At 36.2% G+C, this 115,343-nt stretch carries 98 protein-coding genes and 1 tRNA gene (1 of these 99 running past the window's edge); 41 read left to right on the forward strand and 58 right to left on the reverse strand.

The genetic code is table 11. From position 1 onward, the window contains the following. Positions 1–155: 155 nt before the first annotated feature. On the reverse strand, positions 156–548 hold the full coding sequence (locus BW946_RS08580) for a helix-turn-helix transcriptional regulator (protein WP_076595785.1): 393 nt from the start codon (positions 546–548) through the stop codon (positions 156–158). A gap of 315 nt (positions 549–863) precedes the next feature. Continuing rightward, a complete protein-coding gene (gene htpG / locus BW946_RS08585) occupies positions 864–2,756 on the reverse strand; it encodes a molecular chaperone HtpG (RefSeq protein ID WP_076595786.1) in 1,893 nt (630 codons plus the stop codon). A 152-nt stretch (positions 2,757–2,908) separates the two neighbouring features. Between htpG and BW946_RS08590 the strand changes: the two genes are divergently transcribed. Together BW946_RS08590 and BW946_RS08595 are read left to right on the forward strand one after the other, a co-directional pair. Next, complete coding sequence (locus BW946_RS08590) at positions 2,909–5,803, forward strand: alpha/beta hydrolase family protein (RefSeq protein ID WP_076595787.1); 2,895 nt, start codon at positions 2,909–2,911, stop codon at positions 5,801–5,803. 140 nt (positions 5,804–5,943) lie between these two features. After that, positions 5,944–7,377, forward strand: coding sequence for a hypothetical protein (locus BW946_RS08595; RefSeq protein WP_076595788.1), 1,434 nt, complete (start codon positions 5,944–5,946; stop codon positions 7,375–7,377). 309 nt (positions 7,378–7,686) lie between these two features. Here BW946_RS08595 and recA read toward each other — a convergent pair whose 3' ends face one another. From recA to BW946_RS08610, 3 genes are all read right to left on the reverse strand, one after another. Then, entirely contained in the window at positions 7,687–8,688 is a 1,002-nt protein-coding gene (recA, locus tag BW946_RS08600; protein ID WP_047419990.1) for a recombinase RecA, read from the reverse strand. Between the two features lie 316 nt (positions 8,689–9,004). Further along, complete coding sequence (locus BW946_RS08605; protein WP_228402504.1) at positions 9,005–10,255, reverse strand: oxygenase MpaB family protein; 1,251 nt, start codon at positions 10,253–10,255, stop codon at positions 9,005–9,007. 12 nt (positions 10,256–10,267) lie between these two features. Beyond that, the gene (locus BW946_RS08610) at positions 10,268–11,068 is read right to left on the reverse strand and encodes a response regulator transcription factor (protein ID WP_076595789.1); all 801 of its coding nucleotides are present in this window, start codon (positions 11,066–11,068) and stop codon (positions 10,268–10,270) included. 141 nt (positions 11,069–11,209) lie between these two features. Here BW946_RS08610 and BW946_RS08615 point away from each other — a divergent pair, with 141 nt between their 5' ends. After that, on the forward strand, positions 11,210–13,093 hold the full coding sequence (locus BW946_RS08615) for a hypothetical protein (RefSeq protein ID WP_076595790.1): 1,884 nt from the start codon (positions 11,210–11,212) through the stop codon (positions 13,091–13,093). A 111-nt stretch (positions 13,094–13,204) separates the two neighbouring features. Here the strand turns inward: BW946_RS08615 and gap are convergent, their stop codons facing one another. The 4 genes from gap to BW946_RS08635 form a co-directional block, all read right to left on the reverse strand. Then, complete coding sequence (gene gap / locus BW946_RS08620) at positions 13,205–14,209, reverse strand: type I glyceraldehyde-3-phosphate dehydrogenase (protein WP_076595791.1); 1,005 nt, start codon at positions 14,207–14,209, stop codon at positions 13,205–13,207. Between the two features lie 32 nt (positions 14,210–14,241). After that, positions 14,242–15,228: a 6-phosphofructokinase gene (pfkA, locus tag BW946_RS08625; RefSeq protein WP_076595792.1), complete on the reverse strand. Its 987-nt coding sequence runs from the start codon at positions 15,226–15,228 to the stop codon at positions 14,242–14,244. A gap of 83 nt (positions 15,229–15,311) precedes the next feature. Beyond that, positions 15,312–16,190, reverse strand: a complete 879-nt coding sequence (locus BW946_RS08630; RefSeq protein ID WP_076595793.1) for a DUF4846 domain-containing protein — start codon at positions 16,188–16,190, stop codon at positions 15,312–15,314. 69 nt (positions 16,191–16,259) lie between these two features. Beyond that, positions 16,260–16,607, reverse strand: a complete 348-nt coding sequence (locus BW946_RS08635; RefSeq protein ID WP_076595794.1) for a winged helix-turn-helix transcriptional regulator — start codon at positions 16,605–16,607, stop codon at positions 16,260–16,262. 95 nt (positions 16,608–16,702) lie between these two features. On the opposite strand from BW946_RS08635, the gene BW946_RS08640 reads away from it, so the two are divergent. After that, a complete protein-coding gene (locus tag BW946_RS08640) occupies positions 16,703–17,341 on the forward strand; it encodes a peroxiredoxin-like family protein (RefSeq protein ID WP_076595795.1) in 639 nt (212 codons plus the stop codon). Beyond that, positions 17,338–18,138: a DNA alkylation repair protein gene (locus tag BW946_RS08645; RefSeq protein ID WP_076595796.1), complete on the forward strand. Its 801-nt coding sequence runs from the start codon at positions 17,338–17,340 to the stop codon at positions 18,136–18,138. Before BW946_RS08640 ends, BW946_RS08645 begins: the two co-directional genes overlap by 4 nt. Positions 18,139–18,524: 386 nt before the next feature. Here the strand turns inward: BW946_RS08645 and BW946_RS08650 are convergent, their stop codons facing one another. Together BW946_RS08650 and BW946_RS08655 are read right to left on the reverse strand one after the other, a co-directional pair. Further along, positions 18,525–19,283 (reverse strand): TIGR03915 family putative DNA repair protein, encoded by a 759-nt coding sequence (locus tag BW946_RS08650; protein WP_076595797.1) that lies wholly within the window; start codon positions 19,281–19,283, stop codon positions 18,525–18,527. Positions 19,284–19,453: 170 nt separating this feature from the next. Beyond that, on the reverse strand, positions 19,454–20,713 hold the full coding sequence (locus tag BW946_RS08655; RefSeq protein ID WP_076595798.1) for a putative DNA modification/repair radical SAM protein: 1,260 nt from the start codon (positions 20,711–20,713) through the stop codon (positions 19,454–19,456). Positions 20,714–20,869: 156 nt separating this feature from the next. Between BW946_RS08655 and BW946_RS08660 the strand changes: the two genes are divergently transcribed. The 5 genes from BW946_RS08660 (at position 20,870) to BW946_RS08685 (ending at position 27,822) form a co-directional block, all read left to right on the forward strand. Further along, on the forward strand, positions 20,870–22,198 hold the full coding sequence (locus BW946_RS08660) for a hydroxymethylglutaryl-CoA reductase, degradative (protein WP_076595799.1): 1,329 nt from the start codon (positions 20,870–20,872) through the stop codon (positions 22,196–22,198). A gap of 166 nt (positions 22,199–22,364) precedes the next feature. Next, positions 22,365–23,435, forward strand: a complete 1,071-nt coding sequence (locus BW946_RS08665) for a hypothetical protein (protein WP_076595800.1) — start codon at positions 22,365–22,367, stop codon at positions 23,433–23,435. A 1-nt stretch (position 23,436) separates the two neighbouring features. Further along, the gene (locus tag BW946_RS08670) at positions 23,437–23,823 is read left to right on the forward strand and encodes a DUF423 domain-containing protein (protein ID WP_076595801.1); all 387 of its coding nucleotides are present in this window, start codon (positions 23,437–23,439) and stop codon (positions 23,821–23,823) included. 207 nt (positions 23,824–24,030) lie between these two features. After that, positions 24,031–25,221, forward strand: a complete 1,191-nt coding sequence (sucC, locus tag BW946_RS08675; RefSeq protein WP_045500844.1) for an ADP-forming succinate--CoA ligase subunit beta — start codon at positions 24,031–24,033, stop codon at positions 25,219–25,221. 399 nt (positions 25,222–25,620) lie between these two features. Beyond that, positions 25,621–27,822: a reprolysin-like metallopeptidase gene (locus BW946_RS08685; RefSeq protein WP_083688823.1), complete on the forward strand. Its 2,202-nt coding sequence runs from the start codon at positions 25,621–25,623 to the stop codon at positions 27,820–27,822. A 28-nt stretch (positions 27,823–27,850) separates the two neighbouring features. Here BW946_RS08685 and BW946_RS08690 read toward each other — a convergent pair whose 3' ends face one another. Next, on the reverse strand, positions 27,851–28,735 hold the full coding sequence (locus BW946_RS08690; RefSeq protein WP_076595803.1) for a mechanosensitive ion channel family protein: 885 nt from the start codon (positions 28,733–28,735) through the stop codon (positions 27,851–27,853). 94 nt (positions 28,736–28,829) lie between these two features. Here BW946_RS08690 and BW946_RS08695 point away from each other — a divergent pair, with 94 nt between their 5' ends. Beyond that, on the forward strand, positions 28,830–29,465 hold the full coding sequence (locus tag BW946_RS08695; RefSeq protein ID WP_076595804.1) for a peroxiredoxin: 636 nt from the start codon (positions 28,830–28,832) through the stop codon (positions 29,463–29,465). A gap of 96 nt (positions 29,466–29,561) precedes the next feature. On the opposite strand, the gene BW946_RS08700 is transcribed toward BW946_RS08695, so the two are convergent. From BW946_RS08700 to BW946_RS08710, 3 genes are all read right to left on the reverse strand, one after another. Next, entirely contained in the window at positions 29,562–30,152 is a 591-nt protein-coding gene (locus BW946_RS08700) for a hypothetical protein (protein ID WP_076595805.1), read from the reverse strand. Positions 30,153–30,419: 267 nt separating this feature from the next. Then, positions 30,420–30,935 carry a hypothetical protein gene (locus BW946_RS08705; RefSeq protein ID WP_076595806.1) on the reverse strand — a complete coding sequence of 172 codons (516 nt, stop codon included), beginning with the start codon at positions 30,933–30,935 and terminating at the stop codon, positions 30,420–30,422. 93 nt (positions 30,936–31,028) lie between these two features. Next, positions 31,029–33,314, reverse strand: coding sequence for a TonB-dependent siderophore receptor (locus BW946_RS08710; RefSeq protein ID WP_076595807.1), 2,286 nt, complete (start codon positions 33,312–33,314; stop codon positions 31,029–31,031). A 181-nt stretch (positions 33,315–33,495) separates the two neighbouring features. On the opposite strand from BW946_RS08710, the gene BW946_RS08715 reads away from it, so the two are divergent. Next, positions 33,496–34,551 carry a Gfo/Idh/MocA family oxidoreductase gene (locus BW946_RS08715; protein ID WP_076595808.1) on the forward strand — a complete coding sequence of 352 codons (1,056 nt, stop codon included), beginning with the start codon at positions 33,496–33,498 and terminating at the stop codon, positions 34,549–34,551. Positions 34,552–34,725: 174 nt separating this feature from the next. Here the strand turns inward: BW946_RS08715 and BW946_RS08720 are convergent, their stop codons facing one another. Further along, a complete protein-coding gene (locus BW946_RS08720) occupies positions 34,726–36,618 on the reverse strand; it encodes an ABC-F family ATP-binding cassette domain-containing protein (RefSeq protein ID WP_076595809.1) in 1,893 nt (630 codons plus the stop codon). 216 nt (positions 36,619–36,834) lie between these two features. Between BW946_RS08720 and BW946_RS08725 the strand changes: the two genes are divergently transcribed. From BW946_RS08725 to BW946_RS21390, 3 genes are all read left to right on the forward strand, one after another. Beyond that, the gene (locus BW946_RS08725; RefSeq protein ID WP_076595810.1) at positions 36,835–37,347 is read left to right on the forward strand and encodes a 5' nucleotidase, NT5C type; all 513 of its coding nucleotides are present in this window, start codon (positions 36,835–36,837) and stop codon (positions 37,345–37,347) included. Positions 37,348–37,468: 121 nt separating this feature from the next. Next, positions 37,469–37,756, forward strand: coding sequence for a carboxypeptidase-like regulatory domain-containing protein (locus BW946_RS08730; protein WP_083688824.1), 288 nt, complete (start codon positions 37,469–37,471; stop codon positions 37,754–37,756). A 91-nt stretch (positions 37,757–37,847) separates the two neighbouring features. Beyond that, the gene (locus BW946_RS21390; RefSeq protein ID WP_170872066.1) at positions 37,848–38,015 is read left to right on the forward strand and encodes a hypothetical protein; all 168 of its coding nucleotides are present in this window, start codon (positions 37,848–37,850) and stop codon (positions 38,013–38,015) included. 23 nt (positions 38,016–38,038) lie between these two features. On the opposite strand, the gene BW946_RS08735 is transcribed toward BW946_RS21390, so the two are convergent. Then, the gene (locus tag BW946_RS08735; RefSeq protein WP_076595811.1) at positions 38,039–38,902 is read right to left on the reverse strand and encodes a glycoside hydrolase family 25 protein; all 864 of its coding nucleotides are present in this window, start codon (positions 38,900–38,902) and stop codon (positions 38,039–38,041) included. A 66-nt stretch (positions 38,903–38,968) separates the two neighbouring features. Here BW946_RS08735 and BW946_RS08740 point away from each other — a divergent pair, with 66 nt between their 5' ends. The 5 genes from BW946_RS08740 to deoC all read left to right on the forward strand — a co-directional run bounded on the left by BW946_RS08740 (position 38,969) and on the right by deoC (position 43,464). Next, a complete protein-coding gene (locus BW946_RS08740) occupies positions 38,969–40,231 on the forward strand; it encodes an NAD(P)/FAD-dependent oxidoreductase (protein WP_076595812.1) in 1,263 nt (420 codons plus the stop codon). After that, entirely contained in the window at positions 40,228–40,899 is a 672-nt protein-coding gene (trmD, locus tag BW946_RS08745; RefSeq protein WP_076595813.1) for a tRNA (guanosine(37)-N1)-methyltransferase TrmD, read from the forward strand. Before BW946_RS08740 ends, trmD begins: the two co-directional genes overlap by 4 nt. Before the next feature lie 381 nt (positions 40,900–41,280). Further along, positions 41,281–42,216, forward strand: coding sequence for an endonuclease/exonuclease/phosphatase family protein (locus BW946_RS08750; RefSeq protein ID WP_076595814.1), 936 nt, complete (start codon positions 41,281–41,283; stop codon positions 42,214–42,216). A gap of 29 nt (positions 42,217–42,245) precedes the next feature. Continuing rightward, positions 42,246–42,716, forward strand: a complete 471-nt coding sequence (locus BW946_RS08755) for an Lrp/AsnC ligand binding domain-containing protein (RefSeq protein WP_002976659.1) — start codon at positions 42,246–42,248, stop codon at positions 42,714–42,716. Between the two features lie 4 nt (positions 42,717–42,720). Then, positions 42,721–43,464, forward strand: a complete 744-nt coding sequence (gene deoC / locus BW946_RS08760; RefSeq protein WP_076595815.1) for a deoxyribose-phosphate aldolase — start codon at positions 42,721–42,723, stop codon at positions 43,462–43,464. A gap of 51 nt (positions 43,465–43,515) precedes the next feature. Here deoC and dusB read toward each other — a convergent pair whose 3' ends face one another. Together dusB and BW946_RS08770 are read right to left on the reverse strand one after the other, a co-directional pair. Beyond that, positions 43,516–44,511 (reverse strand): tRNA dihydrouridine synthase DusB, encoded by a 996-nt coding sequence (dusB, locus tag BW946_RS08765; RefSeq protein WP_076595816.1) that lies wholly within the window; start codon positions 44,509–44,511, stop codon positions 43,516–43,518. Positions 44,512–44,655: 144 nt separating this feature from the next. Then, a complete protein-coding gene (locus BW946_RS08770; protein ID WP_083688826.1) occupies positions 44,656–47,883 on the reverse strand; it encodes a hypothetical protein in 3,228 nt (1,075 codons plus the stop codon). A gap of 150 nt (positions 47,884–48,033) precedes the next feature. Here BW946_RS08770 and BW946_RS08775 point away from each other — a divergent pair, with 150 nt between their 5' ends. The 3 genes from BW946_RS08775 (at position 48,034) to BW946_RS08785 (ending at position 50,842) form a co-directional block, all read left to right on the forward strand. Further along, entirely contained in the window at positions 48,034–48,825 is a 792-nt protein-coding gene (locus BW946_RS08775; protein WP_076595817.1) for a T9SS type A sorting domain-containing protein, read from the forward strand. Positions 48,826–49,002: 177 nt separating this feature from the next. After that, the gene (locus BW946_RS08780; RefSeq protein WP_076595818.1) at positions 49,003–49,872 is read left to right on the forward strand and encodes a T9SS type A sorting domain-containing protein; all 870 of its coding nucleotides are present in this window, start codon (positions 49,003–49,005) and stop codon (positions 49,870–49,872) included. Positions 49,873–50,032: 160 nt separating this feature from the next. Further along, positions 50,033–50,842 carry a T9SS type A sorting domain-containing protein gene (locus BW946_RS08785; protein WP_076595819.1) on the forward strand — a complete coding sequence of 270 codons (810 nt, stop codon included), beginning with the start codon at positions 50,033–50,035 and terminating at the stop codon, positions 50,840–50,842. A 102-nt stretch (positions 50,843–50,944) separates the two neighbouring features. Here the strand turns inward: BW946_RS08785 and BW946_RS08790 are convergent, their stop codons facing one another. The 8 genes from BW946_RS08790 to BW946_RS08825 form a co-directional block, all read right to left on the reverse strand. Beyond that, the gene (locus BW946_RS08790; protein ID WP_076595820.1) at positions 50,945–53,767 is read right to left on the reverse strand and encodes a gluzincin family metallopeptidase; all 2,823 of its coding nucleotides are present in this window, start codon (positions 53,765–53,767) and stop codon (positions 50,945–50,947) included. Between the two features lie 53 nt (positions 53,768–53,820). After that, positions 53,821–55,200, reverse strand: a complete 1,380-nt coding sequence (pyrF, locus tag BW946_RS08795; protein ID WP_076595821.1) for an orotidine-5'-phosphate decarboxylase — start codon at positions 55,198–55,200, stop codon at positions 53,821–53,823. 121 nt (positions 55,201–55,321) lie between these two features. Then, positions 55,322–55,663: a YkvA family protein gene (locus tag BW946_RS08800; protein WP_076595822.1), complete on the reverse strand. Its 342-nt coding sequence runs from the start codon at positions 55,661–55,663 to the stop codon at positions 55,322–55,324. An 82-nt stretch (positions 55,664–55,745) separates the two neighbouring features. Beyond that, positions 55,746–56,285, reverse strand: a complete 540-nt coding sequence (locus tag BW946_RS08805) for a TlpA family protein disulfide reductase (protein WP_076595823.1) — start codon at positions 56,283–56,285, stop codon at positions 55,746–55,748. 9 nt (positions 56,286–56,294) lie between these two features. Continuing rightward, the gene (locus BW946_RS08810; protein WP_076595824.1) at positions 56,295–56,858 is read right to left on the reverse strand and encodes a thioredoxin family protein; all 564 of its coding nucleotides are present in this window, start codon (positions 56,856–56,858) and stop codon (positions 56,295–56,297) included. Positions 56,859–56,875: 17 nt separating this feature from the next. After that, complete coding sequence (aroC, locus tag BW946_RS08815) at positions 56,876–57,946, reverse strand: chorismate synthase (RefSeq protein ID WP_076595825.1); 1,071 nt, start codon at positions 57,944–57,946, stop codon at positions 56,876–56,878. Between the two features lie 50 nt (positions 57,947–57,996). Continuing rightward, positions 57,997–59,631: an LIC_10190 family membrane protein gene (locus BW946_RS08820; protein ID WP_076595826.1), complete on the reverse strand. Its 1,635-nt coding sequence runs from the start codon at positions 59,629–59,631 to the stop codon at positions 57,997–57,999. Between the two features lie 56 nt (positions 59,632–59,687). After that, a complete protein-coding gene (locus tag BW946_RS08825; protein ID WP_076595827.1) occupies positions 59,688–60,239 on the reverse strand; it encodes a glycine zipper domain-containing protein in 552 nt (183 codons plus the stop codon). A gap of 245 nt (positions 60,240–60,484) precedes the next feature. Here BW946_RS08825 and BW946_RS08830 point away from each other — a divergent pair, with 245 nt between their 5' ends. After that, positions 60,485–60,925 (forward strand): hypothetical protein, encoded by a 441-nt coding sequence (locus BW946_RS08830; RefSeq protein ID WP_076595828.1) that lies wholly within the window; start codon positions 60,485–60,487, stop codon positions 60,923–60,925. 337 nt (positions 60,926–61,262) lie between these two features. Here the strand turns inward: BW946_RS08830 and BW946_RS08835 are convergent, their stop codons facing one another. From BW946_RS08835 to thrA, 9 genes are all read right to left on the reverse strand, one after another. Further along, entirely contained in the window at positions 61,263–62,096 is an 834-nt protein-coding gene (locus tag BW946_RS08835; protein WP_228402506.1) for a glycosyltransferase family 2 protein, read from the reverse strand. Positions 62,097–63,084: 988 nt separating this feature from the next. Then, positions 63,085–63,597: a CPBP family intramembrane glutamic endopeptidase gene (locus BW946_RS21895; RefSeq protein WP_083688828.1), complete on the reverse strand. Its 513-nt coding sequence runs from the start codon at positions 63,595–63,597 to the stop codon at positions 63,085–63,087. Positions 63,598–63,611: 14 nt separating this feature from the next. Further along, positions 63,612–63,682, reverse strand: a tRNA-Cys gene (locus tag BW946_RS08850). Positions 63,683–63,740: 58 nt separating this feature from the next. Next, complete coding sequence (locus BW946_RS08855) at positions 63,741–64,238, reverse strand: RDD family protein (protein WP_076595832.1); 498 nt, start codon at positions 64,236–64,238, stop codon at positions 63,741–63,743. Positions 64,239–64,282: 44 nt separating this feature from the next. Continuing rightward, positions 64,283–65,647 carry a DUF4403 family protein gene (locus BW946_RS08860; protein WP_076595833.1) on the reverse strand — a complete coding sequence of 455 codons (1,365 nt, stop codon included), beginning with the start codon at positions 65,645–65,647 and terminating at the stop codon, positions 64,283–64,285. A 35-nt stretch (positions 65,648–65,682) separates the two neighbouring features. Beyond that, a complete protein-coding gene (gene folB, locus BW946_RS08865) occupies positions 65,683–66,051 on the reverse strand; it encodes a dihydroneopterin aldolase (RefSeq protein WP_076595834.1) in 369 nt (122 codons plus the stop codon). A 4-nt stretch (positions 66,052–66,055) separates the two neighbouring features. Beyond that, positions 66,056–67,360 (reverse strand): threonine synthase, encoded by a 1,305-nt coding sequence (gene thrC, locus BW946_RS08870; RefSeq protein ID WP_076595835.1) that lies wholly within the window; start codon positions 67,358–67,360, stop codon positions 66,056–66,058. A gap of 21 nt (positions 67,361–67,381) precedes the next feature. Next, complete coding sequence (locus BW946_RS08875; protein WP_076595836.1) at positions 67,382–68,302, reverse strand: homoserine kinase; 921 nt, start codon at positions 68,300–68,302, stop codon at positions 67,382–67,384. Between the two features lie 10 nt (positions 68,303–68,312). Next, positions 68,313–70,760, reverse strand: a complete 2,448-nt coding sequence (gene thrA / locus BW946_RS08880; RefSeq protein ID WP_076595837.1) for a bifunctional aspartate kinase/homoserine dehydrogenase I — start codon at positions 70,758–70,760, stop codon at positions 68,313–68,315. A gap of 60 nt (positions 70,761–70,820) precedes the next feature. On the opposite strand from thrA, the gene BW946_RS21785 reads away from it, so the two are divergent. From BW946_RS21785 to BW946_RS08890, 4 genes are all read left to right on the forward strand, one after another. Further along, a complete protein-coding gene (locus BW946_RS21785) occupies positions 70,821–70,949 on the forward strand; it encodes a hypothetical protein (RefSeq protein ID WP_262484563.1) in 129 nt (42 codons plus the stop codon). 146 nt (positions 70,950–71,095) lie between these two features. Continuing rightward, positions 71,096–71,290 carry a bacteriocin-like protein gene (locus BW946_RS08885; protein ID WP_076595838.1) on the forward strand — a complete coding sequence of 65 codons (195 nt, stop codon included), beginning with the start codon at positions 71,096–71,098 and terminating at the stop codon, positions 71,288–71,290. Between the two features lie 272 nt (positions 71,291–71,562). Further along, on the forward strand, positions 71,563–71,688 hold the full coding sequence (locus BW946_RS21790) for a bacteriocin-like protein (protein WP_262484564.1): 126 nt from the start codon (positions 71,563–71,565) through the stop codon (positions 71,686–71,688). An 83-nt stretch (positions 71,689–71,771) separates the two neighbouring features. Continuing rightward, the gene (locus BW946_RS08890; protein WP_076595839.1) at positions 71,772–71,975 is read left to right on the forward strand and encodes a bacteriocin-like protein; all 204 of its coding nucleotides are present in this window, start codon (positions 71,772–71,774) and stop codon (positions 71,973–71,975) included. Between the two features lie 170 nt (positions 71,976–72,145). On the opposite strand, the gene nadA is transcribed toward BW946_RS08890, so the two are convergent. The 3 genes from nadA to BW946_RS08905 all read right to left on the reverse strand — a co-directional run bounded on the left by nadA (position 72,146) and on the right by BW946_RS08905 (position 74,776). Next, positions 72,146–73,165, reverse strand: coding sequence for a quinolinate synthase NadA (nadA, locus tag BW946_RS08895; protein ID WP_034694934.1), 1,020 nt, complete (start codon positions 73,163–73,165; stop codon positions 72,146–72,148). A gap of 104 nt (positions 73,166–73,269) precedes the next feature. Then, entirely contained in the window at positions 73,270–73,833 is a 564-nt protein-coding gene (gene gmk, locus BW946_RS08900; RefSeq protein ID WP_076595840.1) for a guanylate kinase, read from the reverse strand. A gap of 85 nt (positions 73,834–73,918) precedes the next feature. Next, a complete protein-coding gene (locus BW946_RS08905; RefSeq protein WP_076595841.1) occupies positions 73,919–74,776 on the reverse strand; it encodes a YicC/YloC family endoribonuclease in 858 nt (285 codons plus the stop codon). Between the two features lie 160 nt (positions 74,777–74,936). Between BW946_RS08905 and miaA the strand changes: the two genes are divergently transcribed. Next, positions 74,937–75,857, forward strand: a complete 921-nt coding sequence (miaA, locus tag BW946_RS08910; RefSeq protein WP_076595842.1) for a tRNA (adenosine(37)-N6)-dimethylallyltransferase MiaA — start codon at positions 74,937–74,939, stop codon at positions 75,855–75,857. A 261-nt stretch (positions 75,858–76,118) separates the two neighbouring features. On the opposite strand, the gene BW946_RS08915 is transcribed toward miaA, so the two are convergent. From BW946_RS08915 to BW946_RS08930, 4 genes are all read right to left on the reverse strand, one after another. After that, a complete protein-coding gene (locus BW946_RS08915; protein ID WP_076595843.1) occupies positions 76,119–77,531 on the reverse strand; it encodes an efflux transporter outer membrane subunit in 1,413 nt (470 codons plus the stop codon). Positions 77,532–77,701: 170 nt separating this feature from the next. Then, positions 77,702–80,884: an efflux RND transporter permease subunit gene (locus BW946_RS08920; protein WP_076595844.1), complete on the reverse strand. Its 3,183-nt coding sequence runs from the start codon at positions 80,882–80,884 to the stop codon at positions 77,702–77,704. Between the two features lie 40 nt (positions 80,885–80,924). Then, positions 80,925–82,085, reverse strand: coding sequence for an efflux RND transporter periplasmic adaptor subunit (locus tag BW946_RS08925; protein WP_076595845.1), 1,161 nt, complete (start codon positions 82,083–82,085; stop codon positions 80,925–80,927). Positions 82,086–82,448: 363 nt separating this feature from the next. After that, positions 82,449–83,045: a TetR/AcrR family transcriptional regulator gene (locus tag BW946_RS08930; RefSeq protein WP_076595846.1), complete on the reverse strand. Its 597-nt coding sequence runs from the start codon at positions 83,043–83,045 to the stop codon at positions 82,449–82,451. Positions 83,046–83,364: 319 nt separating this feature from the next. Here BW946_RS08930 and BW946_RS08935 point away from each other — a divergent pair, with 319 nt between their 5' ends. Continuing rightward, positions 83,365–83,919 (forward strand): thioredoxin family protein, encoded by a 555-nt coding sequence (locus BW946_RS08935; RefSeq protein ID WP_034694944.1) that lies wholly within the window; start codon positions 83,365–83,367, stop codon positions 83,917–83,919. Positions 83,920–84,297: 378 nt separating this feature from the next. On the opposite strand, the gene BW946_RS08940 is transcribed toward BW946_RS08935, so the two are convergent. Then, on the reverse strand, positions 84,298–85,203 hold the full coding sequence (locus BW946_RS08940; RefSeq protein WP_076595847.1) for an AraC family transcriptional regulator: 906 nt from the start codon (positions 85,201–85,203) through the stop codon (positions 84,298–84,300). A gap of 123 nt (positions 85,204–85,326) precedes the next feature. Here BW946_RS08940 and BW946_RS08945 point away from each other — a divergent pair, with 123 nt between their 5' ends. Genes BW946_RS08945 through BW946_RS08955 form a run of 3 tightly spaced genes read left to right on the forward strand, consistent with a single transcriptional unit; the run spans position 85,327 to position 90,493 of the window. Next, positions 85,327–86,556 carry an MFS transporter gene (locus tag BW946_RS08945; protein ID WP_076595848.1) on the forward strand — a complete coding sequence of 410 codons (1,230 nt, stop codon included), beginning with the start codon at positions 85,327–85,329 and terminating at the stop codon, positions 86,554–86,556. A gap of 2 nt (positions 86,557–86,558) precedes the next feature. Next, positions 86,559–88,040, forward strand: coding sequence for a trehalase family glycosidase (locus tag BW946_RS08950; RefSeq protein ID WP_076595849.1), 1,482 nt, complete (start codon positions 86,559–86,561; stop codon positions 88,038–88,040). A gap of 23 nt (positions 88,041–88,063) precedes the next feature. Then, positions 88,064–90,493: a TonB-dependent receptor gene (locus BW946_RS08955; protein ID WP_076595850.1), complete on the forward strand. Its 2,430-nt coding sequence runs from the start codon at positions 88,064–88,066 to the stop codon at positions 90,491–90,493. Positions 90,494–90,820: 327 nt separating this feature from the next. Here the strand turns inward: BW946_RS08955 and BW946_RS08960 are convergent, their stop codons facing one another. After that, the gene (locus tag BW946_RS08960; RefSeq protein WP_076595912.1) at positions 90,821–91,459 is read right to left on the reverse strand and encodes an MBL fold metallo-hydrolase; all 639 of its coding nucleotides are present in this window, start codon (positions 91,457–91,459) and stop codon (positions 90,821–90,823) included. A gap of 70 nt (positions 91,460–91,529) precedes the next feature. On the opposite strand from BW946_RS08960, the gene BW946_RS08965 reads away from it, so the two are divergent. Further along, positions 91,530–92,750, forward strand: coding sequence for a type IX secretion system plug protein (locus tag BW946_RS08965; protein WP_076595851.1), 1,221 nt, complete (start codon positions 91,530–91,532; stop codon positions 92,748–92,750). 347 nt (positions 92,751–93,097) lie between these two features. Further along, entirely contained in the window at positions 93,098–95,050 is a 1,953-nt protein-coding gene (locus BW946_RS08970; RefSeq protein ID WP_076595852.1) for a M4 family metallopeptidase, read from the forward strand. 81 nt (positions 95,051–95,131) lie between these two features. Here the strand turns inward: BW946_RS08970 and hemH are convergent, their stop codons facing one another. From hemH to BW946_RS08985, 3 genes are read right to left on the reverse strand one after another with little or no spacing between them, the layout of a single operon-like run. After that, positions 95,132–96,160, reverse strand: a complete 1,029-nt coding sequence (gene hemH, locus BW946_RS08975; protein ID WP_076595853.1) for a ferrochelatase — start codon at positions 96,158–96,160, stop codon at positions 95,132–95,134. A gap of 15 nt (positions 96,161–96,175) precedes the next feature. Then, positions 96,176–96,703: an NADPH-dependent FMN reductase gene (locus tag BW946_RS08980; RefSeq protein WP_076595854.1), complete on the reverse strand. Its 528-nt coding sequence runs from the start codon at positions 96,701–96,703 to the stop codon at positions 96,176–96,178. An 11-nt stretch (positions 96,704–96,714) separates the two neighbouring features. Beyond that, on the reverse strand, positions 96,715–97,593 hold the full coding sequence (locus BW946_RS08985) for a NifU family protein (protein WP_076595855.1): 879 nt from the start codon (positions 97,591–97,593) through the stop codon (positions 96,715–96,717). A gap of 162 nt (positions 97,594–97,755) precedes the next feature. On the opposite strand from BW946_RS08985, the gene BW946_RS08990 reads away from it, so the two are divergent. After that, entirely contained in the window at positions 97,756–98,292 is a 537-nt protein-coding gene (locus BW946_RS08990) for a gamma carbonic anhydrase family protein (RefSeq protein ID WP_076595856.1), read from the forward strand. Positions 98,293–98,464: 172 nt separating this feature from the next. On the opposite strand, the gene BW946_RS08995 is transcribed toward BW946_RS08990, so the two are convergent. Further along, the gene (locus tag BW946_RS08995; protein WP_076595857.1) at positions 98,465–98,917 is read right to left on the reverse strand and encodes a hypothetical protein; all 453 of its coding nucleotides are present in this window, start codon (positions 98,915–98,917) and stop codon (positions 98,465–98,467) included. A gap of 82 nt (positions 98,918–98,999) precedes the next feature. Between BW946_RS08995 and BW946_RS09000 the strand changes: the two genes are divergently transcribed. Next, on the forward strand, positions 99,000–101,126 hold the full coding sequence (locus BW946_RS09000) for a helix-turn-helix domain-containing protein (protein ID WP_076595858.1): 2,127 nt from the start codon (positions 99,000–99,002) through the stop codon (positions 101,124–101,126). A gap of 37 nt (positions 101,127–101,163) precedes the next feature. On the opposite strand, the gene BW946_RS09005 is transcribed toward BW946_RS09000, so the two are convergent. Further along, positions 101,164–102,012, reverse strand: a complete 849-nt coding sequence (locus BW946_RS09005) for a M12 family metallopeptidase (RefSeq protein WP_170872067.1) — start codon at positions 102,010–102,012, stop codon at positions 101,164–101,166. 259 nt (positions 102,013–102,271) lie between these two features. Here BW946_RS09005 and BW946_RS09010 point away from each other — a divergent pair, with 259 nt between their 5' ends. The 3 genes from BW946_RS09010 (at position 102,272) to BW946_RS09020 (ending at position 105,149) form a co-directional block, all read left to right on the forward strand. Next, positions 102,272–103,276 carry an LLM class flavin-dependent oxidoreductase gene (locus tag BW946_RS09010; RefSeq protein WP_076595860.1) on the forward strand — a complete coding sequence of 335 codons (1,005 nt, stop codon included), beginning with the start codon at positions 102,272–102,274 and terminating at the stop codon, positions 103,274–103,276. Between the two features lie 68 nt (positions 103,277–103,344). Further along, positions 103,345–104,466, forward strand: a complete 1,122-nt coding sequence (gene ribB / locus BW946_RS09015; RefSeq protein WP_076595861.1) for a 3,4-dihydroxy-2-butanone-4-phosphate synthase — start codon at positions 103,345–103,347, stop codon at positions 104,464–104,466. A gap of 101 nt (positions 104,467–104,567) precedes the next feature. Further along, entirely contained in the window at positions 104,568–105,149 is a 582-nt protein-coding gene (locus BW946_RS09020; protein ID WP_076595862.1) for a Crp/Fnr family transcriptional regulator, read from the forward strand. A gap of 77 nt (positions 105,150–105,226) precedes the next feature. On the opposite strand, the gene fmt is transcribed toward BW946_RS09020, so the two are convergent. From fmt to folK, 6 genes are all read right to left on the reverse strand, one after another. Further along, positions 105,227–106,174, reverse strand: coding sequence for a methionyl-tRNA formyltransferase (fmt, locus tag BW946_RS09025; protein WP_076595863.1), 948 nt, complete (start codon positions 106,172–106,174; stop codon positions 105,227–105,229). 125 nt (positions 106,175–106,299) lie between these two features. Next, entirely contained in the window at positions 106,300–108,210 is a 1,911-nt protein-coding gene (locus BW946_RS09030; RefSeq protein WP_076595864.1) for a RecQ family ATP-dependent DNA helicase, read from the reverse strand. A 78-nt stretch (positions 108,211–108,288) separates the two neighbouring features. Beyond that, positions 108,289–109,728, reverse strand: coding sequence for an OmpA family protein (locus BW946_RS09035; RefSeq protein WP_076595865.1), 1,440 nt, complete (start codon positions 109,726–109,728; stop codon positions 108,289–108,291). 216 nt (positions 109,729–109,944) lie between these two features. Beyond that, positions 109,945–111,474, reverse strand: a complete 1,530-nt coding sequence (locus BW946_RS09040; protein WP_076595866.1) for an OmpA family protein — start codon at positions 111,472–111,474, stop codon at positions 109,945–109,947. Positions 111,475–111,527: 53 nt separating this feature from the next. Next, a complete protein-coding gene (locus BW946_RS09045; RefSeq protein WP_076595867.1) occupies positions 111,528–112,643 on the reverse strand; it encodes a flagellar motor protein MotB in 1,116 nt (371 codons plus the stop codon). 17 nt (positions 112,644–112,660) lie between these two features. Next, a complete protein-coding gene (gene folK / locus BW946_RS09050; protein WP_076595868.1) occupies positions 112,661–113,077 on the reverse strand; it encodes a 2-amino-4-hydroxy-6-hydroxymethyldihydropteridine diphosphokinase in 417 nt (138 codons plus the stop codon). Between the two features lie 20 nt (positions 113,078–113,097). Here folK and sppA point away from each other — a divergent pair, with 20 nt between their 5' ends. After that, a complete protein-coding gene (sppA, locus tag BW946_RS09055; RefSeq protein WP_076595869.1) occupies positions 113,098–114,855 on the forward strand; it encodes a signal peptide peptidase SppA in 1,758 nt (585 codons plus the stop codon). Between the two features lie 76 nt (positions 114,856–114,931). Here sppA and BW946_RS09060 read toward each other — a convergent pair whose 3' ends face one another. After that, positions 114,932–115,192, reverse strand: a complete 261-nt coding sequence (locus BW946_RS09060; RefSeq protein ID WP_034694983.1) for a GlsB/YeaQ/YmgE family stress response membrane protein — start codon at positions 115,190–115,192, stop codon at positions 114,932–114,934. Between the two features lie 70 nt (positions 115,193–115,262). Beyond that, positions 115,263–115,343, reverse strand: the 3' end of a protein-coding gene (ftsY, locus tag BW946_RS09065) for a signal recognition particle-docking protein FtsY (RefSeq protein ID WP_076595870.1). The gene runs 873 nt beyond the window's last position; 81 of the gene's 954 nt are visible here — the last part of the coding sequence; the start codon falls outside the window, past its right edge — the gene reads right to left on this strand; it ends in the stop codon at positions 115,263–115,265.

Raw genomic sequence — 115,343 nt, forward strand, 5'->3', positions numbered from 1 at the left:
GTTCTCAACCAATTTATGCTTATTTTTGAAGAAAGGCTCAGATTATAAAATCCAAGCCCTGACTTTTTAACTTACACACTTTGTGGGATAGTGTCAAAATGTCACTCCATAATTGAATAGGAGTGACACCAATATTTTTAAAGTTTCAAACTTTCTTACTTTCTTCCTCTCGGTAGACCTTTCAATTCTTCTTTCAGCCTTTCATTTTCTTCTTTTAATAGGGCAATATAGCTTTGTAGGTTTTCAATAATAGCCCCCGGAATATTATCATAATTATTTTGATTCGTAATAATTCCCGCAGAAGAAGATCTGTCATTAAATACAGGATGATCATTATTGATAATTACTGCAGGTTCATCTTCTTCATAAATGTCCTCAAACGGCACATCCAGAAAACGGGCAAGTTTGTCCCATTCATCTTTTACAATTCTTACATCACCGCTTTCTTTTCTGCTGTAATTAGATACATCCGTTGCAATAAAGTCAGCTACCTGCTGTTGGGTGTAGCCTTTCTGTTTTCTGATGAGACGTAATTTTTCTTTTTGCATGACCTACATTTTATACAAAAATGGCAAAAAAGCAGAAGCTATACAATAAAAAGCAGAAAAAATATGCGATAAAGAATAAGATTAAAGATAAAATGAAACTAAACTTAAAAACAGAAGTGTTATCTGATTTAATTGTTGAAAATTTTCTTTGCAGTGGTCGTTTATTTCATAATAACTTCTGATTAATCAAAGATAATGTCTTAAAGGATGAGATTTAAACCTTATAGGTTTCTAAAACCTATAAGGTTTGAATTAGCTATATATAATTTTTTAAACAAAAAAAGACTGCTTCAAAATGAAACAGTCTCTTGTCAATTATTTTTCAAGCTGCTTATAGCTTCTCTGTATAAAATCTGTCAGGTCTTTTCCTTTCAGTAAGTTTTGGGAAAGCTTTGCCAGATCGAGAGCATATTTAATTAGATTTTCTTTCTCTTCTGTATTCTCAGTTTTTAAGATCTGATTAGAAAGCTCACTGTTCGAGTTTACCACAAGATTATACATTTCCGGGAATCCTCCCATTCCAAACATGCCGCCCCCGCCTGTAGCCTGCATTTCTTTCATTCTTCTCATGAATTCAGGCTGCGTAATCGTAAACGGAGCATCATTGCTGTCAAGGTCTTCCAGTTGCACTGTAAATTTTGAATCCTGAATTGCCTCTTCTACATTCTTCTTCAAAGACTCTTTTTCAGTGTCATTCAGTTTTGAAATAACAGGTTCATCTTTTTTGATAAGGTTATTAACGTGATCAGCATCTACTCTCGCAAATGAAATATTTTCTTTTGAAGTTTCCAGTTTTTGAATTACGTGTGAAATGATAGGAGAATCCAATAGCAGAACTTCGTATCCTTTATCTTTTGCAGACTGGATGTAGCTGTGCTGTTCATCTGCGTTTGTAGCATATAATACAACCAGTTTGTTGTCTTTATCAGTTTGCATCGGCTTGATTTTCTCTACCAATTCATCCCAAAGGAAATATTTACCGTCTGTTGTAGGATATAAAGTGAATTTGTCTGCTTTTTCAGCAAATTTTTCTTCAGTAACGATTCCATATTCAATAACAACCTTGATGTCGTTCCATTTTTGTTCATAATCTTCACGGTTTTCATTGATTAAAGAAGCCATTTTGTCGGCAACTTTTTTCGTGATGTAAGATGAAATTTTCTTTACAGCGCCATCTGCCTGAAGATAAGAACGGGAAACATTCAATGGGATATCCGGAGAATCAATTACACCTCTCAGAAGCATCAGAAAATCAGGAACGATTCCTTTTACTTCATCCGTTACAAATACCTGGTTTTGGTATAATTGAATTTTATCTTTGTCAATATTTAAATTGTTGCTCAGTTTCGGGAAGAATAAAATTCCGGTAAGGTTGAAAGGGTAATCAACATTCAGGTGAATATTGAATAAAGGTTCCTCAAACTGCATTGGATACAATTCGTGGTAGAACTTCATATAATCCTCGTTGGTCAGTTCGCTTGGAGCAATCGTCCATGCCGGAACCGGATTGTTGATAATATTGTCCACCTCTTCCGTTTCAGCTACAGCATCTTCAGGAGCATCTTCCGGTAAAGGAAGTGTATGTGTTTTAGTCCCGAATTTAATCGGAACAGGCATAAATTTGTTATATTTTAATAGCAGTTCACGAATTTTTGCTTCTTCTAAAAATTCTACAGAATCTTCAGCAATATGAAGGATAATTTCCGTTCCTCTGTCTGTTTTGTCAGTAGTTTCTTCAAGTGTGAATTCCGGGCTACCATCACAGATCCAACGTACTGCCGGCTCATCTTTATAAGATTTTGTAAGAATTTCTACCTTTTCTGCCACCATGAATGCAGAGTAGAATCCAAGACCAAAGTGTCCGATAATTCCTGAATCCTTTGCAGAGTCTTTATATTTCTCCAAAAATTCTTCAGCTCCTGAGAAGGCAACCTGGTTGATATATTTTTCAACTTCTTCACCTGTCATCCCGATACCTTGGTCAATAATTCGTAAAGTTTTCTGGTCTTTATCAATTTTAACTTCAAGTTTCGGGTTTCCGTATTCCACTTTTGCTTCACCAATGCTTGTCAGGTGTTTTAATTTTAAAGTAGCATCAGTTGCGTTAGAGATTAATTCTCTTAAGAATATTTCGTGGTCACTGTAAAGAAATTTTTTGATAAGCGGGAAAATGTTTTCCACAGATACATTAATATTTCCTTTAGTCATCATATTTTATATTTTAATTATTCAGAATACTTCTCAAAAAAAATACCATGAAGAAGAAAGTGACAGAATGACATTTTTTCAGGCTGAAACAGTCTTGTTATAGAGATTTGTCAAAGAAATATCTTACTTTTAATTCTTAAAATATTTTAAAAATGAAGTTGAAATGTATAGTTTTTATGCTGCTCATCATGACCTTATGGGTATATGGGCAGAAGAAGCCTTTAGACCATTCTGTTTACGACAGCTGGCAAAATATCGGATCTAGAAAAATCTCAAATGACGGAAAATGGATTGCCTATTCTGTAGATGTTCAGGAAGGTAATTCTACCCTTTCTTTATATTCTGTTAAAAATAAAACAACAAAGAAGTTTGCAAGAGCTGCCAAAGTGGATTTTACCCATGATTCCAGGTTTGCTGTTTTTCAAATCCGCCCGCAGTATAAAGATATAAAAGCGGTAAAGGATAAAAGACTGAAGAAGAATAAATTAATGAAAGACAGCCTTGCCATTGTTGATTTCTTCAATGATAAAACAGAGAAAGTTCCGAATGTAAAATCATTTAAAATTCCTGAAAAGGCAGGCTCCTATGTTGCTTATCTTCTGGAAAATATAAAAGATAAATCTTCTGATGATGCTTCTGATAAAGAGGATGGAGATGAAAACAAAGATGAAGAAAAAAATGTAAAACCATTACAGCTGGTAGTGCGAAATCTATTGGATGGAAAAAGTACAACCTATGATAATGTAGTACGTTATGAGTTCAGCAAAAATGGGAAGCAGCTTGTCTTTGTAACAAAAAAACCGGACGAAAAAAAGGATAAAAAAGAGGGGAAAGAATCAACAGATGAAAAATCTGCAGATAAAAAAGATACAGACAAATCAAAGCCGAAGAAATATGCATTGCAAACCGTGCAGGTAGTTGATCTTCAAAAAGGAACGGTCAATAAAATTTCTGAAATGGAAGGAGATTTTTCACAGCTATCTTTTGACGAAGAAGGAAACCAGTTGGCTTATGTAGGAACTTCTTCGGCGCAAAATGACCTAGTGAAATTGTATCAGTTGTATTACTTTAATTTTAAAGGAAACAAAAAAGAAATTGTTACTAATGAAAATGCTCAGATGAAAAAGAATTGGGTAATTTCTGAAAACCGATTACCTATTTTCAGTAAAAACGGAAAACAGCTGTACTTTGGTGTTGCTCCCAAACCTATCGCAAAAGATACGGCAATGATTGCGAATGACCACGCGGTAGTAGATATCTGGAATTACAGAGATGATTATCTGCAAACGGTACAGTTAAAAGAATTGAAAAATGATCTGAAAAAATCTTATGCAGCAGTAATGCAAACGGAAAAACCGGACTTTTTTAGAAATATCGATGGAGAAGATCTGGACACTTTACGACTGGTAAATGAAGGAAATGCAGAATTTGCATTGGGAATTACGAGTATCAATAACAGAATTTCTTCACAATGGGAAGGTGCAACAAAGAAAACCTATTTTCTGATCGACAATAGAACGGGAGACAGAACTGAAATTATTAAAAATCTGAATGGTGCAGCAGCTGTATCTCCGCTTGGTAAATTTGTTGTCATCTTTGACAGAGAAAAAGGGAAGTGGCTGAGCTATAATGTGAAGACCAAACAAACTCTTCCGTTGAATACGGGCTTACCTGTTTCCTTCGTTGACGAGGAATTTGATATGCCGGATTTTCCAAATTCTTATGGAATCGCATCATGGACGGATAAAGATGAATCTGTGATTATCAGAGACCGCTACGATCTTTGGGAGTTTTTCCTGAATGGTTCAAAAAAACCGAGAAATATAACCAATGGATTCGGACGTAAGAATAAAATAACATTTGAGACTTATGATTTGGATAAAGATATTAAAAGCATAAACAGAAAGGTGACAATTTACTTATCAGCATTTGATAATACAACCAAGGCCAACGGGATTTTCAAAACATTTGTTCAGTCAAACGCTGACCCTGTAAAAATTCAGATGGAAAATGTCTGGGGATACAGAACTCTTCAAAAAGCAAAAAATGCTGAAGCATATATTCTGATAAAAGAATCCTACACAGATTCTCCCAATATTTTTGCAACATCAGATTTTTCAGAACAACAAAAACTGAGCAATACCAATCCACAGCAAAAACAATATAACTGGGGAACAGATGAATTGGTAAACTGGACAACACCCAAAGGAAATACTTCGACAGGAGTTTTATACAAACCGGAAGATTTCAATCCGAATAAAAAATATCCTATGATCGTTTATTTCTATGAAAAGCTTTCAGATAATTTAAACCGTTATATAGCACCAGCTCCCACACCTTCAAGATTAAATATTTCTTATTTTGTGAGTAACGGATATCTGGTTTTTACTCCTGACATTTCTTACACAGATGGTTTCCCGGGAGAATCTGCTATGGAATATATTAATTCCGGAGTTGAGAAGTTAAAGCAAAATTCGTGGGTAGATGGTACTAAAATAGGAATTCAGGGACAAAGCTGGGGAGGTTATCAGGTAGCTTATCTTATTGCCCATACTAATATGTATGCCGCTGCATGGAGTGGTGCTCCTGTTGTTAACATGACTTCTGCCTATGGAGGAATCCGGTGGACTTCAGGAATGAACAGACAATTCCAGTATGAAAAATCACAAAGCAGATTAGGGAAAAACTTATGGGAAGCACCCGATCTTTATATTAAGAATTCACCCCTTTTTACTATTGATAAAGTACAAACTCCGGTAGTTATTATGAGTAATGATAAAGATGGAGCAGTACCCTGGTATCAGGGAATAGAAATGTTTACCGCATTACGCCGTCTCGGAAAACCAGTATGGCTTCTGAACTATAATGGGGATGACCATAACCTTGTAAAGCGTCAGAACAGAAAAGATATTCAAATCCGCGAACAGCAGTTTTTTGATTATTATCTTAAAGGCGCTAAAGCTCCGGTCTGGATGACAAAAGGTATCCCGGCAACCCAAAAAGGAAAAGATTGGGGATTTGAGCTGACAGATGATAAACCTAATTAAAAAAATTCCGGCGAAGCCTTTGGCTTCGCTGGAATTTTTTATTATAAAAGCAATGAAGAAGAAACTGACACAATGGCATTTTTTTATGATGGGTCTGTTGAGCACTTTTATTATATTTACCGCCAATTATAAATAACAGTATGGGAATCTTTGATTTTTTTAAGAAAAAGAATAACAGTCAGGAAAATGTAAGTACTCCGGTTCAGAAAATGGATATGCAGGAGGAAAAAGTAGTAGAGCAAATGGTGGAAGAAGTTGTAGAAACAACACAGGAAATCCCTTTACAGCCGCTAGAAGAGCCAAAAGTACATGAAGAATATGAAAAAATCAGGATTTATAATGATTATATCGTCTATTCTATAGCCCTTCAGCTAAGAGGTGAGTATACACCTCTTTCTGCTTTTGAAAAAGAAAATGGAGAGGTAGAAGGTTTTGCCTATATGGTAACTGAAGATGCCTATGCGATTTCTCCACAACAGGCGATTGCTCAAATGGAAGAAAAATTTGAAGGTGAGCTTCAGGGAGGTAAAATCAAATCTTATATGATTCTTTATCATTCTCAGTTTGATCATAACGGTAATCACATTCCGGCCATTCAGGAAGGAGAATTCAAGGGAATTTCACTTGCTTATCATTTTGCCGGTGATGAAAAGAAGAAAACAGGGTTGCCTTATATTTTCGAAAACCAAAATATCACCTATAAAGGTTTTGCAGAGTTCTCTCATGAAGAAAATAATGAGATCATGAATCATCAACTGATTGATGGTAAAAATTATTTTCCAAATACAGAAGGAATTGCGGCTCCTGAAACCACTAATGAAGCTGGGATTATCATCAGAAAATCGAATGTTCATAATCTTGTGAATACATGGAGTGGAGTTTTTGGACATCAGAATTTCCAGACTAAAGATTACGGACAGTACCTTAGCACAGTTTTAATGCAGTCTGCCGTTTCTGATCCTGCTGGAGAAGCCAAAAATAAAACCGAATTTCAAGATGTAAGGTTTAAAACCATTGTTACAGATGAATTGAGTACTATCATTCCTGAAGTGAAAACGAATTACACCCTGGATTTTGAAACCAGATCAATCAGAGAATGGGAAAATGCCCTGAATTTACAGGCGATTGTAGCAGGACCTGCCAGAGATACGTTTGGTGTTTGGTTCTTTGCCACAGATTATGCTGAAAATAGAAATACCTACATGACGCAGCCTCATCTGAAAGTAAATGTCAGCGGAATTATTTTCATTCTTGATGTTCACACAAATACTGATTTACCGGACGGGACTAAAATGAGTGAAGATTTCACTACCTACGCGCCAAGCCAGGATCTTCCTAATTATGCATGTTTTGACTTTATTGGGCAGATTGTAGACTTTAAGGAAACCGAATTGCTTGAAGACGGAAGCGTTAAAGGATATATCTTGAAACTGAAGTTGATCACAAATGAAGAGAATGAAGATTTCTTTACCATTGATGCTTTTGTGAATAAAGAGAATATGAGAATGGAAACACTTACAAAAGGGATGAAAGTAACCGGAGCACTTCAGCTGCAGGGTAAAATTGCTGAATAATTTTTAAAAAATATAAAAGCTTGAGGAGGTTGACCGAAAGGTCGGCCTCTTTTTCATTTGCGTTTTATCTTAAAAGCAAATGAATACAAGATTCGAAGGTGATCTTAAAAAGGCAAAGGGTTGAAACTTTGTTGCTGATGAAGTACTAAGTAATGCATTCGCTCAAAAGAATCAATGAAATTGGTTCTGCCTTTTGCTCTCTTTAAATTGTACAACTTGCAAATAAAAATTTTGCGTTAAAAAAAGCATGTGTGTTTAAAAAACAAAAAAGGCAATCCTAAGACTGCCTTTTCTATATTTTTCTGAAAATTATTTGTTTTTCATTTCTTCCTTGATCTTGTTTTCCAATTCTTCGGAAAGATCAGGATTGTCTTTTAACACATCTTTTACAGCATCACGTCCCTGACCAAGTTTAGTCTCCTCGTAGCTGAACCATGATCCGCTTTTCTTCACAATTCCCATATCCACAGCAGTATCAAGAATTTCACCTACTTTAGAAACTCCTTCACCATACATGATGTCGAATTCCGCCTGCTTGAAAGGAGGGGCTACTTTGTTTTTCACAATCTTCACTTTCACACGGCTACCGATAGCTTCGTCACCTTGTTTGATAGGTGCACTGGCTTTTCTGATATCAATTCTTACAGAAGCGTAGAACTTAAGAGCGTTACCTCCGGTAGTCGTTTCAGGGTTTCCGAACATCACACCAATCTTTTCTCTCAACTGGTTAATGAAAATCACGGTACATTTTGTTCTGGAAATAGTCGCAGTCAATTTTCTTAATGCCTGAGACATCAATCTTGCGTGGAGACCCATTTTAGAATCTCCCATTTCTCCTTCGATCTCTGCTTTTGGAGTAAGAGCAGCTACAGAGTCAATGACAACAATGTCAATAGCTCCAGAACGGATCAGGTTATCAGCAATTTCTAATGCCTGTTCACCGTTGTCTGGCTGAGAAATGATAAGATTTTCAAGATCGATTCCCAGTTTCGCAGCATAAGTTCTGTCAAAAGCGTGCTCTGCATCAATGAATGCTGCAATACCTCCTGCTTTTTGAGCCTCAGCAATAGCATGAAGGGTTAACGTTGTTTTACCTGAAGATTCCGGACCATATATTTCAATGATTCTTCCTTTGGGATATCCGCCTATACCTAAAGCAATATCTAAACCTAAAGAACCGGAAGGAATGACTTCAATGGTATTGTCTATAGATTCATCACCTAAAGTCATTACGGTTCCCTTTCCATATGTTTTATCTAGCTTATCAAGCACTAAAGCGAGTGCTTTTTTCTTATCATCAATGTTACTCATCTCTATTAAAATAATTTCTCAAAAATACATAATTTATAGATCAAAAGCTAATATTATTTATGCCTGAAAGCTGTTTTTAGAGTTAAAAAATGATAAAATTTTACTACTGATCTCATTCATAACGAAGCAGATGCAAAATGTGGTATGGATGATGGAAAAAATTGCAATCTGTTATTTAGAAAGGATGCTGGAAGCTGGAAGAAGGGAGTTATTGAAGCTTGTAAAATGTATTGAACTTAATTTATTACTTTTACTAAGTAAGAGGTATCGTCCAATTGAAACCTCCAGCCTCCATCTTCGGGCTTCCTAACTTATCCTAATGAAAATTTGAATTCTTAGTAATGTTAAGATAATCTTCCAGTACTTTCATCTGATCTTTATTTCCTCTTTGTATTCTGGATTTTCGACTGACAAGTTGATCATAAATTTTGTTGAAAAGTATCTTAGATTTTGGAAACAGCTTTCTGTAAGGAACTTCCGGAATCTGCAATCTTTTACAAACTTCATCATCCAGAAGAAACCAGGTACAGCAGACATGTAGATATTTCAGATTTTTTCTTTGAAATTCAAATTTTAGAATAGGATTTTCCAGTGATTCATCTAAAAGAGAGTGAGCAAGAAGAACAGAATCTTTATCTGAAGGTGGCTGAACGGAAGTCCATAAATAAAAATATTCCGTTGCCTGTTTTTTATCATCAGGGAGGAGCAGCTCCGGAATTCCCAAAAGATAACCTACATATTTCCAAAGATGAAAAATTCCCTGTTCCTCTTCCATAGAAAAGCGATTTCCCAGTTTCTGAAGGCTGTGAAGAAATACCAGACTGAACCCAATATACGTTGCCATCATATCCCATGAATTGATAGGCTCTCCCCAGTTGTGGGTGTCCCAGTTTTTATAATGTTTTTTTATGGAAAGTCTGGCATAAGAGTGAATCAATCGGGTTTTTATAGCAAATTCATAGCCTTTAGCATGAACTTCAAGCGCGTTGTAGCGGGTAGCATTTACCCAAAAGTCCAGGGTTTCTGAAAGACGCTTCACGGCTCCTTTTTTCAGTGCTTCTGTCACAATGAGCGGTTTATTGAGGTAAGCATAATCATAACCGCCAATCAGGCAATAATCTCTCAGGGAAATCAAAGAATCAAGGTTGCTTCTCATACAAAGTTCAGCACCGCTTTTAAGTAAATTATAATCCAGCCATTCAGGAATTTTTTGCGTTTGGCCAAACATTTTTTTTACACTTTCAGGAACTGAATCTGTTTCAGAAACACCATTTCTGATGTAATGTTCAATCTCCCTGGAAGCTTCATGGAATTTTTTAGTCAAATAAACATCTTTTACCACCTCATCACCAACCTCATCGGTATGATGAAAATAGGGAGAAAATTTTTCAAAATGTTCAAAACTTACTTCTGCTCCGGAAAATTCTATAAGCTGCTTTCCATTACCATATTCCCAAAAGTTCCTGAAGTGAGGAGCATCTTTAAAACGGGGTTGTATCATGTTCATTCCTTTATCTATAAAAGTACAAGTTTTATGCTGAACTTCTTCGGTGAGATTTATCAGCATTATGATTGATTTCTACAGATATCCCCATTCAAAGGTTTTTTTGATCAGCTCCGAGCTGTTTTTGCAGTCTGATTTTCTTAGAATATTTTTTCTGTGGGTCCGAACAGTTTCTTCAGAAATATGTAACAGATTGGATATTCTTCCTGTGGGGTATCCTTTCGCAATACAATTAATGATCTCAACTTCTCTTTTTGTAAAAATGACAGGGGTAGATTCAGTAGATTTATTTTTTTCTATCCATTGCATCTGGTGAAAATCTTCCCGTCCGTTAATGCCGGAGACGAGTACAATATAAGAATTTTGGTGCGTGATGTGTTCAATATTGGTATGGATGTTAACTGCCTGTAAAAGCCTGCCATTTTCATCTTTATACGTGTGTAAAGCCTGATGATGAAACAGTTCATAATTGCCTTTTGAAGTTCTCATTCTGAAGCAGTAGCTGGTTTTCAGTTCCTGCTGATAATCAAAACCGTCAATTTCTTTTATTTTTTCTATAGACATTCTTTCGGCTTCCATCACAAATTCTATGTCGTCGGGATGAATGAGGTCTATAATTTCTTTCAGATGGACAGGATGTTTATGGAGACCATGTATTGCTAAAATATCTTCCTCTTGATTACAAATGATGGTACTGTCTGCAAAATTAATGACATAATAATAGAATTTCCCGGGAGCAAAAATTTCTCCGATTATATTTTCAATGGTGGGAACGGGTAATATTCTGCTGTCGTTCTGCAAAATTTCAGGATAGTCATTCCAGACCTTAATGAGGGGATGAGGTCTTTTTGCGTGAGTCAAATGTTTTTTCGTCATGGCTAATGTTTTCTTAAAAATAATAAAATTATGTTAAATAAAATCACCCTTTTGTGGTATTTCTTGTGGCAGGTAAGTGTTGTAGCTTTAAATAAAGATATGACCATTTCAAAAAAACTTTAATCTGAAAAATAAATAACCATGAAAACAAAAATTGTATTGCTGTTTTTATTCTGGACTTTTATAGTCTGGGGACAGGAAAAGAAGGCTTTAGATAAAGATAAGCAAGAAGCTGAAAAGATTTTTAGAAGCTTAGGAGAAACATATTCAGAATACTTGGATTCTTATAAGAAAACAAACGAAAAATTACAAGAACTGAATAAAAACCTAACTGGAAAATCAGAAGCAAACTACTTAGTACAAATTCAAGAGCAATATAAACGTGCAAATGCTTATAATGATACGTTGGCCTTAAAACATCAGCTATTTTTAAATTACAAAGGTGTTTATAAAGATAGAGGAGTTGATGAGAAGGAGATAGATAAATGGTATGGATATACAAATGAGTCTTTTTCTAAATCTCAAGGTCCTACATCAGCTGATGATTCAAAAGTTTTTATCTATTATGGGGAAAATAAAGTGGTTGATGAAGATTTTCTAAAAGATAAAAATGATAAAAACTCACAAATTGTGAGGAGCATATTAAATAATAAAGGAAAAGAAAACTACTTTGGAGATATTACGATTCCTTATGATAATCAAGAGTTTTATTTCTATAAATATTATTTAAAAGAGGAGATAAAAAAAATAGTAGATAGTGTAGATACTATTGAAAAAAAAATGGATAAGAATCATGTACTTTCTCAATCTGAAAAAGATTTTATTAAAAAAAATAAATTTGTTTTAGAGAAAAAGAATGGTAGGGGAGATTATATAATTGATCCTGATAAGAAATTTAAATTTAAAAAATTGGATGTAGATATAAGAGATGGCTATTTTTATGATATCAGAGTTTTGGTTGAGGATTATGAGGGAAATAACCATGTTTTTACTAATCAAATAGGACTAAGTATTTTGTTTTTTTCTCAGTACAGCACTCTAAAAATGATGTATTACAAAAATTCAATTCGAAAAAATGCGCTAGTTGAAAATCAGGAATATACTGATGAAAATCTCAATAATTTATATATAAACCTTTCGGATGTTATGAATTATACTTATAAAATGGGTAATCATTATATTCCACATGACCTAATTTTGGAACTGCCTGAGAAGCCTGAAGAAAATAATAAAGTTAATGCTACGTATCAAATAAAGCAAGAAACTTATCTGGAAAAAATATTGGAATTAAGAGCTTATACAGATTTTCTTACTCTTTTTGGAGGTTCTAAAAACGGCTTGGCACAAGTTGAGGGAAGAGCTAAGTTTTATCTTTTTCCTTATCCGTTTCGTTTCTTTGGCAGTAGGAGAACACTTGGCCAAATTGAGTATTTTCCTTCGGTTTCTCCCTATGTAAATTATTCAAGATTTGAAAATGATTCTAAATTTGTGAATACGATCTTTGATACTGAAAAGAATCAATTTCAAATAGAAAATGATAGGAATCTTGGATTAATAGAGAAACGTTATCTTACTATGGGATTAGATTTGGAGGTATTGAAATGGCAAAATAAAAATGCTCCTGTTAGAATAAGCTTATATGGTTTGGTCAATTATAATATATCTCAGGTAAATATCTCAGTTAGTGAAGAGGAAGAGAAAACAGAAGATGTAAAGTCGATGGGATGTGGAGGTGGTTTTCATTTAAGTGCAAAGCGTTTTAATAATTTCGGATTTGACTATAAAGCGGATATTTCATGGTATAATTATAGAAACTTTAATACTGTTAAAAATATAGACCTGCCCTCAGTAATTCCTGTATTCAGACATGAGGCAGAGATTTTTTATCACCCTAATGGAAGCCCTAATCAAGCAATTTTTGCACGTTTAATAACATTTAATTATATGGGGGGTAATAGCCAAGCTTTTTACCAATTTCAATTTGGATATAAATTTTCTATAGGCAATAGGGCGGTGAATAAATAGTCTATTATTTAATCCGACTATAATTTTAAAATATTCTTTTCATTACATAAGATAATAAAAACAAAAACCTTCCCATCGGGAAGGTTTTATATTATTCATTGCTTATTCTTATTATAAAGAAGCAGCGTGTACAAGCATATCTACCAACTTGTTAGAGTAACCCATTTCGTTGTCATACCAGGAAACAAGTTTCACGAAGTTAGGAGAAAGCATGATACCAGCATCTTTGTCGAAGATAGAAGTTCTCTTATCTCCTACGAAATCCTGAGATACTACAGCTTCTTCAGTATATCCAAGGATACCTTTCAATTCACCTTCAGAAGCAGCTTTGATTACTGAACAGATTTCGTCATAAGAAGCAGCCTTTTCAATTCTCACTGTTAAATCTACTACAGAAACATCAACTGTAGGTACTCTGAAAGACATACCAGTTAATTTTCCGTTTAGTGAAGGGATTACTTTTCCTACCGCTTTAGCAGCACCTGTAGAAGAAGGGATGATGTTGTTTAGAGCAGCTCTACCACCTCTCCAGTCTTTCATTGAAGGACCGTCAACCGTCTTCTGAGTAGCTGTTGTAGCGTGTACAGTAGTCATTAAACCTTCTACGATTCCGAAGTTATCGTGGATTACTTTAGCTAAAGGAGCTAAACAGTTTGTAGTACAAGAAGCGTTTGATAAGATTTTGATATCATCAGTAAGTTCCTTGTGGTTTACACCCATTACGAACATTGGAGTATCATCTTTAGAAGGAGCAGAAAGGATTACTTTCTTAGCACCTGCAGTAATGTGTTTTGCAGCGCTTTCTTTATCTAAGAATAAACCAGTAGATTCTACTACGTAATCTGCACCAATTTCATTCCATTTTAGGTTGCTTGGGTCTTTTTCAGCAGTTACTCTGATTCTTTTTCCGTTTACTACAAGATCATTTCCTTCTACAGAAACTTCACCTGGGAAAATACCGTGTACAGAGTCATATTTTAACATGTAAGCCATGTATTCTGCATTGATCAGGTCATTGATTCCTACAACTTCAATGTTGTCTCTTTCAGTCATTGCTCTGAAAACAAGACGTCCAATTCTACCAAAACCGTTGATACCTACTTTAATTGTTGACATAATAGTTTGTTTTTATTAGATTATAAAAATAATTAGATTGCTAAAATTTCTGAAATCAGTAAAAGATCTTTATTGATTTCATTATGTTTTTTAATGGCTTCTTCAATTGGCGTGTACGTCAGATCGTTGGAACGCATTCCTGCCATTACATTGGTTTGTCCTTCCATTAATCCGGTTACTGCTCCATAGCCCAGTCGGCTTGCCAAAACCCTGTCTGCACAGCTTGGAGAACCTCCTCTCTGCATATGACCCAAAACCGCTACACGAATATCATAATCAGGAAATGTCTGTTTTGTTTTTTCTGCAAGTTCGTACACATTGGCTAGTTTTTCACCTTCTGCAACAACCACAATGCTTGATGCCTTTCCGGTTTTTTCTGCGTCCCTGAATTTCGTGAAAAGCTCATCAATACTGTCTTTTTTCTCAGGAATTAAAATATCCAGAGCACCTGTCGCCAATCCACTGTTTAAAGCAATAAAACCAGCATCACGACCCATTACTTCCACAAAGAAAACCCTGTTGTGGGAAGTAGCTGTATCACGGATTTTGTCAATGGCATCCATAGCAGTATTCAAAGCAGTATCATAACCGATGGTGTTATCCGTACCGAAAATATCATTGTCGATTGTTCCGGGAATACCGATTACCCTTATTCCGAATTCTTCATTAAAGATCTTTGCACCGGTAAAAGTTCCGTCTCCTCCAATACATACCAATCCGTCTATCCCAAGTTTTACGCAGTTGTCGTAAGCTTTCTGACGGCCTTCCTTTGTTCTGAACTCGGCGGATCTGGCAGATTTTAGAATGGTTCCGCCCTGATTGATTATATTTTTTACGGAACGAGCTCCCATTTTCAGGAAATCATTGTTGATAAGGCCGTTGTAGCCTTCCCTCACTCCGTAGCATTCGATATTATAGTAATTGGCGGTTCTTACTACCGCTCTTAATGCCGCATTCATACCCGGAGAGTCACCCCCTGAAGTAAGAACTGCAATCTTTTTTACAGCACTCTCTTTCATCAAGTAAAAAATTTCGAACACAAATTTACAAAAACAAGTTCAGATTATCGTATTAACTTTCCAATAGTTTTGAATATAAATTATTAAAAGCTTCTGAAGTTTGCAGGCTTAAAAAAATATCGTGCAGTTTTTGTTTCCGCAGCATTCACGTCAAGATCGTACCATGGCGTAAAATAGGGATTAAACGGATTTGAAAGCACATGTACCGACTGAGCAGGTGTGAATCCTTCACTCAATAAAAACAATCTTTCCCCTTTCTGATTTTGGCAGGCTCCGGAAATAAAAACGATATGTCCCGGACTTCCCGGTGTGATCAGAATATCTCCTGTTTTCAGATCAGAATTCCTCATTACCGGCTTTGTTTCTTTGTTTAATGAAATGGTTCCGGCATAATTAAAAATCAGATCCAGATAATTTCTGAAACTGTTATAAGAATCATCAAAGGCTGCAGTTTTTCTGAAACTAACAGAATTTCCATTCACCAAAGCTCTCGTTCCGTTTTTATAATCATTCCAGCTGAGAAGATCACCGCTCGTAAAATGAAATTTAATTTCGTTAAATTTTTTCGACTTATAAAGATATTCAGCTCTCATGCGGATAGCGGCATCAGCACATTGCTGAAGATCCTTATTTCCGGTATCAATATCAAAAACAGCTTCATGAAGCTGCTGGGTAGAAATAGGAACTCCATCATATTTTAAAATCTGACTTCCATAGGGTTTCAGCTTAAAATTTTCAATAAAATATCCGAAAGAACCGGGTTTTTCTTCAATCCATTCATAACCTTCCGGAGGAGAAAATCTTTCCCGGATGGTGTTTTTATTTTTATTGATTTTTAAAGCATTTTCTGAAATTAAATGCTCATTCTTATCTGGCTCCTCCAACAGACGGTCTGATGGCTTTTCTTTGATACAGCCTGTGAAAATTAAAAATACTGTGATTCCGGTGAAAATTTTTTTCATGCGTTTTTTTAGTTGACACAAATATCATTTTTTTTTCACAGATCTGTCACTATATAATCTGAAAATCTGCTAGTTTAATGACTCTTCGTTCTCAGGAATCAATAATTTTCCCCAATCATTCAATTGCCAGAGGATTTCCACAAGCTTTTCACCAAGCTCCGTCAAAGTATACTCAACTCTAGGAGGAAGTTCATTAAAAGACTGTTTGGTTAAAATACTATCTTCCACCATCTCGGCCAGCTGTTGATTCAAAACTCTGCGGTCTACTTTTGCAATACCGCGTAAAAACTCGCTGGGACGTTTTTTTCCTTCATTAATCTGCCACACAATAGGAATTTTCCATTTTCCACTGATGCTATTAACAGCAACTTCCAACGGACATATTTTATTTTCTTCAGCTTTTCCCTTTGTTTCCATAAAATTGACTTTTTTATCCCTATGGGTGAAAAATATGCGGTATTGCCTATTCTTAAAGGCTTTTAGACCTTTGTAAAAATAATAAATTAAAAATAATGAATCCCCTGGCCATACAGATTGAGCAATTGAATCAGGAACTTTCTTCACAACTCCCGCAAGACATTTTAAATGCATTCGGAAACTCGGTTGAAGATTTAAAAACAAAAAATATGGGAGATAACAGTATTCAGGCTGGACAGCAGATGCCGGAATTTTCACTGCCTGATGCCTATGGTGAAAACATACATTCTACACAAATTCTTAAAAAAGGAAAAATGATTCTGGCCTTTTACAGAGGAAGCTGGTGTCCTTACTGTAATCTGGAATTGAAATTTTTGCAGGATAATCTCTCAAGATTAAAAGAAAAGAATGCTGTTTTGGTCGCCATTTCTCCTCAAAATCCTGATCACTCTCTTACAATGGTTGAAAAAAATAATCTTGAATTTGAAGTGCTGACCGATCATAATAATGATTTTGCAAAAAAACTGGGTATTGTTTTTCAGCTGCAGGATTTCGTATTACCTTATTATCAGAACTTAGGAATTGATCTTTCTCTTTTCAACAATAATAAAGAAAATACATTACCTGTTCCTGCTGTTTTTGTAGTGGATGAAAATAGTAAGATTGTATATAAATTTTTAGATGTAAATTACATGAACAGAGTAGATATAGAAGAATTAATACAGAAATTATGACAGAAAAAAGAAAAGGAGCCCGATCCATCAAAGATATTCCACCGGATATTCTGGACCAGCTGAACAGGGGAGAAATTGAAACCGCCAACCTTACAGAATGGCTCGCTGTAGATCAAAGGCTGCTGCTGGAAAATCTGCTTTTGCAGAATGACCGCAAAGAATACCTGATGCCTGTTTTAGATAATGTAGACAAACTGAAAAAACAAACTGTCAATTCTATTAATGAAACAATAGGAATTGGTTTGCTTAATCTTGCTGTGAAAAATAAAGATGATGAATTTCTATTGAAATTACCTGCTCATAAGGCAGATCTTGTTCGTTGCTGGGCTGCTTATACTATTGGAAGGAATAGGGATTTACAACTTAAAGAAAAATTAAATAGAATCAAGTCATTCGCTGCCGACTCTCATTTTGGAGTAAGGGAAATCTGCTGGATGACAGTACGTCCGGATATCGCCAGAAATCTTGAGGAAAGTTTATCACTTTTATCAGAATGGACAGTTCATGACAATGAAAATGTAAGACGTTTTGCCAGCGAATCTACAAGACCAAGAGGAGTCTGGTGTGAACATATTGATGCTTTAAAACAAAATCCCGGACTCGGACTGGAAATTTTGGATCCTTTACGATCGGATTCTTCCCGATATGTGCAGGATAGTGTTGGCAACTGGCTGAATGATGCCAGCAAATCACAACCCGAATTTGTAGTGGAAATCTGTGATGAATGGCTTAGGGAAAGTCCTACAAAAGAGACGCAGTATATCATAAAGAAAGCCCTGCGAACCCTTAAAAAGTAAGAGTTATCCACAAATCAAAAATACGAAAGCAGTATTTTAGTATATATGTTGCGTGTTTTCAGATTTTTAACTGATTGTACCCAACCCTATGTTATCATTGAACACATAATATTTCAGCTACATTCCGAATAAAAATAAGTTGAAAAAAATCTTATATTAACGGTATGTTAACTGAGAAAAGTTATCCACAATATGAGTTTTACATGAATGTGAATTATATCTGTTATAAAATGAGAGTGTTAAGTAATTTACTTCAGAAAACAACTTAAAATGATCTGTTTTTTAGCCGAAATAAAAAGTTATCCACAATATGAGATTTTGAATCAAAATTTAGATTCATAAATCAGCTTAATCAGCGGAAATATTATAAATTTTTGAGAATGCGGTTACCATTTTTCCGTCAGATATTTCCAGTATCTTTTTGGTACATGTTGAATATGGAGCTTCATATTTTTTCGTTCTACAATGTTGGTTTTTGTAAAATATCGCTGCCAAAGCACCTGATAACTTTTTTCTTCATCATGAAAATTCTGCTGATAATGATGGAGGTCAATTTTTTCATCAGGGTAGAAAAAATCACAGGTGTCCAGATCATAAAGAAGTCCGTAGTTTCTTCGCAGATCATAGATCATCCATTTCTGATCCTGGTACCGGTCTTTAAAATGTTTTCTGATCAAAGGAAGAACATTGAAGTCGGGGTCTGTTTTGGAGAAAAAAACACCATCCTGCATTTTTTCAAAGCGCACAAAAGCTGTCATTCTGTGTCTTTCCCTATCCACGGATTTGCAGATTTTTGAAATTTTTAAAACATCAGAATCGGCAAAGTTTTCCAGAATATTGTTTTGCGGATGTTTTACAGACTGCCTTACCGCAGATAAGATGAGGTTTTCCAGATTTGGATCTTCGGATAAAAAAACTTTCAAAAGTTGATAAATGCCCTGCTTTCCAATATTCTGTTCCAGTTTATTCAGAACCCTTTCAGATTTATCCGGTTGGGTAATGACTTCATGTATCTCTGCGAAAATATTTTCCTGATGAAACCTGTCTCTATTGGCAATCTCCACATCCTTATAACGGTATTCGAAAACTTCAAATATCGCAGTAAAAAGGCCTTCAAAGCTGCCATCGTAGAGCAAGGTTGTCATATATTTAATTTAAAATTTATTTGTGCTTGTCATTCTGAATGAGATAAATGAGGTGAAGAATCTGGTTAATTGAAGAGATTCTTCCTTCGTCAGAATGACAAATGTGCTGTCAGATTGAAGTAATAAATTAGTGGCCATTTGTGAAATATTCGTGTGACTTATGTTTAAAATCAAAATAAAGTCAGCTGTTGTGAAAACTGATTATGAAACTTTGACGAACTTCCACCTATCAGCAGCTTTCTGAAGTTTTTATCCGTTAAATATTTCAGATAAGCATTTCCTGCATTGAAATCAATGAAATATTTTGCCCGGTTAACAGCCGCTCCCAGTTTTTTCAAATGATCCATGGTCAAAATTTGAAAACGTCTGGCACTGACAATCTTTTGGGCTGTTTTTACTCCAATCCCGGGAATTCTTAAAATCAACTGATATTCGGCGGTCTGAAGGTTAATCGGAAACTGATGAAGATTTCGCAATGCCCAGCTTAATTTCGGATCTACTTCCAGGTCAAGGAAAGGAATATTCGGATCTAAAATCTCTTCCGCTTTAAAACCATAAAATCTCATCAGCCAATCCGACTGATACAGACGGTTTTCCCTTAACATTGGAACTTCCGTGGTTAAAGAAGGCAGTCTCTGGTCTTCCAAAACCGGAACATACCCGGAATAATAGACTCTTTTCAGATTAAAGTTTTTATAAAAATGATCCGCAACTTTAATGATCTGTAAGTCATTTTCATTGGTTGCTCCCACGATCATCTGGGTAGACTGTCCTGCCGGAGCAAACTTGGGAACTTTTTTCAGAATTTTCTTTTCATCCTTATATTGAATAATTCCTTTTTGAATATACCGCATAGGGCTGATCATATCCTGTCTGTTTTTTTCAGGAGCCAGCAATTTCAATCCGCTTTCCGTAGGAATTTCAATATTGACGGATAAACGGTCTGCATATAAAGCCGCTTCCTGCATCAGATCATCACTTGCTCCCGGAATAGATTTCAAATGAATATACCCATTAAAGTTCTCTTCCAGACGCAGCTTTTTAGCAACCCTTACCAATCTTTCCATTGTAGTGTCTGCATTTTTGAAGATTCCTGAGCTCAGAAATAAACCTTCAATATAGTTTCTGCGGTAAAAATTGATGGTAAGATCTACCACTTCTTCTACCGTAAAGGCGGCTCTTTTGATATCATTAGAACTTCTGGAAACACAGTAGGCACAATCGTAGATACAATGATTGGTCAACAGAATTTTAAGCAGGGAAACACATCTTCCGTCTTCTGTATAGGTATGACAAATCCCGCTTGCAGAACTGTCTCCTAACGCTCCTTTTTTATTCTTTCTCGTGCCTCCGCTTGATGAACAGGAAACATCATATTTTGCTGCATCAGCAAGGATTTCGAGCTTTTCTTTAAGACGGTCAAAATTCATATTTAAAATAATTTGATATGTTTTGTATCTGAAGTGTAATTTAATTTTGTTCAAATTTAGTTCCAAAATTGATAAATGTCAACCTTTTTTCATAGAAGTTATCAACAAAAAAGAGTCTCAAAATCATTATATTTACGGCTCATTAAAGTTTATATCATGAATCATAAACCAATAGAAGGTTTTTCCAAGCTTCCAAAGCAGGGGAAAATCGAATGGCTCGTAAACGAATATCTGGAAGGAAACCAGGAATATCAAAATATATTAAAACAATACTGGAATGATGATGCAGACCTTCAGAAGCTTCACGAAGAGTTTTCTGAAAATACCATTTCCAATTTTTATATGCCGTACGGAATTGCTCCGAACTTTTTAATCGATGGAAAACTGCTGGCACTGCCAATGGCTGTTGAAGAAAGTTCAGTGGTAGCTGCTGCTTCCAAAGCTGCAAAATTCTGGATTGATAAAGGAGGTTTCAAAACAACCATTATCAATACTGAAAAACTGGGACACACCCACTTTATTTTTAATGTGGAACCTCACAAATTATTACATTTCTTTAATTTCAGTTTAAAGAAAAAATTATTCGAAACAACAGAAGATATCACAGCCAACATGAGAAAACGTGGAGGTGGGATCTTAAATATCAGCCTGGTGGATAAAACCGCAGAAATGCCGAATTATTATCAACTGAAAGCAAGCTTCGATACAGTAGATTCAATGGGAGCTAATTTTATCAACTCATGTCTTGAACAGTTCGGAAAAACGCTGAGACAGGAAGTTGCTACCAGTGAAGATTTTACCCAGGAAGAAAAGAATTCACTACAGATTGTGATGAATATTCTTTCCAACTTTACACCGGACTGTATCGTAAGGGCTGAGGTTTCCTGTAAAATTGAAGACTTAAAAGACGATAGCGGAATTTCTCCTGAAGAATTTGCTTCTAAATTCAAACAGGCAGTCACCATTGCAGAAATTGAACCTTACCGTGCAACCACTCACAATAAAGGAGTAATGAACGGTGTAGATGCCGTTGTAATTGCTACCGGAAATGATTTCAGAGCTACAGAAGCCTGTGCTCATGCATATGCGGCAAAAGACGGACAGTACAGATCTCTGACCCACTGTACTACAGATAACGGCGTTTTCAGATTCTGGATAGATCTTCCAATTTCCGTAGGAGTAGTAGGTGGACTTACCAACCTTCACCCTTTGGTAAAATTCTCCTTAGCGCTGCTTGGAAAACCTTCTGCGCAGGAACTAATGAGTATTCTTGCAGTTTCAGGTCTTGCGCAAAACTTTGGTGCTTTACGTTCTCTCGTAACAACAGGAATTCAGAAAGGGCATATGAAAATGCACTTATTCAATATCCTGAACCAACTGGGCGCTACAGAAGAAGAAAAACTGCATTTTGTGACTTATTTTAAAGATAAGACGGTAAGTCATCACGAGGTGATCAATGAATTTAACAGAATGAGAGGGAACTAATGTTACAGATCATTTTGCCCATAGTATTTCTCCTTTTTGGATTTTTTCTGAAGAAAACAGACAATGAAGGTTTCAGAAGCTCCAAGAAGTTCGCCAATATGTTTATTATACTGGGAATTTCTACATTGGTTGCCAAGTTCATTTTAATGTACTTAAAATCAAAATAGTGAAAAAAAGTATTGTATTTTTCTTATTGATTTCTGGTTTAAGTTTTTCGCAGTATAAAGATGTAAAGATAAATGATCTGCAGCCTAAATCTGAAAACTTTGTGTTTCCTGTGGTTACTTACACAGGAAATCCTGCAGTAGCCCATAAGATCAATACATTTCTTCAGGTCAATGAACTGGAATATGTTCCGAATTCAGGTGGAAATCCTTTTAAACTGGCTTCTACAGCCACAAACTCCTATTCCAACTATGTTTATTTCTATAGTTGGAATAAGATTGAAACACCTAAGAATATTCTTAGTATTGCCATAGATGGTGAAGCTTCAGGTGCTTATCCGGAAGGTTTTCTGATCTGGAAGAATTTTGATCTGAGAACAGGAAACTTTATTAATGCCAAAGATTTATTTCAACCCGGTTCAGTGAAAACTGTTGAGGGAATTATTCAGAAAAGAGTAAAAAAAAGAATTTCTGATTTTCTTGTTACACTGAAAGCTGAGAAAAATCCTGAAGAGGAAACTCAAGATCAGATCGCTATGTATGAAGACTGTTTTACGGAACATACTTTAGCTGGTATCAGATATTACTTTGGAAAGGATAAGTTGACTTTTGTAGCAGGTAGATGTTCCAATCATGCCATGCAGGCATTGGACGATTTGGGAAGTCACGAGCTGGAATTTACCTATAAAGAACTTGAGAAATACCTGAGTATTTATGGTAAGAATCTGATATCAGGTTCTGAAAAGATTGGGCAGACAGGTCCAGGAAATAAATTATATAAAGGAAAAATTGACGGAAAATATCCTATTACGGTTTTGTTTAGCGAAATTAATGAGGATGATTCCTTTTCAGCCACTTATTGGTATGACAAGAACAAAAAACCAATCAACTGGAGAGGAGAATTTGTTCATGACCATTTTTCCATCACAGAAGATGATTATCACAGTGAGGAACTTAAGGAATGGATACCAAGGGCCTTAATAGAAGCCGATCTGAAAGGAAGCAAAATCGTTGGGGCATGGCAGGATTATAAAACAAAAAAATATTTAACCCTAGAATTAGAAGAGTTATAAAATGAAAACAATCACATTAATTTTTGGAGCGGTTTACGGAATGGTGTCTGTAATCCTGGGTGCATTCGGAGCACATGCTTTAAAGAAAATATTAGCTGTGGAAAGGCTGGAAAGTTTTGAAACAGGAGTAAGGTATCAGATGTATGCAGCTTTTTTCCTGCTGATCATCGGTTATATCTTAAAATTTGAAACTTCTGCTGAAAAATGGACTTCCATTTTAATGATTACGGGAACACTTTTATTTTCTGTAAGCATCTATTTCCTGAGCATGCAGGATTATCTGGGAGTGAACCTTAAATTTTTAGGCCCAATCACTCCGCTTGGAGGTCTGATGATGATCCTGAGCTGGGGAATGCTGATCTTTTATTTTGCTAAAAACAGAATGTAAGAATGAAAATTCACAGAAGAAGACGGTTAATACGAACATTCAATCTCTTCAATCTGAGAAATTAGCGGAAGAATAGGGGAAAATAGATAGATATGTTAAAAATCAAGTCAGTCAGACTTTAATTTTTAAGTCAATAAACTTGAACTTCCGTGTCTTTTTAGTAAATTTGTCAACCTTTAAATATTAAAATAAAATAATAAAAATAATATGAATCTTCACGAGTATCAATCAAAAGAGATTTTATCAAAGTATGGAGTAGCTATCCAACGTGGTTTCGTTGCAAACAACGTAGATGAAGCTGTAGCAGCTGCTGAAAAATTGACTGCTGAAACCGGAGCACAGGCTTGGGTTGTAAAAGCACAGATTCACGCGGGTGGTCGTGGTAAAGGTGGGGGTGTTAAGTTTTCTCCAAATATGGATAAACTTAAAGAAAACGCTCAGAATATCATCGGAATGCAGTTGGTAACCCCACAAACTTCTGCTGAAGGTAAAAAAGTACACTCTGTTTTGATTGCAGAAGATGTTTATTATCCTGGAGAATCTGAAACTAAAGAATTTTATGTTTCTATTCTTTTAGACAGAGCTGAAGGGAAGAATACAATCGTATATTCTACTGAAGGAGGTATGGATATTGAGCACGTTGCTGAAGTAACTCCTCATTTGATCCACAATGAATTGATTGATCCGGCTATCGGTCTTCAGGGATTCCAGGCTAGAAAAATTGCTTTCAACCTGGGTCTTGAAGGAAATGCATTCAAAGAATTTGTGAAATTTATTTCATCTCTTTACAATGCTTATACAGGAATTGATGCTTCTCTTTTCGAAATCAACCCGGTATTAAAAACTTCTGATAACAAGATTATCGCTGTAGATGCTAAAGTAACTTTAGATGACAACTCATTGTTCCGTCACAAAGACTTAGCGGAGCTTAGAGATACAAGAGAAGAAGATCCAATGGATGTAGAAGCTGGTGAAGCGGGTCTTAACTTCGTAAAACTAGACGGTAACGTTGCTTGTATGGTAAACGGAGCAGGTCTTGCAATGGCAACTATGGATATCATCAAATTATCAGGTGGTAACCCTGCAAACTTCCTTGATGTGGGTGGTACTGCAGATGCTCAGAGAGTACAGACTGCTTTCGGAATCATCTTAAGAGATCCAAACGTAAAAGCGATCCTGATCAACATCTTCGGAGGTATTGTAAGATGTGACAGAGTTGCTCAGGGAGTTGTAGATGCTTACAAAGCTATGGGTAGCCTTCCGGTTCCATTGATCGTAAGATTACAGGGAACTAACGCTGTAGAAGCTAAAAAATTAATTGACGAGTCTGGTCTTCCGGTACACTCTGCAATTACTTTAGAAGAAGCTGCCAATAAAGTAAAAGAAGTTTTAGCTTAATCTAAAATTTTTAAATAAAATAGAAACCGTTCCATTTTTTGGAGCGGTTTTTTTGTGGTTATTTGTTTTCTGAAAATAATAAATTTTTGAAAATAGAATGTAAAAAAGTGGAGCTGAATACCTTTTTGCGGATAAAATTGAAGATTTTGGAGAATCTATAGTCCATTTTAAATTCATAAAAATATGATGCTATTGTAAAATTAAAAATATACATTATTAATTCTGCTGTATAATTAAATTAATTTATCAATAAAAATGTTTTTTATTCTTAATTGGTTGTATTTATTTGTGAATGTCGTATTTATAAGAAATTTTAAGACCTGCAAAGAGCTATTTATTTTGTATTTAAATGCTTTATGCAGAACATAAAAATTGTTTAACACAAATAATTGAAAATCTATGAAAAACAAAACATTTATTTTTTTCAGCATGCTGGCTGCTGTATTAAGTTTCGGGCAGCAGAATTACTGGAGAGTAGCCGAAAGGGAGGAAGGAAAAGAACTAGCACCCAGAAACATTATGCCTAAAGTCTTTTCGCTATATCATCTGGATCTTGAAAAGATAAAGGAAGATCTGAAAAAAGCTCCCGCACGATTTTCTGAGAATTACGGTTTAGTTCTGAAATTTCCGGATGCTGGCGGAGAGTTTCATGATTATATTGTACAGGAAGCTTCTGTAATGGAGCCTGAGCTTCAGAAAAGATTTTCAGACATCCGTTCCTATACAGGTTGGCAGAAAAGTAATCCGGAAAATACGATCAGATTCAGTATCAGTCAGGAAACAGGGATCAGTGTAATGTATTTTAACGGATGGGATGTGAGTTATCTTGATGCCTTTACCAGAGATAATAAATCTTTTATTTGTTACAGGAGAAAAGATCTTCCGGAAAGTTCAGTCCCTTTTCAATGCGGTATAGAGGAAGATGCCGATAAGCTTTTGGATACTGACCCGCCTTTGAGTGGTACATTGGCCAGAAGACCTATGGTTTCAGACGGGGTGTTCAGAACATATAAACTGGCATTAGCCGCTACTGGAGAATATACCCAATATCATGGAGGTACAATACATGGAGCAATGGCGGCAATGGCTACAACGATGACAAGAGTAAACGGAGTGTATGAAAAGACGATTGCCGTTACAATGGTCATGGTTGCCAATAATCATCTTCTTATTTACAGAAATCCGGCAACTGATCCCTACACCAATGGAGATGAGGATAAGATGCTTAATGAGAATGTAAAGAATATCAATAATGTGATAGGATTTGCACATTATAATATAGGTCATGTTTTTGGAGTCAACAGTGGCGGTATTGCAGGGCTGCGGGTTATATGTTCCCAATTGAAAGCACAAGGAGTTACAGGATCCGGTACTCCCATCAATGATCCTTTTAATATCGACTATGTGGCTCATGAAATGGGACATCAGTTTGGAGCCAATCATACCTTCAGAGCTAATACTGTAGCGTGCAAAGGAAATGTAAATAACAGAACGGCGTATGAGCCGGGAAGCGGCAGTACCATTATGGGATATGCTGGAATATGCGGGGGGAACAGCATCCAGCCGCATAGTGATCCGTATTTTCATGCTGCCAGTGTAAGAGAAATGTATTATTCAATTTCAAGAGATACAGATTGTTCTGTAAAAAGACGGATGACTAACAGGGTTCCAACAGCCAATGCTGGTCTGGATTATTCTATTCCCAAAGGAACTGCATTTGTACTGACAGGGCAGGGAACAGATCCTGACAATGATCCGCTTACCTATTTATGGGAGCAATATGATAGCCGGAACAATACGCAGCCGCCTCTGGCTTCCAATGTTGCAGGCCCTGTATATCGGTCGAGATTGCCAAAAACAGAGAACATGAGATATTTTCCTCATCTGTCAGCCGTTCTATCTAATAATTTAACTCCGATATGGGAAGTTACCCCTCATGTTGCAAGAACACTGAACTTCTCCCTGCTTGTTAATGATAACAGAGCAACTGGAAATCAAACTGCCCGTGATGCCATGGTAGTAACTGTAACGAATGCCGGCCCGTTTAAAGTGACATCACATATGGGAAGTTCATACACTGCAGGCCCTAATACCGTAAAATGGGATGTAGCAGGTACGAATACCGGAGCTGTAAATACAAGGTATGTTACCATTCTTCTTTCTAAAGACGGAGGCTATCACTTTGATACTGTTCTTGCTGAAAGTGTTCCTAACAATGGCTCTGCTGTAGTTAACTTCCCCAATGAAAATATAGGTGTCGCAAGAATCATGGTAAAAGCTGTTGGAAATATATATTATGCTGTAAATACAACTAATTTTTCCATAACTAAAAGTGCTTTGCCTGTAAAAAAAGAACTAAAGGCTAGTCGTTTTGCTGTTTATCCTAATCCTTCTCGTGAGGAAGTGAATATCAGGCTTGATGATGAAGCTGATACGGCTCAGTACAGCCTGATGGACAGTTCAGGGAGGGTATTAAAAACAGGATATCTGAAAGGTTTCGTAAAAATTCAGGTACTTGATATTCCTGCCGGAACCTATCTGGTAAGTGTCAATGTTCAGAATGGAAAGAAGTATATAGAGAAACTTATTATCAGCAAATAAAATAAAAACCGCTTTTTAAAAGCGGTTTTTATTTGTCAAGATTTTCTGATACGGTATTTTCTCCTGCTGTAATGCTGATGCTTGTAGGAGTCACCAGCTGAATTTTATCAGTATCAAAACGCTCTTTAATGTTCAGATAAGCCTTACTTTTTATCTGAGCCAGATTAGCTCCTACTTTTATCCAGAACTTTACCTGAAGATTAAATGATCCCTGTTTCAAATCTGTAAAAATTACTTCTACCGTGTCTAACTTATCCACATTATCAAGATTTTTAACCACATCAAGAATTCCTTTCTGTGCTTTGCTGATATCTTCATCAGCAGGAATCTCAAAATTTAAAATAACCCTGCGTTGTGGCGAAGCGGTAATATTGTAAAATGGAGCATTGAAAATAACCTGATTGGGGATGTAAGCTTTCTTTCCGTCATCAGTAAGAATTTTCGTGGTTAAAAAACCAATTTCCTGTACTGTTCCCGAGTGTGCTCCGATGGTAATATAATCTCCTGCCTTAAATGCTTTATCGATTCCGATCAGCATTCCCGAGAAAATACTAGAAACAAGATCTTTCAGGGCAACCCCTGCAATAACCCCTGCAACTCCTAAGCTTCCGATAAATTTCCAGAGAAAACCGCTGAAACCCATTATTTCAAGAGCAATAAAGGTTCCCATTAGCATGATCAGAAATCTGAATATGCTGATTAAGGTTACTAATGAACTCTCTTTTTGACTTTTCGGGAAAAATTTGTGAAATAATTTGACAGCACCTTTACTTAAATATTTACTGCTGATTAGGAAGAATGTAAATACTAAAATCCCAACAATCAGCTTTGGGGTAAGTTCAGCGAATGTGATGTACCAATTTTCCAACACCTTATAAACAACATCTAGATACCTTAATCCGGTTTTCTCCATGAATAAAATTTTAGTTAAATATATAAATTTTCATCAAAAAATTTGCCAGTTCCAAAAAGTCTACTAAATTTGTAGACTATAAAGAGGAAATATTATGTCAATCAAACTAGGAGATACAGCACCCAACTTCCAAGCAGAGTCGTCAGTAGGTGATATTAATTTTTATAATTATCTTGGAGATTCCTGGGGGATTTTGTTTTCGCACCCTGCAGATTATACGCCGGTATGTACTACAGAATTGGGGTATACCGCAAAATTGCAGTCTGAATTTGAAGCCAGAGATACAAAAGTGATTGCTCTGAGTGTAGATGGGGTAGAAGACCATCAGAACTGGGTGAAAGATATTAATGAAACTCAGAATACCACTGTTAAGTTTCCAATTATTGCTGATAAAGACAGAAAAGTTTCGGAACTGTATGATTTTATTCATCCCAATGCATCAGCTACAGCTACGGTACGTTCTCTTTTGATTATTGATCCTTTAAAAAAAGTAAGACTGATTATTACCTATCCGGCCTCTACAGGAAGGAATTTTAACGAAATCCTCAGGGTGCTGGATTCTTTACAGTTGGTGGATAAGTATCGCGTGGCCACACCTGTTAATTGGGAAAATGGTGAGGATGTTATTATTCCGCCTACCGTTTCTACAGAAGATGCAAGAAAAATGTTCCCAAAAGGGGTAACGGAAATAAAACCATATTTGAGATACACGCCCCAGCCTAATCCATGATTTATTTGATTTTTTATAGTTTAGTTTTAATTTGTACGAAAAGCGCCCCGGAAATAAATTCCGGGGCGCTTTCATTTTTTATAAGTATTTCAGTGATTACTTAACGTCGTTGATGATTTGCTTACCTTTTGAAGTTGGTAAATAAATGCTAAATCCTACGTTGAAAGTTAAAGTAGAAGTTAATCCCTCGCTACCAAATCCTGCAACACCATTATATTTTACTAAACCTTCAACACCAATGTTTGGAGTAATGAAGTATGAGTAACCAGGTCCTGCTCCAAAATCTAAACCAGTTGTAGAGTTAGAACCTTCAGTAGAAGTACCTCCAACACCTAAGTTACCTTCGAAGAACCATCTTCCATGGTGTAATAGATTATCTACTCCTTTTTCTCCTGGAGAAACATAATATCTCCCTAGAGCACCAACTTTATAAACAAAATTGGTAGGTGATCCATTTGTTACTTTATTAAATCCTAAATCTACATATCCCCCAACTGCTACATTATCTTGAATAAAATAAGCTGCTTTTGGCTGTAGTGAAATGTTGTATCCACCACCTGTATTTAAACCAAAATTACTTGCAACGATGCTACTTCCTACCATCCAATTACCTTTTTGAATCTGAGCGTTGGCAGTTGCTGTTAAGCCTGCTACGGCTAATATCCCTGTTAAAATAAGTTTTTTCATAATTTATTATTTTAATAATTAAATGTTATTATTCACGAATTACAGAAAAAACAATAAATGTGCCAGACTCTTAATTTTACGTAATTTTTCTAAATAAACGTTAACGTTATCAGTAAGATATAATTTAATTTTTTAACATAATACCTGAGGATATCGTAATCATAAATGAAATGAAACTGGTCTTTTGGAATGGAAATGGTAAAAGTAGATGTCATGTTGTTAATATTCCAAATTGTTGTTTTTTCTTTTCGTGGACCTCTTATTATATTAAATAAATAAAAGAATCACGGAAATGATAAGTCCGGCAATGGTAAACTTGATTCCGCGTTTGAATGCTTTTGTCTTGGGATTAAACATCCAGAAACTTGATATTACAAAAAAGAAAAGGGAAACTCCAAAGAATACGCTTAAGGGAGATATAGCATCTTTTGATTGTGATTTGTGAAGAGAAACCATTTTATCCAATACGAAAGGCAGTTCCTTTTTAGTGTACTTGGCTTTTCCGGTTGCGCTGTCATAAGTTCCCTGTTTAAAATAAAGAACGCTTCCTTCTGTTTTTTCAACTTCCAGACCTTTCATTTTCAGTTCTTTTTTCAATTCTTTTTCAGAAAGATTGGGCGCTATGTTTTTTTCATATTTCTTTTCGCTTTTCAGAAAATCAGTGTCTCTGTATACCAGAAGAATTCCACTTAATGAATATACAGCCATAATTCCGGCAAGGAAATATCCCAGATAACGGTGTGTAATTCTCATGAAGCTTCTTGTGTCTTTAATCTTATCCATATCTTATTGTTTTGTTTTTGTTTAAAATTTCAAAAGTGGAAACTGCAAAAATGCAATCTCCACTTTTAATAAAGAATTATTATATAAAGAGTTCTAAAGTCTGTATGTTAATGTGAAATAGTAATTTCTAGGCGTAATAGGATTCACTGAATAATTCTCGTGAACGTTATAGTTTACGACATCAAACAGGTTTCCCACTCTCCCCTGAACGGAGAATTTTTTCCACTCGTAGCCTACTGATACGGAAACAGTTGTGTAATCTTTCAGATCAAACATTCTGCTTACATTATTTCTACTGGTATTGGTAGATTTTGTATCATTCCATCCGGCAATTCTGTCTCCGATGTAATAAATTCCAGCTCCGATTTTTAACCCTTTTACATAGTTTGTAAATTTATAGAAAACAGAAGCATTTGCTGTTGTAGCCGGTGTTCTTACCAGTCTTTGGTTTTCAATATATCCTTTTTCAGGAGTATCAGTATAAACGGAGTTGTTATAAGAAAAACCTCCGATTATAGATAAGTTTTCTGTAGGATTTCCTGTAATGTCCAGTTCCACACCGCGGCTTCTCATATTTCCTGCAAATTCTTTAAGATTGGTGTCTGTGGAATTTACCGGGGCTCCATTGGAAGCAGAAGCAAACCAATATGTTTGATAATAATTATTGTACATAATCTGGTAAGCCGTTAAGTTAACAGCTAAAGCATTGTTCCAGAAATTCTTTTTAATACCAATTTCGTATTGATCAACAGTGGATGGCTTTATGCTTTGTCTTGATAGAGTAGTTAACTGATTTTGAACATCTGTAACAGGTTGGTTGGTATTTACTTTTCCAAATTGATCTGAAGTATATCCCGCATTTGCTGCAAAAGAATTCGTATAGGTTGCAAACACTGAAAGATTTTCATTAGGAGCATATACCAAGCCTACTTTTGGAGAAAACGCATTGTCAGAAGTTGAAGAATTTGCTACTTCAATTTTATCATTTAATGTAAAACGGGTTGTCAGCGTAGGCATATTTTCTATATAAGACCATCTTAGCCCCGCAATTACTTTTAGTTGCTTTGTTATGCTGATGAAATCCTGTGCATAGATCCCGATTCTTCTTGTGTTGATTCTGTTTCTTGTGCTAAGGGTAGAATTTGGCATATCAATACTTCCCCATGTTGAAGGGTCATCTAAATACAGGATATTTTTGGGCGCTGTAATATTATAGGCATAAGCATCTGCCTGGCTGTAATCAGCATCTGCACCAATTAAAACTTTGTGGCTGATTCTTCCTGTATTGAACTCTCCATTGATGTTTACTTGTGCAGAAGTATAATTTTGTTCGTTATAAGTTTTTCCAAAAGGTCTTTTCCATGATAATCTGTTAGGATCTACAGTGGTATCTTTGGTATCATATATCCATTGTACTCTTTCAGAAGAGAAATAATCTTTAGTATAGTTTTGGTATGAAGCAGCCGCGTTCAGAGACCATTTTTCATTAAATTGATGATTAAATGTTACATTCGTAGAAGCCTGCTGTACATTTTGATATTGCCAGTCAGTTCCGAAGAAAGTGTTTCTGGAAACGGTATCATTCAATCTGTAGCTTTGGTCTTTTTCCGTAATAGATCCAAGACCGAAATCAGGTGTAAAATTAGTTTTAAGATAATCTGCCTCAACAATTAACTGAGATTTATCACTTAAATTAAATAAGAATGAAGGGTTGAAATAATATTTCTCTGATTCTACAACATCTCTGAAACTTTCAGCATGCTCATAGGCTCCATTTATTCTGAATGCAGCATTTTTGGATAATGGACCATAGATATCAACAGTCGGTTTATAAGAATTCCAGCTTCCGCCATTTAAACCTATGCTTCCGCCAAAATTGAACCGGGGTTTTTTGGTAATCATATTGATAACACCCCCTGCTGCTGTATTCCCAAAAAGCATCGCATTGGCTCCCTTTAAAACTTCTACTCTTTCCAGACCACTTACTTCAGGGAAAACACCACTGTTTACTCTTGAACCATTTTTAAAAATATTATCATTTCCTAAAATGAAACCACGCCCACCAAAGCTGTCCTGAGAATTTCCTCTGGATGAAGTGATGTACAAACCATTTATATTCTGAAGAACATCACTCAATTGTTTTGCCTGTTGCTGCTCAATAATTTCGTGGGTTACAATAGCAATGGGCTGAGGGTTTTCCATTATCGTCAGGTTTGATTTTGTCGATAAGGGTCTTGCCTGGTTAGGATTTCCTGTTTTATGAAGGTTGATATCTTCAATAGTCTGAGTTCTGATTGTATCTGCTTCAGCATTTTTCAGCTGTGAACTTGCCGAAGCTGCGATCAATAGAAGGCCTAAAGAAAGTAATTGTCTTTTCATTTTATTTTTATATAGAACAGTTTTAAATAAGGCGCAAATGTAAGTATTTGTTTAGAATAGATAAAAATAATTTTATGATTTAAATCATATTTTAAGAGTTGATGGGATGAATTATTTCTATACCTCCTTTAGACTGGGGAATAGAGAAGTTTTTATCAATATATTTGTTAAAAATTATAATATGCAATTGGTAAAAGCAGGGCTTTGTGCCTTTGGAATGAGTGGGAAAGTATTCCATGCACCCTTTTTAAAGGAACATCCGGGATTTTTTATGTCTGCTGTGGTGGAAAGAAGTAAGGAGGAATCAAAGGGGAAATATCCCGAAGCAACCATCTACCGTTCCGTGGAAGAAATGCTTCAGCATGCTGATGTGGAATTGGTAATCATCAATACTCCGGTTCAGACCCATTATGAGTACGCGAAAAAAGCACTGGAAGCAGGAAAAAATATTATTGTGGAAAAACCCTTTACTGTAAATGTTTCTGAAGCAGAAGAGCTGGTACAATTGGCAGAAGAAAAAGGATTGTTTTTAAGTGTATATCAAAACAGAAGATTCGACCGGGATTTATTACAGGTTCAAAAAATTCTGAATGATAAGAAACTAGGGAATATTAAAGAAGTTGAAATCCGTTTTGACAGGTTCCGTACCACTGCCAGTGGAAAAAAGCATAAAGAAAGTCCTGATCAGGCGGGATCAGGATCTCTTCACGATCTGGGAGCACATCTTGTAGATCAGGCGGTACAATTTTTTGGATACCCTGAAAAACTTTTTGCAGATGTATTTTCTATGAAAGGAACTGACTTCGCTAACGATTATTTTGAAATTCTGTTATTCTATAAAAATAATCTGAGAGTAAGACTGAAATCGTCTGTTTTCAGTAAAGAAGGGCATTATGCCTACGCAATTCATGGGGACAGAGGAACTTTCTTACAGGAAAGAACCGATAATCAGGAAAATGAGCTGGTGGCTGGTGCTGTTCCTGAATATGGTAAAGAATGGACGCAGCCGCTAAAAGAACCGGACGGAATTTTAAACTTTCTGAATGATGATTCTGAAACAGAAAGAATTCTTACCTCTAGCGAACCCGGAAATTATATGGATTATTACCAGCAGATTTATGAACATATTGTTTTTGGATATGCTTTACCATCTCCCGGAAAAGAAGTTATTCAGAATATGAAAATCATTGATGCTTCTCTTGAAAGTGCAAAAGAAGGAAGAATCATTCAATTATAAATGGTGAGTCATGAATTATGAACGAATTTAAAGTTTAAGGTTCAAGGTTCAAGGTTTAAAGTTTAAGGTTGATTGTAGTTGTGATTATAAATTTTCAACTCATTTACCCTCAAACCCTCAAACTCTCCAACTCTTTGAATTCGTTCATAATTCATCATTTTTAACTCATCATTATTAAAGGCTTTCCTGAAGTTCCAGCCATCTCATTTCGTGGTTCTCCAGTTTTTCTGAAACCGTTTCCAGCTCAGAAGAAAGAGTGGCTATCTTTTCGTAATCAGCTTCATTGTTGAGCTTATCCAGAATTTTAGCACGTTGTTCTTCCAGTTCAGGCATTTCTTTTTCAATGGTTTCCAGTTCTCTTTGTTCTTTAAAAGTGAGCTTTCTTTTAGAATTCGAAGACTGGATATTCTCTGTTGAAGAAATTACTTCTTTTACAGGCTCAGGTTTTACCGCTGCATTTTTTTCTAATGCTTCTTCACGGCTTCTGGCTTCTCTGTATTCTGAGAAATTCCCTACAAAATCCCGGATTTTTCCATTACCCTCAAAAGCCAGTACATGATCTACAATTCTGTCCATGAAATACCTGTCATGGGAAACGATAATCAAAGATCCCTGAAATTGCTGAAGGAAGTTTTCAAGAACAGTTAATGTTGGAAGATCAAGATCATTGGTAGGCTCATCAAAAATCAGGAAGTTAGGATTCTGATACAAAATATACATCAGGTGAAGTCTTCTCTTTTCACCACCCGAAAGTTTAGAAATAGGAGAGTACTGAGTCTGATCGTCAAATAAAAACAATCTTAAGAACTGTGATGCAGATAAACTTCTTCCATTTGCTAAAGGATAAAATTCTGCAATCTCCTTGATGAAATCAATTACACGTTCATCCTCTTTATAGCTAAGGCCTTTCTGAGCAAAATAACCGAAAGAAATCGTTTCTCCTGTTTCAATTTCTCCTTTATCCGCTTTTTCAAGCCCTTGAATGATATTGAGAAGAGTAGATTTTCCTGCTCCGTTTTTTCCAATGATTCCCACTTTTTCTCCACGCTGAAACTGGTAGCTGAAATCCTTTAAAAGAACTTTCGGTCCAAAGCTCTTGTCAATATTTTTGAGTTCAAGAATTTTATTTCCCAGACGCTTCATCTCAAAATCCAGTTCCAGTCCGTCCTTTCTGGTATCGGTTTTGGCAACTTTTTCCGTTTCGTAGAAAGCGTCAATTCTGCTTTTTGATTTTGTGGTTCTTGCTTTTGGCTGTCTTCGCATCCACTCCAGCTCCTTTCTGTAAAGGTTGTTGGCCTTGTCAATTGTAGCATTAAGATTCTCCTCACGAATCATCTTGTTCTCCAGATAAGTGGCATACGAACCGTTGTGAACGTAAAGATTCTGATCCTCCATTTCCCATATAATATCACAAACACTGTCAAGGAAATATCGGTCGTGGGTTACAAGCAATAAAGTGATTTTTGCTTTGTTCAGATAATTTTCAAGCCATTCTACCATATCCACATCCAGGTGGTTGGTAGGTTCGTCCATGATAAGAAGGGTATGTCTGTGTTCAGCTCTTGTTTCTGTTAAAAGTTTAGCCAATGCTACACGTTTGATCTGTCCTCCGGAAAGAGTTCCCATTTTGGCATCCAGATCAGTGATCTTAAGCTGGGAAAGAATCTGTTTCATTTCATTTTCCAGGTCCCAGGCTTTATGAGCTTCCATATCAGCTAATGCTTTCTCAATAAAATCATTATCTGTAGAATGAAGGGATCGATGATAGTTTTTAAGGGCGAGGATAGGCTCAGAATCAAGGGTCATCATAAATTCTTCAATGCTGAGCTTAGGATCAAAGTCGATTTCCTGGTCAAATAATACCACCTGGATATCTTTGTTAATGATCGCAGTTCCGCTGTCTGCAATTTCTTTACCCATTAATATTTTCAGAAGCGTAGATTTTCCACTTCCGTTTTTGGCAACAATCGCTATTTTATCCCCTTCATTGATGTGGAAAGAAATATTTTTAAACAAAACTTTGATGCCGTAAGATTTGGTAAGATTTTCTGCAGAAACGTAATTCATTGGGAATTAATAGTTTGATTTTAATTTTTAACTAAGCTGCAAAAATACGAAAATGTAACCATAAAACTTTCCGGAACTTCTCTTATGAAAATGAATATTTATGATTTTTTAATAGACTGTGTTCCTTGTCTGAAAAAACTAATCAGTAAATTTGATTAACCATAATGAAGTGTACATTGTAAATACTAATACATAATACAAAATCTGATTGAAGTAATGAAAAAAGTAATTGTCGACATGGACGGGGTAATGGCAGATGTATATCATCAGCTGGTACAATTTGAAAAAAGAGATACAGGAAGAGAAATTGAAATCAGTGATTTGGCGGGTAAGCCTGAAATAGAGTCTTTTCCTAATGGAAAAAAGCACGTGAATGAAGTAGGTTTTTTCAGAACATTGCCTGTAATGAAAGGAAGCCGTGAGGCAATTGAATATCTGAATAATAAATATGAACTCTATATTGTCTCTGCCGGAATGGAGTTTCCCAACAGCTTAAGAGAAAAGTATGACTGGCTGGCAGAGCATTTTCCATTCATTACCTGGGAACAGATTGTTCTTTGTGGAAGTAAAAAAGTAGTGTCCGGAGATGTTATGATTGATGATTATCCTAAAAATTTAGATCATTTTTCAGGGCAGAGATTGATATTTACCCAGCCTCATAATGAATTGATAGAAAATGATACGTATGAAAGAGTGCATTCCTGGGAAGAAATTATGAGTATCCTTTAAGTAGGAAATATTTATAATTAGGAAATATTTAAAACAACTTTAACTAAAGGGAGAATAATTTTAATAAAGTATTGGGATATTGGGCTGTTGAAAATAAATAAGTTTGCTTTAAACTTTTAACATGAAAATAGATCATACTTTATTCTTCCTTTTCACAGCCTCTGCTTTCCATGCTCAGGTTATTTCCGGAACTGTCATTTCTAAAAATGAAAACTATCCAATTCCTTATGTAAAGATTGGAATTGAAAAAAAATCAATCGGAACAATCTCTGATGACAAAGGAAATTTTTCAATTGATCTTTCCGATACAGATCCCCGGCAGAAAATAAAAATAGAAGTACCGGGATATGATCCTTATCAGGAAAAAATACAGAATTTTAAAAGTATGATCAGCAGAAAATATTTTTAAATGGAAAAACTCAAAATATTAAAGAGGTTACAATTAAACCTAAAAAACTAATCGATAAAAACTGGGGAGTCAATGCCAAAACGAAAAGTGTTTGAAATATTTTGATGGCAGAATTAAAATCAGTGCTGCTTTGTTCAGAACCGGATTGATAAGAGAATTTTATGGTGACTGGCAAAAAATGACTATTGCCGCACCAGCCATTAATATTGATGTGAAAATGGATGAAAACGGAGACAATAATCCGAATAAATATGATTAATACATCATGTGTTTTCTAGCTATTTAATCCAGTGTCAGTCTTTTTAATGACCACGAACTTCCATTGTAAACATCCAGATCCACTTTTGCATTAATGCCATGAACAATTCCGTTTTCTGTAAATTGCCAGAAGTCCCATTCATCATCAGGCGAAGGAGACGGAACATCATTGTAATTGGCAAGCCATAAAGGGTAGCCTTCAAATTCCCCTTTCAGAAAATCTTTATAATAATGGTAGTAGGTGTAGATGATGGGCTTTTCACCATAAGCGTCTTCTACAATTTTACACCATACTTTCAGGTCTTCAACCAGTTTTTTGTTGGTTTTACGCTTTGGAATTTTTTCAATATCAAGAATCGGAGGAAGATCTCCGCTTTCAAGTTTCACATTCTCTAAAAAATTATTGGCCTGGATCACAGGATCTTCATCAGCTCTGTAAAAATGATAGGCACCCCTGATAAGCTCATGTTTTTTGGCACTTTCCCAGAATTCATCAAAATGCTTGTCGGCACTCCGGTTTCCCATTGTTGCACGCATCACAACAAATTCCAGCGGAATCGTTTTATTTCCGATGCTGAGGCTATCCCATTTGATATCTTCCCGGTTCTGATAATGCGAAACATCAAAGCCATAGGTTTTGTCAAGGTTGCTGGCTAATATCCTTTGAATTCTTGCCGCCTCTTTTTCACTGTTATGAAGCTTTTTATGCTTAAATTTATTAAAGTACAAGGCATAGTAATAACTGACGGACTGCTTTAAGTAAAGCCCTGTTCCGACTAATGCTATCATTAAAATCGCCAATATGACCCATCTCCGGAAAAAATACTTCTTCCGTCGCGATTTATGGACTTGTTTGGCAGTTTTTTTGGTATACTTTTTTGGTGTCATAAAGTTTTGCAAAACTAACTTTTTTCACTGCCAAATGCTAAAATAAAATCAGTAAATTTGTGTATTATGGAAACACGCGAAAAAATCATCATTATTGGAGGAGGATTTGCGGGGCTGCAGCTTGCAAAAACATTGAATAACAAGAACAAAAAGGTCATTGTTCTCGACCGGATGAACCACCATATGTTTCAGCCGCTTTTTTATCAGGTAGCCTCAGGAAGGATAGAACCTTCCAACATTTCTTTTCCCTTCAGAAAGATTTTTCAGCAATCCAGAAACACACAGTTCCGTATGACAGAGGTGAAGGAAATAGACCCTGCCAACAATAAAGTCATTACCGACGAAGCAGAATTTACTTACGATAAACTCATCATTGCAACGGGCTGTAAAACTAATTTTTTCGGAAACAAAGATCTGGAAGGAAAAGCTTTCGGAATGAAAAATACCCAGGAAGCCATCAGTATCAGAAATCATGTTCTGATGACCTTTGAAAAACTGATTATTGAAAAAAGCCGCAGCGATGACGGAAACTGGAATATTGTGATCGTTGGAAGCGGTCCTACCGGAGTAGAACTGGCGGGAGCTTTTGCTGAAATGAAAAAAGACATTCTTCCAAGAGATTATCCTTACATGAACTTTGATCATCTGAAGATTATCCTGGTAAGTTCCACAGAAAAACCCCTTGCTGTAATGAGCAGCGAGGCACAGGAAAAATCTGAGAAATACCTGAAAGATCTAGGAGTTACTTTTTTGAGCGGAGAAGTGGTAACAGATTATGATGGTGACAAAGTGCATCTCAGAAGCGGAAAAGAAATACCATCCAACAATGTGATCTGGGCAGCCGGCGTTACCGGAAATGTAGTAGGAGGTTTTCCGGAAGAAAAATTAGTAAGAAACAGATATATTGTAGATCGATATAATAAAATACAGGGTTACGATAATATTTATGCCATCGGAGATATTGCCTATATGGAAACACCAAAATATCCACAGGGGCATCCTCAGGTAGCTAACGTAGCCATTAATCAGGGAAAAAATTTAGGGAAAAATATTTTAAAGAAAAGCCTGGAAGAATGGAAAGAATACGAGTATGATGATAAAGGCTCATTAGCGACTATTGGGAAGCACAGAGCTGTTGTCGATCTGCCGTTTATAAAATTTCAGGGATTTCTGGCATGGTATTTCTGGATGTTTCTCCATTTAATGCTAATTTTGAGCGTTCGAAATAAGCTGGCCATATTCTTCAACTGGATGTGGAGTTATATCAACAAAGATTCTTCTTTAAGATTAATTATTATACCTACTAAGAAAAACGGAACATTACAATGAGAATTGACATAATAAGCGTACTTCCGGAATTGATGGAAAGTCCTTTCAAAACTTCTATTTTGAAAAGAGCGATGGATAAAGGGCTGGTAGAAGTACATTTTCACCATTTGAGAGACTGGGCAATCAATAAGCACAGACAAATTGATGATGAACCTTATGGGGGCGGAGCAGGAATGGTAATGATGGTAGAACCGCTGGATAAATGTATTTCAGAGCTTAAATCTCAACGGAATTATGATGAAGTCATTTATCTGACACCGGATGGCGTTACTTTGAATCAGAAAATTGCCAATTCACTTTCCATCAAAGAAAATCTCATCTTTCTTTGCGGCCACTACAAAGGAATAGACCAAAGAGTAAGAGATCTTCATATTACAAAAGAAATTTCAATCGGAGATTACGTTCTTACCGGGGGAGAACTCGCAGCCTGTGTTTTGGCAGACTCAATTATCAGATTGCTTCCCGGAGTTTTGAATGATGAACAGAGCGCTTTAACAGACAGTTTTCAGGACGATCTTCTTTCACCACCCATCTATACAAGGCCTGAAAGCTATAAAGGCCTGGATGTTCCCAAGATCTTGCTGAGCGGAAATTTTGGAAAAATCGAAGAATGGCGGCATGACGAAGCTGTAAGAATAACAAAGGAAAAACGTCCCGATTTATTGTAATCGAAAATTGTCAGAACTTATCTTTTTTCGGGTTTCATATTTAATTCCATTCGTTATAGATAAATGGAATAATTTTTGTTTCATTTTTAATAATAGTGAAAAATATTAATTTTTTTGGTTTTAACTTGAGAATTTATTTCTATTATCCCGGATTTTGCGTATTGTCTCAATTTTGATAAATATATCAGAACTACAGGATGATTGAAAAATTAATTCATATTAACTTATTTCATTAGTATTTTTTACTATATTTGAATTGTTTTTTATTGGAAATCGATTTGCAGTTTTAGAAGTAAATCACGAAAATTTGAAAAAAAAGAATAAATTTACATCTTAAAGTAAAAAGAACATAATAAATTAAAAGTATAGAAATTAGTGTAGATGGAGCTGTTCTCTTTTTATAATGTTGAAAATTTATTTTTACCCGATCCGAAACCTGTCCACAAATTAGATCCTACCCGGTCAGGATTAAGTAATTGGGATGAAAAGAGATACAGAAATAAGCTCTTCAAGATCTCACATGTATTTCAGTTGATGAAGGAGGATAATGGTGTACTGCCATTTGTAATAGGATTATCTGAAGTTTCCGGAAGGAAAGTTTTGGAAGATCTTGTGGAGATGGAGCCCTTTAATTCGGAATACGGAATTGTACATTACAATTCTATGGACGAAAGAAAAGTGGATGTAGCCATGTTATATGATAAAAATAAAGTAGAGGTAATAGATTCGGAAACCATTACTTTCTTTTTTGAAATAGTAAATAAAAACACAGAAAATTACGACACAACCAGAGACGTACTTTTTTCAAAAATAAAATATAAAGGGGAAATTATTAATGTCTTTATCGCCCATCTTCCCTCTAAGCGCGAAAAAGATATCAATAAACCTAAAAGAACCTTTATATTGAATGAAGTACGGCAACGGATTATAAAAATTGTAAATGCTGATAAAGAGCATGTTATATTGTGTGGTGATTTTAACGAAAACCCGGATGATGAAAATTTAGTACAAATTCTCTATGACAATGACGATGAGAAGGCTTTAATGAACCCTTTTCAGCAATTGTTTTCCACAAGAAATTATTCTACTTTTCATTATAAATCTGGATTGCTGTATGATCAGATCATTATGTCAAGATCTTTGCTTGATAATAAGACGCTGGTTTTTCAGGATGCTCATATATTCAATTCTGAAAAAATTAGCAGCAGAACCAGAAATTTTGAAGGACGGCCATTCCGAACTTATGCTGGTACAAGGTATTTAGGCGGATATAGCGATCATTTTCCGGTTTTTGTAAAATTTAAAAATTTACAGTAAAAAAACATAAATAATAAAAAAAGTAGAAAATGAAAAATTCGAGCAACACAAGCTACCATTTAGATTCTATTGACAAAGAAATCATCTACATGTTGATGGATAATGCTAAAACTTCTTTAGCCCACATTTCAAAAAATGTTGGAATTTCCACCACTGCAGTGCATCAAAGAATCAAAAAACTCGAACATGCAGGAGTTATTGAAAATTCAATATCATTTCTTAATCCTAAGAAAATTGGATACAAAGTGATTTCCTACATTGGTGTATTTTTAGACCAGCCAAGCCATTATCCGGAAGTGGTAAAGTCTTTGCATGATATCAACGAAGTGGTGGAGGCCCACTATACTACAGGAAATTACACTATTTTCCTGAAAGTGCTTTGTAAAGACAATGATCACTTAATGCAGATTCTTAGCAAGCTTCAAAAGCTGAAGGGAGTAACAAGAACAGAAACTTTTATATCTTTAGAACAAGGTATTTACAGACAATTGAAAGTATAAAAATATGAACATAGCCCAATATTTGGATTCAACTTACCTGAAAACTCCAGAGCAATCAGGTATTTCCCACGAAGAAACACTTCAAAAAGATAAAGAACTTACGCAGGAAGCAATAGACAATGGTATTTTTGCCGTAATGATTCGACCGGATTACGTAGCTGAGATCAGGAAATATATTCAGGAAAGAAATTCAAATGTTGTAGTAGGAACTGTGATAGGTTTCCACGAAGGAACGTATTCTGTTGATGAGAAACTTGCAGAAGCTTCAAAAGCAATAGAAGACGGAGCAGATGAATTAGATTTTGTTATTAATTATACGGCTTATTTACAAGGGAATATAGAGCTGGTAAGAGAAGAATTTGTAAAATGTACCCAATTATCTCTTGAGCATCAAAAAGTTGCAAAATGGATTATTGAAATTGCTGCATTAACTGATGAACAGATTGCAGATCTTACTAAAAAGATTTCTACCTGGGCAGAAGAAAATTTTTCTGAAAATGAGTTGTCGAAAATTTTTGTCAAATCATCTACAGGATTTTATCAGACTGCAGAAGGAAAGCCTAACGGAGCAACCTTTGAAGGAATAGCAATTATGCTCAGCAATGCTGGCAGACTTCCTGTAAAAGCAGCCGGAGGAGTGAGAACTCCGGAAGATGCTGAGAAAATGATCAAAATGGGAGTTAAAAGAATTGGAACTTCTTCAGCGCTGGGATTAATTAAAAACGAATCTTCATCAGAAGGATATTAATATTAGATTCTAAATAATAAAAAACCATCAGTTTTGCTGATGGTTTTATTTTTATAGCTGTGCCTGATATTCTTCGTAGAACTGTTGGGTTTCTTTAATTAAGCTGTCCATTTCTTCCATAGTGAAAACTTCCAGGAATTTTTTTCTGAATTCCTTGAAATGAGGAATTCCACGGAAATAGTTGCTGTAATGTTGTCTCATTTCTACCAACCCTAATCTTTCTCCTTTCCATTCAGTACTCCATTCTGCATGTTGACGAACAGCCAGTAACCGATCTGAAATTGTTGGTTCAGGTAAATGTTCTCCTGTTTTAAAGAAGTGTTTGATTTCATTGAATATCCATGGATATCCAATAGCAGCACGCCCGATCATAATACCGTCACATGCATACTTTTGCTTGTAGTCTAAAGCTTTTTCAGCAGAATCTATATCACCATTTCCAAAAATGGGAATCTCAATATTAGGATTTTGTTTAATTCTTGAAATATGTTCCCAGTCTGCCTCACCCTTATACATTTGAGCACGGGTTCTTGCATGGATGGTAAGAGCTTTAATTCCTGTTTCCTGCAGGCGTTCTGCTACTTCATCAATATTAATGCTGGTGCTGTCCCATCCCAGACGGGTTTTTACCGTGACAGGAAGGTGAGTAGAGCTTACAACAGCTTTTGTAAGACGTACCATAAGGTCGATATCTTTCAGAACACCAGCTCCTGCTCCTTTGCAGACAACTTTTTTTACAGGACATCCAAAATTGATATCTACCAGATCCGGATTTACGGTTTCAACAATTCTTGCAGACATAGCCATTGCTTCTTCGTCTCCACCAAATATCTGTATTCCAACGGGTCTTTCATAATCGAAAATATCCAGCTTTTTACGACTTTTGATAGCGTCACGAATCAACCCTTCGGAAGAAATAAACTCCGAATACATTAAATCTGCACCATGCATTTTACACAAACGTCTGAACGGAGGATCACTTACGTCTTCCATTGGAGCCAGCAAAAGTGGAAATTCCGGCAGTTCTATGTTGCCTATTTTTATCATGGTGCAAATTTACGAAATTCTGAACATTCAGAAATATGATATTATCTATCGGTATAAATGATTGTTTTGTTTAGAAATTTGAGCATAGAAAAAGAATTCAAATAATGTAAGTTTTAATGGTCTGCTCACTTCAGTTTTCCATTGTTAGAAGCTCGCCTTTACCTGCATACTACCGATGTGAATGGTCCGGTCACCGGAGTTTCTTCCTTCGTAATTAAGGTTCAGCTGGATAAACGAGTTGATTGCCTGTTGGATAAACACACTCCATACCTGGTTTTTTCCGGGTTTAAGCCCATCCAGCATCTGGTTTCCTACAATACTGAAATTGTTTCCTGTGAAATTGTTACTGATGAAAGAGAAATTACCACGGATAGACGTTTTTCTGCGCTCCCATTGGATGGTTCCTGTAATATCAAAAGCTTTAAGAAGTTCTTCTCCATCCAATCTTTGTTTCTGGCGGAAAGCTGAAGATAACTCAGCCTGAATGGCATCTGTAAATTTATACGTTGCTTTGGGCTTGGTTTCAAAATTATTGAGACGATAATCCCTTGTTTTAAATAATTGTGAGGAGTTTTGGATATCATGAACCGAGTTTTCCCAATCCACTCTGAATTCTTTATTGAACCAATATCCTATATTCAGGAAATGAGAAGTCTGTTCACGTTCTTCATTACTGAAATTGGCATTAATAAGATTGTCATTGGTGATGAATCTGTAATTTCCGTTCCATCCTGATTTTTCGGTTGGATTAAACTGTACGGAAGCCAAAATATTCTGATTTTTAAGGATCTGATCACTGTTTTTTTCAAAAGGATTCAGAACAAGAACTTTTTCCTTTTTATAGAATGAGTTTTGAGAATTTAATGAAATATTGAAATTCCAACGTTTTAAAAATTTATTCTCAGAATTGAAAACAATGGCCGGATTGACAAATAAGGCCAGCTGCAATTTATTTTTATTGGAAGGAATGTATCTTACAGAATTAGTATACACACGGATATATTGGGCAAGATCAGAATACTCAGCGATTTCAAATTCGTCCAGCTGCTGAATGCCATCGCCATTATAATCGGTCCATTTATAAACACCTTGTCCGTCTGTTACTTTAATGTACTGAAATTCCCTCTGTGCTTCCTGCCCGTTTCCAAGCTCATAGAAAGCCTGAAGACGCATTCCGTTCCTGAAAAGCTGCTGATTGTATAAGATGTTTCCGACAACAAAATCATTATTACGGGTTACTTCACCTTCTGCACCTGCGTAGAAGAATTTCCGGTAGTGAATTAAGGCATTTAAGGTGGTTCTTTCTGTTTTGATAATCTGACTTTCAGCCATGATCCCCAAAATATTGTTCATATTCTGAAGTCTGTTATCACGCACCGAATCGTTATCTCTCATATACACTTTTGCCAATAATTTGGTTCTTGTACTGTCACCGATTTTCTTTTGCAAAAAGATTTCTTTCCAGCTGAAACTTGTGACATCCATAAGTTGGGTATCATTATATTTCTTCTCGTTATGCTCCATGCTTCCACCAATGGCCCAGCTTCCTTTTTTACCGGTAAATTCCGTTGAAACTCCACCACGGATGAACTTCGTATCCTGAAGAGTAGCGTTGGTACTCAGATAAGACAGATTACCTTTTGTAAAGAATTTTCCTGTCAGCCAGCCGAAATCAAGGTCATTTTTAATCCCTTTGTAAGAATCCTGTTCATTCAGATAATTGATGCGGTAATTCAGCGTAGACTTATTATTCCATTTATTCAGGAAGCTGAAGATAAATCTGTTCTGGGTCTTTTTATTGAATTCCTGCGTAAGGTTGAAGTCTCTGGAGAATTCTACATCATTGATACGGTCAAGGATATGAAATTGCCTGTCTATATATTGATATTCAAAGCTTGGAGTTCCTTTCCATGTGTTTTTTGTGAAGCTTTTATTTCCAAAAATACGCCACGCATATCCCATATTCTGATCAGAATCTTTTGATGAAAATAAATTGACATCATAATTGCTCAGCGAGATATCAGCACCTATTTTTCCTTCATTCAGCAGATATTCAGAGTTTAGAGAGTATACCTGTGATTTCTGAGGTGAAGGAAGTTTTCTTACTGCTCTGTAGTCTCCGCCATTAGGACCTGCATATTCAAAAACACGTCCGTTGTTGGTAGTCTGTGCAATTTTATAATCTCCCTGATTGGCTCCGAAATAGGTAAAAGAAACCTGATACAGTGTTAAACTTGAATCCGTAGAATATTCATAGAAATTTCCGGCAGGATTTAATTTATATAAAATCTTATTGACATCATATTCGGTTACTACTCCTGAAGGGGCATACATCAGGTCAGGATTATTTCCGGCTTCTGCAAGAATCTGCTCATCTTCCTTAGAAAGATTTAGAGAAAGAGGAGCATTTTTGTTGTCATTTTCCATAAACCAGTTGAACCCCACTTTGAATTTTTCTCTCTGATGCTCAAGCTTTCCGGTAAACAAATACCTTGAATAGTTCCTGTTGGCGTAGTTATAAGAAATGGTGATGAAATTCTGCTGGAAAATAGGGCGGAAACTGGTAAAAGTAACCTCACCGGTATTGTAATTGATGATATAATCCTGGTTTTCACCACGCTTCATTAAAATTCCATCAATAAAAACCTGTTCAGATCCGGAAATCAGTGTGATAAATTGTTCACCGTTCTTCCCTGTCAGACGGTAAGGTCCCTGGTTACCTTCAACCCCCTGAAAACGGATTCTGTGGAATTCACTTCTAGCAACACCTGCAGAGATATCTACAAATGTCTTGTTCTCCTTCCCGAATTCTGTCTGGAACTGAAGTCCCATACTTCTTCTCTGGTATTTGGCAAAATAATTCTTAGCTTCTACCAGATCAAGATGCCCCGCTCTGAGAATAGACTTGTCCTTAATATTAAGCTGCATATAGATTTTGTCAAACTCCTCCAAAGTCTGGGTATAACCATCAGCCTGAATCGGCAGGTTATGATCTGAGATACTTGCTAAAATGGTAACATCTTTAGATAAACGCCCAGATATCTGAAGATCCATAGAACTCTGTACAGATTGCCCCTGATTATTACCAAAAGTAATTCCCCGAATGATAGAACCTTTTGAATTGAGTTCTCCTAAAAATCTCTTTTTATCATTTTTTGCCAGTACAGCTTCATCAATAATGATCTTATTGTGGGTTCTTATGAAGTCCAGAGTGTCCTTGGCAAAGATATCCTGTTCCAGCTTTGCAGCAAGAATACTATCCCTTTTAATACTGTCTTCAGGAACGTTGGGATTTTTCCACGAAAAAACCTGAGCATTTCCTGAAAATATGCCTAAGAAGAATAAAACGGATAGAATGACAAGATTCCGCAAGTTTTGGAAAATAAATCGTAAAAATAGGTAAAAAATGTTAATACTATGAGATTAACAAATAAAAATAAAAAATTAATCAAAACTTTGTGATATATTAAAAAAATATTTTTACTTTAGTAAGTGAAATAATTAATTAAAAAAATTCAAGTCATGAAAAAAATGTATTCGTTAGTTGCTGTAGCTATGCTTGCTACAGCCTCTTTTGCACAAACAACTCTTTTGTCAGAAAATTTTGGTACAACTTCCGCATTACCATCCGGGTGGACAAGTACAAGTAGTACAAACGGTTGGAATATAAATACAGCTTCTGCTTCATCCGGATATTCCGGTGCATCAGGAGGAAGCAATGCTGCATTTGCGGGAACTGGTACAAATGGAGTCACTCATTCTTTAACTTATTCTAATTTATCTACAGTTGGGTATAGTAATATTAACGTTATATGGGGAGGTAGAGGAACAAGCAGCTTTAACCAGAATGTTAATTTTCAATGGAGTACAGATGGGACTGTCTGGAATAATGTGACGTATACTTACAACAAAAATTCTGGCACCTGGGATCTTGTAAATGGAGGTGTAGCTATTCAATTGCCTGCAGGAGCAGAAAACGCTTCTAATTTAAGGCTTAGATGGTCTTCTGTGACAAGTAATTCAGGAAATTACAGGATTGATGATGTAAAGGTTGTTGGTACTTCTGCTTCACTTGCTACCAATGAAGTGAAAAGAAATAAAAATCTTTTCGTTAAAAATACTGTTCTAAAAAGTGATATCAGCTTCGGAGTAACATCTGATGTTAAAATCTTCAATATGGCAGGTCAGGTTGTTAAGACGGCTGCTGTTCATGAAAATCAGTCGCTGAATGTTTCTGACCTTAGAGAAGGAGCTTATATCGTAACGGGAACTGTCAACGGTAAAGCTGTTTCAGAAAAAGTGATTAAAAAATAGTATCAGGATAGACTTATAGTTCAATATACGACGCCATTTTATCAAAATGGCGTTTTTTTATTTTCTTCATGTAAATGATTTGTTTTATTAACAGAAATTTAATCTAAATATTGTGAATTATTGAAAAATCGATGTAATTTAGTCACTGAAATTATTAATAACAAAAGATTTTAAATCATGAAAAAACTTTATTCTCTTTTTGCAACAATTGTGATGAGTGCAGTTGCTTTTGCACAAACAACTTACCTTTGGGATGGTAGTTCTGTAAATCCCATTTCTGGTATCAATGCTAATATTTCAAGTGTAGCATTTGCGGCAACTCAGGGAAATAATAATGGTACAACCACTTTAATTACCACTTCATCCGTATCTTCAGGATATACCGGAGCAAGTGGATCCAGTAATTTTGGTGCTGCAGCTTTTAAAGAAGCTCTTTCGACTGCAACTAGTACCTATTTTAGTGTAACTGTTACTCCTGTCGCAGGTAATAAAGTAACTTTAAATTCTTTAAGTTTCGGGTCCAGAGGAACATCTACAGGCCCTGGAAAGATTACAGTATATTCAAGCATTGATAATTATGCAACAGCGATAGGTACAGCCAATGTTAATAATAATAGTACATGGGCATTGAGTAACATCACTTTTTCAGGTGCTAATTTAGTTGGTGCAGAATCGGCTCCGGTTACGCTAAGAATTTATGGAAGCGACAGTGCTGGTGCCGGAACTCCATCTCTTGGTACTGCCAACTGGAGAATAGATGATATTTCTTTAACGGTTACTTCGTCTACTGCCTCTTTAGCTGTTATTGATGCCAAAAACGAAAAGTCAGGAAACTTCGTAAAGAACTCTTTAATTAAAAATAATGAGATTATTTTCGGATCTGACGTGAAAGATGTGAAGATTTTCAATATGTTCGGACAGCTTGTAAAAGAAACTGCTGTAAAGCCAAACGAAGCTGTAAGCATTGCTGAATTAGCAAAAGGAAACTATATCGTTACAGGTACCGTAAACCACCAGCCGGTTTCTCAGAAAGTTCTTAAAGACTAATTTTTTTTAGATAAAAATATAGCCAGCTGCTTTAATTGAAGCAGCTGGCTTTTTATGTAATTATTTCCAGATTTTTAGATTTTTGTATCTTATATATTTCTTAATTTGGTGGTATTATTTTTGATGTTTTTATGATCAATCCATTTCTAAAATTATTACTATGAAAAAAATCTTTACTCTTGTTGGACTTATAGTATTAACTTCGTTTTCCAATGCCCAGATTGTGATCAATGAAATCTATGGCGGGAATGTCAATTCAGGATCTGTATTGAAAAATAATTATATCGTCCTTAAAAATATCGGAACTACTTTGGTTTCTTTAACGGGAGCAAGTATTCAATATGCTCCGGCCATAGGTGCTTTTACAGAATATCATACGCTTCCGGATTTTACATTAGGACCGGAAGAAACCTATTTAATTCAGGAGTCAGCGATTGAAGGTGGTGTTGAAAATCTGCCAAAACCGGATTTTATTGCAACTACAATTATAAATTTTGACGGAACTCCTAATAAATCTTCCGGATTAAAAATCTCCAACGTATCAGGAAAAGTTGCATTAGCCGGAAATATAGTGCAGGTCACCGGACCTTCTGCGTCCAATGTTCTGGATTTTGTAGGATATGGATCCAATGCAGATCAATTTAAAGGAGATGGCCCAGCTCCTTCTCCCACTACAACTACAGGCATCAAAAGAAATTTAGTAGGAAGTAATGATAATATGTCAGACTTCTCTCTCGAAGGCAGCGTAAAGTCTGGTTTTGTACAGAATCCTTTTATAAAAGACAGCAGAATAGTATTCGGAACAGAGGTGAAAGATGTGAAAGTTTACGATACATACAGACAGGTTGTTAAAAAATCACCTACTAAACTGGCTTCAGCTCTTGATATTGCAGAACTTCCCAAAGGAACTTATATTGTGACAGGAACGATTAACAATATTCCGATCTCACAGAAAATTATAAAAGATTAGTTTTTAATAAAAAGAACAGCCTGTATTCATAAGCTGTTCTTTGACTTTTATATTGTTATCTATATAAGATTTAATCCACAAAGATATCCACAATTTTTTCTATTAATACCAGCCTCTTCTTGCTGCATTAATAATGGATCCGAGATTAAGAATTAAAGTATATCTGATACGTTTTCCGTAATCTTTGAATGAAGGTTCAAAACCCAGAGAAGACTGGATCGGGAAATATACTTCCAGAAAATCAGGGATGATTCTTACTTTAACTCCTGTGTCCCATATGAATTTGGCAGGAAGATCTTTATTTTTATATACTCCGGCATCCGCATACACATGGAATATTTTCCATACACTGGAATCTACATTGGCAGAGGTGATCCATTGGTTCACTGTTCCCGGCAGGAAAGATTTAAAACCACCATCAGCTAATATAAACTGTTGAGAAAGGAGGCCGCTGCTGGCACTTTCTCCCAAAAGAGTATAAGAGAATGAATAGTTGGAAACCCTGGAAATTCCATAGTCAAAGAGGTTATTTCTGGTGTTGTTTCTTAAGAAGTATCCGGCAAATAAACGTAAGCTTAGCTTTTGTTTAGGGGCAAATTCCCATCTGTAGAAGCCTTCAGCCGTTATTTTATTGAAATCTTCCATTCCCTGGGCGCTCAGGCTGAAGCTTTTTTCATGAATCATCTGGTTATCGCTATAACCATAGCCAATACTCCAGAGATTATATTTGCTGTAATCATTATTGGCGATCATTTGAGGACTCAGATCTCTTTCAAAATAATTATAGGAAACTCCAAGACTTCTGCTTACAGTACTTCTTGGGTTCTTTCTGAAGTTAATTGAAGATGATATTGAGGTTTTTCTGTAGGCCAGATCATAATCATAATGGAAATAAGAGCCTGAAAGACCGAATGTAAGACTTCGGATAATGCTTTCTGCAGGCAGAATAGAGTAGGAGACTGCTCCGGAACCCGTAAGTTTTCCTGTTCCGGTACTATAGGTTGGAGTCACCGAATACAGGAATTTCTGATCAAAGAAAGATTGATTTTTAAAATTAGCTCCCAAAAGAAATTTATCATACGTATTGTTGAAACGCACTCTTGGGCTGATGTAAATCTCATTGTATTCCGGGTTAGGAATATCTTTTATTAATTTAAGTTTAATTTTTTTCGTATTGGAAAACAGTCCTTTCGCATACAGAAAGTTGTCTCTGTAATTGGATTCCGGGAAAATATAGCCACTGTTTAAGGTGGTTTTGTAAATATTCTCTGATGCAGGAAGCGACAGGTTGGTGGTACGTTCATTTTCCTCCGTGTCTATCCAGTACGTTTTCTTTTCTCCTTCTCTGGTTTCTGTTTCCAGTTTTACAGGAATAGAAATGTCTGTATTTCTTACAATTTTTATTTGCAGAGAATCATTATCTTTTCTGATGTTTTTCAATTTAAAATCAATCCTGTTCTTTTGTTTGAAAAAGTTGGAGAGATAGGCGGCTGACTTATTGTTTTCAGCAAGGGATGACAGAAATTCATCAGGATTAATTTTTTTTCCTGAATTCTGAGAAATATAATTTTTTACAATTCTATCAAATTGTTCATATCCCATTTTGTCTGCCGAATAGTTGAAAAGACTTCCGGTTTCAAAGCTGCTGATGGCCATATCATTGAAATTACTCAAAACGGGAAAATGTTCATCGATTTTCTGATCAAGGTTCTGCAGCATGATATACTGATAGGAAAGCCCATAGCGGTCCAGAAGTTTTACTTTGGAGGCATGGAATAACTTTAACGGTTGAAGTCCAAAGATTCTGGTCTCGGGAAGTGTACCTAAAAGTTTCGTATCAGCATAGAATTTTTTGAGATATTGAATTTCAAGATAAGATTTTAACCCATTTTTAAACCAGTGATCTTTTTCTTTATCTGCAATAACGCCTTCGTCAAGAATTTTCTTAGCAATGATCCCAAAATAATCCATATCCGTTTTTTCGGTCTCGGTAAACAGACGGAATCTGAATTTCCAGAAAGTAATATCATTATTCCCGAAAAAGTCTTCTTTGGCTCTGAATTTATCTGAGATAAAGATACTTTTCGGAAGATATCCGATGCGCTCCTTAATGAATTTTAATTGTAAAGGAAGATAAAACTCCAGGTTTTGTTTTTCATCCGGTTTCAGATTATATCCAAATTTAATTTCGATTTCATCTCCGTCAACATTGGTTTTGATGGATTGAAATTCTGTTGTAGAAATCAGGAATTCAGGATCTGAATCGAGATATCCCTTAAATGAATTCATCTGAACCTGTGGAAGATTTCCCTCAACAAAACTATTTACAGGGATGTCAAAGTGAATGGTCCAGAAAGTATTAAAGCTTATCTGTTCCTCAATATCGTGATAGTTTCTTCTGGAAATATTGTCCGGATCAAAATGATCCGGAACAATAAAGAAATATTTTAATACAGTATTCTGAGCGGATGTTCCGTATCCCGTAAAGTTTTTATCGGGAAGCTGCATCCTGTATTGCAACTGTAAAGTGACACTTTCGCCAGGTTTTAATACATTTTTCAGAGGAATAAAAAGATTTTCATCCGAGAGTGTATTGACAGGAAGAACTTCATTTTCAGAATTTTTAATATTCAGTTCAAGAAGTTTTCCCAATTGATCATTTTTTGCAAAATGCAAATCATTATTCCGGTCTTCCAGTTTTCTGTAGACTAAAGAAGTTCCCCGTTTATTGTACGCGGAAACCCAATTCAGGAGTTTTATGGTCTGCAGGTCTTTCCCGGAATGATTGTAATAAACAATTTCCTGGCGGACATCAAGGTTCTTTTTGTCAGGAGACAGTTTTGTTTCAATGTATATACTGTCTGTCTGTGCAGAAACCTGTACAACTCCACATAACAAAATAAGGCAAAGGCTGATCTTTTTCAAATATTCGTGATAAAGCCCAAATATAACTTATTTTGTATATACTTTATAGCATTTTAACCTTGAATTGCTTTTTTTTCCAAAGAATTAATGTAAGCGTTCCATCCCTCTGTTTTATAAGTGATTGCTGATGCTTCCGGATCATTGGATTTGTAGATTCCTCTTCCTACAATAATAAAATCTGTGTGAAGTGTTTTGAAAACATGTTCAGGTGTGTTGTACTGCTGCCCTTTACCATCTCCCGAGTCTGCAAGATTTACCCCCGGAGTGAACAATAGCAGATCTTCAGGAATTTTATTCTGAGATACACCGCCAATTACATTAGGGTGAGATAAAGCTACTTTTAAAGCTTCTTCACGATAGCTTGCAGTTGTTAAAGCTCCTTTAGAAGACATTCCAACGATGGCTACCACTCCTACATTTTTGAAGCAGTCTAATGATTCAAAACCTCCGATTACCTGAGAAGTTACGAAATCTGCCCAATCCGTAATTTTGAAAACCCCGCTTGTGAACTGAAGTTCCTGCGTGTTTCCGATATCAGCAAATTTTCTGTCTTCCATCAGTAAGAACTGGTGTTTTGCAGCAATAGCTTTTAAAGGAGTAATTGTTTTTTCATATTCGAAATCAGAAATAATATCGATATGCGTTTTTAAAGCAATAATATGCGGACCTACTTTTTCAGCAAGTTCCAATAGCTCCTGAGTTGTGGTAACATCTGCAGAGGCAATAAGGTTTGATTTTTTTGTCAAGGCCGTTTCCAGTAATTTTTTTGAAACGGAATGTTGTGCTGCCTGAAGTTTCTGCTCATAAGAAGATCTTGTTTCCTCTTCGAACTGAATGTGGTTCCCCTGAAGGAAGTCCTGGATTCTTTTTACTTCTTCATCTGACAATTCACCTGTTTCCTGAAGAATGTGGCATACTTCCGAAATATTGAAAAGCGTGTGAACTCTATAGCCCTTACCTTCCAATAATTCCTTTCCTCCCTGTTCTCTGTCCAATACCACCACAATGTCAGAAACTTTAAGATCTTCCTGTTCTATTTCAGGAATGGTTTCCAGCAAAGATTTCCCCGAAGTGATCACATCTTCTACCAAAAGACAGTTTTGTCCTTTCTGGTAAATTCCCTCAATCAGCTTTTTGGTACCGTAGCTTTTTGCTTCTTTTCTTTTAATAATTAATGGAATATAGCTTTCCAGAGACATTGCAGTAGCCATAGGAAGCGCAGCATAAGGAACTCCACAGATTAAATCAAAATTATCTAACGGAAGCATTTCCAGTAAATAATTTGCAAGATTTTTTAAAATTTTAGGATCTGAAGCCAAAGGTCTCAAGTCTACATAAAAAGGACTTTCAATACCGCTTTTCAGGGTAAACCTGCCGAATTTGATGATGCCTAATTTGTAACACTCTAAGAAGAATTCTTTTTTACTTTCCATTATTTTTTATTAGATATTGCAAATTTAAGGAATTGAAATAAGGCTTAAAAATTTATCGCTCATTTGTCAATAAAAAACCATCCCGGATTGGCCGGGATGGAGTGAAAAATATAATAAACTATTATTTTACGATTTCAGCATCAATGATTTGGGCACCACTGTATTTTTGCTGAGCTTCCCATAATAAAAACTTGTCCACCTCTTTAATGAGCTTAGGAATGGTAAGTGACAATACTGCCAGGTCATCCATGACTCCAATTACCGGTATCACAAATTCAGGAAGGAGGTCAATAGGAGAGAGCACATATAAAATTCCCAGTAAAGGAAGAATAATGTCTATGGATTTCATTGGATAAATTCCTTTTCTCCACATTTTAACCATTCTGAAAATATCAGGGATCTTTTTTATAAAGCCCTTATGATTGATGGCTTCTTTTGCAAGATTTAATTTTGAATATTTCATTTTGTGTTTGGATTAATAAATTTTTCAATGCTATAAAATTCGCAAATCCTGTACCAACAAATTATAAAATTTAGTTAAAATATTATTTGATAATATTGTCAATGAACTGATGCACAGTCTCTGTGTTCCAGTCTTTTGTGGCATCCTCTTTAATAAGGATTCTTCCGTGTTTATCCAGCAGGAAAGTGGTAGGAAATACCTTTGGAAGAATTTTCTCAGAAATTGGACTTTGAGCAATATATACAGGAACAGTATAATTATTTTCTTTCAAAAACTTTCTTACATCCTCTTCCTTATCATTCATGGCAATCAGTACAAAATCTACATGATCTTTTCTGGTATCATACAGTTTCTGAATAGAAGGCCATTCTTTTCTGCAAGGCGGACACCATGTTCCCCAGAAGTTCAGAAAAATACCTTTGTCCTTAAAGTTTTTAAGATTAGTGCTTGGCGTATTGATTCCTTTAAGCTCTATATCATAATCTTCTTCACTGATATGAACCGCATTTTCTATAGTAGCTACCGGAAATAATGTATCCTTCAGAAAGTTTCTTACTCCTGGTATAAAAGCAACACCAGCGATAATCACAATAAGTACAAGATAAATGATGTTTTTTTTCATATCTCTTTTTTATAGAAGATCCAAAATTTCCTGAACAGCATCTTTCCCTCTGTTTTTAGCATAATATATTTGCAGATCATTATAGAAAGAATCTTTTGAATATGCTTCAGGATCGGCTTTATATTTCATCAGAAGTTCATATCCATATTTAGGACGTGGTCCCCATGAATTTTTTACATTCAGGTCTTTATCAAGGATAAGTACTTTCGGAATGGATTCCGTACCATTAGTTAAAAACTGATTGATTAAACTTTTATCACTGTCTCTCAGAAAAACTCTTACTTCATTATGTCCTTCAAAAAATCTGAAAAGAGCAGGCACTGTTGCACTTGCATCTCCGCACCAAGCTTCAGAAATAATCAGAATTTTTCCGTCAAAGTTTTTGGCAGCAAGTTCTTTCAGCTGATCTTCATCCGGAACGTATTTTTTTACCGTTCGGTCCATTCTCTGAAGACCCAGTTCGTAATATTGTTTATAGTCAGCTTCCTGTTGGTTGGCAGGATTCTCTAATCTTTCTTTTGCAATCTGAAGATATTTTTCAAACGAAATTCCTTTATCCCAGTAATTTTTCATTACTAAAAATATTTATGTTAAAAATTATTGATGTTTCTTGTTTTATTGATCAAAAACAGGTCTGCCAGTACAAATGCAGCAAGACCTTCCACTACAGGAACGGCTCTTGGAACTACACAAGGATCGTGGCGTCCTTTTCCTTCTACAATAACTGGGTTTCCATCTTTGTCAATACTGTCCTGAGGTCTCAGAATAGTAGCCACAGGTTTGAAAGCTACACGGAAATAGATATCCATTCCGTTGGAAATTCCGCCCTGGATACCTCCTGAAAGGTTAGATTTTGTAGTGAAATCTGTATTGAAAGCATCATTATGCTCTTTTCCTGTCATTTTAGCCCCGCAGAAACCGCTTCCATATTCAAAACCTTTGCAGGCATTGATGTTCAGCATTGCTTTTGCCAGCTCAGCCTGAAGCTTTGAAAATATTGGTTCACCAATTCCTACAGGAACATTTTTAATCACACAGGTGATAGTTCCTCCGATGGTATTTCCTTCTTTTTTGATTTCTTTGATTCTTGCAATCATCTTTTCTGCCGTTTCAGCATCGGGGCAACGAACATCATTGCTCTCTGTTTGGGAGAAATCTAAAGCCTGATAAGGCTTTTCACAGAAAATATCACCTACAGAAGATACATAAGCGTTGATCTCAATGTCCGGTAAAAGCTGCTTGGCAAGTGCCCCTGCAACTACCCAGTTCATTGTTTCTCTTGCAGAAGATTTTCCGCCCCCGCGATGATCCCTGAACCCAAATTTCTGATCATAAGTAAAATCAGCATGACTTGGACGATACGCGCCAGCAATATGATCATAATCCTTCGATTTCTGATTTTCGTTTTCGATGATAAAACCGATGGGCGTACCTGTTGTTTTTCCATCAAAGATTCCGGAAAGAAACTTTACAGTGTCACTTTCTTTTCTTTGTGTAACGATTGCCGACTGGCCGGGCTTTCTTCGGTTCAATTCGTACTGAACCTGACCGAGATCTACCGCTAAACCTGCCGGAAAATTATTGATGATACCGCCATAAGCCACTCCGTGACTTTCTCCAAATGTTGTAAGACTAAGAAGATTACCTAATGTGTTGAACATGATACAAAATTACCTTTTTTTCTTCAGATAATAAAGTTTCTGGATTTGTTCTATTTATCAATGTTTTCGATAGTATTGATAACCTTTTGGGCTTCCACTTGTTCTTCTGATGTCATTTTTTTCCAGATAAATCCTTTTTTGATGTCATTTTTATCCGAAAGTTGTGGAAAAATGCCTGTCTTCACATTATCGAAAAGATAAGCCGGAGTAATGGCCGGAAGCGGAGTGTCAAAACTATAAGGATAATGGTGGGACACATTAAATTTAAAATTTCCTACTTTATAGGTATCAAACTTTTCATATTGGTAAGTTGAAGGCTTGTAAATCTGTTCTTTTTCAAATCCGGTCATGAATGTTCCGACTCTGAAACTCGGAAGATAACTCTGAATAAATTCAGGAAAAGATAATATAGAAATAAAGAATATACTTAAGACTGAGAAAACGAAAACTGCTTTCTTCCGGTCAAAATATTCATGGAAGATAACAAAGAATATCACAAAAAAGACATCAATAAAAAATCTGTATTGTGCGGAAAATACCAGTACCAATATACTCTTTATCAATAACGAAATACAAATCAGGGTGATGAGTTTTCTCTTTTTTACCCAGGCAAATGCTGAGAAAATAACCAAGCTCAAAACAAAGAGAATATTGATTTTAGATTTTATTCCATCCAAAGAAAACCAGTTTTTGATATAATCTGCAGTTGAAAATTTTTGAATTTCCTCATAGGTGTACTGCATATCATAGGTTTTCATGATGGCAAATTGTGAGGAAATTTTTAAAACTTCAGGATTAGGTTTCCAGAATATTCCTACATCACCTAATGCTAACGGAAATATGGGATATCCAAATGTCCAAAGGTTTTTAATGAAGAAAAGCAGGAGAATGATAATTCCTGAAATGAGGGATCTGAAATTGGCTTTAAAAATAAGAAGTGAGCTTAGGAAAGTCAATACAGGCAGCCATATCATGGTTGGTTTTATGGCAAAAACAAATATTGAAAATGCAAAAAGAAAAGTAGTATTTTTCTGTCCTGCCATAATTTCATTTAAAATAATCAATGAAAAAATAATAACAGGAAGATCCGGGCTTGGAGACTGTGAAAACAAGAGCAGTAACGGAAGAAAACAAAGATGTATCCAGTTTCTTTTTTCAACGGTATATAATGTATAGATGATTAACAATACTGTGTTGATCCTTAAAAAAGGATCCGAAAAGTTCGAAAATCCAGCCTGAAAAACATGCCAGAGAGACATTTGGCCTAATGTAAGGTCTGTGTTGGAAATTCCTCTTACAAGTCCATATTCTGTAAGCCATTTCAATGTGGGAATATAATATCCAAAATGATCCAATATATAAGGATAGAAAGAGCCTGCGAATATTACAGCCAGAGAGCTTACACTCAATACTACAAAATCCTTTTTGGAAAATTGATGAAATTCCTTGTAAAGTTTCTTTTTAAAGAAAAAGAAGAGTCCCAATAGAATGGAAGGTACTTCCACGCTCATATTTAAGGGAGTGAAAAAAGAAATAATTGTCCATATCAGGGTTATTCCAAGGATTCCGGATAAAATTTTTCCAGAGATTCCCTGAAATAAAATTCCCCATATTGTTTCCATGATCTTTCCCCAGCCCGTAAGGACAGGAATGATGAAAACGGAAGAAAACAGAATCAGTATCATAAAAAAAGATTGCTTAAAAGTAAGCAATCTTTATATTTTATCATTAAAAATATTTATTAACGGGGTTGTACTCTTCCATCTTTTCTATCCTGTGATCTACCAATAGTATACCCGGTTGCACCTCCTACAACACCGCCAATAACAGCACCCAGTCCTCTGTTTTTCTTAGCAACTATGGCTCCGACAGCAGCTCCACCTACGGTACCAATGACAGTTCCCTTGGCTGCTTTACTCCATCCTTTTTTCTGAGTAGTTCCCTGGGAAGTACCACTTCCGTTATTGGCATAACTTCCGTTGCTGCTTCCTGAACCGGAATTTGAGTTTCTGTCTCTATACACTGTTCGTGTTTCTCTGATCACCTGTGGTTTTGAATTATTTTCAGCCGACGCTCTGGCTTTTTTGCTTTCTGATACACTATCTGCTTTTTTTTGCGCCTCATATACCATTTTTTCCTTTTCTATTGCCAGTTTTTGTTTTTCTATTTCAAGTTGTCTGGCCTGAAATTCAAGTTTCTGTGCTTCCAGTGACTTTTCTGCAACGCTGTCATCTTTCTTGCAGGCCGTCATTAAAAAGACGGATAAAAACCCTGCTAATACTATCTTTCTCATAATTCAAATTTTAATACCGTAAAGCCAAAATGACTTTTAATTTTAGTTGTATTTTCAATTATGAAGCCAAATTTCAGTTAATGAATGTTAAAATTAACAGTCTGAAAGTGACGTAATTTTGAATAATCATGAATTTTATATTGATAATGCGTAGTTTCAGAGTATTTTGTAAATTTTATTTCATTGATAGTTTTTATTAAATTCATATAAGTTGAGTATTTTTGAATGCCAAAATACTTTTTAATATGAAAAAATCAATTTTTACAGTATCAGCACTGATTGGACTGCTTACTGTTGCAACATCGTTTTCCTCCAGGGAAATAACACAGACCTATAAAGGTTATTCAGGAGCAGCAGACGAAACGCTCAAAACTCAGACTTACAAGATACGTTATGGTCTTCTTTCAAAAAACGGAACAAAAATTCTCTCAGGAAATTACGATGTAGGAAGTTTTCTTGCTGAAAATATAGCGACAGGGGAAGTGTATGATACTTATTACAGTGGTGGATTTCAGTCTGTCCCGCAATATTATCATGGTCTTCCTGCAGGAACCTACACTTTTTCTGCAATGCAGGGGCAGGGTGGCTGGGTAGGTTATGGAACAATAGTTGCTACAGTTTCTGACGCTAATGTAGATTCTGATGGATATATTACAGTGTACATTCCAATCATTTGGGAGGAATAGTCTTGTGAACAAACAAATATTTAACTAAATTTACCCATCCAGAGATGAAGATTAAATCTGAATTGCAAAACTTTTAATAATATAAAATTATATTTTTATTGATCTTCAGGATGCCGTTTGATTCTTAAAGAAATTATTCATTCTTCTGTTCCGTTACTGTATAATGTTTTCTGGTTAGAAATGTAATGGTATAATGATCATTTTGAATGATTCTACAATATTCTGTTTGGATTTTTCTAAATAGATTTTTTTCATCATTTGTGTTTTTTAGGCCTCCGGAAGGAGGCCTTTTCTTTTGATATATAACCAAAGGCTGCTCAATTTGAACAGCCTTTGGTTATATATTATCTAAAGTAACTTTTATTTTACTGATAAGACGATGCATTCTGTTGGTCTGGTAGTTCAGGAGTTTAAAAATTTCATCTGAACTGGTGAAAACCTCAGGAATAATTTTATGATTAATAGTTTTTATTCCCCGCCTTTTCATGGTGTCATGTATCACTCTTGCAAATGAATCTTTTGAACTTTGCTTTGCCTTATCCTGAGAAATTCCATTAGAATGAAGCCTGTACAGATACAGAGGTTCTTTCAGGTATTTCACTCCTCCCTGTTCCAGTATTTTCAGATAAAGATCCTGGTCTACTGCATTTTTCAGATTGGGATTAATTCCCGGAGTCCTTACATAGGCTTCTCTTTTAAAAGTAAAAAAATGAGCTAGCTGAATAGGATAGTTAAAGAAATAACGGTTGTTATAAATTTGTTTAGTGCCAGTATAAATTTTTTCCGGAATCAGACTTTCATTACAAAGCATCATTTTAGAATATACTGCTGAAAGATCATCTCTGTTCATAAATTCCAGTACGACCTTTTCCAGTGCTTCCGGATAAATAGCATCATCAGGATCAAGATAAGCGCATAGATCTCCTTGAGCATATTTCATGCATTTTGCTTTTGTAGACCCGCAACCTTCATTAGTTGCATTATGATAAAGTTTAAAACGAGAATCATTTTTGATCAGAGACTGTATGATCTTAACCGAATCATCTGTAGAAGCATCATCAATGATAATTGCTTCCCAGTTTTTATAGGTTTGGTTAATTAATGATTGATAGCATTCCTTGAAATACTTTCCATTATTATAGTTGGCTACAAGTACAGAAAAACTTATCACGATTTATGGAATTAATAATGTAAAATTATAAAATTATACGTGTGAAACATATAATCATAATCATTATATGTTTGTTATTTTTTCTTATATTATTGCGAAATAAAATAATTTCTTGTTTTTTTAGAATAATGGCATTTTATCAGGCATAAGGATCATATTCCTATAGATTTTGATTACTGTCTTTTTTTTGAGAAGTAAAGTATCTAGCCTCCAAATTCTGTATTTAAAAGAAATAATAATTTTATGATTATACTCATAAAATAAAAAAAAAGAGGTGTATATCTTTGGCTAAGAATTAATAGATAAAATAATTTTTATCTATGATATAAAATTTTTTTCATCATTTGTGTTTTTTGAGGCCTCCATTTCTGGGGGCTTTTTATATAAAAAACTTATATGATATTTTAATGTTGATCTTCAAGAAATTTTTTATAAATTTTTTGTGTCTTGAGATTAATATTTTTTTGGATGAATATGTCTAGTGTGTCAATTTGTTATTGAAAATACTTTTTATGACAGATTAGCTATTTTATTTTTTTTATGTACTGAATGTAAATTTTATTTTATTAAAATGTAAATTATTTTTTTTTTAATACTTTTGCCGGAGCATTATATTTATATGAAACTATTAAATATAATTATGAAGAGGTTTTTAAGGTATCTGTAAAATCCGTTTTAAATGTTAAATTGGTGAAAATGGTGCTGCAACAAGAAAATGACTTTTTTTCTCTAAATCGTTATTCTTGGCACGATTTTTCAATATAGAAATGTAACTCATGTTTAATTTGAGTTTTCATGGTTATTAGTTTTTATCCTCGGAATTTCCGGGGATTTTTTTTTGGCTGTTATGACGCTGCTCATAAAAGTCTGCTGGAATCCTCTATTTTTGAAAGAGATAATTTTCCTATTGATCATTATCTTTTACATTATTTATTAATCTCTTTTTTGACCAGGAAGAGCTTGTTTTATATTATTAATAAAATAAAAGTTACATTATAAACAAGAAACCATAAAGGTTGAATAAAGCGTGGAAGAGTACTGCTATAATAAAACTGTAATTAGTAATGTGCTTGTAATAGTAAATATAAAGGTTGTTGAGGATAATGCCTCCAAAAAATGTCATCACAATATAGAGCCAATTATAGTAATGCATTGATGCGAAAATGATACTCATAATGATGATGCAAAATGCTTTATTGTTGAGCCTTATCCATTTGCTTAAAATCAAGTAGGGGAGATGCTGAAATATAAAAGTTTCAATAAAAGGGGCAATGAATATGGCAATAAAGTTTAGTTCGTTTTTTGAGATATTTTGAGACTTATTATAATTGATATCAAAATGTAAGTAGGTGTCATTAATATAATTGAAGAAATATCCGTTTAAAACTGCTAAGACAAAAGAAATCAGAAAGAAAACGAACAGCTTTTTCATAATAATATCATTGAAAAAAAATTTCAGGACGTGACAAGATATAAAAACAAAAAAACCTCTAAATAACATAGAGGTTTTTTCTGAGGTACCTAGCGGATTCGAACCGCTGTAGATGGTGTTGCAGACCACTGCCTAGCCGCTCGGCCAAAGTACCATTTTTACCATTTTTGAGGTGTGCAAATATAGTAAAATTTCTTTATGAACAAAAGTTTTTAAGCAATTTCTTTCTTTCCAAGATCCTCAATTTCGCTTTTTGCTTGAATTTCAGCCTGATAATTTTTCATGTTAATTACCCTTGTTTCACTCCATTTGTCATGCCAGCCATTTATACCAAGAAATGATATCCCATCAAAAGGAACAATTCGGGAAAGACTTCTGTAAATAATTTGCTGGGTGGTTGGTTTTGTACCATCTGTACTGATTACTTGGGTTCCTGTAATATACTTTGCAACTGTTCTTCCATCTAAATGGTTTTCCATCAAAAAATAATAAAGACAATAATTGAAATTTCCAATAAAAAACTGCCATAATATATTTCCATTACTATATAAGTAGAAAAACTCAATTGAAGTTACTTCGTAAAGAAAATTAGCGAGAATAGAAAGAAGGTAATTAATAACAGATAGTATTATAAAATCGAGAAAATAATTGGCAAGTCTAACCCATGATGAGGCTTTATTATATTCAACAACATTTAGAATTCTTTTCATATGTAAAATTATTAGTTTTTTAGTTTAGTTTTAAGTTTGAAATTTTAGAATCCATTGACGAGCAGCTTTAATGAGGCGTTCGTATCAATAACGGCAGTGATTCCCGTATTGCTGAGTAAAATTTTACTAGGTTTAAGATTGAAAACTTTTCCGCTCATCTTTAATCCTTTATAATATTCTTTGTTAAAGGCTTCTTCAATGCTTTTTCTCGAGATTTCTTCCAGTTCCTGAGTGGGAATACCATATTCTTCTTCAATCATTTTTACGATTTTCCCCTGAAATAGGAGAGAAGCGGTTTTCTGCAGAATATTGGTAGTTTTCAGCTTAAATTTGGTTTCTGACAAAACAATTTTCCTTTTTGTTTCATCATACACCGGAATTCCTGAAATAATGGATGTCCCTTTTATATAACCATCAGTCTGCGCTTCAATAACCACTCTGTCATCAACACCGTACACTCTGATATCGGTTACTTTTACTTTAGAATCCCGCACATCAAACTCCTTATTCAGGAAAGTTTTTCTCGCCATACTGCTTGCTTCAGTAAAAGGAATATTGGCTGTGGTCTGCAAAATAAACTTATCAGCAACTGCAGGTGTTGTATTAAAGTTGGCAACACTGGTCACTGGTGAAGACGCAGCAGGCTTATTTCCTGTGAATGTTTCGGAAAAGATATCAACACCAAGAGTAGCATTGATCTGGTTTCCATAGAACTTTAAAGGAGTGATATTAACCCCTACAGGACTTACTTTCAGCCAGGTATTATATTCCTCAGAAATATTGAAGGGCTGAAGAAAAGTATTCCAGGCCATCAAGGCATACTGCTGGAAATTCAGCTGTGCAGCCATTTGCTGATCAATTGTTTTACAGAATTTTTCCTGTTGTTCTTTTAAACTTTTTTCGACAAGAGAGGTAATAGGAATCTGTATTCTTCCATAATCAAGTACAGGTTTAGTTACCCATCTGAAGCCGTTCGGCCGGGTGTTTGTAATAATGGTCCAGTTATTTTTGAAAGTAACGGTAGTATTGAAAGACATTACGGTTTCGAAGGTGGTATTCTGATACGTATAAACTCCTAAAGTACCGATTCCTTTTTCTGCCCATATTTTTAAAGGAACTTCAATCAGCAGATTCTGGCTGGTTCCTCCTACAAGGCGGATAGGTCTCGTTTTCCAAACTTTTACTTTAAATTGATCATTATTATTATCAGTATAAGAGTCATCCTGATATACCAGATCTTTCACGGAAGCATTGATCATATTGCTCAGCTCCGAAAGGGGAATGGTCACCGGCATCGTAATACTGGACTTAATCTTCGGAAAGTTGTAGGCTGCAAGTTGATTATCAACATTGGTCTGGCCAAAAGTACTGATCCCTGCGACTAAAAATAATATTGTAACGAATTTCAATTTGTATGTTTTTTTAATGAACGAAAATAAGAATTTTAATTTTCCGGTTTAAAGCTCTTTTCCAACTCAATACTTGCACCTTTCATTTCTCCCTGCATCGGCGGAGCTGTTTTGGTGATTTTTAATTTAATATAATCGATCTGAGGAAAACTGTTGTGAATTTTTGTAATCATTCTTCCCGCTGCATGTTCCAGTAATCTGGACTTTATTTTCATTTCGCTGTGGAGGATATCGTTGATATCTGCATAACTTATAGTGTCATGTAAATCATCAGATTCTGCTGCTTTCCACAGATCGGTATGAAGTTCTATGTTCAGAATATAATAGGTACCGATGATATTTTCTTCAGGAAGTACACCGTGGTAGGCATATATTCTTACATCTTCAAGATATATTTTGCTCATTGCTTCAGATTTTATGAAGCAAAAATCGTCTTAATTCTTCAAAATCTGAATTTATTTCTACAGTTTTTTTCTCCTTTTTCATGAGCCCCTTCAACGATTCAGGAATTTTAATCTGACCATGAATGGCTTTTTCCACAGCATCGGGGAATTTTACAGGATGGGCAGTCCCCAGAATAAATCCTTTCTGTTCAGGATTTTCTTTCAGATATTTTTCCATTGCAGCAAATGCTACTGCACTGTGAGGTTCCAGAATATATCCGTGTTTCTCGTAGACTTCCATGATGGTGTTTATGGTCTGTTCATCATCAACGGAATAAGCTGAAATTTTATTTTTTACGATTTCAAACTGATGCCCGAAAAGCTCCAGAATTCGTACAAAATTACTCGGATCTCCTACATCCATGGCATTGGATAAGGTAGCAATTGCTTTTTGTGGCTTGTATTTCTGAGTTATAAAATAATCAGGAATTACATGATTGGCATTACAGGCGGCAATAAAATGATTGGCAGGCAAACCTCTGACATGAGCCAGAAGCCCGGCACAGATATTTCCGAAGTTTCCGCTGGGTACACAGATTACGGGCTGTTCTTTGTGTTCCTGCATCCATTGTTTTAAGGCAATTAAATAGTAAATTTGCTGAGGAAGCCATCTTGCAACGTTGATAGAATTGGCAGAGGTTAAAAATAACTGACTGTTGACTTCTTCATCTGAAAAAGCCTGTTTAACAAGATTCTGACAATCATCAAAACTTCCATTTACTTCTAATGCTGAAATATTTTCGCCCAACGCGGTCAGTTGTTTTTCCTGAACCGGACTGACTCTGTTTTTAGGATAAAGAATGACCACATTGATTTGTGGAATTTTATGAAATCCGTGGGCAACAGCTCCTCCCGTATCTCCTGAAGTAGCGACAAGAACAGTGACTTTTTTATTCCGGTCTTTCAAAAAATAGGAAAGACAGCGGCTCATGAATCTTGCCCCGATATCTTTAAAAGCCAGGGTAGGACCATGAAACAGCTCTAATATGGATATGTGCTTATTGATTTTGACTAAAGGAATCTCAAAACTTACAGTTTCTGCAACAATTTCCTTAAGTATTTCTGATGGAATTTCATCTCCTGCAAAGTCTTTCATACATCTGTACGCAATTTCCTCATTGGAATACTGATGAAGATTTTGAATGAATTTTTCGTCAAAATGGGGAATGTTTTCAGGGAAAAATAATCCTTTTTCTTTTCCCTGACCTTTTATTGTCGCCTCTCTGAAATCAATTTTTTCCAGATGGTCTTTTAAATTATAATATTTCATTTTTGTTTTTTATGAGTAAGCTTATTCAACGATTTGTATACCAGCCGGGTTTATTTTTGAAATGTAGACAAAACTTTTTATTTCAATTTCATTATACACTGATTCCATCATCTGAGCGATTTTCTCTGCTGTTTCTTTTTGTTCAGACAGCATAAAAATAGAAGGCCCTGAACCGGAAATTCCACCTCCCAAAGCTCCCAATTGCAAGCCTTTCATCTTGATATCATTAAATTTCGGAATCAGAATACTGCGGACAGGTTCTATAATGACATCCTTGAGGCTTCTGCCAATCAATGAAAAATCATTTTTCTGAATTCCTGCTATCAGCCCGGCTATGTTTCCCCATTGTTCCACGGCACTTTTTAAAGTAATATTTTTCTTTAAAATCTGTCTGGCATCCGAAGTTTTGACTTCTACCTGCGGATGTACTGCCGTCACAAATAAATCAGGGCTGTTAAGTGGAATAATATCAATCGGGTTGGTAGACTTTACCAGCGTAATTCCACCATAGATGCATGGCGCGATATTGTCTGCATGGCGTACCCCGGAAGCCAGTTCTTCTCCAAACATGGCAAAATGAGCCATTTCTTCCTTTGATAACTTGTTTCCTAATAATACATTGGCTCCGAAGGCGGCTCCGGCGGCACTTGCCGCACTGGAGCCGAGCCCGCTTCCGGGCTTTATATGTTTATGGATAATGACCTCAAAGCCGTTTTTCAGATTAAAGTGTTCCTGAATTTTTAAGAGAACAATTCCGGCAACATTTCCGGAAGGTTCTTCAGGTAGCCCGAAAGAGTCTGTATGTCTTATAATAATATCAGGAGTCTCCAATAGTCTTAACTCCATTTCATCATATGGATCATGAACTGCCATTCCTAAAATATCAAATCCGCAAACCAGGTTGGCAACAGTAGCGGGTACTTTTAATTTTACTTTTTTCATAATTGTATTTTTATATAGAACGGATAATATCTGCAAAAACTCCGCTTGCTGTTACATCAGCTCCGGCACCGGCACCTTTTACAACTAAAGGCTGTTCGGAATATCTCAGAGTTTTAAAAATGACAATATTGTCTTTGCCATATAGATGAAACAGATCGCTGTCCGGAGCAATATGCTGTAAACTTACTTTTGCTTTTCCATTTTCAAATTCTGCTACGTATTTTAATATTTTGCCTTCTTTTTTAGCATTGTTCAATAAGCTTTTAAAATGTTCTTCATATACTGAAAGTTTCTCATAAAAACTCTCAACGCTTCCCTCCATGCATTCTTCAGGCAGAAAACCTATATTTTCAATATCTTCAAACTGGAGCGGATATCCTGCCTCTCTGGCCAGAATTAAAATTTTTCTTGCTACATCTGTTCCGGACAGGTCAAGTCTTGGATCCGGCTCTGTGTATCCTTCTTTCTGAGCCTGGGCTACAACTTCAGAAAAAGTTCTGCATCCGTCATATTCATTAAATACAAAATTCAGTGTTCCACTCAATACAGCTTTAATGGATTGAATTTGGTCTCCGCTTTTGATGAGGTCATTAATGGTTCCTATTACTGGAAGTCCTGCTCCTACGTTGGTTTCAAAATAGAAATTGCAGCTGTGGTTTCTTGCTGTGTTTTTTAAGGTTTTATAGCTTTTAAAATCTGAAGATGCTGCAATTTTATTACAAGCTACTATGTTTACACTTCTTTTTAATAAACTTTCATACACTTCAGGAACGTCAGAACTTGCTGTTACATCAATGAAAACAGAATTTCTAAGGTTTCTGCGGATAATTTCATCAGCAAATTCCCTTGCAGAAGCTTTTTCACCCAGTTGATTCCAGTTAAGATAATTTTCCTGTGGTATTCCCTGATCAGAAAACATCATATGACGGCTGTTGGAAATTCCGGCAATTCTGAGATTGATCAAAAAGTTTTCTTTTAAATAATCATTTTGGTTATAAATCTGTTGAATCAGTTTTGAACCTACATTTCCTGTTCCACAGATATAAAGATGGATTTGCTTTATTTCAGATTCAAAGAATTCTTCATGAAGTACATTCACTGCTTTTTTACTGTCTTTTTCTGAAATAACGATACTGATATTTCTTTCTGAAGATCCCTGCGCAATTGCTCTTATATTGATCCCGTTATTTCCAAGACATCCGAACATTTTTGCGCTCACACCGCTTCTGCTTTTCATGCTTTCTCCTACAAGCGCTACAATGGAAAGTCCTGTTTCAATTTTCACAGCATATACCCTTTTTAGATTGATATCATCAGCAAAAGAAAAATTGATCGCGTGTTCAGCACGTAAAGCTTCTTTTTCTTCAATAGCAATGGTGATAGAATGCTCTGAAGATCCTTGGGTAATAAGAATGACATTTATTTTTTCCTGACTTAAACACTGGAAAAGTTTTGCAGAAATTCCAGGAATCCCTACCATTCCGCTGCCTTCCAGTGTAAGCAGGGCAATACTGTTCATATTGGAAATTCCTACTGCAATCTGTTTTTCATCGTCTGAAGATTTCAGTTGATGAGAGATTAAAGTTCCCTGTGCATCAGGATCAAAGGTATTTTTGATGATCAGGTCAATATTTTTTATCATTACAGGCTGAATGGAAGGCGGATAAAGTACTTTTGCTCCAAAATGTGACAGTTCCATCGCTTCATGATAAGATATTTCTGAAATAGGTTTAGCATTGGAAACCAGACGCGGATCGGCTGTCATCATTCCGCTTACATCAGTCCAGATCTGGAGTTCTTCTGCATGAACAGCTGCTGCAATGATAGATGCCGTATAATCTGATCCGCCTCTCCCTAATGTTGTGGCGTTATTTTTCCCGTCATTCGCAATAAAACCTGGTCCTACGGTAATGCGGTTCTGATTTTCACTCAGAAAACGGGCAATATTATGATCGGTGTATTTGAAATCTACTTTTGCATGGGTAAAATTACTGTCTGTTCTGATCAGTTCTGCAGAGTTCATCCAAACGCAGTCCAATCCTTGATGCAGTAATCTTGCAGCTATAATTTTTGAGGACAGAAATTCTCCGTAAGAAGCAATTTTATCTTTAATCCTATTGGTAAGTTCACCAAGAACAGCAATTCCGTTGCACAGCTCTTCGATATCGTTAAAATGTTTTTTTACAAAGCTTAGCCATGAACTTTGTTCCGCAATTGGGAAAAGTTCTTTGACCAGACTGATATGTTTTTCTTCAAGATTCTGAACAATCTGAATATAGTTTTCATCCTTTACAGAAGCATGCTCTGCTGCTTTAATCAATTGATCTGTTACTCCGTGAAGAGCTGATACAATGACAATAACTTTGCCTTTTAAAGATTCACTTTTTACGATTTTTTCCACCAGTAATATATTCTGAGAATGGGCGACTGATGTTCCGCCGAATTTTAAAACTTTCATCAAGTATTTTTTTGAAATTGGGTAAATAGAATTAACTACTCTTTAAAAAAAAGAGCACAGGTGACGGGAATAATATGTGAAAATCTACCCCGTTATGGGGTAATTGTTGTAGTTGTGAATGAAGAAACAGAAGATATGCCTGAAATAGGTGATTTCAGGGCAGAAATATCAGATATGTTTCTTAAATAATTCATTGTAACGGAACAAATGTACGAATTATTTTGAAACAGCCAACTTTTTAACATAATAAAAACATATTTCCTTTTTTTGAGATATATTTGGTGTAATTGATTAAAAACCTTACATTTATAATATTAACTGATAATGCAATAATCATGAAAAATTTAAAGAAATTAAACCGGCGGCATCTGAAATCAATCAGTGGAGGAGATGTGAATAACTGTTTCGAGAACTGCCCTGCCGGACCTTACGGACCAGGCGAGCCAAGATCCTGTGCTGATTATCACGCTTTGCCGGAATGCTGTAAGGGTAGAGTGCTTGTGAGCTTTGAATGTTTTGATCTGTATTGATTTCAAAACTTTTAATGATGAGGTTGTTTAAACTTTATAATCATTATTTTAACCATAAAAGACACAAAAGTTTTTCAGAACTATGCCATATGCTTAACTTAATAAGTAGACAAGTTTTGCGATAATTTTTGATTTTACTCTTATGTGAACTTTTCTGCGGTATACCATTAAACTTACTTAAGTGAACCCAAGTGTTTTAAAAATGAAGCCTTTTGTGACTTTTGTGGTTTTGTAAAGTGTAAACAACTTTGATAACTTTAAAGTTAAATGCTATGAAAACAATTCAAAAATTATCAAGAGAAGACAAGAAAAATATCAATGGTGGTTTCACTGTTATTCAGATTGAAGCATGCGGAGGAGGGCATTTTGTTTGTTTCCGTGGAGGCAGAAATTGGTGATGCTGGCAAGCCGGGAGGAATGTGTTACGCACTTGTGCTGTAGCGTTGAATAAAAAGATTGAAATCAATTTAATTTAAATACTATGAAAAATCTAAAGAAATTAAACAGAAAACAACTTCAAACTTTGCACGGAGCAGGCTCGTTAACATGTATAGGATGTCCTAAGAATACAACTTATGGAAATAATCCCGGTGATGCATCTTGCGAGGCTTTTAATATGCTTCCTGACCGTTGTAAAATGTGTGTTATTGTTGATATGTCGTGTATGAGCGGAGGAGTGTCTTAAAAATAGTATATCTGTTTTAATAACAATAAAAAAGAGGCTGTCTCAAAAGTCAAACAATCTGGCTTTTGTCATTCTGACGAAGGAAGAATCTCATTGATAAACAAACATATGAGATTCTTCACTACATTTCATTTCGTTCAGAATGACACTTTTGAGACAACCTCTTTAATTTATTTTATGCTTTTAGAGAGGTCAAGCATGGCTTCAATAGGTTTCAATGCTTTTAACCTTAATTCTTCATCAATAAGAATTTCAGGAAGTTCATATTTCATACATAAATACAATTTTTCCATTGTATTGCGTTTCATATAGAAACACTCCGAACAGTTACAGCTTTCATCAAAAACCAATGCAGGAATCAGTTCTTTATGAGGTGCGCGTTTTCTCATTTCGTGAAGAATGCCTTCTTCTGTTGCAATGATGAATTTCTGGCAGTCATCTTTTTCCACATAGTTCAGCAGGGCGGAAGTGGAACCAATAAAGTGAGCCAGTTTCAAAACAGCTTCTTCGCTTTCAGGGTGTGCAATCAGTTTTGCATCCGGATTGTCTGCCAGCTGTTGAGCAATTCTTTCCATTGAAAATGCTTCATGTACTACACAGCTTCCGTCCCAAAGGATCATATCACGACCTGTTTTTTTAGATAAATATCTTCCCAGGTTTTTGTCCGGTGCAAAGATGATGGGTCTGTCTTTCGGAAGAGCTTCTATTACAGTTTCAGCATTTGAACTGGTTACGATGATATCACTTTCAGCTTTAGTTTCTGCGTTACAGTTGATGTAAGTGGCAATTAAAGCATTCGGGTGCTGCTCACGCATTTTTCTCAGTCCTTCTCCGGAACAACCATCTGCCAGTGAGCATCCGGCCATGGTATCCGGCAGAACTACTTTTTTAGTTGGATTCAGAATTTTAGCGGCTTCTGCCATGAAATGTACTCCACAGAATACAATCATGTCAGCATTGGTATCTTTAGCCTGTCTTGCCAACTGTAAAGAATCTCCAAGGAAATCTGCGATGTCCTGAATTTCTCCCGGTTGGTAATAATGGGCAAGAATAACCGCATTTTTTTCCTCTTTAAGTTTAAGAATGGCTTTCACCAATTCTTCACCCTGAGGAATAGCAATATCTTTTATATCCAAAAATCCTCTGACAGGAATTGCAGATTTAGCTTTTTCTAATGTTTCGGTACTCATATCAACCTCAATTTTTTACGATCAGAAGTTAGAGGTTAGAAATCAGAAGTTAGATTTTGAGTGTAATATTTTACTCCCATCCTCCTGCTTCCATCTTCCAGCCATTAATTACTGATAAAACTTTTTATTAAACTTTCTATTTCTTTTTTAGCTGCATCAAGATCTTCATTAATAACGATCTTGTCAAATCCGCTGGCGTAGGTCATTTCTTCTTCTGCCTTTGCAACACGGGTTTTTATGGTTTCTGCATCATCTGTGTTTCTGGAAATCAATCTTCGTTCCAATTCTTCAATGGAAGGTGGTTCTATAAAAATAGACAGCGCTTTATCACCGAAATATTTTTTTAACGAAATTCCTCCTTTTACATCTACATCAAAAATAACTACTTTTCCCTGACTCCAGATTTTTTCTACTTCAGATTTTAAAGTACCGTAATATTTGTCCGTGTACACTTCTTCATATTCTACAAAAGCATCTTCGGAAATTTTCTTTCTAAACTCATCCGGTGTCAGAAAATGATAATCTACTGCATGTATTTCACTTCCTCTGGGTTGTCTTGTAGTACATGAAATAGAAAATTCCAGTTCAGGAAATGTTTCCAGTGAATGCTTTACCAATGTAGTTTTTCCGCTTCCAGATGGTGCTGAAAATATAATTACTTTATCCATTTTTTACAATTTCGGGTTACGAGGTCCGAGTTTCGGGTTCTTTTCTTAGAAATGACAACCACGCATCTCATAATTCGTACCTATATTACAATACGTTTAACGTTTGTTCTTTAATTTTTTCAAGGTCATCTTTCATCATTACCACCAGCTTCTGGATTTCTGCGTGATTGGCTTTAGAACCTAAAGTATTGATTTCTCTTCCGATTTCCTGAGAAATAAAGCCCAGTTTTTTTCCGTTGAAAGATTCATTGTCCATTACTTCTTTATAGTATTTCAGGTGCTGGGCAAGTCTTACCTTTTCTTCAGAAATATCAAGTTTTTCAGTGAAATAGGCCATCTCCTGATAGAAACGTGTTTCATCAACATTTTCAAATTCTTTCAAAGATTTCTGATAACGTTCTTTTACACTTACAATTCTTTCTTCTTCAAAAGGAATCACTTCTGCAAGATACTTGTCGATATTCTGAATATTCCTGTTTAATTCTTCATGCAGATTACTGCCTTCCGTTTTTCTGAATTCTTCAAATCTGTCTACGGCATTGTTGACAATCTTAGCCAAAGCTTCCCATTCGCCTTCCGTTAATTCGTCAGGTCTTGATGTAATGGCATCAGGAAGTCTTACTGCCATTTTAAGGTATTCGAAATTGGGGCCGTCAGAAGCTATGTTTTTAAGTTCATTGATGTAAGAGTCAATTAAGTTTTTATTGATTTTTACATCATTGGACTCTTCAAGATTCTCAATATTAACGTAGCAGTCTACTTTTCCACGGATAATTCTATCATTAAGAATTTTTCTGATTTCAAATTCTTTTTCTTTATAACGTAAAGGAATTTTAATATTTAAATCAAAGCTCTTGCTGTTCAGAGATTTAATGTCTATAGTAATTTTCTTTCCTTCAAAAACATCTTCGGCTCTACCGAATCCGGTCATTGATAAAATCATAGTTTTTTATTGTTCTACAAAGATAAACATTTAAGTCTATAGTTTGGCTAATGTTAAATGGCTGGAAGATGAAGGCAGGAAGCAGGAAGATTGTTATAGATCTAATTTTAACTTCCATCCTCCAGCAAATTAAATAAACTCATTTTCGTAAATTAGCGCGGTGAAAAAGAAAAATTTAATTTCTGTAGTAGGACCTACCGGAATTGGTAAAACGAGATTGGCTATTGATTTGGCTCAGCATTTCAATACGGAGATTATTTCCTGTGATTCCCGCCAGTTTTTTAAAGAAATGAAAATAGGAACGGCTGCTCCTTCGGAAGAAGAGTTGTCTGCTGCACCTCATCATTTTATCGGAAATCTTTCAGTGGAAGAATATTATTCTATCGGTCAGTACGAAGAAGATGCCCTTCAAAAACTTAATGAACTTTTTACAACTCATGATACTGCCATTCTTGTTGGCGGAAGTATGATGTATGAAAAAGCGGTGATAGAAGGTCTGCATGATCTGCCGGAGGCCAATGCTGAAAATCAGGATAAACTTCAGGCTATTATGGAGCAGGAGGGAATAGAAAAGCTTCAGGAAATTTTACAGGAACTCGATCCGGAATATTTCAATGTGGTAGATATTCACAATCACCGCAGGCTGTTGAGAGCCATTGATATTATTTGGCAAACAGATAAAAAATATTCAGAACATATTTCGGTTTCTCAGGATTCCAGAGATTTTAATGTCATCAGAATCGGAATTGAAGCTCCTAGAGAAGAACTTTATGACAGAATCAACCGCAGGGTGGATATGATGATGGATAACGGGTTGCTGGATGAGGTGAAAGGTCTTGAGAAATTCAAGAATCTGACGGCTTTAAATACAGTAGGATATGCGGAACTTTTCAAATATTTTGACGGAGAGTGGGATCTTGATTTTGCGGTTTCAGAAATTAAAAAGAACAGCCGAAGATATGCAAAACGTCAGCTGACGTGGTACAGAAAGGCGGATGATATTCATTATTTACAGTTGGGATATTCTGACAAAGAATATGAAGATTTGCTGAAATGGATTGCGGAACAATTTCAGGAATAAATAATTTCACATTATTAAGTAGCTCTGGAAGCCTTGAAAATATAGATTCCTACGGAATGACATAGTGTGCGGATAAACTAAGCGCTTAGTTTGTCATGCTGAAGAACGAAGAATCTCTTCAATTATTTTTAAAGATTCTTCATTCCACTTTGTTCCATTCAGAATGACAGTACAGATAATAATTAATCAGGGGGCTTTTAATATTGGAAAAATGCGGCTCTGAAAAGAACCGCATCTTAAAAACAAATATAATTTAATTTACTACTTCCAACCGCCGCCTAAAGCTCTGTATAAATCTACAATGCTGCTTAATCTCTGTCTTTTAATGGAAGCCAGATTCAGCTCTGCCTGCAGGGAATTTCCCTGTGCTGTAATCACTTCCAGGTAATTGGCTGAACCTCCTTTGTAAAGAAGTTGTGCACTTTTAATTCCGTCTTTTAACGTGGTAGATTGTTCCGTGGCTTTCTGTTCCTGAACTTTTAAATTTTCATTAGAAACCAAAGCATCAGAAATTTCTCCCACGGCATTCAATACCGACTGACGGAATGCCAACACATTTTTCTCTCTTTGAATTTTTGCTACTTCAAGATCTGTTTTTAATTGTCTTTTCTGGAAAATAGGCTGGGTAATTCCTCCTAAGACCGATCCGAATAAAGATGCCGGAATCTGAAACCAGTTATCAAATTTGAATGAATTTACTCCTCCGTTGGCTGTAATTTTCAATGCCGGATACATATTAGCCTGAGCAATTCCTACCATCGCATTAGACTCTAATAAAACCAATTCCTGCTGGCGCACATCCGGTCTGCGGCTTACCATAGCTGCCGGAAGTCCTGCTGTAATGTTTTGTGGCAGGGAAGTATCAGACATTTCAATGGTTCTGTTGATTTTATTAGGAACTTCTCCCACAAGAATGCTCAATGCATTTTCCTGGATAGCGATATTTTGCTCCAGCTGGGCAATCAAAAGTTCTGTTGCCTGTTTCTGTGCTGCTGCCTGCTGAACACCAAGAGAAGTATTATCACCGCTTTCCCACATTTTTTGTGTCATCAGTAAGGTTTTGCTGCTTAGTTCAAGATTGGATTTTGCGATAGCCAGTTGTTTATCAAGCATCAGCAGGTTATAATATCCCTGAGCAATCGCAGCCACTACCTGAGTCTGAACCGCTTTTGAACCTTCGTAGGTCTGAAGATACTGCATTCTTGAAACTTCCTGCTGGTTTTTGATTTTTCCCCAGATATCCGCTTCCCACGAAAGGTTGAAGGCCGCATTATAGTCTTCAACATGGCTTGAGCCTAAAAATAAATTTAAGCTTTGTCCGTTCATGCTGTTTTTAGAAGGTCTTGAAATCTGTCCGCTTACTCCGAAACCAACGTCCGGATATTGCATATATTTTGCCTGTTTCAGTTTTTCCTGTGAAGCAGCTACCTGTTTCAGGGCAATCTGAAGGTCATAATTATTTTTAATTCCTTTTTCAATCAATCCCTGTAAAATAGGATCACTGAAAAACTGTTTCCACTCCAGATTGGCTATGCTGGCAGTGTCTGCAGTGGCGGTGTACTGGAATTTTTCCGGAAGTGGAAGCTCAGGCTCCGTGTATGCCAGTTTAGACACACACGAAACAGAGCCGATGGCCAGCACAAATGTTAGAATAATATTTTTTACTCGTTTCATAGTTTTTAAACTTTTAATTGAATCCAAAACTTAGAGAGGTTTCTGTAGAGGCAAAAATTGTCTTTAGTAGGAGAAAATAATTAGCTTTTTTAAACCATTAAGATCAGGCAGGTAAATAGGTAAACCTATGATCTTAAAATTTTCTCTAAGTTTTTGTCATTCATTTTTTATTAGTGTGTAGCAGCTAAAAGTTCTTCCTCCATTTGTTTTTTCAGAAGTCTTTTCTTTTTTCTGCTTGGCATTTTTTCATGCAGATACTGGAATATGACATACATTACCGGAATGATAAAGATCCCGAAGATTACTCCTGTAAGCATTCCGCCTACGGTACTGTAACCGATGGAGTGGTTTCCTTTTGAAGAAGCACCTTGCGTCCATACCAGTGGAAGCATTCCAACGATAAAGGCAAAAGAGGTCATTAAGATTGGTCTTAAACGTAATCTTGATGCCTGAAGAGCAGATTCTATCAATGTTTTACCTGCTTTTCTTCTTTGTACGGCAAATTCCACAATCAGGATGGCATTCTTAGCCAATAGTCCCACAAGCATGATCAATCCAACCTGAACATAAATATTGTTATCAATTCCAGCTAATCCTGTGAAGGCAAATACTCCGAAAATCCCTGTTGGAATAGTAAGAATAATAGCAAACGGAAGGATGTAGCTTTCATATTGTGCTGCCAGTAAGAAGTAAACGAATAGGATACTTAAGAAGAAAATAAAAGCAGTCTGTCCGCTTGTTTTAATTTCTTCACGGGTAATCCCTGTCCATTCATATCCATATCCTCTTGGCAGTGATTGCTGAGCCACTTCTTCTACCGCTTTGATCGCATCTCCGGTACTGTACCCAGGTTTTGGAGTTCCGTTAATCGTAACTGCATTGAAAAGGTTATTTCTTGTTACCGTCTCAGGACCGAAAGATCTTTTTAATGTCACCAATGTTTTTGCCGGCACCATTTCTCCTGATTTATTTTTTACATAAATTCCTTCCAGTGAATTAACATCTGTACGGTAAGGAATATCGGCCTGTGCCATTACTCTGTAATATTTTCCGAATCTGTTGAAATCCGATACAAAGCTGCTTCCGAAATAAATCTGCATCGTCTGCATCAGTTCTGTTACAGAAACACCCAGCTGATTGGCTTTATCTGTGTCTACATCAATGGTATACTGAGGATTTCCTGCTGCATAAGTTGTAAAGGCGAAAGCAATTTCAGGTCTTTTCATCAATTCACCAATGAATTGCTGAGTGGTTGTTCCCAACTGTTCAAAAGAACCGTTTGTTTTATCCTGAAGCATGAATTCAAATCCGGAAACGTTACCGAAACCTTGTACCGTAGGGAAGTTGAAGAAGAATGCGTTGGCATCTTTCACCTGGCTTACCTTACCTGTTAATGTTGCAGCAATCTGATCGGGATCTTTCATGTCACCACGTTTGTCATAATCTTTAAGCTTAATGAAACCTGCAGAATAGGGAGAAGCGTTGGCATTACTGATGAAGTTCATCCCATCCGCTACCCAAAGGTGGTTGGTTGCTTTTTCACCGTTGATAATTTTATCAATTTGTGCCGTAGCTCTGTGTGTTCTTTCCAGTGAACTTCCCGGAGGAGTATTCACTGCATACAATACGAATCCCTGGTCTTCCGTAGGAATAAATCCTGACGGAGCCTGTTTGATCAAAAATACACTTGCTGCTGTAATAATAACAAGACCTCCTATGGCAACCCATTTGTTTTTAATTAAAAACTTAAGGCTGTAGATATATTTTCTCGTCATGCTGTTGAAGCTCGCATTGAAAGCATTGAAGAATCTTGCTCCAAAACCTTTTTTATGGCCGTGCTCCCCATGTTCTCCCTGAGGATCATTTAAGAACATCGCGCATAATGCCGGACTTAATGTTAATGCATTCACTGCTGAGATTAAAATCGCAATCGCTAATGTGAAGGCAAACTGTCTGTAGAAAACTCCTGCAGGTCCCTGCATGAACCCGACCGGAATAAACACGGCACACATTACCAATGTAATGGAAATAATAGCTCCTGAGATTTCACTCATTGAGTGCATCGTAGCGTGTTCTACAGGCATTCCTGTTTGTTCCATTTTGGAATGGACGGCTTCTACTACTACAATCGCATCATCCACCACAATACCGATGGCGAGCACCAATGCAAATAAGGTAAGCATATTGATACTGAAGCCAAATAGCTGAAGGAAGAAGAATGTTCCGATAATCGCAACGGGTACGGCAATAGCCGGAATTAAAGTAGATCTGAAATCCTGAAGGAAGATAAATACTACAATAAATACCAACACGAAAGCAATAACAAGCGTTTCCACAACCTGATGGATAGAAGCATCCAAAAAGTCTTTGGAATTATACATGATAATAGGCTTCACTCCTTTTGGAAGAGTGGTTTCCATTACTTTCACCTGCTTTTCAATTTCAGTCAGGATTTCATTGGCATTCGAACCTGCGGTTTGTAAGATAGCAAATCCGGCCACCGGTTTTCCATCTACTCTGTTGGTCGCTGTATAGGTATAAGAACCGAACTCTACTCGTGCAACATCTTTCAGTCTTAGAAAAGAGCCGTCACTGTTTGCTTTGATGGCAATATTCTCATAGTCTTCGCCCTTGTTCAGTTTTCCTTTATATTTAAGGATATACTCGTAAGTTTCCTTACTTCCCTGTCCCAAACGACCCGGAGCAGCTTCAAGGTTATGGTCTTTAATGGCTCCTAAAACTTCCTGTGGAGAAAGATTGTTGGCTGCCAGACGATCCGGTTTCAGCCAGATTCTCATGGAATAATCCCTTGTTCCGAATACCTGTGCCTGTGCTACCCCGGGAATACGCTGTATCTGTGGAATAACATTAATTTTCAGGTAGTTTTGAAGGAATAATTCATCATATTGTTTTTCATCTTCACTGGTTAACCCCATGAACATGATCATACTGTTCTGAACTTTCTGGGTTGAAATTCCCGCCTGTACTACTTCCTGAGGAAGCTGGCTCATCGCTTTTGATACACGGTTCTGTACGTTTACTGCTGCATTGTCGGCATCTGCTCCCTGCTTGAAGTACACGCTAAGTGTCATGGTACCATCATTACTGGAGTTGGAAGTCATGTAGGTCATATTTTCAACCCCGTTCACTGCTTCTTCAATAGGAGTTGCAACTGAACGTGCTACAACTTCAGCATTGGCTCCAGGATAGAATGCCGTTACCTGAACGCTTGGTGGAGCGATATCCGGAAAGAGGGCAATCGGTAAATTAAAGAGAGACAAAGCTCCCAATAATAAAAGTATTATGGAGATGACCGTTGAAAGGACCGGTCTTTCTATAAATTGTTTTAACATAAGAAGTTTATTTTTTTAAGTCTTCTGTTTTCGGAAAGGACTATAATGGTTTTGCTTTTAACAAGCTGTCCGAAGAAATATTTTTCGGTCTGATGGATGCACCGTCTTTTAAGCTTCCAATTCCTGTGTATACTATTTTTTCTCCACGGGAAAGTCCTTCAGAAATAAAGTAATAACTGTCTGTTTTTCCGGATATTTTAATAGGTCTCCCCATTACTTTTTTATCTTTATCCATCACGTATACATAGGTTTTATCCTGAATTTCAAATGTTGATTCCTGGGGAATAACTATTGCATTCGAAATCAGCTGAGGCATACGCACTCTTCCTGTGTTTCCGGTTCTTAAAGTTCCGTTGGCATTAGGAAAAACGGCACGTACACTTATGGCTCCGGTAGTTTTATCAAACTGTCCGTCCACAATACTTAGTCTTCCTTTTTCAGGGTAAGTACTGTTATCAGCAATGACAAGATCTACCATCGGCATATTTTTCAGTTTTTCTTCTAAGCTTGCTCCCGGATATTTGTTCTGGAAAGCGATGAAATCAAGTTCACTTAAAGAGAAGTAAGCGTAGATTTCACTGATATCAGATAATAAAGTCAATGGATTCACATCTGTTCTGGAGATCAGACTTCCTTTTTTGTAAGGAATTCTTCCGATATAACCGCTTACAGGAGCTGTAATCGTGGTAAATCCTACGTTGATTCTCGCGCTTCCTACAGAGGCTTTGGCTTGTGATGCAGCAGCAACGGCAGCTTCATAATTGGCTTTTGCTGTTTTAAGCTGTACATCAGAAACTACTTTTGCAGCAACCAGTGGCTGAAGTCGGTCTACTTCCACTCTTGCTTTTTGAATGTTAGCGTTGGCTAACTGAAGATTGGCCTGAGCCATATTCATCTGTTCGCCGTAGCTTCTTGAATCTATTTTAAATAACGGTTGTCCTGCTCTTACATAAGAGCCTTCTTCTACATAGATTCTGTCCAGATATCCGTCTACCTGAGATCTGATTTCTACGTTGTTTTTCCCTTCCAGAGCAGTAGGGAATTCCTGATATGTAGTAGCGGGTGAAGTGATAACGGTATAAACCGGAAGTTCTGGAGCTGGAGGTGCGGCATTGGTTCCTTCTGCGGCTTTTGTGCAGCTCTGTAAAAGAATTATACTTGCAATAAGTACAATAAAACTTGTTTTTCCAGGTAATTTCATTGTTGGTTTAATTTTTTTAATGAAGTGTTAGAGGTAAGTAAAGTGTTTTAATAAATGCTGTATTTTTTCCTAACAGTGTTAATAATTTGTTCAAAAAAAATTACAGAATTTTTAATGTCCAATGAAGTCGATTGTTTCCATAATTGAAAATTGTTTTTAATGTATTGAAGTGTATAGTGATGGTGTAAGGTGTGTTAATTTTACTAACAGTGTTAATTTATAAGTAAAAATGACTAATTTTAACAACTGAAAACTATGAATGGCTTCATAAATGATTGAGTTTTTAATCAGGAGTAACAAGAATTATCTATATTAATTCAGTGTTAATTTTCCTAACGGTGTTAATTTTTAATTCAAAAAAAATTATAAAGACTTAATAAAAGCCGAAACAGTTTCGTCCAATGTAGTCTTATTCATTGTTGAAGGAATATCCGCTGTACGCATCATCATAATAGAGATCATACCGTGTACGGCAGAAAACAGAGCGTGAGACATATGACAGGCATTGTCCGGATTAGATCCGTTTTTCTTAATAATCTCATAGGTGCATTCATAGATAAGCTCCTGAAATGATGAGAATTCCTTTTTCATCTGACCTTTTCCGCAGCACTGCATTCCAAGACCAAACATAAGCTGGTAATATTCCTTGTTTTTAAAAGCAAAGTTCCAGTACGCATCCACAATGGCAACAAGCTGCTCTTCCGGAGTATCGTGTTTTTGCTGAGCTTTTAATAGTTCTATATGTAACTTGTGAAAGCCATCTAAAGAAATTTCAAATAGAATAGCTTCTTTATTTTCAAAATAATCATACACTACAGGTGCACTATACTCAATAGCATCTGCTATCTTACGCATAGAAAGCGATGCCCAGCCGTCAGTTTTAGCCAACGTAAAAGCAGCCTGCAAAATATTTGCACGGATGGATTCTTTTTCTCGTTGACGGCGTTCATGTAGACCCATGATTTTTATTTACTAACAGCGTTAGCAAAACTACAAACTTTTTACTATAACTTCCAAGGGATATTGTGAGTTTTATGAGTTCGCCTCCTATTGAAAGACAAATTAAGCAAAGGCTGGAAGCTGGAAGAATGGGGCTGGAAGTTGATTTGGGGTAAAAAAATCCATTAATAGAATTTGACTATAACTATTTTTTGGTGGTAAATATCTTCCTCCCTCCAGCTTCCAGCTTCCTTACTCTATTAAAAATAAAATGTCTGTTTCAGAACTCGGCTCAATTAATAAAAGAAATAATTATCTTTGCCGGTAAAGAAATAAAGATATGAATACTCCCTCAAATATGTTGGCATTAGGAACAAAAGCACCGTTTTTTGAACTTCCTAACCCGTCAAAAACGAATGAACTTCAGTCTTTGGATGAGCTGAAAGGAGAAAAAGGTACTTTGGTGATCTTCATGTGCAACCACTGTCCGTTTGTTCTTCATGTGATCGATAAGATCAATGAATTATATGAAGATTATAACGAGCGCGGAATTGAATTCATCGCTATCAATGCTAATGATATTGAAAAATATCCGGCAGACTCTCCTGAAAAAATGATCGAATTCCAGATTGAAAGAAGATTTGATTTCCCTTATCTGTTTGATGAAAGTCAGGCTGTAGCAAAAGCTTACGATGCCGCTTGTACACCGGATTTTTATTTCTTTGATGATAAGCTTGATCTTGTATACAGAGGCCAGATGGATGACTCAAGACCGGGAAATAATAAAGATGTAACCGGAGAAGATCTGATTATTGCTTTTGAAAATCTTTTGGCTGGGGAAGCTCAGGAGGAAATTCAAAGACCGAGTATGGGATGCAATATTAAATGGAAATAATTGCTGGTTACTGATTTATTGAGTTACTGGTTTTTACCCAATAATACAAAGCTGCTCTTTTGGAGTGGCTTTTTTGTTGATCGCAATATAGTTCACCTTTTATCCAAACAGTTTGTCACTCCGTAGGAGTCTTGGCTCAACTGATCTTTTTATTGTAAGTACCTGCGAAATTTTCATAAGTAAGTTGGATTCCTACAGAATGACAAATACGAAAGCATTGTCTATTCATTCACTTTGTCACTCCGTAGGAGTCTAACCCTCATTTTTTATTGTAAGCCCTTACAAAATTTCTGTAACTAAACCTGGATTCCTACAGAATGTACAAACACAACGCTTAGTATAACCGCACGAATTGTTGATAAGAGTCCTGGCAAATTATCAAAAACTTACTTTAGCTTTAATCTCCTTTTCAGTCTTTATATCTATATTGACGTTGCTGTCAGAGTAATTCCTGATAAACTCAGAAGGAGTTTTCCCCGTATATTTTTTAAACATCCTGTTAAAATACGTCACATTATTAAAACCACATTGATAGCTGCATTCCGAAATAGATCTGTCCTGCGCCATCAGCAGGCATGCTTTATTAATTCTGTACCGGTTTACAAACTCTGTAAACGTAATCTGAGTGGCTTTTTTAAAGAAATTGCAGAACGCAGGCAAAGTAAGGTTGGCCAGTTTTGCAACGTTTTCAATATCGATTTCCTTGTCGTAATGATGTTCTACATAGGTGAAGATATTTTCAAGGCGGGTTTTATTTTTTGAAATAATGGTGTAGGGCATGATCTCTTTATTCAACAGATCATAATCTTCACACTTTGAAAGTTCAAAAAGAATTTCCAACAGTAACAAATATCTTTTGTAGCCTTCAGATTCAAGCATCAGCTTCAGTTTGGGAAGCATTACTTTTTTTACTTTATGATGAAAATGAATCCCATATTTAGAAAGTTCCAACAGATTTTTAATAGATCTGGCTTCTACTTCCTGCTGTGGAAACTGAAGGATTTCTTCTTTGAACTGAAGCACAATTTCCTCGTGAGGATCAATAGAATTCAGTCCAAATCCGGAGTGGGGAATATTGGAACCAATTAATACCAGATCTCCATTCGTATAATTACTTTTATGATAGCCTACATGGCGGGTTCCATTCCCGGAAATGACACATACCAGCTCAATTTCGGGATGATAATGGTATTCCCATTTGAATTCTGAAATGGGAGAGTTATTGTGAATGGTACGGAATGAACTCTTTTCATTAGGGATGACCCTTTCAAAAGTAACTTTCATCTAATTAATCATATTTATTCATTAAAAATACTAAATATATTAATATAGTTCAAATATTGATTTACTGTGTTAAATTATCGTTAACAGAAATGCTTCTATCTTAGCCGACAAGAAATAACCTGAATGAAAAATCTTAACATCAAGGCCGTTTTATTTTTAAACTATTTTGTCTTCGCCATTCTTCTGAATTCTGTAGGAACAGTCATTCTACAGGTACAGCAGAATTTTGGGATTTCAAAATCTTCGGCCAGTGTTCTGGAAGGCTTCAAAGATCTTCCGATTGCCATATGTTCTTTCATTCTGGCTTCATTTCTTCCGAAGATAGGAATCAAAAAATCAATGTTGATTGCCTTATTGCTGGTAAGCTGTATGTGTTTTGTAATGCCGTTTACCAATGAGTTCTGGGTTTTTAAATTATTATTTGCGACAGTAGGAGTTTCATTTGCATTAATCAAAATATCGGTTTTTACTTCTATCGGGCTGGTAACGGAAACAGATAAGGAACATTCCAGCTTTATGGGATTTCTGGAAGGATTTTTCATGATCGGGGTATTGGCAGGAAATGTTTTATTCAGCTTATATATTGATGATCACAATCCGAAATCCACAGAATGGCTGAATGTATATTGGGTGTTGGGTGTACTTTCAACTTTATCTTTTTTATTCTTATTCTTTTCAAAACTGAATGAACAGGAAGCTAAAAGTGAGAAAACAGATCTCCTGGGAGATTTAAAAAACAGTGTAAGCTTATTCAGCTATAAAAAAGTACTGAGCTTTTTATTATGTGCTTTCCTTTTTGTACTGGTAGAGCAGAGTTTTCAGACATGGACTCCTACTTTTTATAAAGAAATTTTAAAAGTGCCTACCTCTATGAGTATTCAGGCAGGTGCGGTTTTAGCAGGAGCTTTTGCTTTGGGAAGATTCTTATCAGGATTTTTCTCTAAGAAATTCAGCTGGATCTATGTGGTTTCTTTCTGTGTGGTGGGTTTTGCCATTAGTTTACTGTTGGTTTTACCCCTTACCCATAATATTCATATTGATACGAATACAAACTGGATGAATGCCCCTTTGGTCGTGTATTTATTTCCTTTGATGGGAGGTTTGCTGGCACCTATTTATCCAAGCATTAATTCTGTAATTCTTGCTTCGATTCCGAAATATCTGCACAGTGCAATGTCAGGACTGATCGTTGTTTTCTCAGCAATCGGAGGAACGATAGGTTCTATTATTACAGGTTTTGTGTTTCAGGAGTTCAGCGGACAGCAGGCATTTTACCTTTCCCTGATTCCTCTTTCATTATTGATCACCTCTGCGGTTTTCATGAATAAATTAAAAATTAATCCTAAAAAATAACAATGAGTAATCAGCTTTACATAAAAGAAATTCAAAGTCTGTTTGATGCGGTACAGAGATCTGAAATTTTTGAAGATCAGAAAATGATGACGGATGCAGTTCCTCTGTTTCCCATTGCAAAGATTAATGAGGATTACGAAAAATCCAGAAATACGGAAGGTTTTAACCTGAAAGATTTTGTGATGACTCATTTTGATTTCTTAGGTGCGAGAGTTTCTGTACACAGAGAAGAACAGCTTCCCATTGGGGAACATATTGAAAAGTTATGGGATGAACTGACCCGTACAGCGTATGAAGAAAAAGGAACGCTTTTAAAATTACCAAAGCCGTACATTGTTCCGGGAGGCCGTTTTAATGAATTTTTCTACTGGGACAGCTATTTTATCATGCTTGGATTAAAGGTTTCCGGAAGAGTAGAAATGATGGAAAACATTATTGAAAACTGTTCTTATCTGATATTAAATGTAGGATTTGTCCCGAATGCCAGCAGAACTCATTTCCTAAGCAGATCGCAGCCTCCTTATTTTTCATTAATGCTGGATCTTCTTTTTGAAACCAAAGGAGATAAAGCGATTTATACGAAATACCACGAAACACTGCAGAAAGAATATGCTTTCTGGATGAATGGAGAAGAATGGCTTGAAAACGGATCCAGTGTAAAAAGGGTGGTTAAAACTACAAACGGAGATATTCTGAACCGTTATTATGATGCAGAAAATGCACCACGCCCTGAAAGTTACCTGATCGATATTGAAGACAAGGAGACCGCTTCAGGAGACGAATTTTACAGAAATATAAGAAGCGCCTGTGAATCCGGCTGGGATTTTTCCAGCAGATGGTTTGCAGACGGAGAAAATATACAGACAATAGAAACGCAGAATCTGGCGCAGGTTGATCTGAACTGCCTTTTGTGGCATTTGGAAATGACTTTGGCGAAATCTTCAGCGCTTCTGAATCTGAGTGAAAAAGAAAATTATTTTTCAGAAAGAGCAGCAAACCGAAGACAGATGATCAATACCTATTTCTGGGATGGAAATACTAACAATTATAAAGATTATCACACAAAAAAAAACACAAAAACACCGTCTGAACATATTGCTGCTCTTTACCCTTTATTCCTGGGCATTGCAGATCAGAAGCAGGCTGAGGCTGTTGCTAAAGCTGTTGATGAAAAGTTTCTTTACCAGGGTGGCCTTGTTACCACAACTAAAAACTCGGGTCAGCAGTGGGATCTTCCCAATGCGTGGGCACCTTATCAATGGCTGGGCTTTAAAGCGATGAAAAATTACGGCTTTAATGAGCTGGCAGAAAAAATTAAAAACAACTGGTGTTCCAATGTAGAAAGGGTCTACAAAAATACCGGGAAACTGATGGAAAAATACAATGCATTAGACACAGAAACAATAGCAGGCGGAGGGGAATACCCTAATCAGGACGGATTCGGTTGGACCAATGGAGTGTATTTACAATTACAACAAAACTGAAACTAACAATAAAAAATAAGGCTATGAAAAAAAAATCGATCTTTTTAATCGCCGCAACAGCTACGTTATATTTTAATAATGCTTATGCCCAGGAAACACCGCAGGATTCTGCAAAAGTTTCTTCCATCGATCAGATTGTCATTACAGGAAACTCAAATCCGAAGAAAAAAATAGAATCCAGTACAGCGATTTCTACTTTTAGCTCCAAAGAAATCCAGAAGCAAAACCCGATCAGTGCTGCAGCTTTATTGCAGAGAGTTCCCGGATTTGCTGTGGAAACCTCAGGTGGTGAAGTAGGAAACAACCTTTTTGCAAGAGGGATTCCTTCTGCCGGGGCTTATGAATTTGTACAGGTTCAGGAAGACGGTCTTCCGGTTTTTGAAGACGGAGCGCTTCAGTTTGCTAATGCGGATAACTTTTTCCGTGTAGACAATTCTGTCAACCGTATGGAAGCTTTGAGAGGAGGTTCAGGATCTATTTTTGCTACCAATTCTCCGGGAGGGTTGATTAACTTTATTACCAGAGAAGGAACCAATGATTTCAGAGGGACGGCAAAACTGGAGACAAGTACCTATGGATTGATGCGTACCGATGTTAATCTAGGAGGCGCTTTGGTTCAGGATAAATTGTTTTTCAATGTCGGTGGTTTTTACAGAACAGATGACGGAATCAGAAAAACAGGTTTCAAAGCCAATAACGGCGGCCAGATCAGAATGAACCTGAAATATGTCTTTGATAAAGGCTATGTAAAAGTCTATTATAAAAAACTGGATGACAGAAATACATTCTTCCTTCCGATTCCTTTGATCCAAAACGGAAATAAGCTGAAAGGATTCCCAGGTTTTGATCCTAACTATGGAACATACAGCTACAGAGCCATCAGCCAGCTGAATATTCCACAGGCCGGAGGCGGATTTTTCAACAGAAATCTTGAAGACGGAATCCATCCGAAAGTAGATGTATTGGGTGCTGAGTTTAAATATGACCTTGGGAATAATTTCACGGTTTTAAACAAAACGAGATATACCAATATCAATATGAACTATACGGGAATTTTTCCTGCAGGAGGACCACAAATGGCTGCCGATTTTGCTAAGAGCAACGGAATTACAGGAAATAACTATCAGTATTCATTGGTAGGCAGTGGAGGAGTGGTTGATCCTCAATATGTACAAAAGCTTGGCTTCTGGGCAATTGATAAGCAGATGAATAACTTTGTAAACGATTTACAGTTCAATTATAAATTTGATAAAGGAAATGTTACGGCAGGTTTTTATAAATCCAACTGGAAGTCTCACCAATACTGGAACTGGAGTAATATTCTGACTACAGCATCGGACAGACCTGAATTACTGAATCTGGTAGATACTTCTTTAAGCCCGTCAGATGTTGGATATTCCAAAACATATAACGGTGTTACCAATATGACATTTTTGCAGAGAGATACCCAGACTCAGGGAAGTTTGAATGATCTTTATGTAAACCTGGATTATAATATTACCAATGCTTTAAGTGTGAACGGAGGTCTTCGCTACAGCCATGATTATTACAAAGGAAATTTTGCCAATACAACAAGTGCTAATTTAAATAATTCAGGGTTAACAACGGATGGAACTCACGGTTTCAATACTACAACTGCTGATGATAATATGAGTGTATTGGGAAATAAATACACTTACTGGAATTACAATGTAGATAAAGTTTCCTTTACGTTAGCTGCCAATTATAAGATCAATAGAGAAAATGCTGTGTACGCCCGTTTCTCCAATGGTTTCAGATCTCCGAATGAAGAAGCTTATTACAATTATTTCTCCAATCCAAACCCTGATAAACCGTTAAAATCTGTAACAACGAACCAATTGGAGGTAGGATATAAATATTACTCGCGTACTTTTGATATCGCAGTGATTCCGTTCTATTCTACCTTGAAAAATCTTTCATTTACGGATGTTTTCTCTGATGGTAAATCCGAAAATACTTTTGCCAATACCAAAAACTATGGAGTTGAAGTGGAAGGTTTCGTCCGTTTGTTCAATAATATTTTAGAAGTAACATTCAATGGGACCATTCAGAGTCCAAAATATAAAAACCTTGAGGCCGGAAGCGTGCTTGAAGGAAATGTGGTAAGAAGAATGCCTAAATTTTTCTTCAATATTTCACCGGCTGTCAATATTACCAAATCATGGAGAGCATATGTAAGTATGAATTATTATGGAAAACGTTTCCAGGATGAGCTGAATAAGCAAACCTTGCCTTCTTTCACAGAATTTGGAGCGGGAATGTCTTACCAGTTAGGAAGAATACGTTTTGCAGTGGATGGAACCAATATCTTTAATACCATTGGAATCACAGAAGGTGACCCAAGAGCAGGTTCTCCAAACGGAGACGGAATCATCATGGCCAGACCTATTATGGGAGCTGCCGCCAGAGCCTCAATCACATTGGATTTCTAAATTCTATTTCTTTATAACAGCAAAACCGTCAGAATTTCTGACGGTTTTGTATTTTTTATCATTACTGTCCTATAAAAAGTATAGATACATTGAAAATATCAATATTTAGGATATGAATTAACAGTTAGCTTTGGAGCTGATTTGATCCCGTCGGGATCTACTGTGAGTAGAAAAAATGAAATCGCTGTAAAATAAAGCTCCGGAGGAGCGATCTGTTAATGATGTTTTAATTAAATCGGACAAGAATGATTTTTATATTAAGTGTCAGATCTAAGTTTGATTCAAGACATTTACACGACTCTCAAATCCTAAAATCCTCCGACCCTTTTACTTCAAAAACGGATTGTACTGTTTCTCAAAACCAATCGATGTAGGATTTCCATGTCCTGAGAAAACCTGGGTATCATGATCTAAAATAAAAAGTTTCGATTTAATTCCTTCAATCAGCTGCTCATAATTTCCTTTATACAAATCTGTTCTTCCGATACTGCCTTCAAAAAGAACATCACCCGAAATCATGAATTTCTGATTGTTATTATGATACACCACACTTCCCGGAGAATGTCCCGGAACATGATAAATTTTAAACTTTTCGCCATCCAGATCAAGTTCGTCCCCTTCCTTGATGTACTCTACATCCACTTTTACAGGATTGATCTGCACTCCGAATCTCATACCACTCGCCTGAAGCATATCCAGCACTTCCTGATCTTCCTGATGCATATTGACAGGAACATTGAATTTGTCAAAAGCCCACTGAAGTCCCAATACATGATCAATATGAGCATGGGTTAAAAGAATTTTCTGAATCTTCAGTTCTTTCTCTGTGATAAAATGATCAATAGCCTGAGTTTCCTGAGCATTCATATTTCCCGGATCAATTAACCAGGCATTTTTATTTTCGTTATAGATGATATAAGTATTTTCACTCGCAAAGTTGAATACGAAACCTTGAATCTGAAGCATATCTGAATATTTTTTATTCAAAAATACGATATTATTAAGAAAATGGCTATTTTTCGTTATCTTCGTCATAATGAAAACTTTGCGAATACTCTTACTATCTTTGGGCGGACTGGTCTTTGGACAAAATATCCAAAGTGTTCAGCTGTTCAATCCTCAGACCAACGATGAAACCCCTGTAATTAAAATTGGTGAACAATTGGTTTTAGGCTTTGATGATCTTACAAACGGCAGTCAGATCTACAGATATACCTTCAAACATTATGACAGAAACTGGAATGAAGATAACCTGTTTTTTACAGAATTTGCTACCGGGAGTATGAATGCACTGCTGGACCAGTTTCAGTATTCATTCAATACATTACAGGCTTATACCCACTATAAACTTGTTTTCCCGAATGATAAAATCCAGCTGAAAGTCTCAGGGAATTATGAACTGATTGTCTATAAAGATTCGGCAGACGAGCCTCTTTTCAAAAAGAGATTTTATCTGGTAGAAGATGTAACGTCTGTAGGGCTGAATATTTCAAGATTTGCAGATGCAAAAAATCCCAATGCTAACCAGAGGGTAGAAGTGAATGTTTCTCCGAAAGGCAGAGATATTTCTTCCAATGTTAATTCAATTACCATGAATGTGATGCAGAATAACAACCCGAATATGGTGATTTCCAATCTTAAACCGAGCAGTGTTTTAGGAAATCAGGTTTTGTTCCAGCAGATGAATCTTGTTTTTCCGGGAGATAATGAGTTTTATTATTTCGATAATAAAAATATGAATATGGCCGCGGATATGGTGCGTGCTACCGAAATAAAAGATGATGTGAACCAGACGTATCTTCATCCGGTATGGGCGTTCCCTTTAAATTATCAGTATCAGCCGGATGTGAATGGAGCATGGTATTACAGAAGAAATGATTTAGGTAGAGAAAGAGATGCCGAAAGAGAAGCTGACTATTCATGGGTACATTTCTATCTGGATTCTGATCCTGTGGATAAAGAAATTTATGTGCTGGGAGGATTTAATAATTATAAACCCAGCAAGGAAAATCAGATGCAGTATGATGCATCCACCAGACAATATGTAGCGAAAATATTCCTGAAACAAGGATTTTATAACTATGTATTGGCAACTAAAGAAGGAAATGGTTCTCTCAACTTTGGAGAAATAAACGGTAATTTCTGGCAGACGGAAAACCTTTATCAGGCCTTTCTTTATTATGCACCATTCGGAAGAAATTATGATGGTTTAATGGGATATGGAGAATTCAGAACACCAATTGCCAACAAAAGGTAAATAGTTGTAAAATATACATATAAAATAGGACTGCCTCTTGAGGTAGTCCTATTTTTGTTCATGTTGAAAATAATTAATCAATTAAATCTTATAGTAAGGTTGATTTTTTACAATATAATGCACTACATAGTGAAAAAAAAATAATTCACAAAATTTTGATTTTAATTAAATATTTTAACATAAAATTAATATTACAGAAAAATTTTGTTTAAATATTTTTCTTTGTTTTAAAATCATTATTATGTTTTCTTTATTGATTTATAATATCAATTGAATTTTATTCATTGTTTATCTTGTTTTATTGTTAAAAGTTTATAAATTCGTTTCCACAATCAACTATAATTAATATGAAAACGAAATTTATCTTAGTAGCAAGCGTTGCTGCATGCTCTTTTGTCTTTGGGCAAAATACACCATCAAAATTGGTTCCGGGTAAAAGCGGACTACATGCTGAATTTATGAGATTTGAAAAAAATGCACCTGCTTACCAGGGAAGCCCTGTTTTATTTGACGAAGCGTCTCAGAGACTTTCTGCGGGGCAGGCTCGTAAACTAGGCCTGGAAAAAGATGCATTAGGTTTTGAAACTCAAAGATTTCAACAGACCGTTAATGATATTCCTGTAGAATATGGAATGATGGCGGTACAAACAAAAGACGGTAAAATTGTAGGACAATCAGGAAAATGGATTATTAAAATTCCGAAAGGTCTCGACAAAACTGCCAGTCTTGCTGAAAATGCTGCTTTACAGAACGCTTTGTCTTTTGTAGGTGCAGAATCCTATAAATGGAAAAATAAAGAAGAAGAGGATTTTCTTAAAAAAGAAACCGGTGATCCCAACGCAAGCTATGCCCCAAAAGGTGAATTGGTGTATTATTCAAATCCTGATGATGACAAGCTTAATGATTTAAGGCTAGCCTATAAATTTGATATCTATGCCGAAAAACCATTAAGCAGACAATATGTTTTTGTGGATGCTAAAAATGGAAAAGTACTGGGAGTAGATGCTATCATCCATGAAGTGAACACACCGGGAACAGCAGTTACAGGATATAGCGGAACCCGCAATATCACTACAGATTCTTATAACGGAAGTTACCGCTTAAGAGAAACAGGAAGAAATGGGGGAACTTCAGTGGAAACCTATAATCTGAAAAAGGGAACCAGCTATGCCTCTGCGGTAGACTTCACAGATACAGACAATAACTGGAATAATGTCAATACCAATAAAGACCAATATGCTACCGATGCCCATTGGGGAGCCGAAATGACCGTGGATTATTTTTACACAAAATACGGACGCAAGAGTATTGATAATAATAATTTCGCTATTAAATCTTATATACACTATTCTACCAACTATTTTAATGCATTTTGGGATGGTTCCAGAATGACTTATGGTGATGGAAGCTCAGCAACAAATGGCGGAAAACCTTTAACAGCTATAGATGTATGCGGCCACGAAATTACACACGGGCTAACTTCTAAAACAGCTAATCTTGCTTATCAGAGAGAATCCGGAGCGTTAAATGAAGGCTTCTCAGATATCTTTGGAAATACCATTGAGCGTTGGGCGAGACCTACACAGGCAAGCTGGACACTGGGAGAAGATTTCAATTATGTAATCAGAAATATGGCTAATCCTAATGCATACAGCCAGCCGGATACCTATATGGGAACCTACTGGAAAACAACTACCACTTCCGGTTGTGTTACTCCAAGCCAGTCTAATGACTATTGCGGGGTGCATACCAATTCAGGAGTACTTAATTTCTGGTATTATTTGTTAGTAACAGGAGGATCAGGTACGAATGATAAAGGATTTGCCTATAATGTTTCCGGAATCGGACTTGATAAGGCAGGTGCTATTGCCTACAGAACATTGACAACTTATCTGACATCTTCTTCTACGTATGCGAATGCAAGAACGTATTCTATTCAGGCGGCTACTGATTTATACGGAGCAGCCAGCAATGAAGTGACTCAGGTTAAAAATGCATGGAATGCTGTAGGTGTAGGAGGTGGAACTTCTCCTGCAGGAAAAGTGGCAGCAGCACAAACAGCGTTGTATACCATTAGCCCGAATCCTGCAACAGACAGATTTACCATCAACTTTGAAGGAAAATCAGGAAAAGGAATTGTAGAACTGGTAAGCCTGACAGGCAAGAAAGAAATTTCTGAAAAAGTTGAAATTGCTGATGGCGTAAATAAACTTAACATCCAGCTACCTGCCAATATTCTTCCGGGAGTATATATTGTACTGGTAAACGGAGAAAAAGCAGGAAACCTGATTAAAAAATAATTCAATCAAATTTTTAATATATTCAACGAAAAGGCCGCAAGAATTAATCTGCGGCCTTTTGTATATTCTGAGTAAAGAAGATTATACCAAATAGAAATCATTCAGTTTTTCTTCACAAAGTGTTTTTACCACTTCAATCCATCGGTCTTCATCGTTCAGACATGGAATATAATGGAAGTTTTCGCCGCCGCCATGCATGAACTGTTCTTTTCCTTCTACTGAAATTTCTTCCAGTGTTTCAAGACAGTCGGAAACGAAAGCCGGGCATACAATAGCCAGGTTTTTGATCCCTTTTTTACCAATTGTTTCCAATGTTTCGTCCGTGTAAGGTTCAATCCATTTATCTTTTCCTAATCTAGACTGGAAAGAAACAATCGTTTTCTCTTTAGGTAAATTCAATTTGTCAATAACAAGCTGTGTTGTTTTATAACATTGATGACGATAGCAGAACTGATGACTTGGATTATCCTCTCTGGAACAGCAGTCGTTAAGATTACAGGTCTTTGTAGGATCTGTCTTATAAATATGTCTCTCAGGAACTCCGTGATAAGAAAACTGCAGTGCATCGAAATTTTCAGGAAGCTTTTCTTTAATGCTTTCTGCCAGGCAGTTAATATAAATATCCCTGTTGTAGAAAGGCTGAATATAATTAATTTTTACACCAGGAAACTTCTTTTTTCTTACTTCTTCGGCTTTCTCAATGACCGTTTCCGTAGTACTCATTGCATACTGGGGATATAAAGGAAAAAGAACGATTTCCGTGACTCCCTGATCAACCAGTTTCTGAATACCAGTTTCAATGCTTGGCTGCGCATATCTCATCCCTATTTCCACCGGAACATCTACCACTTTTTGCAGCTTTTTTTGAATCTGTTCAGTGATGACAATCAGTGGTGAACCCTTATCTGTCCAAACCGTTTTATAGGCTTCAGCAGATTTTGCAGGTCTTGTTTTCAGGATAATTCCCTGTACAAGAAGGGCACGGAAGATCCAACGGTAATCAATCACCCTTTCATCCATCAGAAATTCATCAAGATATTCCTTTACGTCGTTTACAGAAGTAGATCTCGGTGATCCGAGGTTGACTAGTAAAATTCCTTTCTTATTCAATATTCTAAATTTTAATTATGAAACAGAAGTTCTAAAATCTGTTACTAATTTTGATACTATGGCAAAGGTATTACTTTCCAGTAAGCCATTGCTTTCAAATTTGCCTTTTATTCCTTTTATTAATGTCTGATGTTTATCATCCGCTATGGCTCCGAGAGTTTTTAAAATCAATAACAACTCTTCGTGTCCTTTTTCTCCGCTGGCGGAAGCAGTGATCACAGCAACGGGCTTTTCAGAAAATACTGTTGTGGAAACGCACCACTCCAATAGATTTTTTAATCTTCCGGGAATACTGAAAATATATTCCGGTGTGGAAAATATCACCCCTGCTGAGTTGTTAATAGCCTCTCTGATCTTCAGAACTTCTTCCGGAGTATCATTATCCGTTACTGCGGCATCAAAATGTGGAAGGACAGAAAGATCAGCATATAACTGAAAGTCTGTATCGCCTGTCTTTTCCAGTACCTGTTCCATCAGTTTCTGATTGCTGGAATTTGCTGAAGCACTTCCAATAATCACTACAATTTCCTTTCCGGGAGGCATTTCGGTAGTTTTTATCCGTTTACAGCTTCTACTCTTTCTACCAAATCCGGAACGAATTGTTTTAAAATATTTTCAATTCCGTTTTTTAAAGTAGCAGTAGAACTTGGGCAGCCGGAGCATGCACCCTGAAGAAGCATTTTTGCGGTTTTATTTTCCTGATCATATTCCATCAGAGAAATTTTACCCCCATCATTTTCTACAGCAGGAGCTACATATTCATTTAAAATGTCAGAAATTTTCTGCTCATCCTCAGTATAATCTCTGTTAATAATTTTCTCAACAGGATTTTCATGTTTCTGAGGTTCTATTTTTGCAATTTCTCCTCCGTTCTGAAGATATTCGGCGATAAGCGCACGAACAGTCATCATTACCTGATGCCACTCAACAGAATTATCTCTTGTAACGGCTACAAAATTGTCCGAAATGAAAACTTCCGTTGCAAAATCAAACTCTTTAAAAATAGCCAGTGCCAAAGGAACTTCTTCAGCCGCTTCTTTCGATTTTACTTCCACAAAACCATCCATCAGTAATTTGCTTGAAACAAATTTCATTACATTGGGATTCGGAGTCATTTCAGCATAGATCTGATACATTTCTTTTTTCTTCTGAAGATAAATTCTCGGGTTGGCCAGTAATTCATCCTCAATCACATTTTTCAGGCTTTCAGCAACATGTTCCCATTCTATGGTATCCTGTTTAGCCACAGCTACAAAATTAGCTGTAATGAAAACTCTTTCCACAAAAGGATAGTTGAAAAGTTCCTGTGCCAAAGGAATTTCTGAAATATCTGAATTTCTGTCCAGTTCCAAAGACCCGGGGATGAGATTGTAATCTGCTACAAATTTCATCACTTTTGGGTTTTCAGTAGGTTCTATAAGTACGGTACGCATTTTTTCGTTAAATTTGAGATACAAAAATACGCATTAGAAGTTAGAAGCTGAGTATTGAGAGTTAGATTTTTGCTATCACTGTAATTTAGAAGTTAGATATCAGAAAAGATAGTATATTTTAATTTTCGTATTGGCCCGTTTTCAAATTTTCAAATTAATATTATGGCACTAATAAAAGAACTTTTAGGAAAAGCACCACAGATTGGAGAGAATACATTTTTAGCAGAAACTGCTACTATTATTGGCGATGTTACAATGGGAAAAGACTGCAGTGTCTGGTATAATGCAGTGATCCGAGGGGATGTGCATTACATCAGAATGGGTGACAAAGTGAATGTTCAGGACAATGCAATGCTGCACTGTACGTATCAGAAATATCCTTTGAATATCGGGAACAATGTTTCTATAGGTCATAATGCCATAGTTCATGGATGTACCATTAAAGATAATGTACTTATCGGGATGGGAGCTATTGTGATGGATGATTGTCTGGTAGAAGAAAACTCCATTGTGGGAGCAGGTTCTGTAGTGACTCAGGGAACGCACATTAAATCCGGAGAAGTCTGGGGAGGAGTTCCTGCAAGAAAAATCAAAGATATCAATGCGCAGTTACTGGAAGGAGAAGTGAACAGAATTGCAGATAACTACGTGAAATATTCATCATGGTATAAAGAGAATGTGAAGGATCATCAGTTTTAGGTTGTCTGGTGAATAATGAATCGTCAATTCGCTGCGCTTGTCAATTTTGAAAGTTTGCATTTCACTATTCACTTGCGAAGCAAAATTCACCATTGATCTATTTAAAATAAATATAAAAGCTCTGTTCTGAAACAGAGCTTTTTCGATTTGATATAGAACCTTTGCTTTATTGTTAATTATTGTCCGGTGTAATAAGTCTGATCTTGCCATTGACACATTTGACAGACGTAGGCGGCGTGATCATCATACAGTCAGACGTAATATTATACTTTTCATTAAAAGCTTTCACTTTATCCGTATACTCATTCACTCTTTGCAGGAAAGTCTCTTCTATTTTCTTAGGATAGGCAATGTATTGCTGAGGGCCGCCACAGGATTTTGACCCCATAGGAGCAAATGTCCATTCACTGGCATCCGTACATTTTTCTCCCGATACTTCAGATTCAATGGAAGCTTTTAATCTATCCAGCTGTGCCTGTTCGTATTTCTGACTTTCTGCGTCAGCAGGCCTGTCTGCAATATCAATAGGAAGATTGGTATTGGCATTCTTTGATGTATTACATGAAACCAATGTTAATGTAGTACACAGTACTATTGCCGGAATATGAAAGAGTAATTTTTTCACAATAAACGTTTTCTTTTTTATAATTTTTCAAAACTTATGCCAAGGTAAGAAATTCAAATTCATTTCCGTATTTTTGACGAAGATGAATAATCATTTTTTTGACTTAATAGAATATACGAACAGAAGCGTTTTTTTAACCGGGAAAGCCGGAACAGGAAAGACGACATTTCTTAATGACTTTGTAAGGCGTACCAAAAAAAAGCATATTGTGGTGGCTCCCACGGGAATTGCTGCCATTAATGCAGGTGGAGTAACAATCCATTCCATGTTTGGGCTGCCGTTAAGAACCTTTCTTCCCACTACAGAAAGGATAGATACCAGTTTGGCCAATAATATTGCCGATCTGATGCCTCATTTCAAATACCGCAAAGATAAACTGAAACTTCTGAGAGAGGTTGAAATCATTATTATCGATGAGGTTTCAATGCTGAGAGCTGATGTTCTGGATATGATGGATTTCTCTTTGAGATTCATCAGAAGAAATAATCAGAGATTTGGAGGGGTACAGATGCTTTTTATAGGAGATTTGTTTCAGCTTCCTCCGGTGGTAAGGGATGAGCATATCCTGAAAATGTATTACAATTCACCCTTCTTTTTTGACAGCCATGCCATTAAGGAAATTCCTATTGTTACCATTGAACTGACGAAAGTATACAGACAATCTGACGAAGAGTTTCTGGAAATTCTGAATGCGATCCGTGACGGCGATGTGGATAATATAGATTTTAATCATCTCAACGAAAGGTATGATCCTGACTTTGATATGGGAAAAGAATCCTATGTGTATCTGTGTTCTCACAACAAAATGGCAGATGAGATTAATCAGGAAAAATTAGCTGAAATAAAAGTTGATCCTCAGATTTATGAAGCTAAACTGGTAGGAGACTTTAAAGAGAACCAGTTTCCTAATGACCAGTTTCTGGAACTGAAAATAGGAGCCCAGATTATGTTTATCCGAAATGATATTTCCGGAGAAAAGAAATATTTTAACGGAAAGCTGGGCGAGATTATCGGGTTGGATGAAAATGAAATCCGTGTTGTTCTGGATGAAAGTGAAAGGGAAATTGTGGTAAAAAGAGAAACCTGGGAACAGAAAAAATATTTCCTTGATACGGATAAAAATATCAAAGAAGAAGTGCTGGGAAGTTTCGAACAGTTTCCTATCAAATTAGCATGGGCGGTTACCATTCACAAAAGTCAGGGATTAACATTTGATAAAGTCATTATTGATGCCGGGAAAAGTTTTACTGCCGGTCAGGTGTATGTGGCTTTATCCCGCTGCAGAACACTGGAAGGGATTGTTTTGAAGTCAAAAATTACTCCTGAAGTTATTTTCAAAGATAACAGGATTTTGCATTTCCACACGGATACCATTGCCAATGATCATGTTGAAGCAATTCTGAATCAGGAAAAATATGATTACAGCATCAGAAAAGTATTGCGTACATTAGACTGTACATGGTTTTTGAAAGAAGTGGAAGAGTGGAATAATCTTTCTATTGTCACTAAAAATATTGATCATGTTAAAACCAAACAGCTTTATCTTCAGTTGAAACATGAAGCGGTCAATCTTGGGAAAATTTTTGAGAAGCTGGAACGTATCATTTTTCAGAAGGTTAATCATTTTATTGAACAAAAAGAAGAATGGTCCGAAATTGAAAGCAAATCAAAAGGAGCTGTCAACTTCTTCTTTACAGAAATCAGAAATAAAATTTTCGATCCTTTAAAAGAATTTTATGCTGAAATAAAAGGTGCAAAAGGTTTAAAACAATATAACGAAGAATTTAAAAACTGGCTTGAAGACATTGAAGAGTATCTGAACAGTCTGAGAGATATTCACTTACTGGAAACGAAACTTTTAGATGAAAAGAATGATAAGGAAATCAATCTTAAAATTGCTAAAGTTCCGTCTCAGGTTTTAACATTCCAGTTGTTTGAACAGGGAAAAACCATCGGAGAAATTGCCTTGGAAAGAGGTTTAGTAAAAGAAACTGTTATAGGGCATCTTGCCAAATTTGCAGAACAGGGATTGCTGGACATCGCCAGAGTCATTACTTCAGACAAGATCAAAGCTTTTGAAGATGAATTCTACAAAAATCCACACGAAACTTTAACCGAGTGGAAGAATGCACTGCCAAGTCATTTTGAATTTAACGAAATCAGGATTTTAATTAATCACTATAATTATAAAAAAGAAAAGAACTCGTAAGAGTTCTTTTTTTGATTAATAAGCGATTCTTAAAAATTTAAGGATACATCGCATTGATAGTATTGATATCTCCGGTTGTGAATCCGGTTCTGTTATAAGTAAAATTGCTGTTATCAGCTCTGGTAATCGTTGGTAACCCATTTTTAGAATAAGAGGTTGGCCAGTACATCATCACAGAATTAATATTGAATGGCCCTATATCTGTTCCGGAATTATAGATATTGAAGTTATAAGATTGTCCGTTTTGGATATTGTTCCACAGGATTTTTACATATTGATCTCTGTCTTTACGCGTATGCTCATGGTAAAGTCCTACCGTATGTCCCATTTCATGAATCACTGATCCTACAGAAATGTACTGATCCAGAGAAACCGTTTGTTTTCCGCCCCGATATCCTATATGAGCCCAACCATCCGATCCTGATGAGCTTCCGAAAATAAATTCAACATAATTGGACTGATTGGTACGGTAGATCCACTGAGTATTGGTTTTATTATTATACTCGCTGATCGCAGAGTTGATTTTATTGACATTGATAGAACCCATATTGCTGGCAATGGTATAATAAATTTTACCATTGGGCCATCTTGAATAGCTGGCACCCCCTTTATTAACTTCATTTCCTTCGGATAACTGTTTATCAGTAAGAATAATATCTTCCTGGAAAAAATTCATTCCGTTTTTTCTTTCATAGGTAATTTCCTGGCCGTTCAATTGTCCCTTTTTTACATTGTCTGCGTTGAAGGCATTCGTTTGTGCTTCGGAAATAATTTCTTCATTGTTCTTACTGCAAGAGGAAAATGTAGCAGCAATAAGAAAACTCATAAAGACAGTTTTTCCTGTCAGCATCTGCTTACAGAACAGGCTGTTTGTTTTTTTGTTCATATTAAAGTTTTTAAAAATTTGGTATACGAATATAATAAATATGTCTCTTTTTATTGAATTGTTTTTGTTGAAATACATTTTTAATATGATTATTTAATTTTAAAATCATATAGACAAAACGATGTATACAAAAATTTTATTCCAATAGTTTTTCCCTGAACTGATCAATTGTTTTTATTAATTACAAAAAGTAACTAATGAGGTTTTTATGTTTTAAATTTGCCTTGTTTTTCAACTAAAGAAAAATTAACATCATAACATGAAAAATTTTGAAATTTCTGTTTTAGATCTTGCACCGGTAAAGCAGGGCAAAAGCATTCATGATACTTTTCAGGACTGCTTATCACTAGCCAATCACGCTGAAAATTTACATTATAAAAGATTCTGGCTGGCGGAACACCACAATATGGAAAGTATTGCCAGTTCAGCAACCTCTGTTTTAATAGGTTTCATCGCCAACGGAACGAAAAAAATCAGAGTAGGTTCAGGAGGGATTATGCTTCCGAATCACAGTTCTCTGATTATTGCAGAACAATTTGGTACTCTGGAATCTCTGTTTCCGGGAAGAATTGACCTTGGTTTAGGAAGAGCTCCGGGAACGGACGGACTCACAGCACAGGCTTTGGGAAGAAATCCTGCGATTATTAATGAACAGTTCCCAAGACAAATTCTCGAACTTCAAAGGTATTTTTCAAAAGAAAATTCGGATGCAATGGTTCGTGCCATTCCGGGAGAAGGGCTGGATATTCCATTATATATTCTGGGATCAAGTACAGACAGTGCGTGGCTGGCTGCGGAACTTGGTTTGCCTTATGCATTTGCAGGACATTTTGCTCCTGAGCAGATGGAAATGGCTTTTAAAATCTACAGAGAGCATTTTGAACCGTCAAAATATCTGGATAAACCTTATATCATTGCCTGTGTTAATGGCGTAGCAGCTGAAACTTCTGAGGAAGCTCATAAAATCGCGACGACTTTATTCCAGGCATTCATCAATATTATAAGAAACGACAGAAAACCTTTTGCTCCACCGGTGGATGATATGGATGAAATCTGGTCACCGATGGAAAAATCCATGGTGTTGCAGAAACTGAGATATACTTTTATTGGAGATCAGTCCGAAATTCAGGAAAAGCTTACAGATTTTCAGGAAAGATTCCAGGTAGATGAACTGATGATCAATTCACATATCTACGATCATCAGAAAAGATTGAGATCTTACGAGATTTTCAGAGAGGCGGCTAACTCCTTATCCAAAGCTTAATAAACCATTCATAATTAGTTGGCAGATGCTTATTTTTATGAGTATCTTTGCAAAAATAAAAAGTAAAAATGTCCGATATTAAATTAAATACTATTCCAGAGGCTATTGAAGACCTTAAAAATGGTAAAATAATCATAGTAGTAGATGATGAAGACAGAGAAAATGAAGGCGATTTTCTTTGCGCTGCAGAACTGACAACGCCGGAAATTATCAATTTTATGGCCCTTCACGGAAGAGGGCTGATCTGTATGCCGCTTCCGGAAAAAAGATGTGATGAACTTGGCCTTGAGGTAATGGTAAGCAGAAGCAGTGATCCTAAAGAAACGGCTTTTACTGTATCAGTAGACCTTTTAGGAAACGGAACATCTACCGGAATTTCTGCAGGAGACAGAGCAAAAACTATTTTAGCACTGATGGATGAGAAATCCAAACCTACAGATTTTATGAGACCTGGTCACATTTTCCCGCTTCGTGCAAGAAAAGGTGGTGTATTGAAAAGAGCCGGACATACTGAGGCTGCCATTGATCTTACACATTTAGCAGGTTTGAAAGAAGGAGGAGTGATCTGTGAGATCATGAATGAAGATGGTACCATGTCCCGTCTGCCTGAACTTCACGCTTTTGCTCAAAAGCATAACATGAAGATCGTTTCTATCGAAGATCTGATCCACTATCAGCTTAAAAAAGGAAATCTGGTAGAAAGACTTGAAGAGAAAAAAGTAAAAACGCATTACGGTGATTTTGATTTTTATGCTTTCAGAGAAACGTCCAATGATCAGATCCACTTTGCATTGACAAAAGGAGCATGGACAGTAGATGAGCCTGTTTTGGTAAGAGTACAGTCTTCAGATTCTTATTTTGATGTATTGACCAGATTAAATAATGGTGAGAAACCGCTATTGGAAAAGGTAACCAATATGGTAAATGAGGCAGGAAAAGGCGCTATTATTTTCATCAACAACGTTTCTAATTCTGAAAATACGTTGAGAAAACTTCAGCAGTTCCTGAACTATCAGGACGGCCAGGAGCAGCATCCTACACTGGCGTACAATTACAGAGATTATGGAATCGGAACGCAGATCCTGAAGAATTTAGGAATCAATAAGTTCAAAGTAATTACTCAAAACCCTAATATCAAACCTCAGGTTGGAGGATATGATGTAGAGGTTACTGAAATGGTACAATTGTAAAAAATGAACGGGCAGTAGTGAATTATTTTCGCAATAAATAACTGCTTGTAATACAAAATATAAGGTTTAGGATTTTTCTAAACCTTTTTATTTTTTAAACGATGACTGAGTCCTTAAAGAAACATATCCGGGAATATATTGATATTTCAGACGAAAAGCTTGAAAAATACTGTAGTGCCTTCATGCTTCGGAAAATAAAGAAAAAAGAATTTCTTTTAAAAGAAGGGGAGATCTGCGAATTTGAAGGATTCGTGGTAAGCGGATGTTTTAAAGTTTTTCATACCCATCATAATGCAGCCGAACAGATATTGTATTTTGGAATTGAAAACTGGTGGATCTCCGATATTGATAGTTTTGTGAATCGTATTCCTTCAAAGCTCAATATTCAGGCGCTTGAGGATAGCGAGATTCTTCTTATTCCCAAAAATGAAAAAGAAGAATTATATGCTGAAATGCCGGAGATTGAAAGATTAATGAGACTTAAGTTTCAAAAATCAATAATAGCATTGCAGCGTAGAATTATTGATAATCTAAGCAAGCCTTCAGATGAACGTTATGTTGAGTTTTTAAAAGATTATCCACAGACAGCACACCGTCTTACCAATATTCAGATTGCGGCCTATCTGGGAGTAACACCGGAATTTATAAGCAGAATCCGGAAGAAAATTGTCAGTAAAAGCTGATGGCTGAAAAATAAAAAGTCCCGAAAGTTTATCTGTAAACGCTTTCGGGACTTTTCTATGTCAGATAAAGATCTATTTTAGTTTAATGTAATTCCGTCAAAATTTCGGAAGCCATTCAGAAAATCTTTTACCATCATCCTTTTTTTACCTTCCAGCTGAAGTTCCAAAGGATAATAGATTCCGTCCTGAGTATAGATTTTAAATTCATTTTTAGAAATATCGAGACTTCCGGCTGGTTTTCCGTGATCAGAAAGTTCAAATTTCCCTCCGAATATTTTTAATCCTTTTTCTTCGTTTTCAATTTTTAAAGTGGTGAAAGCTGCAGGATAAGGGGACATTCCCAGAATAAACTGATGAACGGTTTTTGAAGGCTGTTCCCAATTGATTCTCGTATCTTCTTTAAAAATTTTATAAGCGTTTTTAGGATATTCTACGTGTGGCTGGGGCTTTTCTTCAATAGCATTTTCAGCAAGACCATCCAGTGTCTTAACAACAAGTCCTGAACCCATTTCCATCAGTCTGTCGTGAAGGCTTCCCGCATTTTCATCCGGTAAAATTTCTATTTCCTGCTGAAGAAGAATATTTCCTTCATCAATTTTTTCATTAATAAAGAAAGTAGTGGCTCCGGTTTTTTCTTCTCCATTGATTACTGCGTAATTAATAGGAGCTGCACCTCTGTAGTCGGGAAGTAATGAAGCATGAAGATTGAAGGTTCCCATTTTAGGCATTTCAAAAAGTACCTTAGGCATCATTCTGAACGCTACCACTACAAAGACATCAGCTTCCAGTTTTTTAAGTTCTTCCAGAAACTCTGGATTTCTCAACTTTTCCGACTGGAAAACAGGAATATTGTTTTCTTCTGCATAGATTTTTACCGGTGATTGGTGAATTTTCTGTCCTCGTCCGCTTGCTTTATCAGCCACAGTTACTACACCTACCACCTGATGGTGAGATTGATGGATGGCCTCCAGAGAAGTTTTTGCAAACTCAGGAGTCCCTAAAAAAACGACTTTCAATGATTTCATGCTGCAAAGATAAGTTTTTGATCTGAGAGTCGGAAGATATTGGAGTTAGAGGGTAGGAGAGTTTGAGAGTAGGAGATTTAGGCAGGTTGAGATCATAATGTTTATCATTACTCATTACTCATTACTCATTGCTCATGATTAAGCGCATATGTTCTGAAGTTGAGCATTCTTACTTTTCCTGAATCCAAAAGGAAGATAAGGTTTTCCAGTATATTTTCTTTGGAATGATAGCTGAGCTGGATAGACAGTTCTTCAATAGTAGCTGATTTTTTAGCTAATAAATTAATGATCTGCTGGGAGATATTTTTTCCAAAGATAGACTGCTTATTTTTTTCACATACAGAACACTGGCCACAGTTTTTTGAATTTTTTTCACCAAAGTAGGCCAGGATAAGTTTCATTTTACAGTAGTCATTATTTTCCACATAAAACTTCATCTCTTCCCATTTCTGAATTTTGTTTCTCTGAATATGTTCAAATAGTTTCCAGTAAGCACTATTTACTGCCCTTTCATCGCGGGGTTTCAGGAATTTAATACTGGCTAGTGCTCCATCTATATATTCAAGATAGTTCTTTTGCTGAAATTCTTTCAGCCGTTCTTTGATCAAAGGAACACTGATGTTGATTTTGTTGCTTAGCTGCTGTTCACTGAACATTACTTTGTGGGTTGTAATCCCTGATATGTTACGGAAAAGAAGCTCTATAAAATAGGCGTCCTTTTGTGGCAGCAGGTCTATCTCATCAGCTTTGATAAACAGCTCGATTGAAGACAGGCTTTTGTAATCATTATAGTAGACAATTTCCTGGTTATGGAGAAAATTGAGTACATTGCTGATCTTGGCTTTCGACAGTTTGGTGAAATTCTGTATACTAAGATTATTCAGTTGAAATGTTTTTTCCGGAAGCTCAAATTCTGCTACCTGAAAAATAGAGTAGAGGTAGCTAATGATCTTCAAAAACTCAGCTTTGTTTGGGGTCTGATTTTTTAAAACCTGATCAAAATTAAGAAGTTCCTGTTTATTCCAGAGCATGAAAGCAAAACTGTCTTTTCCATCTCTTCCTGCCCTCCCGATCTCCTGATAATAATTTTCCAGAGATGCAGCAGGGGAATAGTGAATGACAAAACGAACATTGTCTTTATCGATACCCATTCCAAAGGCATTGGTAGAAACAAGAACATGATTATCGCTGTTATTCCAAAGATTCTGTCTTGCATTCTTTTCTTTGGTTGTCAGGCCGGCATGAAAATAATCCACATTTTTCAGTTGATTTTTCTTCAGAAATTCTGCCAGCAATTCTGCCTCTTTTCTTGTTCTTACATAGACAATTCCGGAGTCATTGCTGTATTTTAAAATATCAAAAACACGCTGAAATTTATCAGCTACTTCATCAGTAAAGATTTTAATGTTCTCTCTTTTGAAACTTTTTTGAAAAACAAAAGGATTTTTCAGTTCCAGTTTATTTTTGATTTCTTCAAGCACTTTTGGGGTTGCCGTTGCCGTTAAAGCAAGACAGGGAATTTCAGGATTATTACTTCTGAATCCTTTTATATTCTGATAGCTGGGTCTGAAATCCTGGCCCCATTCTGAAATACAGTGCGCTTCATCAACTGCAATGAATGACAGCTGAATTTCCTCCATGTTTTGAATAAACTGAGTATTGGTAAGTCTCTCAGGAGAAACATAGAGTAGTTTGGTAAGTCCTTCCTTGCAGCGGCCGTAGATGGTTTCGGCATCGTATTCATCCAGTTCAGATGAAAGATATTCTGCTTCTATCCCACGTGATTTAAGCTGATTGACCTGATCTTTCATCAATGCAAGCAATGGAGATACAACAAGGCATGTTCCTTCTTTCAATAAGGCGGGTAATTGATAACATAAAGATTTTCCTGCTCCTGTAGGTAACAGAACCAAGGTATCTTTTTCGTTGATGACAGCATTGATAATTTCTTCCTGAGAATCTCTGAAGTCGTTATAACCCCAGAAATACTTAAGAGTATCATATTTTAGCTTTTGAAAATCCTGCGGAGAAATCATGTTGTAAAAATAAGGAAAGAATTAGGACAAAAAAAGTCACGCCCTGCGTGACTTTTATATCATATATCAATATATTTATTATTTAGCTTCGAAGTATACTCTTCTGTTGGCTCTGTTTTTCCATTCAGGGCACTTCGTAGCCGGTTCACATTCAGGATATTTAAGGTCTTTTTCACCTTTTCCTACTGCCTGTAGTTTACCTGTCTGAACACCGTTTTTGATCAGATAGTTCTTAACGTTGTTTGCTCTTCTTTCAGATAGTTTTTGGTTGTAAGCATCAGTACCTCTTGTATCAGTAGCTCCGATTACATTGTAAGAACCGCTTGAAGAATTAATGTAATTTACAGCATTATTTAAAATTGGAGTATTTGATGGTAAAATTCTGTCAGAATTTAAATCAAATTCAATTCCTTCCAATTTAGTTTCTGTTTCTACTACAGGTCCGGTTGTAGCTACAGGACATCCGTTGTTTTCAACAGGTCCCGGAACGGTTACACACTTATCGTAAAGGTCAATTACACCGTCTAAGTCTGTATCAAGTGCAACTCCCGCACCGTCCACTCTTGCACCTGCAGGAGTATCAAGCTGTCTGTCCCAGTCGTCGCATACCCCGTCGTTATCAGCATCTCCTTTTTTACATACTTCGATATCCTGGTTTTTATTAGCCAGTACATCAAGTTTATAATAGATTTCCTGAAGCGGATCATGCCACATTAAGTGAGATTCGTGCTTTCCAAGTTTAACAGAAAGACCTAAAGTAGCATTGAAGAAATTGTCGGAAACCTGCTCAGAACGCTTGTTGATAGCGCTGTATTTATCTCCGCCACCGTCAAATTCATCATCACCGGTTACCACATACATTAATCTGCCTTCAATATCAATTCTTCTGTTGACTTTAAATTTAAGACCTGTACCAGCCTGCATGAACATAGAACCTAATTCGAAAGGTTTGATTTCAGTCATTAATGTCTGTCTGTTACTTCCGTCTTTCTGGTATGCTCTGTATGCAATGGTACCGATACCTGCATATCCATGAAGCGCCCATCTGTAAGGAGAGTGGTTATCAACTCTTCTTAATAAGTTTGAAAAGTTAATATCTCCTAAGATAGAGATGGCGTCATACTGAGTTCTTGCTCCTACTGCTGTAGCATCTGGTGCTGCATTTTTAGTATTGAACCATCCTTGTCTGGTTTCACCTCTGTCATACTGTAAATTGATCCCAAAAGCATGGGTAATTGCTTTATCAATACTTACATAGGCTGAGTATCCAAAAAGGTTTTTACCGTTACCATTTTTGATCGAGGTTAAATCTGCTGACTGAAGAAGTGGAACACCTACCCCAGCAGAAATAGACCAATCATTAAATCTTTTAGATTGACTGGTGAATGGGGAAACATTAGCAGATCCCGAAGAAAATGTATTAGGATATTCTCCTTTTGAAACTGCCGTTGAGTCTTGTGCATACGTGGCAGAAGGAATTGCCAAAGCTAATGCAACAATTGCTAAACTTAATTTCATAGTGTTATTTTTTTAAGTTAAGTTATTTAAATGATTTTTTTTTACGTTAAAAAGTGATTTTGGGTTGGTTTTATTTTCAAGGACAAACTTGCTGATTTCTAATGTGTTTTATACAGTTGTCCTGAAAATAATGATAAAGGTATGTAAAAAAATTCGTAGTAGAAAAAAAATAAACCGAAAAGAGCAATTCTTTTCGGTTTATGAAGTATTTGAAAATTATTTCTTCTTTTTCTTAGCAGGAACTTTTTTTACTGCTTTTTTTACAGGAGCATCTTCATAGTCTTTCTTTTTAATAGAATCCCATTCTGAACTTTCTATAAATCTTACCGTAACTTTTCTATCTGCCATTCTTTCAGCATCTGAAGCTGATGCAGGAATAGTAGCTTCAGCAGAACCTACTCCTCTTGACTTCAGCACATTTTCATTGATGCCTCTGCTTTCCAGAGCACCTACTACAGCGGCTGCTCTTTCTTTAGACAGTCTAAGGTTGTATGCTGCATTTCCTTTGATATCTGTATGTCCTGTTAACAGATAATTACCTCCGTTTTCTTTAATAATTGAAGCAGCCAGATCCAGTTTTTCGTTAGATTCAGGTCTGATTGTAGCTTTATTGAAATTGAAATAAATATCTTTCAGGGTTTTTTCTACCTCTTTAGCAGTTTCGTTATTGTCTTTTTTTGCTACAGGGCATCCGTTATTTTCTACAGGTCCCGGAACGGTTACACACTTATCGTAAAGGTCAATGACACCGTCTAAGTCTGTATCAAGAGCAACACCGGCACCGTCCACTCTTGCACCTGCAGGAGTATCAAGCTGTCTGTCCCAGTCGTCACATACCCCGTCGTTATCAGCATCACCTTTTTTACATACTTCAATATCCTGATTTTTATTAGCCAGTACATCAAGTTTATAATAGATCTCCTGAAGCGGGTCATGCCACATTACATGAGACTCATGCTTCCCTAATTTGAAAGAAAGACCTAAAGTAGCATTGAAGAAGTTGTCTGAAACCTGCTCAGAACGCTTGTTGATAGCACTGTAAGCATCACCGCCACCGTCAAATTCATCATCACCGGTTACCACATACATTAATCTGCCTTCAATATCAATTCTTCTGTTGACTTTAAATTTAAGACCTGTACCAGCCTGGAAGAACATAGAACCTAATTCGAAAGGTTTGATTTCAGTCATTAATGTCTGTCTGTTACTTCCGTCTTTCTGGTATGCTCTGTATGCAATGGTACCGATACCTGCATATCCATGAAGCGCCCATCTGTAAGTAGAGTGGTTATCAACTCTTCTTAATAAGTTTGAAAAGTTAATATCTCCTAAGATAGAGATGGCGTCATACTGAGTTCTTGCTCCTACTGCTGTAGCATCTGGTGCTGCATTTTTAGTATTGAACCATCCTTGTCTGGTTTCGCCTCTGTCATACTGTAAATTGATCCCAAAAGCATGGGTAATCGCTTTATCAATACTTACATATGCTGAATAACCAAAAAGGTTTTTACCATTACCATTTTTGATCGAGGTTAAATCTGCTGACTGAAGAAGTGGAACACCTGCTCCTACAGATATAGACCAATCATTAAATCTCTTGGATTTGTTGGTAAATGGTGCAACATTGGCAGATCCTGAAGAAAATGTATTAGGGTATTTTCCGTTTGAATCTGCAGTTGAGTCTTGAGCATACGTGGCTGAAGGAATTGCCAAAGCTAATGCTACAATTGCTAAACTTAATTTCATCGTGTATTATTATTTGATTTCTTTTTTTGAAAAAGAATTTTAAGTTTGTTAAATTATTTTACTGGACAACCGTTATTTTCAACAGGTCCGGGAACAGTTACGCATTTATCGTAAAGGTCAATAACACCATCAAGATCCATATCCAAAGCAACACCAGCACCATCTACTCTTGCTCCTGCAGGAGTATCAAGCTGTCTGTCCCAGTCATCGCATACTCCATCATTGTCTGCATCACCTTTTTCGCAAACAACAAGATCGGTACTTGCGTTTTCAAGAACATTTGTTCTGTAATAAGCTTCCTGAAGCGGGTCATGCCATGCCAGGTGAGATTCATGCTTTCCTAGTTTGAAAGATAATCCTAAACTTACTGTCCAGGCGTTATCAGATCTTCTCGAATTTAGCATGTTATATTTTGAACCTGGAGTGGAAGGATCATAATCATTAGGATCTGCCCATCCGCCGCCATCGAATTCATCATCACCACTGATGATGTACATGGTTCTTGCCTCAACGTCAATAAGTTTTGAAACATTGTATTTTATTCCCACACCTCCCTGATAGAAGATAGAGTTGATATCAATGTCCTGCTTGATGAACAAAGGAGTTCTTCTTGGAGTAGTGCTCCATCTGAATTCGTCATTATCATGCAGTGAAGTTCTGAATCCCTGAAGTCCAATACCCATATATCCATGGAAAGCCCATCTGTATGGAGAGTGGTTGTCTACTCTTCTGAATAAGTTCGAGAAGTTGATATCTCCTAATAAAGAGATGTTGTCAAACTGTGTTGTAGCAGTAGCTACTCCTGATTTTACACCTGCAGCACCGGGAAGCTGGGCTGTCTGTTTCGTTTCTCCTCTCATATACATAAGGCTTAGCCCGAATGCATGTGTGATTTGTTTGTCCACGCTTACGTAAGCATTGTAACCCCAATTGGTCTTATCCTTGCGGATAGATTTTAAATCGGAATGTACCATAAATGCAGGACCTCCTCCGACAGAAATAGACCAGTCTCTGAAAAGTCTGGATTTATTGTCAAAAGGTTTTACATTAGCGGAACCTGAGGAGAATGTATTAGGATACTCTGTGGAAGAGTTTACTGTAGTGCCGCTGTTCTGTGCGAAAGCTGCAATCGGCAATGACGTAGCCAATAATAATAAACCTAATTTCATACAATATGTTTTATGTTTTAAATAAAATCTTTTAATAATATTCTGGAAAAATCCCTTTCAAAAAGATGTTTTTTATGAGGGATTTCTAATCTTTCTGATTTAAAATTTAACTCATTATACTTAATGATATCAATGTCTATAATCCTGTCTGTATAACCTCCGGATACTTTTGAATCATTAATTCTTCCCATCTCAACTTCTATATTCTTAATACAATCAAGCAGTTGAATTGGTGAAAGATGTGTAAATATTATTGCTGCAATATTACAAAAAATATTGGAACTGACAAACTCTACAGGGGCAGACATTAAATATTCGCTGGTTTGTGAAATGTTGTTTCCAGCTTCATTGATCTTTTTTAATGCAAGCTCTATATTTTTTTTTTGCTCTCCTAAGTTACTTCCCAGTAACAAAACGACCTTATGCTGCGACATATTAGAAAATTGATTGATTTATGAGAAGTTTCTTTAAAAATGTTTTGGCAAATATAGTAGCAATTATCATACTTTGCGCTCTATTTTTCATCTTTTTCATCATGATGCTTGTGTTTAGCGCGATGGGGAATGATAAGTCGGTGGCGGTAAAAAAGAACTCCGTTCTTACGATTAATTTAAAGACCAATATAATCGATAGTCCTACGGAAGAAGAGATGGGATTATTCGGTATAGGCGCCCAAAATAAAAGTGTTCTTATATATGATGCATTAGAGGCGATCAACAAAGCAAAAACTGATGATAATATTAAAGGAATCAGTATAGAGGCTGATGATTTATCTGCAGGACTTACTCAGATTGATGATCTTAGAAATGCTATTGAAGATTTCAAGAAAAGTGGAAAATTTGTATATGCTTATGGAAACGGAGTATCACAGTCTGCTTATTATTTGGGATCTGTTGCGGATAAATACTACCTGCATCCGGCGGGAATGGTAGAATTAAAAGGTCTTTCTACAGAGGTTACTTTCTTTAAGGATTTTGCAGATAAATACGGGGTCGGAATTGAAGTCATCCGTCACGGTAAATTCAAATCTGCGGTAGAACCTTTTATAAGAAATGATATTTCTCCTGAAAATAAAGAACAGTTAAGTACGCTCTTGAATGATCTGTGGAAAAACACTTCCAGTAAAATGGCTGCTTCAAGAAAAATTGATACTGCTCAGTTCAGAATGATTACAGACAGCTTATATGGAATGATTCCCGAGCAAAGCTTACAATATAAACTTGCGGATAAACTGATCCAGAAATCAGAATACGAAGATCTTCTTAAGGCGAAGCTCAATGTGAAAGATAAAGAAAAGCTGAACAAGATTTCTTTGACAAGTTATATCAATTCTTATGAGGACGAGGATAAATCCGGTGAAAAGATCGCAGTATTGTATGCTTCGGGATCTATTAATAATGGAGATGAATACAGTGATATTCATTCTGAGAAATATGTGAAGTACATCAAAAAGCTTCAGGAGGATGATAAAGTGAAAGCTGTTGTTTTCAGAATCAACTCTCCGGGAGGAAGTGCTAATGCTTCAGATGAAATCTTATTTGAATTACAGCGGCTGAAAAAGAAAAAACCACTGATCGTTTCTTTTGGAGACTATGCAGCATCAGGTGGATATTATGTAGCCATGGCAGCGGATAAAATTTATTCAGAGCCTAATACACTTACCGGTTCTATCGGAGTATTTGGAGTGATGCCTTACTATAAAGATATTGCCGCTAAAAACGGAATCCGTGCAGATATTGTTTCTACTAATGCCAACTCGATGTATTATTCCGGATTAAACGGTGTAACCCCTTATGGAGTTAATATGATGACAAAAAGTGTAGAGGGTACCTATAAAAGATTTGTACATTTTGTAACTCAGAACAGAAAGAAAACTTTTGAGCAGATTGATAATGTAGGAGGCGGTAGAGTATGGAGCGGAGTTCGTGCAAAAGAAATAGGATTGGTAGACGAATTGGGTACTTTAACAGATGCTGTGAAGTTTGCAGCACAGAAAGCAGGATTAAAATCATACCACGTAGAAGCGTTCCCTAAGAAAATGAGTCCGTTTGAACAAATCTTCAAAGACCTGAACGAAGAGGATGTTTCTGCCAGAATTATTAAAAATAAGATAGGGAAGTCCAACTATGAAATTTTACAGCAAATCACAGACAAAAAACTACAGTCTGAGGTGAAAATGGAAATGCCTTATCAGATTAGAATCAACAACTAACTAAATTTTATATTGTATACAAAAATCCCGGATCTGAAATTTCAGATCCGGGATTTTATTTTTATCAACGTTATTATCAGCTTTTCTTTGTAGCCATTCCGTAAATCCAGAGGATAATTAACGCGCCTCCTATTGAGAGAATCCAGCTTCTCGGATTCCAGAATGAAGTGACATCTCCCCAGTGTAAAACGTAAACTCCTATAGCTCCTCCTACAAATGCTCCCAGAATTCCCAGAATAATAGTGATAAGCCATCCTCCTCCCTGAGTTCCCGGCATAATCATTTTAGCGATAGCACCTGCGATAAGGCCAAATAGAATCCATGTAATAATTCCCATAGTTGCAAATTTTTTTATTGTTAATATTTAAAATGATTGTTTGCTAATATAAGGGAAAACATGATATAAATCATCTTTTCTTGAAGAATGAGTCTACAAATTCCGTACCATTAAAAAGTTGTAAATCCTGCATTTTTTCGCCTACACCAAT

Origin of the sequence: Chryseobacterium sp. RU33C, from assembly GCF_900156015.1 — a bacterium.
In the GTDB taxonomy this organism is placed as follows: domain Bacteria; phylum Bacteroidota; class Bacteroidia; order Flavobacteriales; family Weeksellaceae; genus Chryseobacterium; species Chryseobacterium candidae.

What these genes read in the sequence shown, in the direction of transcription:
- BW946_RS08580 (WP_076595785.1), bottom strand. Translation starts at nt 548, where the DNA reads ATGCAAAAAGAAAAATTACGTCTCATCAGAAAACAGAAAGGCTACACC.
- htpG (WP_076595786.1), bottom strand. Translation starts at nt 2,756, where the DNA reads ATGACTAAAGGAAATATTAATGTATCTGTGGAAAACATTTTCCCGCTT.
- BW946_RS08590 (WP_076595787.1), top strand. Translation starts at nt 2,909, where the DNA reads ATGAAGTTGAAATGTATAGTTTTTATGCTGCTCATCATGACCTTATGG.
- BW946_RS08595 (WP_076595788.1), top strand. Translation starts at nt 5,944, where the DNA reads ATGGGAATCTTTGATTTTTTTAAGAAAAAGAATAACAGTCAGGAAAAT.
- recA (WP_047419990.1), bottom strand. Translation starts at nt 8,688, where the DNA reads ATGAGTAACATTGATGATAAGAAAAAAGCACTCGCTTTAGTGCTTGAT.
- BW946_RS08605 (WP_228402504.1), bottom strand. Translation starts at nt 10,255, where the DNA reads ATGCTGATAAATCTCACCGAAGAAGTTCAGCATAAAACTTGTACTTTT.
- BW946_RS08610 (WP_076595789.1), bottom strand. Translation starts at nt 11,068, where the DNA reads ATGACGAAAAAACATTTGACTCACGCAAAAAGACCTCATCCCCTCATT.
- BW946_RS08615 (WP_076595790.1), top strand. Translation starts at nt 11,210, where the DNA reads ATGAAAACAAAAATTGTATTGCTGTTTTTATTCTGGACTTTTATAGTC.
- gap (WP_076595791.1), bottom strand. Translation starts at nt 14,209, where the DNA reads ATGTCAACAATTAAAGTAGGTATCAACGGTTTTGGTAGAATTGGACGT.
- pfkA (WP_076595792.1), bottom strand. Translation starts at nt 15,228, where the DNA reads ATGAAAGAGAGTGCTGTAAAAAAGATTGCAGTTCTTACTTCAGGGGGT.
- BW946_RS08630 (WP_076595793.1), bottom strand. Translation starts at nt 16,190, where the DNA reads ATGAAAAAAATTTTCACCGGAATCACAGTATTTTTAATTTTCACAGGC.
- BW946_RS08635 (WP_076595794.1), bottom strand. Translation starts at nt 16,607, where the DNA reads ATGGAAACAAAGGGAAAAGCTGAAGAAAATAAAATATGTCCGTTGGAA.
- BW946_RS08640 (WP_076595795.1), top strand. Translation starts at nt 16,703, where the DNA reads ATGAATCCCCTGGCCATACAGATTGAGCAATTGAATCAGGAACTTTCT.
- BW946_RS08645 (WP_076595796.1), top strand. Translation starts at nt 17,338, where the DNA reads ATGACAGAAAAAAGAAAAGGAGCCCGATCCATCAAAGATATTCCACCG.
- BW946_RS08650 (WP_076595797.1), bottom strand. Translation starts at nt 19,283, where the DNA reads ATGACAACCTTGCTCTACGATGGCAGCTTTGAAGGCCTTTTTACTGCG.
- BW946_RS08655 (WP_076595798.1), bottom strand. Translation starts at nt 20,713, where the DNA reads ATGAATTTTGACCGTCTTAAAGAAAAGCTCGAAATCCTTGCTGATGCA.
- BW946_RS08660 (WP_076595799.1), top strand. Translation starts at nt 20,870, where the DNA reads ATGAATCATAAACCAATAGAAGGTTTTTCCAAGCTTCCAAAGCAGGGG.
- BW946_RS08670 (WP_076595801.1), top strand. Translation starts at nt 23,437, where the DNA reads ATGAAAACAATCACATTAATTTTTGGAGCGGTTTACGGAATGGTGTCT.
- sucC (WP_045500844.1), top strand. Translation starts at nt 24,031, where the DNA reads ATGAATCTTCACGAGTATCAATCAAAAGAGATTTTATCAAAGTATGGA.
- BW946_RS08685 (WP_083688823.1), top strand. Translation starts at nt 25,621, where the DNA reads ATGAAAAACAAAACATTTATTTTTTTCAGCATGCTGGCTGCTGTATTA.
- BW946_RS08690 (WP_076595803.1), bottom strand. Translation starts at nt 28,735, where the DNA reads ATGGAGAAAACCGGATTAAGGTATCTAGATGTTGTTTATAAGGTGTTG.
- BW946_RS08695 (WP_076595804.1), top strand. Translation starts at nt 28,830, where the DNA reads ATGTCAATCAAACTAGGAGATACAGCACCCAACTTCCAAGCAGAGTCG.
- BW946_RS08700 (WP_076595805.1), bottom strand. Translation starts at nt 30,152, where the DNA reads ATGAAAAAACTTATTTTAACAGGGATATTAGCCGTAGCAGGCTTAACA.
- BW946_RS08705 (WP_076595806.1), bottom strand. Translation starts at nt 30,935, where the DNA reads ATGGATAAGATTAAAGACACAAGAAGCTTCATGAGAATTACACACCGT.
- BW946_RS08710 (WP_076595807.1), bottom strand. Translation starts at nt 33,314, where the DNA reads ATGAAAAGACAATTACTTTCTTTAGGCCTTCTATTGATCGCAGCTTCG.
- BW946_RS08715 (WP_076595808.1), top strand. Translation starts at nt 33,496, where the DNA reads ATGCAATTGGTAAAAGCAGGGCTTTGTGCCTTTGGAATGAGTGGGAAA.
- BW946_RS08720 (WP_076595809.1), bottom strand. Translation starts at nt 36,618, where the DNA reads ATGAATTACGTTTCTGCAGAAAATCTTACCAAATCTTACGGCATCAAA.
- BW946_RS08725 (WP_076595810.1), top strand. Translation starts at nt 36,835, where the DNA reads ATGAAAAAAGTAATTGTCGACATGGACGGGGTAATGGCAGATGTATAT.
- BW946_RS08730 (WP_083688824.1), top strand. Translation starts at nt 37,469, where the DNA reads ATGAAAATAGATCATACTTTATTCTTCCTTTTCACAGCCTCTGCTTTC.
- BW946_RS08735 (WP_076595811.1), bottom strand. Translation starts at nt 38,902, where the DNA reads ATGACACCAAAAAAGTATACCAAAAAAACTGCCAAACAAGTCCATAAA.
- BW946_RS08740 (WP_076595812.1), top strand. Translation starts at nt 38,969, where the DNA reads ATGGAAACACGCGAAAAAATCATCATTATTGGAGGAGGATTTGCGGGG.
- trmD (WP_076595813.1), top strand. Translation starts at nt 40,228, where the DNA reads ATGAGAATTGACATAATAAGCGTACTTCCGGAATTGATGGAAAGTCCT.
- BW946_RS08750 (WP_076595814.1), top strand. Translation starts at nt 41,281, where the DNA reads ATGGAGCTGTTCTCTTTTTATAATGTTGAAAATTTATTTTTACCCGAT.
- BW946_RS08755 (WP_002976659.1), top strand. Translation starts at nt 42,246, where the DNA reads ATGAAAAATTCGAGCAACACAAGCTACCATTTAGATTCTATTGACAAA.
- deoC (WP_076595815.1), top strand. Translation starts at nt 42,721, where the DNA reads ATGAACATAGCCCAATATTTGGATTCAACTTACCTGAAAACTCCAGAG.
- dusB (WP_076595816.1), bottom strand. Translation starts at nt 44,511, where the DNA reads ATGATAAAAATAGGCAACATAGAACTGCCGGAATTTCCACTTTTGCTG.
- BW946_RS08775 (WP_076595817.1), top strand. Translation starts at nt 48,034, where the DNA reads ATGAAAAAAATGTATTCGTTAGTTGCTGTAGCTATGCTTGCTACAGCC.
- BW946_RS08780 (WP_076595818.1), top strand. Translation starts at nt 49,003, where the DNA reads ATGAAAAAACTTTATTCTCTTTTTGCAACAATTGTGATGAGTGCAGTT.
- BW946_RS08785 (WP_076595819.1), top strand. Translation starts at nt 50,033, where the DNA reads ATGAAAAAAATCTTTACTCTTGTTGGACTTATAGTATTAACTTCGTTT.
- pyrF (WP_076595821.1), bottom strand. Translation starts at nt 55,200, where the DNA reads ATGGAAAGTAAAAAAGAATTCTTCTTAGAGTGTTACAAATTAGGCATC.
- BW946_RS08800 (WP_076595822.1), bottom strand. Translation starts at nt 55,663, where the DNA reads ATGAAATATTCAAAATTAAATCTTGCAAAAGAAGCCATCAATCATAAG.
- BW946_RS08805 (WP_076595823.1), bottom strand. Translation starts at nt 56,285, where the DNA reads ATGAAAAAAAACATCATTTATCTTGTACTTATTGTGATTATCGCTGGT.
- BW946_RS08810 (WP_076595824.1), bottom strand. Translation starts at nt 56,858, where the DNA reads ATGAAAAATTACTGGGATAAAGGAATTTCGTTTGAAAAATATCTTCAG.
- aroC (WP_076595825.1), bottom strand. Translation starts at nt 57,946, where the DNA reads ATGTTCAACACATTAGGTAATCTTCTTAGTCTTACAACATTTGGAGAA.
- BW946_RS08820 (WP_076595826.1), bottom strand. Translation starts at nt 59,631, where the DNA reads ATGATACTGATTCTGTTTTCTTCCGTTTTCATCATTCCTGTCCTTACG.
- BW946_RS08825 (WP_076595827.1), bottom strand. Translation starts at nt 60,239, where the DNA reads ATGAGAAAGATAGTATTAGCAGGGTTTTTATCCGTCTTTTTAATGACG.
- BW946_RS08830 (WP_076595828.1), top strand. Translation starts at nt 60,485, where the DNA reads ATGAAAAAATCAATTTTTACAGTATCAGCACTGATTGGACTGCTTACT.
- BW946_RS21895 (WP_083688828.1), bottom strand. Translation starts at nt 63,597, where the DNA reads ATGTTATTTAGAGGTTTTTTTGTTTTTATATCTTGTCACGTCCTGAAA.
- BW946_RS08855 (WP_076595832.1), bottom strand. Translation starts at nt 64,238, where the DNA reads ATGAAAAGAATTCTAAATGTTGTTGAATATAATAAAGCCTCATCATGG.
- folB (WP_076595834.1), bottom strand. Translation starts at nt 66,051, where the DNA reads ATGAGCAAAATATATCTTGAAGATGTAAGAATATATGCCTACCACGGT.
- thrC (WP_076595835.1), bottom strand. Translation starts at nt 67,360, where the DNA reads ATGAAATATTATAATTTAAAAGACCATCTGGAAAAAATTGATTTCAGA.
- BW946_RS08875 (WP_076595836.1), bottom strand. Translation starts at nt 68,302, where the DNA reads ATGAAAAAAGTAAAATTAAAAGTACCCGCTACTGTTGCCAACCTGGTT.
- thrA (WP_076595837.1), bottom strand. Translation starts at nt 70,760, where the DNA reads ATGAAAGTTTTAAAATTCGGCGGAACATCAGTCGCCCATTCTCAGAAT.
- BW946_RS08885 (WP_076595838.1), top strand. Translation starts at nt 71,096, where the DNA reads ATGAAAAATTTAAAGAAATTAAACCGGCGGCATCTGAAATCAATCAGT.
- BW946_RS21790 (WP_262484564.1), top strand. Translation starts at nt 71,563, where the DNA reads ATGAAAACAATTCAAAAATTATCAAGAGAAGACAAGAAAAATATCAAT.
- BW946_RS08890 (WP_076595839.1), top strand. Translation starts at nt 71,772, where the DNA reads ATGAAAAATCTAAAGAAATTAAACAGAAAACAACTTCAAACTTTGCAC.
- nadA (WP_034694934.1), bottom strand. Translation starts at nt 73,165, where the DNA reads ATGAGTACCGAAACATTAGAAAAAGCTAAATCTGCAATTCCTGTCAGA.
- gmk (WP_076595840.1), bottom strand. Translation starts at nt 73,833, where the DNA reads ATGGATAAAGTAATTATATTTTCAGCACCATCTGGAAGCGGAAAAACT.
- BW946_RS08905 (WP_076595841.1), bottom strand. Translation starts at nt 74,776, where the DNA reads ATGATTTTATCAATGACCGGATTCGGTAGAGCCGAAGATGTTTTTGAA.
- BW946_RS08915 (WP_076595843.1), bottom strand. Translation starts at nt 77,531, where the DNA reads ATGAAACGAGTAAAAAATATTATTCTAACATTTGTGCTGGCCATCGGC.
- BW946_RS08920 (WP_076595844.1), bottom strand. Translation starts at nt 80,884, where the DNA reads ATGTTAAAACAATTTATAGAAAGACCGGTCCTTTCAACGGTCATCTCC.
- BW946_RS08925 (WP_076595845.1), bottom strand. Translation starts at nt 82,085, where the DNA reads ATGAAATTACCTGGAAAAACAAGTTTTATTGTACTTATTGCAAGTATA.
- BW946_RS08930 (WP_076595846.1), bottom strand. Translation starts at nt 83,045, where the DNA reads ATGGGTCTACATGAACGCCGTCAACGAGAAAAAGAATCCATCCGTGCA.
- BW946_RS08935 (WP_034694944.1), top strand. Translation starts at nt 83,365, where the DNA reads ATGAATACTCCCTCAAATATGTTGGCATTAGGAACAAAAGCACCGTTT.
- BW946_RS08940 (WP_076595847.1), bottom strand. Translation starts at nt 85,203, where the DNA reads ATGAAAGTTACTTTTGAAAGGGTCATCCCTAATGAAAAGAGTTCATTC.
- BW946_RS08945 (WP_076595848.1), top strand. Translation starts at nt 85,327, where the DNA reads ATGAAAAATCTTAACATCAAGGCCGTTTTATTTTTAAACTATTTTGTC.
- BW946_RS08950 (WP_076595849.1), top strand. Translation starts at nt 86,559, where the DNA reads ATGAGTAATCAGCTTTACATAAAAGAAATTCAAAGTCTGTTTGATGCG.
- BW946_RS08955 (WP_076595850.1), top strand. Translation starts at nt 88,064, where the DNA reads ATGAAAAAAAAATCGATCTTTTTAATCGCCGCAACAGCTACGTTATAT.
- BW946_RS08960 (WP_076595912.1), bottom strand. Translation starts at nt 91,459, where the DNA reads ATGCTTCAGATTCAAGGTTTCGTATTCAACTTTGCGAGTGAAAATACT.
- BW946_RS08965 (WP_076595851.1), top strand. Translation starts at nt 91,530, where the DNA reads ATGAAAACTTTGCGAATACTCTTACTATCTTTGGGCGGACTGGTCTTT.
- BW946_RS08970 (WP_076595852.1), top strand. Translation starts at nt 93,098, where the DNA reads ATGAAAACGAAATTTATCTTAGTAGCAAGCGTTGCTGCATGCTCTTTT.
- BW946_RS08980 (WP_076595854.1), bottom strand. Translation starts at nt 96,703, where the DNA reads ATGCCTCCCGGAAAGGAAATTGTAGTGATTATTGGAAGTGCTTCAGCA.
- BW946_RS08985 (WP_076595855.1), bottom strand. Translation starts at nt 97,593, where the DNA reads ATGCGTACCGTACTTATAGAACCTACTGAAAACCCAAAAGTGATGAAA.
- BW946_RS08990 (WP_076595856.1), top strand. Translation starts at nt 97,756, where the DNA reads ATGGCACTAATAAAAGAACTTTTAGGAAAAGCACCACAGATTGGAGAG.
- BW946_RS09000 (WP_076595858.1), top strand. Translation starts at nt 99,000, where the DNA reads ATGAATAATCATTTTTTTGACTTAATAGAATATACGAACAGAAGCGTT.
- BW946_RS09005 (WP_170872067.1), bottom strand. Translation starts at nt 102,012, where the DNA reads ATGAACAAAAAAACAAACAGCCTGTTCTGTAAGCAGATGCTGACAGGA.
- BW946_RS09010 (WP_076595860.1), top strand. Translation starts at nt 102,272, where the DNA reads ATGAAAAATTTTGAAATTTCTGTTTTAGATCTTGCACCGGTAAAGCAG.
- ribB (WP_076595861.1), top strand. Translation starts at nt 103,345, where the DNA reads ATGTCCGATATTAAATTAAATACTATTCCAGAGGCTATTGAAGACCTT.
- BW946_RS09020 (WP_076595862.1), top strand. Translation starts at nt 104,568, where the DNA reads ATGACTGAGTCCTTAAAGAAACATATCCGGGAATATATTGATATTTCA.
- fmt (WP_076595863.1), bottom strand. Translation starts at nt 106,174, where the DNA reads ATGAAATCATTGAAAGTCGTTTTTTTAGGGACTCCTGAGTTTGCAAAA.
- BW946_RS09030 (WP_076595864.1), bottom strand. Translation starts at nt 108,210, where the DNA reads ATGATTTCTCCGCAGGATTTTCAAAAGCTAAAATATGATACTCTTAAG.
- BW946_RS09035 (WP_076595865.1), bottom strand. Translation starts at nt 109,728, where the DNA reads ATGAAATTAAGTTTAGCAATTGTTGCATTAGCTTTGGCAATTCCTTCT.
- BW946_RS09040 (WP_076595866.1), bottom strand. Translation starts at nt 111,474, where the DNA reads ATGAAATTAAGTTTAGCAATTGTAGCATTAGCTTTGGCAATTCCTTCA.
- BW946_RS09045 (WP_076595867.1), bottom strand. Translation starts at nt 112,643, where the DNA reads ATGAAATTAGGTTTATTATTATTGGCTACGTCATTGCCGATTGCAGCT.
- folK (WP_076595868.1), bottom strand. Translation starts at nt 113,077, where the DNA reads ATGTCGCAGCATAAGGTCGTTTTGTTACTGGGAAGTAACTTAGGAGAG.
- sppA (WP_076595869.1), top strand. Translation starts at nt 113,098, where the DNA reads ATGAGAAGTTTCTTTAAAAATGTTTTGGCAAATATAGTAGCAATTATC.
- BW946_RS09060 (WP_034694983.1), bottom strand. Translation starts at nt 115,192, where the DNA reads ATGGGAATTATTACATGGATTCTATTTGGCCTTATCGCAGGTGCTATC.